The sequence below is a fragment of the Nitrosospira sp. Nsp2 genome, assembly GCF_003050965.1.
Taxonomy (GTDB): Bacteria; Pseudomonadota; Gammaproteobacteria; order Burkholderiales; family Nitrosomonadaceae; genus Nitrosospira.
Genome location: NZ_QAOU01000004.1, coordinates 171,823 through 287,165 on the forward strand (window position 1 = coordinate 171,823; position 115,343 = coordinate 287,165).

The following is a 115,343-nucleotide window of genomic DNA, read 5'->3' on the forward strand; positions in this document are numbered from 1 at the left end:
GCCGAGCTAAGCAAGCTGGCCGACGAGCAGAGCGCCAGCGGCGAGGCCGGCATCGCCCACACTCGCTGGGCTACCCACGGCGCCCCGTCCGAACGCAACGCTCACCCACATTTTTCCGGCGAAGCGTCGAAAGTGGCGGTAGTGCACAACGGCATCATCGAAAATCACGAGATGCTGCGCCAGCGTTTGCAAGACGAGGGTTACACGTTCACCTCAGATACCGATACGGAGGTCATCGCTCACCTTATCTCTTCGCATCTCAAGGAAAATCCGGATTTATTCGAGGCCGTGTGCCGTGCGGTTGGCGAGTTGCAGGGCGCGTACGCAATTGCTGTCATGGAGGAAGCGCGGCCGGAACGTATCATCGTCTGCCGCAACGGCGCCCCGTTATTGCTTGGGTTGGGTGACTCCGGCAATTACGCGGCCTCGGACGCTTCGGCGCTGCTACAGGTGACGCGGCGCATGATCTATCTGGAAGAGGGCGACGTGGCTGAAATACGCCGCGACGGGTACCGCATTGTCAACTGTTTTCACGCCAACGCGCGCCGGGAAGTTTCACGCAGCGTGCAGCAGAGCGAGCTGACCAATGAAGCGGTAGAAATGGGACCTTATGCCCATTTCATGCAAAAGGAAATATTCGAGCAGCCGGGCGTGGTGGCGAACACACTCGAAATGGTTGTCAATGCTCAGTCTATTTCTCCGCGACTGTTCGGTAGCGAAGCGGAGAACATTTTCAACAATACCAAAAGCATTCTGATACTTGCGTGCGGAACCAGTTATCACGCGGGGCTGGTAGCGCGCTACTGGCTGGAAACGGTGGTGGGGATACCTTGCAATGTCGAGATTGCAAGCGAGTACCGTTACCGGAATCCGGCGGTGGGGCCCGACACGCTGGTGGTGGGCATCTCCCAATCCGGAGAAACGGCCGACACTTTGGCCGCCCTCAGCTACGCCAGACAATTGGGGCACCGCTACAGCCTTGCTATCTGCAATGTGGCGGAAAGCGCGATTGTGCGCCAGGCGGACCTGCGGTTTCTTACCCGCGCCGGCCCGGAAATCGGCGTCGCCTCCACCAAGGCATTCACCACCCAGTTGGCTTCGCTGATGCTGCTCACCATGACGTTGGCCAAGCTCCGCAATAAATTGTCGGTCGAGCGCGAGCGCGATATGATCGTTGCGCTGCGGCATCTGCCGGTTGCGCTCCAGCATGCGCTCCAGGTTGAGTCGCAGGTGAAAGCATGGGCCGAACGGTTTTCGGAAAAACGTCATGCGCTGTTCCTGGGGCGTGGCATGCACTACCCCATCGCTCTTGAAGGTGCGCTCAAGCTCAAGGAAATTTCCTACATCCATGCCGAAGCCTACGCGGCCGGCGAGTTGAAGCACGGCCCGCTGGCGCTGGTGGACAAGGAAATGCCGGTGGTCGCCATCGCCCCCAACGACACCCTGTTGGAAAAACTCAAATCCAATTTACAGGAAGTCCGCGCCCGCGGCGGCGAACTGTACGTTTTCGCCGATGCCGACTCGCATATACAGGAAAGCGAGGGCGTCCATATAATCCGCCTCGCCGAACACGCGGGACTACTCAGCCCCATCCTCCACACCATCCCCCTGCAATTGCTTGCCTACCATGTCGCTCTGCAAAAAGGCACCGATGTTGATAAGCCGCGAAATCTCGCCAAATCTGTCACTGTGGAATGATCATTTCCTGCGGTAGCCGGATGTCATCGGTATTGGGCGCGTTAATGTTGGTCTGTCCACAAAAAATATGTCTAAGCGGTCAGCACCTTCCGTTCCTGTAACCTGCTTTTTGGCCTTGACGTCAAAGAATAGGGTTTTTCAATAAATATGAACAAAACAGCGGATGGAATTAGCGTCAAAAAGAAAACGGGGGGCAGAATCATCCAGAACATTAGCGAACCGTCCTGAACGGGTGGGTACACTTTACTCAGCAGCAAAAAAATCGCTTTTAGCGAAAGACCGTGAATAAGGTAATAGGAATAGCTCATGTTGCCGAGCCATCGTAGCGGGGAACTGCAGAAAATTCGGCTGGTAAGGCGGGAGAACAGGAAGCACTCAAGACAAAAAACAAAAAACAAGATATAAAGCAAGGCGTATTTCCACCATCCATTCGTACCAAGGTCGCTTAAAACCACAGCAACGCCAATGGCTAGAAATAAGGCAGGCAATCCTATTGGGGGGAGGTCTCGAATCGATTTGCTCTCAAGAAATTCGTAGACGAGTATGCCAGGAATGAACATAAGCAGTCCGATAGGGCCGCCATATAACGAGAAATAGCCGAAACCAATTACGGAAACTATTAAAAAAAATAATAACCGATACTGAGAGCGCCATGATCTCATGCATAACGCGGTTATCAATATGGGAATGACAAGATAATAAAAAAACTCATAACTCAATGACCACGCCACCGCAATGATGGGTGTGACGTCAAACAATCCGGGCAGGAGCAAGTAGTTCTGGCCAATAAAAATCGCAGCGTCGCTTAGATCTCCAGGGATCTTTGATTCCGCGGGGAACGCCATCGATAACGCAAGATAAATAATAAAAACGACAGTAAATGTCGGGTATATCCGCTGAATTCGCCTCGCTAAATAATTCTTGAAGGGTCTTGGTTTCTCGATCAGCATGCCATAAATCAGAAATCCGCTTAAAACGAAAAACAAATCAACGCCTAAGTTTCCGATGCGTCGGAGATGTTCCGCAGTCTGGGCTGCTGCAGAGTGTTGAAGTAGCCAGGGATCTATCAACGTAACGTAATGAACAAGGAAAACGAGAAACACAGCAAAGCCGCGGATCCCTTCCATAGATCTTATGGTTTTGTGGCTGGCATGGGCCACCTCGAATGTAATCTTGATCCAATCCGTAATCGACCTCATGGCAGATTCCCTGGAATCGGTTTCGATTTATTATTCCAGTCTGTGGCGACAGTTATGATGATGAATTTAGTAAAACAAAATTTCCAGCGCTCTTGCGCCTGAAGGTAAACGGCCCTGACAAATCGGACTTTAGTATTCATTCAGGAAGGGTTGAATGCTCGTCGAAATATTCTTTTCGATGGTACCAGTCAATGCAGAAGTGCCCAGAGGAATGATGGGATACAAAAGGGGACAGTAGGACGGAGAGCCAATAACGGCTCTCTACACCTTATCGGTACTTTACCCTGCCCACTGTTGATTCGGATTTTCTAGTGTCGTTGATTGCGACGAACATCCGTGATTACGCGGCCCCATCCTCCATATCATTGCCCTGCAATGACTTGTGTATCATGGCGCTCTCCAAAAAGAAAGGCGCCGATTTCGTTACGCCACGGGATTTCCCGAAATTGCGATCGTGGAGTAGTTTGGAGTTCGTATGAAGTTATTCCAGGTATTAAACCACGATACTTCAAGTTTCCCTCGTTTCTTACTACGTGCTATACAGCGTAATCAGAAAAATCACGAAGCGATAGCCGAGCAAAATAGTTGCAACGGCTGGGGCTAGTATTGCGATTTTAATTGCTCGCATAATGCCGTTCCCTCCGTAGACTCTCCCCGTAGCGATGTACAGGTACACGGCGCAGGCGGCAAGGTTTAAGAGGGACAAAACGTTGTCCATTGGAGCCGAATTCAGACCGGCCCCCCCGAACAACACGTCTACGGCGGCAATAGTGATGCACACGCAGAATAGTAGCAGCAGGAAAGTATAGAGGTGTAGCGAAAAAACGATATGGGCAACGAACGGCCGCCTTGCCCGAAAAAACATTACCGGCAGCAGGAGGGTGAACGGGGCTACCATCAGGATAATAAGAGATTTTGCATTGGTTACTACTGCTTCATTAAAAATGGGTGCGTAGGACTCCATTGTCATGTGCATTGTTTCGAGGTGGTTCGAAACCAGCCGTTGCGCAAGGATACTCCAGTCCTGGTTATAAAGATGGGAGTCAAGCTGGGAGGAGACGATGTTTGTGTTCGTCAACGACTGCATCGCGAAGAAGATCACGTTTGCAACTAAAAACAGCGGGATCGGCCCTGTGTAAGGCATACGTTGTCCCTGCACATACGCTAGCGTCAGCAGGCCGGGGCGTCTCACCAAATTTCGAAAACTGCGAATGAGACGGCTGTCTATGCTGCTAAGAGCATGGAAAAATTGCCTGAATAGGCCCCGGAGCTTGAGGTCATCCTCGTTCAGAGGACGTTCACCGCATGTCGGGCAAAAGGGTGTGAGAACTTCATTATGGCACGTGGGGCAAGTCCACGGCATCGCTCCTGCGAGGGGTTCCCGGCCGCGTTGGAGCGATGCCTTGCTCCTATTCGCCCGATGTACAACCTTTCGTCGCATTGCCATTACCTCAGGCCGGGTCGGGGTTGGATAGCCTGACGAGCTTGTTTCGCTGCTAGTTTATCCAGACAGCTTAACCGCGGTCTATGGCCCCCCGCCCTCCGCGACCGTTTCTCCCGTTCTACGTTCTACCTTTAACAGAAACCAGGAGCCTGATCTGTGGATTTGGTACGTCGCTTCTAAAGTTTTCAGGATAAACCTCAACCATTGGTCCGTCCCCAGGTAAAAGCCCCGAGCCCGGAAACCAGGAACGATAAATGTGATCGCACGTATTGAATAAATCGGAAACAGGGCCTTCATGTACGAATTCAGCGTAATCGCTTCCGGGTACGGTAATAATGTCCAGGCCATCCGGAACGTTTTTTGGGCTGGAAACCTGAATACACGCGGCGTAGCGGACACACCCGAGCTTGCCTGAGCGGGAGACAACGCCCATTGCCGGGCCACAGCTATTTGATATTTCCGGGATTCTCGACTGGAGCCTTGTCCAAAGAGAGGGAATAAGCTCTTTATCTCTGGGCATTTCAATGTCTTCACTCAGCCCTGCGCAAGTCAACGAACTGATGCTTAGCAGTCTTGGTTCCATATTGGTTCCCACTCCTTCACCGGATTGGTTACGACACTTGCGCTCGGCTCCGCGCTCAGTCGCGGTCAATGTGAGGGCGAGTAATATTTACCGATCATCTCTTTCGTTCACGCTACCGACCCATACAGATCAACCAACGCCTGCCTGGCTCGCGTGTACCGCAAATGTGGTTCAGGCGCTCCAGGCACTTTGCTCCAGAAATGTGTGCAGGTAATGCACCGCGTCGTCACCGGTATGCCCATACCGGACCTTTGCGTCGTAGTACATCGCTACAATGGCAGACACGCTGTCCTGATAAATTCCGAATCCGTCCACGTCGGCGTCGCGAAAAAAGAAGGTTCCTTCCATTGCAGCCACATCTTCGGATAACTGGCCTTTGCCCTCACGATCGTCAGCCTCAAATTCATGTACATGATCGTCTTGCATCAGGAAGTCATCCGATACCGTGAATTCGCCCCTTACCTCAATGGCGTGAATCAGGCACGACAATAACAGGATCAGCTTTCTTTTACCGATTCCTGCGACCTCTTCCCTCGCCTGACATCGCACGTAATCCTCTGAATAAAGTAGCTTGTCGTTCACCGCGTCAATCATGGCGTCTTCCATGGCAAAGAAGAACCACGCGTACCCCGGTTCGACCACCGTAACAACAGTGTTGTCCGTCTTGAGCTCGGCGGAAATAGTTCGAACCCGCTCCGCGTGCTTGCGTTGGTCGGCACAAAGCAAGACGTAGTATCGGGTGAGGCGCTCACCGTAGACTTTTTCTGCTCGCGAAATATCGGCTTTTATCTTCTCTAATAAATCAACATCCCCTTCATGTTCATCAAACGACTCGACCCGCAGGACGATGTACCGCTCCTCCGCGTCGGAGATCCTTTCGCTTGAATATCGGACGACGATGTCCGCGCCTGGACCGTGTGCACCACAAGGGCTATGGACGTCATAGCGGAGCGGCACGTATTTTTTGAAGGCGGCAAGTATCCGTTCGGTTTTTTCTAAGAAGCGGGGACACAACTCGTCAGCCTGCTTCAGATCACGAAATCCCTCTGTCTCCTCAGGCTCCGCCTGCGCATAGCGAACGAGTTCTTCCAGAACGGTTGCTGGCGTAACTAGACCCTGAAAGTGCATGTCTTACACCTCACACTTAACGCAATGTACAAGCGAAATGCTTGCTGGACGGGGACATTCTGCTCGTCGAATGCTGGAAGCGCAATGCCGATGCAGCGGATTGGTGCTGATAAGAATAGTGTGCTAAACAGGAATGGTCAGCCGGATACTTGCAAAGTCCCGTAGTTTTATGAGCTAACAATGTGGGGGCTTCACTATTATTCATACCGCAGCGCCTCGACCGGCCTCAAAGCGGCCGCTTTTCTCGCCGGATAAAAGCCGAAAAATATACCAACCGCGGAGGCAAAGGCGAACGCCAAAGCGACCATGCCCAATGTGATCACCACCACCATATCCGTCGCGAGACTTACTGCCCACGCGCCGCCGATGCCCAAGGCAACACCGATGAGACCGCCGAGGATGCAGATAACCAGGGCCTCCAGCAGAAATTGCGCGAGGATGGCGCGGCGGTTGGCCCCGATGGCCATGCGAATGCCTATTTCACGAGTTCGCTCGGTTACCGATACAAGCATGATATTCATGATGCCAATGCCACCCACCAGCAGAGATACGGATGCAATGGCCCCCAGCATGATCGACATGACCTTCGCGGCCCCCGTGGCTACGGCGGCAAGCGCGGCCATGTTCCGCACCGTGAAATCGTTTTCCATTCCCTCTGTGAGCCGATGGCGCTGGCGCAAAAGCCGATTCATTTCGGTCTCGGCCTCATCCATGACCTCTACAGATTGTGCCTGCGCCATCATGAAACGTATCGTTCCGGGAAACTGATTGCCGAAGACTTGGCGCTGGCCGGTTGTGAGGGGGATGAACACCGCATCATCCTGGTCGCGGCCATCCAGGCTTTGCCCTTTTGCGGTAAGCACGCCCCCCACAAGGAAAGGGCTATTCTTGATGCGTATGGTCCTGCCGGTCGGGTCTTCATCCCCAAACAGGTTTTCTGCGGTCACCTGGCCAAGAATTACCACCCGCGTTCCGGAACGCACGTCAGCTTCAGTGAACAAGGCGCCATTCTCTGCTGCCCAGTCGCGTACGACGAAATAGTCGGGTGTAACCCCGGTCACGCTGGTGCTCCAGTTATTCGCCCCGTAATTCAGTTGCGCGGTTCCCACGTTGATCGGCGCGGTTGCCTTTATCGAAGGGAGATGGGCGATGGCCAGCGCATCGCCCATCGTCAGTGTCTGCACCGCTCCAGCGCCGGACCGCAGCGCCCCTGAAGAGGTGGCGCCGGGAACGACCATCAGCAGATTGCTGCCCATCGAACTGATTGCCTGATTCACGGTGGTCTGCGCTCCTTGACCTACCGCAAGCATCAACACCACAGCGGCGACGCCGATGATCATGCCAAGCATGGTCAGGGCGGTGCGGAGACGGTTGAGCCGCAATGCTCGCAGCGCTTCCCCGATGACCGCGAGAAGGCTCATGCCGCCCGAATCTCGTCATGCACGATTCGCCCGTCCTGCAAACGAACCAGCCGCTGGGTATAGGCGGCAACGTCGTCTTCGTGGGTCACGAGCACGACCGTGATGCCGTGTTCACGGTTGAGTGTCTGAAAAATCGTCATGATTTCTCGGCTTGTCTGGGTGTCGAGATTACCGGTGGGCTCGTCCGCCAAAATGAGCGGGGGATTATTTATCAAAGCACGGCAAATAGCCACGCGCTGCTGTTGCCCTCCTGAAAGCTGGTTGGGCTGATACGTGGCAAATCTCGCAAGGCCGGTCTGATCCAACAGGGACAGCGCCCGTTTGCGGCTTTCGGCGCGGCTCACACCCGCGTAGAGTAGCGGGGTCGCGACGTTGTCCAGCGCCGACATGCGTTTCAGAAGGTTGAATCCCTGGAAGACAAAACCAATGTTGTGATTGCGCACACGCGCCAGTTCATCATCCGAGAGGGATGCGATGTCGCGTCCATCCAGCCAGTAATGCCCGCTGGTAGGAGTGTCAAGGCAGCCGAGCATATTCATCAGAGTCGATTTCCCTGAACCCGAGTGCCCCATGATTGCAACGAATTGGCCGCGGGGAATGACGAGATTCACATCGAAAAGCACTTGGCTGTTGACTGAGGTGCCCGTGCTGCCGCTGGTGTCCAGGCTGTAAATCTTGGAAAGGTTTTCGACCTGGATCAGGCAATCTTGAAGAGTCTGGCGCTGAGGTGACGACATCAGAACATTCTGAACTTAAGTTTACTACCGGATTTGTCTTTGTCTCCGGCATCGCGGACGACCACTTTATCGCCCTCCCTGATTTCGCCCTCGACGAGTTCGGTAAAGGTGTTATCCGTAATACCGGTCTTTACATGGATGGGGGCAGGCTTGCCACCTTCCAGCAGATAAATCGCGTGTTTACCTGGTTGCCGTGGAGCGGGCTTCCCACTATCCACGTCTTCGCCCGGCTTGTAGCGCAGCGCGGCATTGGGGACCCGCAGCACGTCTTTTTTCTGATTAACAGCAAAACGCACATTGGCGGTCATACCGGGCAGCAACGCGCCGTCATCATTGGGTACCGCGACAATGACGTTGTAGGAGACGACATTTTGCTGGATGGTGGGATTGAGGCGCACCTGTTTTACCGTGCCGGTAAACTCACGTTCCGGAAACGCGTCCACAGTGAAATGTACTGTCTGGTCGAGACGGAGATGACCGATATCGGCTTCCGCGACGCTTGTATCGATCTGCATCTGGCTCAGGTCCTTGGCGATCTGGAACAGCGTGGGGGTCTGGAAACTCGCTGCTACGGTTTGCCCGATATCCACGTTGCGCGCAATCACCACTCCCGAAATGGGCGAGCGGATAACGCTGTAGTTGAGATTCGTGCGATCGCGCGCGAGTTGTGCCCTGCTCGATGCATGCTGGGCTTGGGTTGCGTGCAGTTGTTGTTCGAAGTCATTAAGCGCGTCGGGAGAAATGAAGCCCCGCTCACTGAGCGCGCGGTTGCGTTTCATCTTATTTGTTGCCAGCTCAAGTGCGGCCTGGGCACTCGCCAAGTTGGCTTCCGACTGTCGCAATTGCGCCTGAAACAGCGATGGATCGAGTTCAACCAGTATTTGTCCAGCCTTGACCTCGTCGTTGAAATCAACGTGAAGCCTGTACACGGTGCCGGAGACCTGTGTACCGACGTTGACCAGCACGACGGGGTTAAGCGTGCCATTCGCGGATATGCCTTGTACGATATCGCCCCGGTCGACCGCTTGCGTCTTGTATCGCTCCTGCCGGGAGTCAGGCTTCGATGTCCAGTACCACAGCCCAGCAGCCGCAAGCAGCAGCAATAAAATCAGGGTGAGTACCCGGCGGCGCGAATTAAAGGCCATACCTGAATGAGGAGCTCCGGCTACCCGGCGGGACAAAGATGAAAGAGATGAAAGAGACGAAAGCCGGAATGTTACCTGAGTATGAGCTATTTATGAAATTCGCACAGCCGAGGGGGTACGCCGCGCCAGGACTGGCGCCCCGGCACGGTCTGGCCTGCAGCCATATTTGAAGAAGAGCTGCTCGAAAAAAGGGTTTTTTAACGCGCACCGTATTGTTATTATTTTATTTCGACTTGGCCTGATCGGCAGCCAGTTCGCGTAATTCCCTGAGACGCGCTTCCGCGCTGGAAGCCTGATAAAAGTCAGCGTCGCTGTTTCTCAACGCAATCTGCAGTTGTTCAACCGCAGCGGAATAATTGCCCTGCCGCGAATAAACTTCCGCCAGCGCGCGGTGCTGCGCAATTAGATTTCCTGACGCTTCGTAGCTTTGGGCCTGTAGCATATAAAGGCGTATGTCATTCGGGGCGAACCGCAACTGCTGGTTGATAAACTCGAGCGCCGCCTCAGCACCGGCATTCCGCAAAAGCGCATCCACGTAGTCATAGAGCAGGGCTCGGTGCTGTGGAAATGTTTGCAGAGCTTCCTTGTAAATGTCAAAGGCCTCGTCCTTCTGTCCGGCGGCGAGTTTGACGCGTGCCGCGAGTGTTTCGATCATGGCATTCGACTGGGACGTTTTGCGTTCAATACGGATGGCCTTGCCCAGGCGGTGATTCTCCAGCGGAGTCTTATCCGCGCTGTCCGACTCAAGACTTTGGTAAAGCTTCGACAATTCGCTGTCGGCGCGCGTGTAGTCCCGTGCACGCAACAGTGCATGGATGAGGCCAAAGCGTTCCACGGCCTCCTTGCTGTAACGTTTCTCTCGCAGCGCGGCATCGAAGTATTTGACCGCATCAAGCGGCTTTTCAGTCAAAGCCCGCAGCTTCGCGCGGACCAGCTGGAAATCCAGGCTATCGGGCACTTGCCGGTAGGACATGCTCTGCGTCCGGTTTTCGATATCGGCGATGCGTTCGTAGGTAATAGGGTGCGTACGCAGGTAGGAGGGCGCGCCATTTTCGTGAAAGCGCGAAACCTTTTGCAAACGCTCGAAAAATTCCGTCATCCCGTTTGGGTCGAGTCCCGCGCTGACGAGTATGCTCAGCCCGATGCGGTCAGCTTCTTTTTCATGGTCACGAGTGAAATTGAGCTGGGACTGAATCTGGGCGGCCTGGGATCCGACCAGAACAGCCTGGGCAGCCTGCGGATTGGAGCGCGACGCCAGCACGGCCAGCGCTACCGCCGCCAGGGATTTCAGCATATTGTACTTTTGACCGGCGATCATGCGCGCGAGATGTTTCTGGGTGACGTGCGCAATTTCGTGCGACATCACGCCAGCCAGTTCCGATTCACTTTGCGACGCAAGGATAAGCCCGCTATTAAAGCCCATGAAGCCACCGGGGAGTGCAAATGCATTAATAGTTGGGTCGTGCAAAGCAAAAAACTCGAATTCCTGGTCCGGGTGAGCCTCATTGGAACCGAGAATCAGCTTATTTCCGAGATTGGCAAGATAGCCCGCTACTTCGGCGTCGTCCATATAGCTGCGGTCGGCGCGAATCTCCGACATGATCTTAAGGCCGAGTTCTCGTTCCTGGCGCGGGGAGATCGTAGTCTGGGATACGTCGCCCAGTTCCGGCAACTCTGCGGCCGGAACCGGTGCCGCGAATAGCATGGGCAGAATAGCCAAAAAGGGGCGGAACTTCATGTCGATAAGATAGCAATCCGCGGGCGAAGTTCCACTTTGCCGGGTGGAACTGCCGAGATGGGAATGACTCGCGTCGAATGTACTTAATTAAACGATAATTGGAGCAGAAAGCAAAATTGCGGTAGGGGACTTTTGGGGGGAAAGACGACAGGGAAAGCGGATTCAACCACTTCACCATTCAAGAACTATACTTTCTTACCGGACAGTATGCGTATACAAGTGTATAAAAGCGGCATGCAGTCAGATGGCCGCTTCATCCGTCTCACCCGTTCGTATTCTTATCACCTGCTCAATGCTTGTTACAAAAATCTTGCCATCTCCAATCTTGCCTGTCCGGGCAGTGTTGGTGATCGTTTCGATAACGGTGTCCACCAAGCTTTCAACCACGGCGATTTCGAGCTTTATTTTAGGGAGGAAGTCCACCACGTATTCGGCACCTCGGTATAGCTCGGTATGGCCTTTCTGTCTGCCAAAGCCCTTGACTTCGGTAACGGTCAGCCCCGTGATGCCGATCTCATTGAGAGCCTCGCATACCTCGTCGAGCTTGAAGGGTTTGATAATAGCCTCTATTTTCTTCATCAAACGTTCCTTTTGATCGATGATGTGGGAAACCGATCGCACCGTCTGCGTGCGCGGGCATCGGTTCGCCACTGACGCCGCACGGCTATAAGGCGCGATGCGTTCGTCCTTTCCGCGAGCTGATTATATGGCGTATAAATGGCAGCATCTGTGTAATCGTAAACGAATTCTAAAAATTGTCTTGATACCGTGCCGTGAGCGGGTAGCGCCAATCCTTGCCAAAGCCGCGCGGCGTGACACGCACGCCGGGTGGCGACTGGCGGCGCTTGTATTCGTTTTGTCGGATTAGCTGGATCACGCGCCGCACATCAGTTTCAGCGAAGTGTTTGTTCAATATATCCTCAAGCGTCAGATCATGCTCCACATACGCTTCCATGATGGCGTCGAGTATTTCGTAAGGCGGCAAGCTGTCCTGATCGGTCTGATCAGGACGCAACTCGGCCGAGGGCGCGCGGCTGATAACCCGCTCCGGTATGACCTTGCCCACCGTGTTGCGATAGCGACAAAGGCGGTACACCATGGTTTTGCTGACATCTTTCAATACCGCAAAGCCGCCCGCCATATCGCCGTACAACGTGCAGTAGCCTACAGCAGTTTCCGACTTGTTGCCGGTTGTCAGCACAATTGAGCCGTATTTATTGGATAGCGCCATCAACAGGTTGCCGCGTATGCGCGCTTGCAGATTCTCTTCAGTGAGGTCGGGCCCATCGGGGAGGGGCAATTCCGAGAATTCGGCTGCAAGCGCGCCCTTGTATTCACTAAAGATCGGGCCAATGGGGTATTCGCTGTAGCGTACGCCCAATGTTTTAGCTATTACGCGCGCGTCCGTCACACTGATATCGGCAGTGAATTGCGATGGCATCATTACGGCTTGCACCCTGTCCGCGCCCAGCGCATCCACGGCAATCGCGAGCGTGAGCGCGGAGTCGACTCCGCCTGATAATCCCAGCAATACCCCGGGTATTCCGTTCTTATCAACATAATCCTTGACCCCGAGGCACAGTGCCTTGTAAACGCTCGCTTCCAGCGTTCCTGACGACGCGGCCTCGCCCGGCATTGGTGTCTTATTCTGGAATTCGATCAGACCAAGGGTTTCCACGAACTCGTTGAGCTGATGGACGAGCTCACCTTTTTCATTCATGGCGAACGAAGCACCATCGAATACCAGTTCATCCTGTCCCCCGACAAGATTGACGTAAACGATAGGAATCGGCGTCTCGCCAATTCGCTGGCGTGCGATTTGGTGGCGCAAATCCAGCTTACGCATATGGTAAGGAGAGGAATTCAGCACCAGCAGCACATCTGCTCCGGCCGCCCTCGCGCGAATGGCAGGGCCTGGTTGCCATATATCCTGACATATATTGATCCCGAATTTTATACCTTCAAGTTCAAATACACAGGGATCCGAACCGGGATCGAAATAGCGCCGCTCGTCAAAGACACTGTCGTTGGGAAGCAGATGCTTGAGATAGGTCGCAAGAATTTTACCGTCGCGTATTACCGAAGCCGCGTTGTAGAGCTTATTGCTGGTAAGGTGCGGATGGCCTACGAGCAGTGTTACGCCACTTGTTTTTCCGGCGAGCTCCGAAAGCGCATTCGCACAGGCGCGTCGGAACCCATTGCGCAGTAACAGGTCTTCCGGGGGATACCCGGACAGGGCTAGCTCGGGAAAAACAACGAGAGCCGCTCCCGCATTTTGTGCCTGGTTGACGTAATCGAGGATCTTGCGCGTGTTTCCGCCCAAGTCGCCGACCACACAATTGATTTGAGCAACGGCGAGTTTCATGCGGGAGCTATGTCTATTCCACTATGTTTGTGTTGGCAATCTGGCAGATAATACCAGAACGGTCCATCTTTAGCGGCGACGCGACGCTGCCCGACGCAAGCGCGCAAACTTCATGATTTCAGATATTGCGGTAAAGATAGTCGATTCTCTTGAGGGAATTTCCGCTTCCGAGTGGAACAGGCTGGCAGGGGACGATCCGTTCTTGCGGCACGAATTCCTGTCCGCAATGCATGAGACCGGCTGTGCTTCAAAAAATACGGGATGGTTACCGCAATTTGTCACATTGTGGGAAGGAAGCGCCCTTCGCGGGGCCGTGCCTCTTTACCTGAAGAGTCATTCGTATGGCGAATATGTGTTTGACTGGGCTTGGGCCAACGCATATGAGCGCCATGGTTACCGCTATTATCCCAAACTGTTGAGCGCGGTGCCTTTCAGCCCGGTGACCGGCCGCCGCTTGATGGCCGAGCGTCCGGAGTATCGCTCCATGCTCATCGGGACCCTGTTGAAAATGGCGGAACAAGGAAACGCTGAGACGGGTGTTTCGTCTTTTCATTGCCTGTTTCCCCAAGAGCATGAAGCGCGTGAAATGGAGGCAGCGGGACTGATACTGCGGCATGGCGTACAGTTCCACTGGAGGAATGCGCCCGGAGAGGGGTACGAAAGCTTCGAGGCATTCCTGAAGGAAATGAGTCATGACAAACGCAAAAGAATCCGCCAGGAGCGCAATAAAATTCATTCGGCCGGAATTAGCTTTAAATGGCTTTCCGGAACCGAGGCAACGGACGCGCACTGGCGGTTTTTTATTGACTGCTACAATAAAACCTATAATGAGCACGGTTCACTGCCGTACCTTAGTCTGTCATTCTTTACGCGGCTGGCTAAGAGCATGCCGGAGAATGTGTTGCTGGTTCTGGCGTTGCATGACGGAAAGCCTGTTGCGGCGGCCTTCTATTTATATAATGCTCAGACGCTCTATGGGCGTTACTGGGGCACTACGCAATACATTCCAGGACTGCATTTCGAAACCTGCTACTACCAGGGCATCGAATACTGTATTGCAAACCGGATGATATTGTTCGAGGGCGGCGCTCAAGGTGAGCATAAGCTTGCCCGAGGCTTTCTTCCCGTTCGCACCTGGTCGGCTCACTGGCTCGCGCATCCCCAATTTGCCTCGGCCATCAGCCATCATGTAGAGCAGGAAGCGCATGGCATCGATCGATACCTCGATGAGCTGAACGATAGTTCTCCGTTCAGGAAGGATATAAGCAGATGATCATGGTCTGAGCTGCTCAGATTGCATGCGTCACTATTTAACCGCAAAATTGATTCTCTTTTCTTAGCCACAAACACGCCCCATGAATTATTGCAGTCTTTGCGGCACCCGGGTGGAGTTGCGCGTACCTGAAGGCGATACGCTGCCGCGTTATGTCTGTACCGCGTGCGGCATTATTCATTATCAGAACCCCAAGATCGTCGTAGGCTGTATCCCGGAGTGGGAGGACAAGGTACTCTTGTGCGTGCGAGCTATTGAGCCGCGTCGGGGCCTGTGGACTCTGCCCGCGGGTTTCATGGAAAATGCCGAGACCCTGGCCCAGGGCGCGGCACGCGAAACGCTGGAGGAAGCCAACGCGCGTGTGAACATAGGAAACCTGTACTCTATCTATAACCTGCCGCATATCGATCAGGTGCATGTGCTCTTTCGCGCACGGCTGCTCGATCTGGATTTTAAACCGGGAATCGAAAGCCTCGACGTCAGGCTTTTTTCCGAATCCGAGATTCCGTGGGATACGCTGGCCTTTCGCGTTATCCGCGAGCCCCTCAAACGTTACTTCGATGAGCGTCGTCGGGGACAACTGGGGTTTCATATCGGAACCATAGAGGACGTGCGTAAAAAGTAAACGGTGCCGGACGTACGCTTTTTTAGTTCTTACGCTGCCCGCAGCGCATCGACGATAGCGAGACGCGAAGCCTTCGCGGCCGGCAGGAAACCGCCGGCAAAACCCATGATCAGCGCGAAACCCAGCGACTTGACGATGATCTCTAGATTCAGGGTAAAGCTGAATGCAAGTTCGGAGAACGATTGCCAATTCATGGTGGAAATGGTCAAAAATTGCATGAACGACGCCAATATCAATCCGGCGATTCCTCCAACCGCCCCGAGCATTAATGCTTCTGCGAGAAAAGCGGAGAGGATATTATTGCGGCGGAACCCGAGCGCACGTAGCGTACCGATTTCTGTAGTCCGGTTGGCAACTGAGGCATACATAGTGATCATCGCGCCAATAATGGCGCCAACCGAAAATATGATCGACAATATCATCCCCAGGTAGCGAATGAAGTTTGCCAGCAGCTGCGACTGCTCCGCGTAGAACACGCTCTCCCGCTTGGCTTCTACGGTAAGCCGGGGGTCGTTCTCGAGGCGTGTCTTAAGTTCTGAAAAAAACCCCGGGTCGTTCAGCTTCAGAATCACCGAAGAATATACCGGTCGGCGGAACGCCTGCATCAACTGATCCACATCTCCCCATATTTCAGAATCAAACCCGGTTTTGCCTGCATCCATGATGCCGACCACTGTCCATTCGCGCTGCCCAAAGCGCAACGTTTCCCCAACGCCTGCGCCAATGTAGCGTTCCGCGACGCTTTTTCCGGCGATGATTTCCGTTGAACCAGGACGGAACATGCGACCTTCCGCGATTTGTACCTGCGGACGCAGCTCGATACCCTTCTCCCCTACCCCGCGGATCAATACATTAGACGCCTTGTCCGAACCGCGTTTCTTGAGTGAAATCAGGACGATGGTCTCCTTTGAGGCCAGACGCGTGCCGGTTACACCGTAGGCTACCTCCGGCTGGTTTTCCACAATCCCGGCCTGCTCGCGGTCGATCTGACTCTGCACTTCGGTGCCGGCGGAGCGCCTGGTGATGACCACATTATCGGCGGAGCCTGTCTCCACCAGCGTCTTTCTCAGACCCTCTTCCAGCATCAGCACCGTCGCAAATACAAAAACGACAAGAGCCATGCCCCCCGCAGTGAGAAGCGTCGTTAGTTTGCGTGCTGCGAGGTTACGTAATGTATATGACAGGGGGATTGACATCATGATTCAGTTTAGCCAATGCTACGCAGGCCTTCTACAATGGATACGCGGGCCACCCGGGCTGCGGGCAGTGCCGCGGCGGCCAGACCGACCGCAGTCGCGGCGACGATCTGCATGTAAACCGTGTCAAGGGATACTCCGAATACTGGAAACAGCGTGCCCATCTGCTTGCTGAACTGGTCGGCCACAGGGAAAGTAAGCGCAATTCCTATCACTGCTCCGGCGAGGGAAATGACCATCGATTCGCCGTAGATCAGCCCTATAAGAAAACGCGGGCCAAATCCCAGTGCCTTAAGCGTGGCATACTCACTGATACGTTCGCGTGCGGTCATCGCCATCGTATTCGCCATTACCGCCAGGATAATAAATATCACCACGAACGAAACGATGCGGATTGCGACCACGATCGCTTCAGTCATCGCTACAAAGCCCAGCTGAAATGCTTTTTCCGTCTCGGTAAGGGTTTCTGCAAGCGAGTTTCTGAACATCGCATCTACCTCGGTCGATATCTCCGCCGCTCGGTCGGGGTCGGCAATCTGGATTACATATACCCCCACCCAGTCGGTCCGGCGAGCCGCTGCCTTTTTCATCGTTTCGTTGAGATAATCCCAATGGAAGAACAGCTGTGAAGTATCGGTTCCCGCCTCGGCCCCGTCATAAATTGCGCGCACGGTAAAGCTCCATGCGCCTGGATAGATGGTCCCGCGCAGAGGAATAGTGTCGCCTAATTTGAAGCCATAGGTATCGGCGATCTTGCGTCCGATCACGCAGCCTTTACGGTCTGCGCGGAATGCCTTCATGTCCCCCGGAAGAGTAAGATATTCCGGATAAAGGTCGAAATACGTTCTTGCATCTACGGCAAACTGCGGGAAAAAGTTTTTCTCGGTTACGTAGACGCCGCCAAACCAGCTTGCATGGCTGATGCCTGTCACCCCCGATACGCTGCGGATCCGCTCCTGGTAGTTGATCGGCAGCGGAAACACCAGGGAAATGGAGTTTCGCGTCACCAGCCTCGTGGATGAAGCGCCTTCCGCGCCTGCGTACCAGGCATCGACTACAGTTTGCAACAGGCCAAAAGCGAGTATCGCCACCACCAGGCCCAGGACGGTCAAGCCGGTGCGCAGCTTGTGCCGCAACGTGTTCCGTAAGATAAGCTTTAGAAAGTGCATTTCCGGAAGACATTGGCACAGCGCGTCTTTGCAGGGAATGGCTCAAGAAAAAAGATACGACGGTGTTCCTTAATGTTCAAGTGTCGCGTCCAGCTCGCCCTTGTCCAGATGTCGAATAAGATGGGCTGATTTTGCTGCGTGCGGGTCGTGCGTAACCATAATGATAGTTTTACCCAGTTCACTGTTCAGTCGCGCCAGCATGGCGAGAATATCATCCGCGGATGCGCGGTCGAGGTCGCCAGTAGGCTCATCCGCGACCAGCAAAACCGGATCCGTGATGAAGGCGCGCGCGATGGCGACCCGCTGCTGCTGCCCACCAGAAAGCTCCGATGGATAATGCTCCATACGGTCTGTCAGTCCCACCATCGACAATGCCAATTCGACGCGCTCCCGTCGTTGAACGCGGGGAAGTCGGGTTAGCAATAGCGGCAGCTCGACATTCTCAAATGCTGTCAGCACCGGCATCAGATTGTAAAACTGGAAAATGAAGCCGATATTACCAGCTCGCCAGTCGGCCAGTTCGCCCTCTGAAAGCGCCGCAATATCGATTCCGTTCACCCTCAGGGAGCCGCTATCGGGCTTGTCGATGCCGGCGATCAGGTTGAGCAGCGTGCTTTTGCCGGATCCCGAGGGTCCCATCAAGGCTATAAATTCACCAGCCCTGATGTTAAAAGAAATGTTGGTCAGTACAGGCACCACTTGCCCGCCCCGGCGATAGGATTTGGTAAGGTGCCTGATCTCAACGAGGGATGGGGGAAGAGCGTTCATTTTCGGCCGAACACCTTTATTTAGCTGCGGTCCTGACGTTATCTCCGTTGTCGAGATTACCCGGGGGCCGCCGTACGACCTTATCGCCGGCGTTCGGGCCTTGCCGAACCTCCACCATATCTCCGATTTTCTCACCGGTTTCTATGGCGGTTTCCAGCGCTTTTCCTTCCTTCATAATAAAGACCACACTCCTTCCGTTTCGCTGGACAACCGCATCGGGGTGTACCACAGTGCGTGAAGCGCGTTGCTCAGCCGGCATTTCCTTTTCGAGAAAGGCAATTTTTGCGCTCATTTCCGGAAGGACCTGGGGGTCGTGATCGATGAACTTTATTTTTACCAGGACCGTGGCTTTTGCCCGGTCCACGGTCGGAACAATGCGTTGCACGAGACCGCGCAGGCGCAGATCGGGGAGTGCATCCAACTGTATTTCACAGGGTTGCTCAAGCTTTACCTTGGAGAGATTCGATTCCGAGACGTCGGCTTCCACTTCAAGCGTATCCATATCAGCCATAGTTACCACTGCCCCCTTGGCGTCTAGGGCGGAAGAAAAGGGGGTGATCACATCCCCTATGTTCGCGCTCTTGGTGAGCACAACCCCTTCGAATGGCGCTCGGATCAGCGTTTGTTCCACTGCGATCTGCGCTGCGCGATAGTTTGCTTCGGCTACGCTAATGGAAGCCTGGTAACCGCGGATGGCTGCTTGCGCCTTATGGAACCTGGCGGTACCCATATCGAATGCGGACTGCGAAATGAACCCTTTTGCGAGTAGTTCACCGTTGCGGTCGAACACTCCCTGCGCATCGACCAGCTCTGCCTGTGCCTGTTGCAGGTTTGCCTGGGCTACGGCTATATTCGCCGCTGCCTGCTCCATCGTCGCGCTGACATCCGCGTTTTCCAGTCGAGCGATAATCTCGCCTTTCTTCACACGGCTGCCTTCTGTGACGCCGAGCCACTCGACTCGTCCTGTCGCCTTGGACGCCACTGCTGCCTTACGCTGCGCGACCACGTATCCCGTGGCATTGAGTAACGTGAACGATTGCGACGGGAAGGCAGTGGCAACAGTGGCGGACTCCACTTCGACTGCCCCACTGCTGCGGAAGTAGAAAAACGCGAGCAGCACCATGGCGCCAGTGATCGCCAACCCAGCCAGAAGACGCGGGGATCGCTTGCGTCTGCTGATATCGGCAGTGCCGGCCCGGTCAATTCTTAATTTGGAGAGATCTTCTGTAACCACGGCGGGAATATAACGTAACTCATCGCCGCGATTATGGCGTAGAAGCCGTGCTACGGCTATCAACCCTTCAGGAAGACGCGCGCAAATTGCTCGCCGTGGCTCAACGAAACAATTATTCCAGCGACACCATCTTCGAACGCGCCGCCGGAGGATTGCTGGCAAAGTAGCGTTTGATGCCGGCGAGTATGGCCTCGGCCAGCTTGTCCTGGTAGGCGGTATCTTTCAATTTCTTTTCTTCATCCGGGTTGCTGATGAACGCAGTCTCTACCAGAATGGAAGGAATATCCGGAGACTTGAGCACGGCAAATCCTGCCTGCTCCACGTCATTCTTATGCAGGTGGTTGATATCACCAATTTCAAGGAGCACTTCCTTTCCGAGTTTAAGACTGTCATTGATGGTGGCGGTCTGCGACAAGTCCAGTAAGGTTTGCTTGAGATAGGGATCCTTTATATCCAGATTGACCCCGCCGATCAGGTCGGCCTCGTTTTCCTTCTTTGCCAGCCAGCGGGCGGCGGCGGATGTCGCGCCCCGTTCGGAGAGCGCATAAACCGAGGAGCCTCGCGCATGCGGCTTGATAAAGGCGTCCGCATGCACGGACACGAACAGGTCGGCATTTAACTGTCGAGCCTTAACGAGTCGCATCGGCAGGGATATAAAGTAATCTCCATCCCGTGTCAGCGCTGCCCGCATATTGGGCTCCTTATCTATTTTGGCCTTTAGTTTTCGCGCGATCGCCAGTGTGATGTTTTTCTCATGTGTGCCACTGCGGCTGATAGCGCCCGGATCTTCGCCACCGTGCCCGGGATCGATGGCGACCGTGATAAGCCTCATCATTTCAGGTTTGCTCTTCCGAGGGCTTTCCGTGCCTCGGGCAGGCTTGAGCGGCGGCTTGACGCTGGGAGCGGTATCAGCTTTGAGCTCATCCCTTACCATTGCAGTGGCATTTTGGTTCAGGAGCGCCATCAGCGGATCAGGCGGCACGACAGGATAAATATCCAGCACAAGCCGGTGGCCGTAGTCCCCCACGGGTTTGAGCACAAATGCCTGGGGCATGGCCGTGGTTTTCAGGTCGAGGACCAGTCGCAAGACCTCGGGCTTGTAACGGCCGATGCGCACGGCCTGGATGTAAGGGTCGGCAGCGTCGATCTTGGCGGGAAGTTTTTCAAGCTCTGTTGTGAGCGCGACGCGCTCGAGATCGATGACCACGCGATCCGGATTTTTCACCGTACTAACCGAATATTGTATAGGCGAGGCGGATTCCAACGTGAGGCGCGTGTATTCCGGCGCCGGCCAGACGCGGGCAGAACTGATCGGCGTGCCGGCAAAAGCGGAATTAGCGAGCGACAGAAGCACGAGCGCTGCCATTGACAGCAAAATGAGCCCGCGTGAACGGTAGGAGCCGTCGTGGTCTGTTATTTCGCGCATACGCCGCCCCCGAAGTTGCCCCCGGATGCCTGCGCGCCCAAGCGCTGAGTCAGGACTCTCTTAGCGTTTGCCAGTGTTTTAAGCACAGCCTACCCGCCTGCGTGTCTGCACTAATTTCGACGTTGCGGCCCGTATCGGACAAGTGGAAGAGAAACGTCATATCCGCTGGGGGCAGTAATTCTTCCGCGTTTTGAGGCCACTCCACCAGACAGATTGAGGCCGCATCAAAGTATTCGCGGAAACCGGCATCTTCCCATTCTGCCGGGTCCTCGAACCGATAAAAATCAAAGTGATACAAGTATAACCTAGAAATTTTGTAAAGTTCAATTAAATTATAGGTGGGACTTTTTACTTTTCCCTGATAGCCCAACCCCCGCAAGATTCCCCTTGCGAAGGTTGTTTTTCCCGCGCCGAGGTCGCCACGAAGGAAAATAACGAGGCCCGGGTGCAATATACCTGCGATTTCTGCACCAAGCAGGAGCGTTGCGGTTTCGTCGGCAAGAGTAAGGGTAACGTGCTGCATCCGGAGTGATGTATGAGGGTAGAGTCGGTATGATGTGAATTATGGGAAACACGATGACCAAAAATTTGCCACAGGATGTTGCCCCTGAGTCCGTGCGCGACCCCGCGCAGCTTACCGGAGCAGTTAAAGCCTGGGGCAAGGAGCTGGGCTTTCAGGAAATCGGCATCGCGGACGCTACATCCGATATGTCCCAATCCGAAACGGGGCTGCAACAATGGTTGGCGGAAGGGTATCACGGCGAGATGGATTATATGGGGAAACACGGCACCCGGCGCACGCGGCCGGCCGAGCTCGTTCCCGGCACGTTGCGCGTGATATCGGTACGCATGAATTATATGCCTGAGGCGAAAGATTCGTGGGTTGTGATAGAGGATGGCGATAGGGCATTTATCTCCCGTTACGCGCTTGGACGCGACTATCACAAGGTGTTGCGCGCACGCTTGCAGAAGCTTGCCGACAAAATCGCGACCGTAGCGGCACCCTTCAATTATCGTGTTTTCACAGATAGCGCCCCGGTGATGGAAGTGGAATGGGCGCAAAAATCCGGGGTCGGCTGGCGCGGGAAGCATACGCTGCTGCTTTCCCGTGACGCGGGGTCGATGTTCTTTATCGGCGAAATTTATACTGATTTGCCTCTGGCGCTGGATAATTCCGTGGCTAACTATTGCGGAAGTTGTACCAGATGCATTGACGTCTGTCCTACGCAAGCAATCGTTGGCCCCTACCGGCTCGACGCAAGGCGGTGCATCTCCTACTTAACCATCGAACATAAAGGCAGCATTCCCGAAATGCTGCGACCATTGATCGGCAACCGGGTATATGGTTGCGATGACTGCCAGCTTATTTGTCCCTGGAACAAATTCGCGGCACACACCGGGGAGGCCGATTTCGCGGTGCGCAACGGACTTGACGACGTTTCCCTGGTTGAATTATTTGCTTGGAACAGCGAGGAGTTCGATGCCAAGTTAGCTGGGAGCCCGATCCGGCGCATCGGACACGAACAGTGGTTACGCAACCTCGCCGTCGGTTTAGGCAACGCGCCCTCATCCCCGGCTGTGCTAATCGCCTTGCAGGCTCGGCGCGACGATCCTTCCCCCCTTGTGCGCGAACATGTGCGGTGGGCGCTGCAAAGCCATGAAGACAGCCGCGTTTAACCAGCATTTCATGAGACGGCCAAGCGAAGCGACGGGATACACTTCACCATAACGGTCTATAGACCGATGGAAGAGAGTGTACTAAAGTCCAATTTTCCGTTGGTACTGGAGTTGATACGATGCGGACCCATCCAGTTTGGAAAATCAGACACGACAACACGCCTGTACAGATGGATGTTTTTCTTTGATGAGAAGAGCGAAGGGACTACAACCGGAGCACGTGACCAAACCATTCGGTCGGCGTAAATGTTATTATTGAAACAAAAACATATGGATGCCATTTCGCAACGCCCTGGTGGTTCGTTGCGCATGAGTTAATACAGTCTTGACAGGGATTACGAGTTATAGCATCTTTATTTTTTAATTAAAATCAAACTGTCCCCGCAAACCCCCACCGCATCTCCCACAATCGCATAGAGGAATTCCGTGAACGCTCTGCATATCGGTGTTATGAAATGGCTGGCTTGTTTTGCTGTCGTATTTCCCATCCTTTCTCTTGGCGGCTGCAAGACTTACCCGCCCCTCACCGCCGATAGCACGCCTTATGTGGGACACGATTACCTCATCGGCCCGGGGGATATGGTGGATGTCATTGTGTGGCGAAATCCTGAGGTCTCCATGGCGGTGCCCGTGCGGCCGGATGGAAAAATCACGACTCCGCTGGTGGAGGATCTTCCAGCTAGCGGGAAAACATCGACTCAATTGGCCCGCGACATCGAACAAGCGCTATCTAAATATATTCAGCAACCCGTCGTAACAGTAGTCGTGACAGACTTCGTCGGGCCTTACAGCGAACAGATCCGTGTTATAGGCGAGGCTTCAAAACCCCAAGCACTTCCATACCGCGAAGAGATGAGCCTGATGGATGTCTTGATCGAGGTCGGCGGTATGACTGATTTCGCCGCAGGCAACAAGGCGCGAATTATTCGTAATGTGGATGGGAAACAGCAGCAGTTCAGCGTTCGGTTGGATGACCTGATCAGGGATGGAGACATCACGGCTAATGTGCCCATGCGCCAGGGTGACGTGCTCGTCATACCGGAGAGCTTTTTCTGATTTTGTTGCAATAGCTGGTCCCCGTTTTAAAGCGGGAGCGATAGACATTTCCTCTGTTGCGATTCCCGCTTATTACACCATTATCGGATTAGACGGGGAGAACTGATTATGAAGAAGATGATTTATTGTCGTCAGTTTGCCAAGGCCAACGGGATCATTGGTACACAAGCTGACCATTGAGGTGTGTCTATATGGTTTTCCCATTTTTCGCTACCAAGTGATTACATGAGTAGGTTTTCAATTATCTTACCGCCCCGGGCGGGTGGCAGCTCTCTAAGGATCATTTGAAACATGGAGGAACTTACATCCCAGCTGTTGGTGTATTTAAAGGGGGTATGGAAATACCGCTGGATTGCAGTGGCCACCGCATGGATTGTAGCGATTGGGGGATGGATTGTAGTCTATAAATTACCGGACGATTACCAGGCCTCGGCGCGGATTTACGTGGATACACAAAATGTCCTGAAGCCATTAATGGCCGGGATGACAATTTCTCCGGACCTGCAACAGCAGGTTTCCATTATGAGCCGTACCTTGATCAGCCGGCCCAATGTAGAGAGGGTGGTCCGCATGGTCGATCTGGATATCAAGGCCAAGGATGTAAAGGATCAGGAAAAGCTCGTCAAGGAGCTGATGGAGAAAATCAAGCTGGGCACGACTGGCCGCGATAATCTCTTTACCATTCATTACAACAACCGAAACCCGAAGCTGGCCAAAGACGTCGTTCAATCTCTGCTGACCATTTTTGTCGAGGGCGGGCTCGGTGACAAGCAGGATTCTTCTTCAGCCATTCGCTTTATTGATGAGCAGATACAGAGTTACGAAGAAAAACTGGTCGTCGGCGAGAATAACCTGAAGGCCTTCAAGCAGAAGTACATCGGTATGCTGCCCCAGCAGGGCAATGATTATTACGCGCAGTTGGGCAAGGCTACCGAAGATCTCAATAAAACCAGGCTGGATTTACGGGAGGCGGAGCAGGCCCGCGATGCGATAAGAAGGCAAATCGCGGGCGATGACCCCGTTCTCCTGGTAGACCAGAACGACTCGGCCTCATCCATAGTGAACGTGGAGCTCGACTCCCGTATCGATGCGTTGAACCGAAACCTCGATGCACTCAGGATGAATTTTACCGAACTGCATCCCGATATCATGGCCGCCAAGCGCCTGGTCGCGCAGCTTGAGGAGCGTAAGAAAGAAGAAGCCAAACTGGTAAGACCCAGCAGTGACCCTGGAAAGAATTACAGCCCCATGCTGCAGCAGCTCAATGTCGCGCTCGCGGAAGCTGAAGCCGACGTGGCTTCGATGAGGGCTCGTGTAGAAGAATATACTTCCCGCTACGAGCGCTTGAAATCGCTAAGCAATGCGGTGCCCCAGGTCGAGGCAGAGCTCGCGCAGCTGAATCGTGATTATCAGGTTAACAAGGCAAATTACGAGAAGCTTCTTGAACGACGCGAATCCGCCAAGATTTCGGGGGAACTAGGTTCCGCTACCGATTTAATGTCATTCAGGATCATCGACCCGCCTACCGTGCCGGATCTGCCGGCAGGCCCAGATCGCAGCAAACTTTTTTCGCTGGTTTTTCTTGGATCGCTGGTAGTGGGGATTGGGATAGCATTCATCGCTAGCCAGATACGGCCTACTTTCCATAGTCAGATGAGTTTGCGCGAGATAACGGGAAGACCGATACTCGGTTCGATCCCCATGATTTGGACGAGTCAGGAGAAAAGCAAACGCAGAAAGCGGCTGTACGCTTTTGGCCTCTCTTTGCTATCGTTACTCGGTTTGTATGGGGTGTTGATGGTAAGGGTCGTTTAAACAGGGGTTCTTTTGCAATCGAGGCCCTTTTGCACTAACGACTCTTGGATTCGCCCTCAGATTTTCGCGGTTCCTCACACACCAGTCCGAGTTTCGAGGGCGTCCCGCTGACGGTTTTGCCTGTGGATCGGGGCAAAACCGGGGAACAGTTTTCCGGATTTGAAGGAAGTCTCGCCACATAGGTCAGCATAGGGCGACGTAGTCAGTTATATTGGAGAAAGCGTGAGTATTATTGAAAAAGCCGCAGGCAAGCTCGAAGCAGAAGGAAAACAAAGAGTCAAACCGGCTGCTCTCGATGTGCCCGCCGATCCGCCTCCTGCATCCAGCGCGCGCGACAATACTACTGAGAATCAGGACGTTGCGGATCATTCGCAAGACCAAGCGCCGGCATCTGCTCCCGCCCCTGTTTCCAGGCGAATCACGCTAAATCAGGCAAAAATGCGGGATTATGGAATTGTCACACCGGACCAGGGGAGAACCCAGATAGCCGAGCAATTCCGGGTGATCAAGCGCCCCTTACTGACCAATGCCTTCAACAAGGGACCCGGCATGATCAAAAACGGCAATTTGATCATGGTCACGAGCGCGCTTGCCGGAGAAGGGAAAAGTTTTTGCACTGTCAATCTCGCGATGAGCATTGCCATGGAGATGGATCGGACGGTATTGCTTGTGGATGCCGATGTCGCCCGTCCCACAGTGCCTAAAATTCTGGGGCTTGGCACGGAAAGGGGCCTCATGGATATTCTTCTTGACGATCACCTCGATCTGGCTGATGTTCTGATCAAGACCGATATCGAGAAGCTGACTCTGCTGACAGCGGGAAGGCGCCACTCGCATTCGACCGAGCTCCTGGCGAGCCAGAGCATGGGCGAGTTGCTGAAGGAACTTGCGCAACGTTATTCGGATCGCGTCGTTATTTTCGATTCCCCGCCGCTCCTGCTCACAAGCGAGGCGCGCGTCCTTGCCAGCCTGATGGGCCAGATCGTTCTGGTGGTGGAGGCTGAAACAACATCACAACAGGTGGTGAAAGAAACGCTCCGGCAGATAGAATCGTGCGACGTGGTAAATCTGATTTATAACAAGGCCAGATCGTTTTCTGGCGGGGAATATTACGGCAGCTATTATCATGAAAGCGCTTGAGGATGAGCGTTGCCGAAGTGGCTCGTGCGCAGCCGCATTTGGCGCTGTGGCGATGCTATTGTTCGCCCCTTTCGCCGGGGCGGCAGACTGGAGAGTGCTCCCACGTATGAGTTTGAGCGAAACCTATACCGACAATGTAAGGTTGGGAGGAGGGTTCGGAGGAGGAGGAGGGTTCGGAACGACGGGAAAGGGAGGGGAGGATTTCGTTACCCAGATCAATCCGGGAGTATTCATCAGAGGGCAGGCGCGCCGCTTTAACGTCGACCTTGATTACACTATGAACAACCTGATCTACGCCGAGAATGGTAACCTGACGCGCATGCGGCACCAGTTGAACGCGGCTGGGACCGGGGAGTTGATCAAGGATCTCTTCTTTGTTGATGGCAGAGCTTCGATCATCCAGCAAAATATTTCATTGCTTGGACCCCAGGCAATCAGTAACGTAAATGCTACCGGCAACAGAGCCGATGTAAGAACTCTCAGCGTCAGTCCCTATCTTCGTCACCGTTTTGGGAATCTTGCCACGGGCGAGGTACGGTTCCTGCATAACGAGGTAACTTCAAATACTTCCTTTGTCAACAGCAGTGCGAACGCTTATACGGCTAACATAAATAGTGGAGACGCTTTTAGAATTCTCGCCTGGGGTCTGAATTACAGCAACCAGACGATTGAATTTACCCGGTCTGGTCGCGAGGCTGAGCTGGAACGGTCTTTTGCCAATCTGCGGTATGCGGTTACGCCTCAATTCTCATTGACAGCAACCGGCGGCTACGAACGAAACACTTTTCTTTCAATTCGTGGAAAGAATTCCAGCCCCACCTGGAGCGTAGGTTTTATGTGGCAGCCTAACGAAAGGACAAATATTGCGTTAACCGGAGGTCAAAGATTTTTTGGTGACACCTACAATGCGGTGGCAAGCTACCGTACCCGCCTGACGGTGTGGGATGCCAGCTATGATGAAAATATCACGACGTTCAACCAGCAGGCCCAGCAAGGGGCTCAAACCGGCTTTGGAAGTGCCGGCTTTGCAGGAGGCTTCAATCAACTTATCACGGCGCAAAATCCAGGCCTCAATCCAGGGCTCATCCAGCAAGGCAGTGGCGGGCTCCTTGGCATGGGTCTGTCCGGCTCGTTTTTTGACCCAACAAACTTTCTGACGAACAGACTCTTTTTGCAGAAACGCTTTCAGGCTTCCTTCGCGCTGAATGGTCTCAGGAATACATTTGTCGTGAGAGGTTTCAATATGACGCGACAAGCGCTCTCTGCGGCAATAGCAGATGAGGTGCTGCCCGGCGTGGCAGATCTGTCCCTGCTTAACCATACGCGGCAAACCGGTGGCAATGTGCTATGGAGCTACCGGCTTTCTCAGCGTAACCGGGCTAATTTTAACTTGGCATATACGAGATTCAGTTTTCTTGGGGCTAATAGAGACGACGACCTCATGTTAGCAAGCTTCAGCGTCGTTAGACAGTTGCAAGAGAGGCCTAATCTTTTTGCCATACTTGAAGCGAGGCACAATCGCCGGGCATCCAACCAACCAGGGGGAGACTACCGAGAAAATGCGGTAACAGCATCCCTTAATATGAGCTTTTAGGGAAATATGTACCGTTCCTTTTACGGCTTCAGAGTCAAGCCATTTCAACTGAGACCTGACCCGAATTTTTTCTTCGGCAGCAAGGGGCACAACCGCGCCATGGCGTATCTCGAATATGGGCTGTCTCAGGGGGAAGGATTTATCGTGATTACCGGCGACGTCGGGGCGGGTAAAACTACATTGGTGCGCAATCTTTTCCGTAAGCTTGAGTCCGATGAGATTCTTGCCGCGCAAATCGTAAATACCCACCTCGACTCGGATGACACGCTACGATTGGTAGCTGCAGCATTTGGGTTGCCTCATGAAAACCGGGGAAAGGCCTCGCTCCTGATAGGGCTTGAGCAGTTTTTTCGCAAGTGCGATCAGGAAGGAAAACGCGCCCTTCTGGTAGTGGATGAGGCGCAGAATCTTTCTCCTCGCACCGTGGAGGAATTGCGCATGCTTTCCAATTTTCAAACCGAGGACAAGCCGCTGTTGCAAACCTTTCTGCTCGGTCAGCCCGAATTCAGAAAAACTCTGCTTAGCGGTGACATGGAGCAACTACGGCAACGTGTCACCGCGACTTATCATCTTGGCCCGATGGATTTGCCTGAAACCAGATCCTACATCGAGCACAGACTGACGACTGCCGGCTGGGAAGGCGACCCTTCGTTCGATGAGGCAGCGTTCGAGGCGATCTATGCCTACGCCGACGGTATACCCAGGAGGATCAATGCCGTGTGTGACCGCCTGCTGCTGATGGGTTGTCTGGAGCAATTGCATCACTTTGGCGAGGCTGAGGTAAGTGAAGTAGTCAGTGATATTCAGCAGGAATTCGAGGCACCGATTGCAGCAGCTATGGGTAGCGTTGATTTCATTTCATCCGAGCGGCGAGCGGACGAGTCGCTCCGCGAGTTGAAAAGCATGGATGAGCGCCTTGCCGTCCTGGAAGATTCCGTCGTTTCCACGCTGGAACTGGTTAAGCAGGTAGTTTCCCTGGCGAGCGTCGAGCATTCCGCGAAGGACAAGAGCTAATGTGCATCTCGAGGCAATTGACTTTAGCTCGCGCGAGCCCCCTCCGCCTTACCGCGACAACCTGATCGTTATTCTTCCAAATGCAGAGTATGCAATGAATCCGGCGCCGATACGCAATGCAATGACGGTGGATGTGGAGGATTATTTCCAGGTCTCCGCTTTTGCTCCCTACATTCCAAGGGAGGCATGGCCTTCCATAGCCTGCCGGGTCGAATCGAACATCGACCGCATTCTCGCACTGTTGGATAATGAAAATCCTAAAGCGACGTTCTTTACATTAGGATGGATCGCCGAGCGCTACCCGGCCATGGTCAGGCGCATTGTGTCAAATGGCCATGAACTCGCAAGCCATGGATGGGCCCATCATCGAGTGTCTGACCAGGCACCCAATGAATTCCGGGATGACGTTACCCGGAGCAAAGCCCTCCTTGAGGGTATCGGCGGGCAGGCCGTGCTCGGTTACCGGGCACCCAGTTTTTCCATAGGGCGTCATAACCAATGGGCGCTGGGTGTGCTCGAAGAGTCCGGCTACCGCTACAGTTCCAGTATCTACCCTGTGCAGCACGATCATTACGGCATGCCGGATGCCCCTCGCTTTGCTTATTATCCGCATGGCAACGGCGGGTTACTGGAACTGCCGATAACCACGATGCGCCTGTTCAGCCGTAATATTCCGGCCGGCGGCGGCGGTTACTTCAGGCTTTGGCCCTATCCAGTATCAAGGTGGTTTCTCCAGAGGCTGAACCGGCTGGAGCAACGCTCTGCCATCTTTTATTTCCACCCTTGGGAAATAGATCATCAGCAGCCGCGACAGAAGGCCATCAGCATCAAAACGCGCTTCCGCCACTATTACAATCTGCATCGTATGGAAGAAAGGATCAAGGCCCTGACCCGCGACTTCAAGTGGGATCGCATCGATCGAATATTCCTGGATTAAGGCGCATGAGCTGCATGAATGAGATACCCCAGGCCGACGGTAGGCTTTCCTTTCAGGCGTGCGTCCCATCTGTACATTTGCTCGAACCGCAGCATGCGCAAAGATGGGACGAGTTCGTTATCTCCGCCTGTACGGAAGCGACGTTCTTTCACCGCGCTGGCTGGCAAACGGTCATCGAACGCGCCATGGGGCATAAGACCTGGTTTCTCTACGCAGAATCAGAGGGCGTTATTCAAGGTGTACTCCCTTTGGCTGAGATCAAAAGCGTTCTTTTCGGCCACTCCTTAAGCTCGCTTCCATTTTGCGTGTATGGCGGGATCGCCGCCATCTCGGAATCGGCGCGCGAAGTACTGGACCGCGCGGCCCAAGCGCTTGCTTCACGGCTGAAAGTGGACTACCTGGAATACCGGAATTTGAAGGCATTTCATTCCGAATGGCCCGCGAAGGACCTCTACGTCACGTTCCGAAAAGAGATGGCGCCGGAACCCGAAGAAAATATGCAGGCTATCCCGCGCAAGCAGCGCGCAATGGTGCGAAAGGGTATCAAGGCCGGGCTGGATAGTGTCTTGGACGAGGACATAGAACGTTTTTTTTCGGCCTATGCAGCGAGCGTGCACAGGCTTGGGACGCCGGTATTTTCCAAAAAGTATTTCCGGTTGCTAAAGGAGACTTTCGGGCAGCATTGCGAACTCATGATCATTACCACAGGTGGGCGTACCGTCAGCGGCGTGATGAGTTTTTACTTTCGCGATGAAGTTCTGCCTTACTACGGAGGTGGCACACCCGAGGCGCGTGAAGTTGCGGGAAATGATTTCATGTACTGGGAGTTGATGCGCCGCGCTTGCGAACAAGGATACAGGATCTTTGATTTCGGCCGCAGCAAGCGCAACACCGGCTCTTTCGATTTCAAGAGGAACTGGGGATTTGAGCCGCAACCACTACACTATGAATACCAGTTGCACCGTGCCGGAGCAGTGCCGGATCATAACCCGCTCAATCCCAAGTACCGGATGTTCATCAACGCCTGGCAAAAGCTGCCGCTGCCTGTGGCGAATCTTATCGGCCCTCACATCGTAAGAAATCTGGGCTAGGCCGATGGAAGAACTCCTTTATCTCGTTCATCGGTTCCCTTATCCCCCCAACAAGGGCGACAAGATAAGGTCCTACCACCTGCTCAAGCACCTGAGCCAGAGCTACCGCATCCATCTTGGCACCTTTGTTGATGACGAGAAAGACCTGGAATACGTCGATACGGTCAAGGCGCTGTGCGAGGAGACCTGCTTCGTCAATCTTCGCCCTACCGTTGCTCGTTTACGCAGCGCTTACGGCCTGATTTCCGGCCAGCCTCTTACCGTGCCTTATTACGCTGACAACCGATTCCAGAAGTGGGTAAACAGTGTGCTCGAACGCCACCCCATCAGGAACATACTGATTTTTTCCTCTGCTATGGCGCAGTATGTGACTCACGCGAACCGGGCACGCCGCGTCATCGACTTTGTAGATATCGATTCGGACAAGTGGAAGCAATATGCGGCTACGGCAAGATGGCCCATGAATTGGATATATGCTCGGGAGTCCAAGTTACTGCTGGATTACGAAAGTCGAATAGCGCAAGACTTCCACTGCGCGACTTTCGTTTCAGAGGCAGAGGCCGGTCTGTTCAGGCAATTGGCGCCAGAAGCCGCAAGCAAGGTATTTCATTTCAATAATGGCGTAGATTCCGATTATTTTTCACCCGCAAACAATTATTCCAATCCCTATCCTGGCGGAATTAATCCTCTGGTGTTTACCGGCGCCATGGATTACTGGGCCAACGCCAACGCAGTAGAGTGGTTTGCACGCGGTGTCCTGCCACTCATCCAGGCGTCGGTGCCTGAGGTTGAGTTTTACATTGTCGGCGCACGCCCGACCTCGGCAGTGTGGGCTCTGGATAGCCTCCCGGGAGTGACCGTGACCGGATCAGTGCCGGACGTGCGGCCTTATCTGGCCTACGCAGCACTCGCTGTAGCGCCACTACGTATTGCTCGCGGCGTTCAAAATAAAGTGCTGGAGGCCATGGCTATGGAAAAAGTCGTTGTCGCATCCCCCCAGGCCGCGAAGGGAATATCCGCTATTCCCGGCGAGGAGTTGCTGGTTGCTGATGACGAGAGCGAGTTTGCCGACAGGGTTATTGCCCTTCTGCGAGCCGAGTCCCAGCTGAAACATGCTATTGGAGAGGCCGCCAGGGCCCGAGTTCTCGCAACATATAATTGGGAGAAAAATCTGGAGCGAATCACCGCGCTTTTATCCCAGCCACCGGCCACCCATACAACAGCGGAATTGCCGGGCTATATGCAGAATAACTTCGGATCTGCCGGAGATGGTGTCGCATGAGCGCGCACTCACCGCGAGAGCTTCCCCACCATTCGGTAACGCTGGGCCAGCAAAATGTAAAATTCTCGGCAGTGCTCACCATCCTTGCGGTGGCCGCGCTTCTGGGTATCTATTACAAGACCACCTGGTCTATGGTCGAGATATGGGAACGGTCCGACACTTTCGCTCATGGTTTTCTGATCTTTCCCTTCAGCGCATACCTGATCTGGGGGCAACGCAAATATCTCGGCACCTTCTCTCCTCAGCCCAATCTTCTCGGTCTACTGGTGCTTGCCTCCTTGGGTTTCAGCTGGTTGCTCGCGACTCTCGCCAGTGTTCTGGTGTTCGAGCAATTTTTTCTGATAACCATGATTCCAGCGGTGGTATGGACCATTCTGGGGAGCTCGATAGTCCGGGCACTCGCCTTTCCACTGACGTATCTTTTGCTTGCCGTACCGTTTGGCGACGCGCTGATTGCTCCCCTGATAGATTTCACCGCCGACTTTACCGTAAAGGCATTGCAATTGACGGGCATTCCGGTTTACCGGGAGGGAAGTTTTTTTACCATCCCGAGCGGGAACTGGTCTGTGGTTGAAGCCTGTAGCGGCTTGCGCTATCTGATCGCTTCTTTTACCCTGGGCACCCTCTATGCCTACTTGACTTATCGAAGCCTTGCGCGCCGACTGGCTTTCATTGCACTGTCGGTAATCGTGCCGATCATTGCCAACGGCATCAGGGCCTATCTGATTGTAATGACCGGCCATTTGAGCGACATGACCTTGGCGGTAGGGGTCGATCACCTCATTTACGGCTGGATCTTCTTTGGTTTTGTGATGATGTTGTTGTTCTGGATCGGCTCGTTCTGGCGTGAGGATGACGAAAGAGATGTTGTTGCCGGTTCGCGGCAAGGCCGTATTGCCAACAGTAGCGTGGGTTCGCCCAAAAGCGCTGCTATCGCCGCAAGCGGAATCCTTGCCGTCGCGTTTATCTGGCCTTTATTTGCAGTTTATCTGGATAACAGTTCCCAGGGGAATCTCGACCGGGAAATAAAAATAGCGGAGATCTCTGAGAGGTGGCGGAGCGGCCAGGATCACGTTTCCGATTGGAAGCCTATATACGTTGGAGCGACTGCCGAACTGAGGCAAAGCTACCGGCACGGTGCAGATTCAGTAGGCCTCTATATCAGTTATTACCGCAATCAGCAGCAGGGCGCTGAATTGATCAGCTCGCAAAATGTGCTTGTACCCGAGTCCGGGTCACATTGGCGCCATATCAGGGAAGACACTCAAGACGTATCCTTTCGTTCCGTTCAAATGGGTTTGAAGCAGAATCGGCTGGACTCGCCTTCAACAAAGTTGCTGGTATGGAGGTGGTATTGGCTCGGTGACGAAGTTACTGCCAATCCCTATCTGGCCAAAATGATCCTCGCGAAGAGAAAACTTCTGGGCAGGGGCGATGATGGAGCAGAAATCCTGGTTGCCGCACCTTACGAAGAAACACCGGATGAAGCTGTCCCGGTTCTTCGGGATTTTATGAATGAGATGCTGCCGGCGATAACCAGGGCTCTCGAGCATGCATCCAGTCGCTAGCCCCCTGCCCGGTGGGACCAAGGACATTGGCCAGGCGCCGCTGGTCGTACATGTCATTTATCACTTGGGAGTGGGTGGGCTGGAAAACGGACTTGTCAACTTGATCAATCATATCCCACCAGACCGTTATCGCCACGCGATCATATGTCTGAAAGGTTATTCGGATTTCCGTCGCCGAATCGCAAGGGAGAATGTGGAGATCGTCGCGTTGCACAAGCGCGAGGGGCACGATCTTGCCGTTTACATTAATCTCTTCAAAACCCTCAGGCGTCTGAAACCCGATATCGTGCATACTCGCAACCTCGGCACGATGGAGGGCCAGGTCATTGCCGCGATTGCCGGCGCGCGGGTAAGAGTGCACGGGGAGCACGGCCGGGACGTGTTTGATTTGTACGGGAAAAACCGCAAATATAATTTATTGCGGAAAGTGATCCGCCCGTTCGTAAGTCATTTCATTGCCGTCAGCAGGGACTTGGAAGGCTGGCTCGCCACCACCGTGGGCGCGCTGCCCAATCGAATCAACCAGATCTATAACGGCGTTGATAGCACGCGTTTTCACCCGCGCGACCGAACGCAGGATCAGGGCACTCATTTAACGGATGTGCCGGCAGGATTTTTTGCGAGAAACGCGTTTGTCATCGGCAGTGTGGGCAGGATGACAGACGTGAAAAATTTTCCCAGTCTGGTTCAGGCCTTTCTGCTGCTACTGAAAGAGGTTCCGGCGGCCCAAGTGCAACTGCGCCTCCTAATCGTAGGCGACGGAAACTCGCGGCCAGAGTGCCTTGAGATGTTGCGTAGCGCGGGCGTCGAGGCGCTTGCCTGGCTGCCTGGTGAGCGCGCTGACATACCGCAACTGATGCGCGCGATGGACGTGTTTGTGCTCCCCTCGTTGGGTGAAGGCATTTCCAATACCATACTTGAGGCGATGTCCACGGGGCTGCCCGTAGTGGCAACCTCGGTAGGCGGAAATGCGGAACTGGTCGCGGATGGCGTCACCGGGATACTCGTCCCTCCGGATGAGCCGGATGCGATGATGAGAGCGATTTTACGGTATTACCGAAACCCGGATATGCTCGCAAGTCACGGCCGAGCCGGGCGGCAACAAATCGAGACGAGCTTCAGCATCGAGGCGATGACACAAGGCTATATCCGTGTCTACGACAAGGCTCTGGGCGTATAGCGGAAGATTCGAAAGGGAAAGCAAATCGCATGTGTGGAATCGTTGGGTTATTTGATACGCGCGGAAAAAGAGAAATCGAGCGCCAGCTGCTGGCGAGGATGAATCAGATGCAGGTTCACCGCGGGCCGGATGAGGGAGAATTGCACACAGAGCCTGGTATCGGATTCGGTCATCGTCGACTCTCCATTATGGACATTTCCAGCGGGCAACAGCCACTGTTCAACGAGGATGGTACAGTGGTTGTCGTTTTCAACGGCGAAATTTACAACTTCGAGGAGCTTGCCAAGGAATTGAGCGCCGCGGGTCATGTGTTTCGAACTCACTGCGATACGGAAGTCATTGTGCATGCGTGGGAAGAGTGGGGCGAGCAGTGCGTGGACCGCTTCCGGGGGATGTTCGCCTTCGGCCTGTGGGATCGGAACCGGGGGGTGCTGTTTCTGGCCCGCGACCGGCTCGGCATCAAACCGCTTTACTACAGCCTGCTTAAAGACGGGATGTTTATTTTTGCTTCGGAACTCAAGGTCCTGCTTGCTCACCCTGGCTTTGCCCGCGAATTGGATCCGCAAGCGATAGAAGAATATTTTGCTTATGGTTATGTGCCCGAACCAAAGACCATATTCAAGCAGGCTTTCAAACTGTCTCCCGGGCATACCCTGAAATTGCGCACTGGGCAAAGCATGGCGCGTCCGAACCAATACTGGGATGTGCCATTTATCCCGCACCCGGCGATGAGTCTGCAAGAAGCGGAGGAAGAGCTGGTTGTCCGGTTGCGCGAATCGGTAAAGATACATCTCATGACCGAGGTGCCGCTGGGTGCCTTCCTCTCGGGAGGGGTCGACTCAAGCGCCGTAGTGGCCATGATGGCCGGTCTTATGCCAGAACCGGTCAATACATGCTCGATCTCGTTCGGAGATCCTGCGTTCAATGAGTCCCAGTACGCACAGAAAGTAGCTGATCGTTACGGGACCCATCATTATGTGGAGCAGGTGGACCAGGATGATTTCGACCTCATAGACAGGCTGGCATTTCTGTACGACGAGCCGTTTGCCGATAGTTCGGCCATGCCGACTTACCGCGTGTGCGGGCTCGCAAGAAAGCGTGTAACTGTCGCCCTGTCGGGGGACGGCGGCGATGAAAACCTGGCTGGGTATCGCCGCTATCGATGGCATCTTTATGAAGAGCGTATGCGCGGCATGCTTCCGCTCGGACTTCGCAAGCCCTTATTCGGCCTCTTGGGAGGGATGTATCCAAAGGCCGACTGGGCGCCAAGGTTTTTACGCGCGAAATCCACTTTCGAAGCGCTTGGCCGTGATTCGGTCGAAGGATACTTTCACGGTGTATCCATTATGAAGGACGGCATGCGCCAGCGCTTGTTCAGCCCCTCCTTCCAGCGGGACCTGCAAGGTTACAAAGCGGTCGAGGTGCTTCGCCAGCATGCGGCTAAATGCCCCGCGGAGGACGCGCTGTCCCGCGTGCAATACCTTGACATGAAAACTTACCTCGTCGGCGATATTCTCACCAAGGTAGATCGCGCCAGCATGGCTCATGCCCTGGAAGTGCGGGTACCGCTGCTCGACCATAACCTGGTCGAGTGGATATCCGGGCTTCCAGCGTCGTTGAAACTTCAGGGGCATGAGGGAAAATATATTTTCAAAAAGTCACTCGAACCTTATTTGCCTAATGACGTGCTTTACCGCGACAAGATGGGGTTTGCGGTTCCGTTGGCAAGCTGGTTTCGCGGCCCGTTACGCCAGAGATTGAACAATGCCCTGATGGACCCGGTTTTGTCCGATAGCGGCTTTTTTAACAGTAGCGTTATTAAGGAGATGCTGGATCAGCACCAGTCAGGCCGGCGCGATCATAGTGCGCCGCTGTGGACATTACTCATGTTTCAATCGTTCCTGCGCAACGTTCTCTACGGCGAACAGCCGCGTTCGACCAACAAAAACCTCAAGGTGGCGTAAAGATGCATGAGGGACACATAGGCGGGCAAGCAAAGACTATAAAAGAAGCGAAATGCCGCTGGGGCATTTATGGTCTTGCCGCAGCCTCGTTGCCTGCTTTGGTTAACGTGAGATAACGGCTGAACCGAGGTCCTGATGCTGGATGTTTTCCTTACAGTTGACGTAGAGGTATGGTGTGACGGCTGGGATAATATCGACGCCAAGTTTCCTGACGCGTTTAAGCGTTACGTCTACGGGCCAACGTCTAAAGGTGATTATGGATTGCCATTTCAATTACGGTTGTTACAGGAGCACGGTCTTACTGCGGTTTTCTTTGTTGAGCCTCTTTTCGCGACCCGATTCGGTTCGGCGCCCCTGGCGGAAATTCTCGGTCTGGTGCGCCAGCCGGCTCATGAGATACAGCTTCACCTGCATACGGAATGGGTTGACGAATCGACGGAACCCCTGCTTGAAGGCATTACAGGTAAAAGGCAATTCCTGCGCTACTTTTCTCTACAGGAACAAACGGTACTCATCCGGGCAGGGGCAGAATTGATTGAATCCGCTGGCGGGGGGAGCATAAACGCGTTTCGTGCCGGCAGCTTTGGTTTCAACAGAGAAACACTCAAGGCGCTCTCAATAAACCGCATCGCTTTCGATAGCAGCTATAACGCTAGCCTGTTCGGGCCGGATAGCGGAATCAGCCCCGAAATTCCGCTGGTGGAACCCATGGAATGTGAGGGCGTTTACGAGTATCCGATGACGGTTTTTCAGGGCGGCACCCGCAAGCTACGTCATGCTCAAATTACGGCATGTTCGTATCGCGAGATGGAAGGCCTGCTCTGGCAGGCGCTGGAGTCGAGACGCAAGGCATTTGTCATTCTCTTCCACAACTTCGAATTTCTGAATCGCAGCATGGATGGCCCGGACGATATCGTGGTCGCGCGCTTCCGCAAACTATGCTCGTTTCTGGATCGCCATCGGGATTGTTTTCGAGTTCGGGGTTTCCGCAATTTGGCTCCCGCCCTGGTACCTTCACAGCCCGCTCCGCTCACTTCGCCACTCTGGAAAACCGGCCTGCGAATGCTGGAGCAAGGCCTGCGTGGAGGGTTTCGTTGAGCCAGAGTTGGAGCTGTCGCCCGGTGCCCATCAAGATACGGCTGGGGGATAAGACGCTGCTTGCGCCCGAGCTATGGTTACAGGTCCGGGAAGTATCGCTGGATGATGAGGTTCCTCCCGTGGCAGAGCCGGAGCCCCCGACAGAGGCCCTTCCAGCCGATAGCCAGGGTTTTCTGATACGATCGCTGGGTGTTGTCGGCAGGCAGCCAGTTCTTCGAAAACAGCAAGGGTTCCTATGTTACGTGCCCTCCCAGTACGCGCGTTATTACATTGACATGCGCCAGTCATTCGACGAGTACAAGAACAAATTTTCGTCGAAGACGCGCTCAACGTTGAATCGCAAGGTCCGGAAATATGCGGAATACTGCGGAGGAGGGATCTCCTGGCGGGTTTATAAGGCCCCAGAGGAAATGCCCGAGTTCTATAAATTGGCTCGCGCTGTTTCCAGAATTACATATCAGGAAAAGTTGCTGGATGCGGGGTTGCCGGATACGGCGGAGTTTCTGGATGAGGTGGAGCGGCTCGCTCGAGAGGGACGAGTGCGCGGCTTTATCCTGTTCCATCAGGGTCGGCCGGTCTCGTACCTCTACTGCCCAATCGATAATGGGGTGTTGATCTACGCGTTCCTTGGGTACGATCCTGCCTACATGAATTACTCGGTTGGCACGGTTTTGCAGTGGCTTGCACTGGAGCATTTATTTGAGGAACGTTCGTTCCGCTTCTTCGATTTTACCGAAGGTCAATCGGAGCACAAGAAACTATTTGCTACCCATAACATTCAATGCGCGAACGTTTTTTTTCTTCGTACCAGCTTACGCAACAGTTTTTTGCTACACAGTCAAAAAGCATTCGATGATTTCAGCAAATCAATCGGTGACACGCTTCATCAGCTCGGTATAAAAACGATGGTCAAAAAATTGATTCGATCCGGCGGGTAAAATAACACCCACGTTAAAATTTTCGCGAAGTAATGGAGTTACAGGTACAGCAGCGTTTACGGGCTGCTCAAATGAGTCTTGAATAATAATGCCTTGAACGGTAAGGACAGTATGGCCATCAAAGAATTATTAAAAAAGGTAGTAGATGCCGAATGGGTCGCTCGGGTAATAGAGGTGATGGATCGCCGGTCAGATAATCGGATGACCGAACTTGGAATGCTGGGCCAGGCCTTTGAATTTGCAAAAATTAATCAGGTCCCGGGAGATTATTTGGAGTTCGGGTTGTGGCGAGGAAAAACATTCGGCTACGCACACCGGATGATGCGCCGTTACCGCCGGCGCGACATGAAATTATGGGGCTTTGACTCCTTTCAGGGATTGCCTGATATCGGGGAACATCCCGACAATATCTGGTACAAGGGACAGTTCGCCTGCACACGACCGGAATTTGAGGCAATTCTCCGTGCTCGAGGGTTTGAACCGGAAGAATACGAACTGGTGGCGGGTTTTTACAGCGAGAGCCTGAACGACGCGACACGGAGGCGATTCTCGGGACGCAACGCGGCGATCATCTACGTTGATTGCGATCTATACGATTCTACAATTCAGGTGCTTGATTTCATCCAACCCTATCTCGTCAATGGTTCCATCATCTGTTTCGATGACTTCTACAACTACAAGGGGGATCCTGAGCAGGGCGAACAAAAGGCCCTCGCGGAATTTCTGCAAAAACAGGCGCGCGTTCGCGTCATTCCCTACATGGACTATGCTCCGCTTGGAAAATCGTTTATTTGCAGGATAACCGGGTAGCCGGCTAAGCCGCTAGCGTGAGCCATGTTCGAATTCGATAAATACGAGGAGCATCTGCATGTGGATCGGGGGCTTGCTCCGGCATCCACGTATGATCCCGTTGATGACATTGCAAAAATGTCTTTGCTCATGTGGGGGGAGCATTGCGTGGAGTGCGCGGCGCCGAGCTGTTTCACCTCCTGCGATCTTTATCAAAGCAGGCCGGACAGCCGCTGCAGACGCCTGGCCTACGGAATGTACCGCAACCGCAGCTTTCCTTCTGCTCGTGGTTATGGAGCAGAGGTTGCATTCAAGAAGTGGGGCAAAATCGAGGCGCGCGGAAACACCTTGATGCTGCCTGCAGGCGCGGCTCTTCTTATCGAGCGCATGATCAGCTTGTCCGCCCCGCTTGCCAATGTGTTCGGAACATGGATGTACCGGCTGACACGCGACAGTCGCTGGTCGTATCTGGAACAGGCGCTTCTGGAACGTTTCGGCCGCTGGCTACACCGAAGGAATTCCATCTCCAGGCAACAGCCTGACGTCTTCCTGCTCGAAGTCTACAATCCTATGGATGTGCCTGTGCGCATGCAACTGAATATGATGGTTGGGGCAGGGATAAGCAAGGCTTTGCATGCCGGGACACGTCCCCCTCCTTTCAGGTCATCGGTTATCCTGCCACCAGGATACTCCCGCCATGAATTCGGGCGCGAACACTTTTCAAAGGTCACCGATAGCGGTCTGCCGTTCGATGTCAACATCATCCCCGATGGCGAAGGCGTTGCGCGCGTCGTATTTCTTACTGCCGATTTTGTCGTTCACCGCAAGGTTGCAACCATTGCTAATCCCGGTCAGCTGAAGATCAAGTGTGTGGTGTGGGATCTCGACAATACGATGTGGAATGGCATATTGCTTGAGAACGAAGCAGTGGCTCTGCGGCCGAATGTGCTTGAGCTGCTTCGTTTCTTTGATGAACGGGGGGTTTTGCTGAGTATCGCCAGTAAGAACGACGAGCCGAGTGCTTGGAGACGTCTGGAAGAGTTAGATATAGCGGGCTTTTTCCTGTATCCCCAGATTAACTGGTTGCCAAAGAGCGAGAACATCAGGCTCATTGCAGAGCAGCTCAATATAGGTCTAGATACTTTCGCTTTTATTGACGACAACCCATTCGAACTGGAAGAAGTATCTCGCGCCCTTAAGGGCGTTGCCTGCGTGGACGCAGCTGATATCGATCAGCTATTCTCAAGCCCACGCTATCAGGGTACCGTCAGCGACGAGGCCAAGAAACGCAGCCAGTTTTACCGGGAGGAGTTCGTGCGCAAGAAGAGCGCGTCCCAATTTGGTTCGGACTACCTTGCGTTTTTGGCATCGTGTGGAATAAAACTGTTCGTGGATCTTTATGCCGACGATGATCTTGACCGTGTGTCTGAACTCGTCCAGCGCACCAACCAGTTGAATTTTTCCGGACGCAAGTACCTCAGGAGCGAGATACTCCCCATTCTTGCGGATAACGAGGTCAGCAAATACGTTCTCCGGTGTACTGACAATTATGGTTCTTATGGCGCGGTGGGTTTTTGTCTTGTACGGTTCTCCGAGGAGGAAATACGCGTTGAGGATTTCATGCTCTCTTGCCGCGTGCAAGGAAGATTTATTGAACAGGCTTTCTTCAATTACCTGGTGAATGGGCTGGAAGGTCGGAAGCCGCAGAGCCTGTGGGTCAACTTCCAGCCTACCGGGCGCAATATTCCGGCCCAGCAAGTGCTCGAAAGCCTGAATTTCGTCCCATACTCATCAGGTAAGGGGCTGTGTCTTGATCTGACGTGTCACACGCTCGAGTGCGATTTTATCTCGGTGCAGTCCTCGCCTGCGCAGCAGGAAAGCCAGAGATAGTCAAACCCGCCATTGGGGATCGACTGGGCTGCTGGAACCGGCACTTTATTGATCTGAGGTCGGGAAGTGCGAGGGATGCGAGGGCGTATGGCTTGACCCGGTTGAGTCCTGCAAATACTCCCGCGCAATCCGATCATGCCGTGGGGCCAGGATTACCCAACGCCATAGCGGACCTTGTACCATGACGATGGCTGCGAGGAGACCGCTATAAAGTATGGCATATCGAACGATTAGCTCACCCGTTCCGGCAAGATTCTCACGGTTGCTACTCAGCAAGAACTGCAATGCGGAGAAAACCTGGCCGTACTTGACGATGATCTGTTCCAGGCCGAAATGAAGTGCCAGGTATGCTGAAACTCCAGCGCCTAGCACCCACATGGTTGCTTTGTCTGCCCGCACTGCCCCAAGGGAAAACGCCAATGCGACCTTGGTTCCGCCAAACAGCAGCAGTACGAGGGCGGAGCCAATGAGCAAAAAGGAGCCTAAGCTGCCATTGTTGGCTATTAGCTCAACCAGATTATCGGTCGATGCCTGCGACACGACGACATAATACGAAACCGGCACAACGAGGCAGGCACCAATCACCCACCCCAACAGCGAAGTTTTGGCATCCGGGAGTATTCCGGTTGCGGCCAAGATGCTGCCTGCGGTGGCCGCTACGCTCCAAATGCAGAACAATGCCAGAAAACGCCCGAGCAATTCCCATTTCCACGGCCATCCCAGCACGGGCGACCCGACAATATCATGGATGCTTTCGCTTGGCACTGCGGATACGATCAGTAGCCACGCGACCAGACCGTGCAGCAATACCAGGGGCAGAAAGCTGAGCAGGTACATTCCTCCTCGCGTCAGCCAGCGCGCGATGAATACGGGAAAACCGATCGACCAGTAAAAAAGCGTTGCAAGTAATACCAGTGATCTAAAGGGGTGCCCCTGGTATACCAGTTCGCGGACATTGTATGGGGTAAGTTCTGACCGCGTAACGAGCCATGCAATAGCAACCCATATCGCCATTCCCAGCGCAATGGAAGTAAGAGTGCGTCTACCGCTCATCTTTGCAGTGGTCACTGCGGTATCATCGAGCTGAGGCAGGGTTGTTTCTGCCACCGGTTCGACTTGGGGCTGGTGGCGCTGCACGACGCCTAATGCCCAGCCAACCAGCATCAGTAGTATCGGTTCTGTCACATCGGCGGTACGGCCCAGCAATGCCATCTGACTCAACTCGATCAAGCACGACCATATAACCAGCCCGACTATGGTCTTTCTCGTATCCATCCCATTTTTATGCCCAAGCCATAGCAGAGCCGTATAAATGAATAACGATCGAACCAATCCGTGCGCACCGGATTCCATGGATCCATGAAGCATGGTTGCGAAAGGAATGATATTGATCGTTCCACTACGGGTAAGGAAGAACGGTGTAATTTCAATTGCAGTCCAGGCTATCAACATTAGCCAGAACGCCGCTTCAAAAATTCTTCTGGAGTGGCCGAGTCGGAGCATTGAAGCGAACAACACGTATCCAGCAACCATGCCAACCAGGGCCGATGCGTCCAAATACAGATTCACGACGATAAGCTTTGCAGCAAGAACTACAATGAGCGCGCCCCCCAACCATAAAGCAGGCTGCGCTCTCAACGCCATCAAGGCCGTGCCTGCCGCCACTACGCCGGCTGCATGCATCAGGCTCTTGGGGAGGCTGAAGTTAAACTCGAGCAATGGCTTTAACGCATCCTTGATTTTTTGCCAGTCCAGCGTTGGTGCAAGGGGCAACGATTCGTTAAGCAGCCACAACACTAATATGGATAGCGGTATAAGCGTCAAATAACTCAATGAGTGGGCGCTAGTGTGTACCCGCTTTGCCACAAGATTCGCCGCGATCATGCCTGAGGCCATACCGACCATGTTCCAGAGTACATCGGCAAGGGCCGCGGTACGCGACGGCAGCCAGACTTGCGCTAACTGGAGGGCGAGCGAAAAGATGAACGCCAATAAAAGCGCTACGCCAAAATGAGTACCCTTGGGGCGCCTGCTCGATGAAAATAAAACAGCTGCGATTCCAAGTGGAAAAAAGAGCGCGATATTCCCCAGCACATCTCCAATCGAAGTAAACCAGGTGAAATTCGTCAGAAACGCCTGGAGAGTACCTGCCCGTGGCGCCGAAAAATTGCCGGGATACAACGACCCATAGGCGATTAACAGCAGGATGACCGAGAGAATCCGCATCAGTCAGAAGCTTCTGTTGAGGAGAGAATGGAAGGGAAGCCCATCATTACTTGGCACGCATCGGGATAATCTCCAGTGTCGGGAGCCAGCGTGGCCGTTTCTTAGTGATTGCATAAGCGCCCCATTCTGCCGTTCCATGCAAATCGCCGTCAAAATCCAGCTCGGCTTCAGGGAAAGTACGTTCGGGGAAAGTACGAAAGGGCGAACGGTCGGCCGCAGGGACGCTGCCCCTGTTCGCCCGCGCGTTTGGCAGCAGATTCAGTTCGCCCAAAGGTGCGTGGGGCCTGGCCAGATACTCGGCCGCTTCCGCGTATCTACCCACAAGGTTGCCTTCACTGGCGAGGCCCGCTATAGGTATGCGAGCAAACACCGCATTGGTCTCTATCCATTGTTGATAAGGCGGATCTTCCGCCTTGCGCACGAGTACAATCCCCGCGCCGGCTGCAACAACGGTATTGTAGAACACGGATATCGTGCGTACTGTGTCATTATGTGGCCGGATGCGGACTGCGTCGTGGAAATGGTTAACGAACAGGTTATTGTATAACGCGATATTTCCCTCGCCCTGGAATAACGACTCGTGCTGGTTCTGATAAAAGAAATTACCGTATACGAGATATCGGTCATTTGACCCAGGTCCCGCAAGCGGCCAGTGCCCGACCAGTACATTCGGTCTTGCTGTCTCTTTCGATCCGCCGTTGGTTTTACTGAAGACATTGTGCCTGATTATCGTTGCATTGTTGCCGCCCGGCATATCGGGCAACAACGACCGCGGTTGCTGATGTTTTATTTGCAAGTTATAGCCGATTGTATCGGCTATAAGATTGTGCTCGATCAACCCTGCAATAAACGGCGCCCGACCATCTGAATTGCCAAGATAGAGGCCCGTTCCCGCTCCCATGATCACGCTGTTGCGAATCACCCAGCCCCATGCCGGACACTTCGTCGAAATGGCCACCGTTTGCTGATTGTTGCCGTGGCCTCGCACGCGCAGCCCGTCAAGCGTGATGTGGTGCGCCCAGTCGGCGTGCCCCTCGCATTTCACGCCATCCACCGGCAGGTTTTGCCCTTCCAGATCCACGTTCCTGAGTGTGACATAACTCGAATTGACGATACTAACGGTGTTGTGACCGCGTCGCGCGAAAAAAACGGCCCGCCGACCTGTCTCGGGTCCAGCGATAGTAATCGGCGTTTCGGCGGTGCCGCGAAGATATTGGATGGGCAGCCCGTCCCTGTATTCCCCCGGCATGAGCCGGACGTTTGCGCCCGGCTCCAATACTCTTAGTCTGACAAGGTAGTTGTCCGGTCTTAAGGTATAGGTGGCGGCTGCGAAAACAGATGAAGAGCCAATTGGAATGCTGGCGAGCGCCAAAAAAAGAACAACAGCTGTTTTGGTCATTTAGCTTAGGTTCGGCAAGCCCGAAGGCATCAATTCATTCTCAACGTTCTTCTCATGTATGACTGCACCATCATCGTACGGCATTGCGCCCTCGAGATCATTCGGTTATAGTTGAATGCAACTTTGTTGCAATACTACCATTTATGTTAGAACTGCATAAACAAGCAGAAGAGATGATCCGCAGCCGCGGGGAGCGGGCGACGTCTGGCAGGGTACATATCCTTGCCGCGCTGCTGGGGGAGCGGCGGGCAATTACACACCACGAAATTGAAGAGCGTGTGGGCCGCAACCAGAGGTTGGATCGTGTCACGCTCTATCGCGTGCTTGAATGGTTGAACCAGAAGTGCTTCGTGCACAGGGTCGTGAGTGCCGATCGGATTTGGCGTTTCCGCGCGAATCTCGATACGCATCCGCACCCCCATGCGCATTTTGAATGTACACGCTGCACGACCGTGATCTGCCTCGATGATATGAAGGCCGAGTACGACCGTCCGCTCCCAGCTGGCTATCGCTCGCAGGAAGTTGACCTGAGAGTGAAAGGATTATGCGCTGACTGTACCTGAACGGTCCGATTCATAAATGCGGAGCACACCGGGATTGCGGAGCACAGCGGGATATTGGTGAAAGAATCAGCGATGATTTTGCGTAAGGGCGTTAAGGCGCTATTTTTTTTATTGCTACTGGCGTTATCGCTGGTGCCGGTTCTTCAGGCGGCACATGCGCTTACGCACTTTGCGCCCGCTAATACCATTGGCATTTCCGAGCCGGATGGCGGCAAGGAAGTCAGCGGGTCCGTGGCCGAAGCGGATGCGAACGCGGGTTTCGACAGCGACAGGTTTTGTCTCGACTGCCTCGCTCTGGCAGGATTGGGCATTCTCCTTCCTGTTCTGGCATTCTGTTTCTTCGCCCAACCCGCGCGTCAACCGCTACCGCACCTCACCGCGCTGTTCATTGTCCCCCATTTCTCTTCTCCCTACCTCACCCGCGCACCCCCGCTAGCGTAATCCCTCGCTTTCCATGCGGCTGACCTGATCGAATAGTCATTATCCCGGCGGCTCACGCCGGTCTAATCCCGATTTAGGTCCTGCCTGCCTATCCTTGCTCACCCATGTGGCTTGCCACGTGAAGTGTTCGCACGCGATCTGCCGTTAATTTTCTGAAGAATTGGCATGAACTATTCAGGTTGTAATCCGCCGGATCTGCCTTGCTCCGGCGCGACAGGAATCGCAGGCAATACCACTCTGCGCAGGACTCGCGTAAGCGCGAACCTTAGCTGGAAGCTGCCTGCCGCGATTGTGTTTGCTCTGTTCCAAATCTCTGCTCAAGCTCAGGGTTCCGGGGCGGACAAAGTATTAACGCCCGTCGTGGTGACGTCGACGCCATTTGAGAATCGTAGCGAACTGGACATGGCTCAACCTGTTTCCGTGTTGCGCGGTGATGATCTGCGCCGCAAGCGGGAAGCAAGCCTGGGCGATACGCTTTCGCGCGAACTGGGCGTCGCGTCGACCTCATTCGGGCCGGGAGCCGGCCGTCCCATCATTCGCGGCCTTGATGGGCCGCGGGTGAGGGTGCTGGAGAACGGAATCGGCACGATGGATATCTCCTCCATCAGCCCGGATCATGCGGTAACGACGGAATCGCTCAATGCTTCTCAGATCGAGATTTTGCGGGGTCCGGCAACATTGCTCTATGGCAGCGGTGCTTCGGGGGGAGTAGTCAATGTCGTGAATATGCGTATCCCAAACCAGTTGTTCAAATCCCCAAAAGGAGACTTTGAAGTCCGGGGAAATACTGCAACGGAAGAACGCACCGGTGCCTTCAATGCGGCTGGGAGCATGAGGCAGATGTCATGGAGCGTTGGCGGCTTCAAGCGTAAGACCGATGATTACCATATTCCGGGCCGAGCCAATGAGAGCGATCCGACCAGCCGAAAAGGCATTGTCGAAAACAGCGCGGTAAATTCGGGTGGTTTGTCCGGAGGGGCATCCTTCGTGGGCGAGCGGGGCTTCTTGGGTGGATCGATAGCCCACCTGGAAAGCAAATACGGCATACCCGGTCCTGAGGGCGCACGGATCGATCTCAAGCAGACCCGCTACGATTTCTCGGGTGAGTTGGACAAGCCCATTGCCGGGTTCGAGAAGCTGAAAGTACGGATGGGATACAACGATTACAAGCATGCCGAAATCGAGCGCACCGGAGAGATTGCAACTCGATTTAAGAATCAGGCACTCGAAAGCCGTGCCGAGCTCTTGCATGAGCCCGTGGCGAACTGGAAGGGCGTAATAGGCGTTCAGTTCCGCGATCGCCACTTTTCAGCCCTTGGCGCGGAGACAGTGGTACCTGTTACCAGATCGCATTCGGTGGGCGTATTTTTGATCGAAGAGCGCAACTGGAACCGATGGCGCCTCGAACTCGGCGGACGGGGGGAGTATGCTGCGCAGGACCCCAAGGGCGACCTTCTCCCCTCGCGCTCATTTGGACTCTACAACGCATCCGCGGGCGCGTTATGGAAATTCATGGAAGGCTACGGGTTGGGCCTTACAGCCATCCGGGGACAACGCGCGCCGGCAACGGAAGAACTGTACATAAAAGGTGCGCACCATGGCACGGCCACCTTTCAGACGGGCGACAGTGACTTGAGCAGCGAGACCACCAGCAATATCGACCTTGCGCTACGCAAGACCACCGGTGCCGTGACCTGGAAAGTCAATGCATTCCATAACTGGATCAGCAACTATATTTTTGTGCGCAGTGCCGACATTAATGGTGATGGCGTGGCCGATCGTGCGGACGATACGGGAACACTCGATCCCAATGGTGAATTTCTGGTGCAAAATTTTACACAGGCTGGAGCCAGATTTTACGGAGCAGAAGCGGAAGCGATATTTACCATAAAACCGGACGAAATCAATTTACGCCTTTTTACCGATTATGTACGTGGAAAACTGGATAGTGGGGGAAATGTGCCGCGACTTACACCGTGGCGATTTGGAGTGGAGTTCAATCATCGGACCGGGCCATGGACATCGAACATAAGCGCAACTCGGGTCATGCGCCAAAACCACGTGGCAGAGCTGGAAAGCAGCACGCCCGGTTACACTCTCTTAAATGTGGAGCTGAGTTACCGAATCAAGCAAACGCGATCGAATGGCATCAAAATCTTCCTTCAAGGCCGGAATCTTCTTAATGAAGAGATGCGGGTTCATACCTCCTTCCTGAAGGATTTTGCACCGCTGCCGGGACGAGCCCTGGTGGCCGGCCTGAGAGGTGAGTTTTAAATCGTGGGGTCGTTTCGAGATATACGCGTTTCCGTCGCAAAGAAGGCGCACGTGGCTTGAGTCATGGCTCAGCTGGCTATCAAGCCTTCGTGGAATGTGGCACACTTCGGGATTGCATTTGATATCAGGTATGCTGATCCGTGTCGTCTTACGAACTTTTTATTGGTTTGCGCTATACCCGTGCCAAGCGCCGTAATCACTTCATCTCTTTCATTTCCCTGATCTCCCTGCTCGGCATTACGCTGGGCATGACCGCACTCATTACCGTCATGTCGGTGATGAACGGTTTCCAAAAAGAAGTCAGGACACGAATTCTCGGCGTGGCATCTCACATCCAGGTGAGTGGGATAGACGGCAAGCTCACGGGGTGGCGGCATGTTGCGGGGGAAGCACTCGGACATCCGGAGGTGGAAGCAGCGGCGCCCTATGTCAGCGCACAAGGCATGGTGTCGCATGATCAAATCGTCAGCGGCGTTGCGGTGAGAGGTGTGTTGCCGGAAATGGAGAACGACGTAGCTGATTTCGCCAGTATGATGGTCGATGGCGAAATCACCAGTCTCGCACCCGGCGGGTTCGGTATGGTCATTGGTCGGGAACTGGCGAGGGCTTTAGGCGTATTTACCGGCGATAAGATCGTATTGATCTCGCCTCAAGGGCAGGTAACGCCGGCAGGCATTTTGCCGCGCCTCAAGCAGTTCACGATTACGGGCATTTTCCAGGCGGGGCATATCGAGTATGACTCCGGCCTGGTGCTCATCCATTTGGCGGATGCACAAAAGCTGTACCGTATGGGCGATGATGAGGTTTCCGGTGTCCGGCTCAAGTTGCGCGACCTGTTCCATGCGCCGCAAGTTGCCCAGGAACTCGCGCCCATGATCTCCACGGAAGTATACATCAGCGACTGGAGTCGGCAGCATGCCAACTATTTCCGCGCGATCCAGATCGAAAAGCGGATGCTATCGCTTATCCTTGCTCTCATTATCGCGGTGGCGGCGTTCAATATCGTATCCACGCTGGTGATGGCAGTAACCGACAAACAGCCTGATATCGCCATCTTACGCACGCTTGGCGCCAGTCCGCGCAGCATAATGAAGATTTTCATCGTGCAAGGCACCCTGATCGGTGTCCTTGGAACGACGCTGGGAGTCTTCGGGGGCGTGCTGCTGGCATATAACATTGAGGTGGTGATCGCCGCAATCGAGCGCGTGTTCAGCATCCAGTTCCTTTCGCCGGAAGTTTATTACATAAGCGAAATCCCTTCGGACCTTCAACTCGCCGACGTAGTCGCGGTGGCAGCGGTATCGTTTGTTCTTACTTTGCTTGCGACGCTTTATCCGAGTTATCGTGCTTCAAAGGTCAACCCCGCCGAGGCGCTCAGGTATGAATGAGCGCATCATTTCCTGCTGCAACCTGCGCAAGAGTTACTATCAGGGAAAGCTTGAAGTGCCCGTACTGATGGGGATAGACCTGGATGTGGCAAAGGGCGATACGGTGGCGATTGTCGGCGCATCCGGTTCCGGAAAAAGCACCCTTCTGCATCTGTTGGGTGGACTGGATGCGCCGACCGGCGGTGAAATACGCATCATGGGGCACGACATCGCGGCTGTCCCCGAGGAAGAACGATGCAAGCTGCGTAACCGGTCGCTCGGCTTCATCTATCAGTTTCACCATCTGCTGCCAGAGTTCAGCGCGCTTGAAAACGTTGCGATGCCGCTACTTATCCGCCGCATGAACAATACCGAAGCCTACGAGCGCGCTGCGGAAGTTTTGAAGCAGGTGGGCCTAGGCCATCGCCTCACCCATACCCCTGGCGAACTCTCGGGGGGCGAGCGTCAGCGCGCCGCCGTTGCCCGGGCGCTGGTCACCCGTCCCGCCTGCGTGCTCGCGGATGAACCCACCGGGAATCTCGACCGCCGCACCGCTGGCGAGGTATTCGACTTGATGCTCGAACTTAATCGCAGTATGGGCGCAAGTCTGATCATTGTTACCCACGATCCGGAACTGGCCAAAAAGGCTCGGCGCACATTGCACCTTGAAGACGGGATGTTGGCAGGGTAGTGACGGGCTCCGCCGCAAGTTGAATTCGCATTACGGCGATCTACGCTCCCGCTGAGCAATAGCGAATCAGATTTCCTTCCCGGTCTCATTCCGTGTCTTTTCCGACGTTCGGCCTGCGGCGTTTCGCGCGCTTGCGCCATTCATAGACTGTATATAGCCGCCACCCCCCTCGCACCAGCACATAGCCGCCAATCGAAAGCAGCAGCGCCAGCAAGACCAGACCCACGAGTAGCGGCTTGCCCAGCGAGACTACCCAATCCGCCAAGGTGGGTATCCACTCGCCGATGCTTTTGTCCATCAGGTGCAACTCGGTTTTGGGAAGGGTGCCGGCGCCATTGCCGGTAACGAACGCCCCCAGGGCATAGGCTGCGGCGTAGATCGGCAAAATGGTAAAGGGATTGGAGTACAGCGTCGTTATTATCGCTACCGGTAGATTTACCTTGAAAACGATAGCGAATAAAGCGGCGAAAAAGAACTGGACTGGATTGCTGCCGGGAATCAGACCGGTGAACAGCCCTGCCGCTACGCCACCCGCCACCGAGCGGCGATTGAGATGCCACAGATTATGGTGATGCAGCCAATCTCCGAAAATTCCGACAAAGCGGTTCTGGCGGACGGTCTCGTGAGATGGCAGGTATTTTTTGAAAAATTTTCGAGGCACAAGAAGAGTGTACGTAAATCCAACTTCGCGCTGCAAACATTATCACCCGCGCTGCGGCGATTGGGCAGCCCCCAATCAAGGCTTTCTTTCTGCACCAACCATTCTCAATCACTTCGGTACCGGCTTCAAACGCAGGAATTAAAATAATGCAAGGGTATTTTCTGGCGTTTGCCATGGGAGTGATACTGCTCCAGCAACAGGCCGAACTGCCGGAAGTGTTCTGGGCAGGAGCGCTGCTGCCGCTCGCCGTCTCCGTGTTTTTTCTCCTTCGCTATCAGACCACTCTTCTCGCGGTTATAGGTAGAACGCTGCTAGCCATCCTGTTCTTGGGTAGCGGATTTTTCTGGGCGGCCGCTTTAGCGCAGTGGCGCATCTCGGATGCACTTCCGCACGAATGGGAGGGGCGCGATATCCGGCTGGTCGGCGTGGTTGCGGAGCTGCCGCAGGCGAATGAAAGCGGCGTTCGTTTTGCATTTGACGTCGAGCAAGTGCTGACGCGAGATGCTCGCGTTCCCGAGCGCATTTCCCTAGCCTGGTATAAGGAAGGTGGAAGATCATCCAATCCTGAAGTGGCGCCGCCGCAAATCGGTGCCGGAGAACGCTGGCAGCTTACGGCACGGCTCAAGCGTCCGCACGGCACCAACAATCCGCACGGTTTCGACTTCGAGCAATGGGCACTCGAGCGCAACATACGCGCTACCGGCTATGTGCGTAAAAGTGATGAGAATATGCGTCTTGAGCAGATGGTCAATCGTCCGGCTTATCAGGTGGAGCATTTGCGCCAGGAAGTCCGGGAGCGTTTCCTGGCTATTCTCCCAGATCATGCATATACAGGTATCCTGGTTGCGCTGGCGGTTGGCGATCAACGCGCGATTCCGCGAGAGCAGTGGCAGATATTGACCCGCACGGGGGTGAATCACCTGATGAGTATATCGGGGCTGCACGTGACAATGGTATCGGGCCTGATATTTTCGCTGTTCTACGGGCTATGGCGCAGGAGCTACCGTTTAACGTTACGGATACCCGCCCGTAAAGCCGCGGCCGTGGCCGGGTTGGCGGCCGCACTGGGTTACGCGCTTCTCGCGGGCTTCGCGGTGCCCGCGCAGCGAACGGTTTATATGCTTGCCGCGATCGCCATTGCTTTATGGCTGGGGCGTTCTATTTCCATGGGCGCAGTGTTGGCCTGGGCATTACTGGCGGTGGTTATGATCGATCCGTGGTCAGTACTCTCGCCGGGCTTCTGGCTATCGTTTGGGGCCATTGCGGTCATTCTGCTTGTATCTGCCGGAAGGATCGGCAGGACGCACTGGCTGAGCGGATGGACGCGCGTGCAATGGGCTATCACCCTTGGTTTGATACCCCTATTGTTGGCGATGTTTCAGCAAGTATCGCTGGTTTCACCCTTAGCCAACGCGATCGCCATTCCATTGGTCAGCCTGGTAGTGGTTCCCTTTACGCTGCTGGCAACACTACCTCCCTTGGATTTCATGGTGCTGCCGGCGCACTGGGTACTAAGCGGATGCATGCAGCTAATGCAGTGGATGAGCGATGTGCCGCAAGCGATCTGGAGTCAGCATGCGCCGCCTGCCTGGGCAGTGGCAGCTGGAATGGCCGGCATTTGCTGGATGTTGCTACCCGGAAGGTTGGGGCTGGGTCTTCCCTCGGGATTCCCTGCTCGCTGGCTGGGCGGAGTCGCACTACTGCCGATCTTTCTAACGCCCCCGCAAAATCCTTCGCCAGGTGAATTATGGGTGACGGTGCTGGATGTAGGTCAGGGATTGGCGGTAGTCGCACGCACCCAAAATCATGCCCTGCTGTACGATACCGGACCGGGCTTCAATCTGGACGCGGACAGCGGTAACCGCACTATTATCCCCTTCCTTCGGGGCGAGGGCGTGAAACGTGTTGATGCCATGATCGTGACTCATGCCGACGCCGACCATAGTGGCGGCGCATTGTCCGTGCTCCAGGCAGTACCGGTGGACTGGCTGGTTTCATCCTTAAAGGAAGATCACCCCATACAGTTGGCTGCCGCCAGTACGCATCAATGTCGAGCGGGAGAATCGTGGCAATGGGATGACGTCAGGTTCGAAATGCTACATCCACCGGATCAGAGCTACAGTAATCCCAAGCTTAAAACCAACGCGATGAGCTGCGTGATGAAAATCACCACTTCGCACGGTAGCGTACTGCTGCCGGCCGACATCGAAAAGAAATCCGAATATCAGTTGGTCGAACGTGCCGGGGATGCGCTAGCCGCGACGGTCCTGGTTGCACCCCATCACGGCAGTAAAACTTCCTCGACCACTGAGTTTGTGAGCCGGGTGAATCCCAGACTGGTAATATTCACGGTCGGTTACCGTAACCGCTTTGGTCATCCGAAGAACGAAGTGGCGGAACGTTATAAGTCAATCGGAAGTCGATTGCTACGGAGCGATACGGATGGGGCGGTATCGCTGCGCTTTGCAAATAGCGAAGTTACGGTGCAAACCGCTCGCTCGCTACGCCGTCGCTACTGGCACGACATCCCATCATAGCGGCTTGACGATTCTGGATTTCGTTGTTGGGTCTCGCAGAAGACTTCAGAATCGGTTCTGATCGTTCATCAAAAGGACAGACGTAAACTTAATAATGGGCAACGCGGCATCGGACTCGGGCTCAATGGCCTCTCATTCTTCTTCCGCGGCTGCTCCGCTCGTAACCGACGAGTGGAACGCATCCGTATGGCTGGATACGTTGCCACCCATCTTTTCTCCTGCCGAAGTGGAAGCATTCGGCCATGCCCTCGACTTTTCCCAACCGTTTTATGCAGACAAATTGCTCCTCACCGGTGAGCCCGCCGCGGAGCACATGCACGGCGTGGTGTTGATTCTTGCCTCGTTGCGGGTCGACGCCGATACTCTTATGGCGGGCATCCTGCATTCCGTACCGCTGTATCTGGATGGATACCAGGAGAAGCTGAACGCGACTTTTAATCCGACGGTAGCTCACCTGGTGGAAGGCGTTGCGCGCATGGGTCGCATCCATACGCTGGGAGCCCGCAATGTTCCGGACCGCAGCGCGCAAGTGGAGGCATTGCGCAAAATGCTTCTCGCAATGGCGGAGGACATTCGCGTCGTTATCATTGCCCTTGCGGCTCGGGTACAAACGATGCGCTATATTGCTGCCAATAACGTTCATGGCAGAGCGGAAATCGCGCACGAGACAATGGACATATTTGCCCCATTGGCTAACCGCCTCGGGCTGTGGCAGATAAAGTGGGAACTGGAGGATTTTTCGTTCCGGATACTCGAGCCGGAACGTTATAAAAAAATCGCCCGTTTGCTGGAAGAGACTCGCCGCGTCCGCGAAGATTACATCGCCACGGTGGTGGCGAAATTACAGGGTGAATTGCGGCGGACGGGAATCAAGGCTGAGGTTACCGGACGCCCTAAGCACATCTATAGTATTCACAGGAAAATGCAACGCAAGGGACTGGACTTCGAGGAAATACACGATTCCCGCGCCTTGCGCGTTCTTGTGGAGGATGTGAAAGACTGCTATGCCGTGCTCGGGACGGTGCACAATCTTTGGATCCCCATCCCGAAGGAGTTCGACGACTACATCGCGCGACCGAAAGGAAATGATTACCGATCCCTGCATACCGCCGTGCTCGGCCCTGAAGACAAGGTGGTTGAAGTGCAGATCCGTACATACGAAATGCATCGTCATTCGGAGATGGGGTTTGCCGCGCACTGGCGCTATAAGGAGGGTGCAAAACGAGATTCCAGGTATGATGAAAAAATCGCCTGGTTAAGACAAATCCTCGAATGGAGGAACGATGTAGCGGATGCGGGCGAACTGGCCGAGCATTTCAAGGTTGCGCTGTTCGAGGATTCAATATATGTATTGACCCCGCAGGGCAGGGTGATTGCTCTACCGAAAGGCGCTACGCCGGTGGATTTTGCCTATCATATTCATAGTGATCTGGGCCACCGCTGCCGCGGAGCGAAAGTCGACGGTGTCATGGTGCCGCTCGACTACCAGTTGCACAATGCGCAACGCGTCGAAATCATTTCGGCCAAACAGGGCGCCCCCAGTCGTGATTGGCTCAATCCCGCCTTGGGGTATCTCAAAAGCCAGCGGGCAAGAGCAAAAGTCAGGCAATGGTTTAGCGGTCAAGAGCGTGAAGCTTTATTGGCCCAGGGCCGGGCGCTGGTGGAGAAGGAATTGCAGCGTCATGGCATGACTGCGCTAGGGCTGGACAAGCTTGCTGCTGAATTTAAATTCCCCAAACTCGATGCATTTTTGGCTGCGGTCGCTCGAGGCGAAATCGGCAGCCGGCAATTATCGAATTTTCTAGGCGAGAAAATCCCATCCCCGGCAGCTCAAGGTTCCGAAGCGCCCGCCAGCACCATGCCCGTTTCATCATCGCCGACAGGTATCGTCGTTGCCGGTGTCGATAAACTGCTCACCGTTCTGGCTAAATGTTGCAAGCCAGCGCGACCCGACCCCATCGTCGGCTTTATCACACATGGACGCGGTATCACAATACACCGACAGGGGTGCGCCAGTTTGTCGCGATTGGCTGGAGATAGCGCCGAGCGCATTATCACAGCGGAGTGGGGCGCGGCCGATATGTCAAAAAGTGCAGGTTATGAGGTGGATGTTGAGATCGAAGCCCTTGACCGGCAGGGATTGCTGCACGATATCTCGACTATTCTGCTACGAGAAAAAATAAATGTGACCGCCACTCGTACCCAAAGTCACCAACATACCGCTGTCATGCGTTTTACCCTGATGATCACAGGTCTGACACAGTTGAGCCGGCTTCTGGGATTGATACAGAGCCTGCCCGGGGTGACATCGATTTCCCGGAAGTGAGGGCCAATGCCGTGGCGAACCAGGGGACTCGCTACTGCCGATTTGTTTCTTCCGCCCATCGCTCACGAATTTGACCGGGCATTTTTTGCCGGGCTGCTGCTTATGCCGCATGGCGAAGTGCGACCTGGCAGGCGCGTCATCGCGGCAACAAGCGATCGGCAGGCTTTGCCTCCAAACTGCTCAGCCAGTCCTTCATACCTCTGCGCGTGCTGCTCGGCATGTGCTCATCCGGTACCAGGGACTTCTATCGCTCCTCAGGCAGGTCGTCCTTCCCCTTGCCGAAGTTCTATGCATCTGATTTCCGCCCTTAATTGTGGTTGCGCCTCCTGCATTGATCTGTTTAACCCATTGTCCCGTCAATCAAAAACCCTTCTTTTATCCTTGACTTTGCTATTTTTTTTATTTACAGTGGGCAAAAGTGGGAAAAAGTGGGGGAAGTTTTCCGGTAACTTCATCCTGCAAATAAGGGAGCACAATGTTTCGCGGTGGGACACCTATCAGTCTCGACAACAAGGGTAGACTCGCGGTGCCTGCAAAATACCGCGAAGACCTTTTATCGCTTTGCGGGGGCCGCCTGGTCATTACCGCCGATCCGTCCAAGTGCTTGCTCGTCTATCCGCATTCCGTGTGGGAACCGATTGAGCAAAAGCTCAACAGTCTTTCCAGCTTTAATCCACAAACACGCAGTTTGCAACGTCTTCTCGTTGGCAATGCAAGCGACGTGGACATGGATGGCGCGGGCCGTATTCTCGTGCCGCCTCCGTTGCGTCATTTTGCGGGCTTGACCAAAGATGTGGTTCTGGTTGGACAAGGTGCGAAGTTTGAGTTGTGGGACGGCGAGAAATGGAATCAGCAAATCGAAAATGCGCTCACTTTCAAGGACGGCATCCCGGCGGAACTTGACGGTTTCTCGCTGTAAGCCGTGGTTGATGCCTCAGCGCATACGCCGGTGTTACTGCAGGAAGCGGTGGATGCCCTGGCAGTCAAGCCAGGAGGGACATATGTTGATGGAACATTTGGCCGTGGCGGACATAGCCGGTTGATATTGGAGCAACTGGGAGAATACGGAAGGCTGATAGCGTTTGACAGGGACCCGGCGGCCTGGGCGGCAGGGGAGGCTTTTAGGGACGAACGCTTCCGCATGATCCACAGCAGTTTTTCGCGGATACAGGAGATATTGGTGCAATTAGATGTGGAGCGGGTGGACGGGATATTGCTCGATTTGGGAGTGTCGTCACCACAACTTGAAGAAGCGGATCGCGGTTTCAGCTTTCGCCTGGATGGTCCGCTAGATATGCGAATGGATACGAGCGAGGGACAGACCGCCGCAGAGTGGCTCGCCGCTGCTTCTGAAGCTCATCTGGAAGAGGTGATAAGAAATTATGGAGAGGACCGGTTTGCTAAACAGATTGCAAGAGCGATTGTTGCGGCTCGATCGCGGGAGCCCATCGCCACTACACACCAGCTTGCCGCGATCGTGGCATCCGCGGTGCGTTCGCGCAAGGGGGAAGGTAAGCAAAATCCGGCGACCCGCACTTTTCAGGCTATCAGGATTTATATCAACCAGGAGCTTGAGAAATTGTCGCTGGTCCTGCCGCAATGCGTGGAAGTATTGAAGCCCGGCGGGCGGCTCGTTGCCATCAGTTTCCACTCCCTGGAGGACCGAATTGTGAAGCGTTTTATGCGTGAGGCGGCGAACGCCGACAGATTGCCGAAGGAAGTGCCGCTGCGGGCGACAGAAGTGCAGCGTCTAAGCCGGCACAAGCTGCGCGTGGTAGGTAAGGCGGTCAGTCCGACTGCGGAAGAGTTGGCAAGAAACCCTCGCGCTCGCAGCGCAGTGATGCGGGTGGCGGAGCGGCTGAACACCACATAGCTGAAGCTTGGCATGAGAGTGTTCGCGGTTAAATGAGAGACTGATGTGACCAGAATAAACATTCTGTTGACTTTGATCCTCATCGCCTGCGCGCTGAGTGTTGTGACTTCACAGCACAAGGCGCGCAAGCTTTTTGTAGAACTGGAAAATGAACAGGCGCTGGCGCGGCGGCTGACCGTAGAGTGGGGACAATTACAGCTTGAACAGAGCACTTGGGCGATGCATACACGTGTAGAAAAGATCGCTACGGAGGAGCTGCACATGCGGCTGCCGGACGCGTCAAGAGTGCAAATTATCTCGCTGACCGCGCCAGCCGATCCAGCTGCTTCTTTGGAAACGCCAAAGTGAAGGCCAGGCACCTGCCGCATGTTGTGCTGCCCGCGGGACGCTCACGTCTACTGGCGGCGCTATTGGTGCTGAGTCTGGCGGGATTGGCGGGGCGAGCCGCTTATCTGCAGGGGATACACAACGACTTCTTGCAAGAGAAGGGCGAGTCGCGCTACAGCCGCGTATTGGAAATGAATGCTAATCGCGGAATGATTACCGATCGCAATGGTGAACCGCTTGCGATCAGCACGCCGGTTGAGTCGGTATGGTGCAGCCCTCAGGATATGAATGCGACGCCGGAGCAGATGAAAAAATTGGCAAACCTGATCGATCTGGATGTAGGTGAAGTTCGCAAGCGTGTAAACGTAACGCAGCACGGCGCCAGCCAGCCCGGGTCGTCCGCCGGTTCAAGGCGGGACTTTGTCTACCTCAAACGGCACTTGTCGCCTGATATTGCGTCCAAGGTAGTCGAACTTAATATACCCGGTGTGTTTCTGAAACGGGAATACCGCCGCTATTACCCAGCCGGCGAGTTGACTGCGCATGTGCTTGGGTTCACCGATGTGGACGACAAGGGACAGGAGGGGGTAGAGCTGGCGTGGCAGGATGAGCTCGCGGGCAAGCCTGGCAGCCGTCGGGTAATCCGGGATCGGAAAGGACGAATTGTCGAGGATGTGGAAAGTATCCGGGCCCCCAAGCCGGGGCAGAATGTTGCTTTGTCCATAGACGGCAAAATTCAATATCTGGCGTACCGGGAATTGAAGCAGGCAGTAGAAGCCAATAAGGCCAAGGCTGGGGGGATCATAGTGCTGGACGCGAAAACGGGCGAGATTCTGGCGCTCGTCAACCTGCCGGTATACAACCCCAACAACCGGAAAAACATGAAGGGCGGGCGAGCTCGTAATAGGGCGCTTACGGACGAATTTGAACCGGGCTCGACCCTGAAACCGTTCACAATTGCGGCGGCGCTGGAAACAGGGGGAATAAAGCCCGATACCGTTCTGGAAACGGCTCCCGGGACGTTCACCATCGGTAAGGCGACCATACGTGATGCTCATAAGGAAGGCGCGCTGACTGTGTCGCAAGTAATTCAGAAATCGAGTAACGTTGGTTCAGCCAAAATTGCCTTGTCACTACCGCCGCAAACGTTATGGGAGATGCTCAACGACGTGGGGTTTGGCACGCCCACAGGGTCAGGATTTCCCGGCGAGGTCAGTGGTAAGCTCCGACCCTATCGAACTTGGCGCCCTATCGAACAGGCAACCATGTCATACGGACATGGCATTGCCGTCAGTCTTCTGCAGCTTGCGCGTGCCTATACCCTGTTCTCAGCAGAAGGCGAGTTGAAACCGGTGTCCCTGTTGAGGCTTGAAAATGTGCCGGAAGGTAAGCGCGTGATTTCCCGCAACACGGCGCTCGCCGTGAGCGAAATGCTGGAACTGGTGGCGCAGCCGGGCGGCACCGCGACGCAAGCCCGGATCAACGGCTATCGGGTGGCGGGAAAGACCGGCACGGCCCACAAGCTGGAGGGCAACGGCTATGCAAAAAACCGTTATCTGTCGACATTCGTCGGCTACGCACCGGCGTCCAATCCGCGCTTTGTCATCGCCGTGATGCTGGATGAGCCGTCTGCTGGTCAATATTTTGGTGGCGCGGTAGCGGCGCCAGTGTTCAGTCGTGTCATGGCGGGTGCTCTGCGTATGCTGAATGTGCCGCATGACGCGCCCGTGACCAACGTTGTGTCGCTTACTGCCGCGCCGAAACCGCCGGGTGATGCATGATTCTCCAGTCAAACGAAGACCTGCTTCCGGAAGGATCGCGCATGTATTTTGATTTTCACCGGCTGGACAGTATGGGTGTCAAAATTGACAACCTGTCGACCGACAGCCGCATGATCAAGCCGGGGGATGCTTTCCTCGCTTATGCGGGAGCCAAGCAGGATTCCCGCAAGTTTATCCCTCAGGCTATCGCAGCGGGGGCAAAAGCAATCATTTGGGAAAGTGGCGGTTTTGAATGGAATCCCGGATGGAAGGTCCCCAATTTGAGCGTACCCGACCTCCGCGCGAAGGCGGGCATGATCGCTGATCACGTATACGATCATCCATCGCAAAAATTACAGCTTATCGGTGTGACCGGAACAAACGGCAAGACCTCGTGTAGCCACTGGATCGCTCAGGCCATGACTGCGTTGGGCACGAAAACCGCGGTTATCGGCACAATGGGAGTCGGCTTTCCCGGAGAGCTCGAACCCACCGTCAACACGACACCGGACGCAGTGTTATTGCAGCGTAAAATGGCGGAACTGCTGTCGCGTGGCGCTCGTGTCGCCGCAATGGAAGTGTCATCGCACGGGATTGCGCAGGAGCGCATCAGTGGCGTGACATTCGCAATCGCCATGCTAACCAATCTTTCGCGCGACCATCTCGACTATCACGGGAGCATGGAGGCGTATGCTGCCGCCAAAGCGCGTTTGTTCTACTGGCCTGGACTCAAGTATGCCGTACTCAATCTTGATGACGCGTTCGGCATTGATTTGGCCAAGCGTATGACCGGTAGCGGCACCCAGGTCATCGGCTACGGCTTCACGGGGCTGGAGGATTCGAAGCGCACGCGGGACAAATTCAAAGTATTGCAAGGGCGCAATCTCAAGGTAAGTCCCCACGGGCTTGCGTTCGATATCGAGTTCGAAGGCCGACCTCTGGAATTTAAAACCGGCGTGATAGGAGGTTTTAACGCATCCAATTTACTGGGCGTACTCGCGACCTTGCTGGCAAGCGGCATTGAATTCAAAGAGGCCGTGCGATCCCTGCAGCAAGCCGGGCCTGTAGCGGGCAGGATGCATCAAATCGGCGGCGGTGATCGACCTTTGATCGTGGTGGACTATGCCCATACCCCGGATGCCATGGAAAAAGTATTGACCACGCTGCGCGAAATTCTTCAAGCCGGCTCGGGGTGGGGTGCGGGAACACAACTCCGGAAGCCGAGATTGATCTGTGTGTTCGGTTGCGGGGGCGAGCGCGACAGCGGGAAACGGCCGTTGATGGGTGAAGTGGCGTCGCGACTCGCGGACGAGGTCATCATTACCAGCGACAACCCGCGGGAGGAGAACCTCAATGTCATTATCCGTGAAATCGCGTCGGGCGCCGTCGCACGTTACGAGATTGAAAAGGATCGGGCGTCGGCTATCAATCGGGCGATATATCGCGCGCGAAGAGGCGATATCGTATTGATCGCGGGGAAAGGGCATGAAGCGTATCAGGAAGTCGGCGGAAAAAGACTTCCCTTCGACGATGGAGAGGTCGCAAGACGGGCTCTGCTCGAAAGTGCAATGGCCAACACATGATGACCGTCCAGGCGGCGGCCCGTGCTTTGCAAGAAAAGTGGTTGGGTGAAGACGCATGGTTTAACGGAGTCAGTACCGATAGCCGCGCAGTCATGCCCGGCGATTTATTTATCGCGCTGGTGGGGGAAAAGTTTGACGGTCACAATTTCGTTGCCGACGTGATCGAAAAGGGAGCAGTGGCAGCCATCGTGCATCGGGACTGGGGGACGAGAAACCCGCGGCCGGGGATTCCGCTGATACTGGTGGACAATACGAGATCGGCTTTGGGACGGCTTGCCGGGTACTGGCGCAGGCGTTTCGGGATTCCGCTTGTCGGGGTAACCGGCAGTAACGGCAAGACCACGGTAAAGGAAATGGTCGCTTCTATCCTGCGCCAGACCGCGGACGAGCCTGGGCAGGGAAACGGCTCCGACATCGTACTGGCGACCGAAGGAAATCTCAATAACGACATCGGCGTGCCTTTAATGCTTTTGCGATTGCGTAAGGGGCACAAATACGCGGTGATCGAAATGGGCATGAATCATGCCGGGGAGATCGCCTATCTGACCGGTCTGTCCAAACCCTCCGTGGCGTTGATCACCAACGCGGGGGCCGCCCATGTCGAAGCGCTTGGTTCAGTGGAGGCGGTGGCCCGTGCCAAGGGGGAGATTTTTGAGGGACTTGATCAGCAAGGCGTGGCTGTCATAAACGCGGACGATCCTCACGCGGCGCTGTGGCGTGGGCTCGCCGGTAACCGAAAAGTGATGGATTTCGGTCTCGAGCAAAAGGCTGCCGTGACTGCTCGCTACCAGCCCGGTCCCTTTGGGAGCAGCGTGGCGCTACTACTCCCTGATGGGGTTCAAGACGTGGAATTACAGGTTCCGGGTAAGCATAACGTGGAAAATGCAGCGGCCGCGGCCGCAGTAGCCGTAGCCCTGGGAACTGGCGCAGGGGCGATTATGTCCGGGTTGAGTGCTTTCTCCGGGGTGAAGGGGCGCATGCAGAAGAAGGAGGGCCTGCACGGGGCAACCTTGCTAGACGACACCTATAACGCCAACCCGGATTCGGTGCGCGCCGCTTTGGCCGTGCTGGCGAAAGCGGCGGGCAGGAAGATACTGGTGCTCGGTGACATGGGTGAACTGGGCGCGGCTGCGAAAGGTTTCCATGAACGTATAGGGGCGGAGGCGCGTGCTGCCGGTGTCGATAACTTGATAGCCATGGGCGAATTGAGCGCCTATTCGGTGGCCGCGTTCGGCGCGGGCGCTCGCCATTTCGAGAAAATCGAGGAGTTGATTGCCGAAGTCGAAGGTCTGCTGGCGCCTGGCGATACGATGCTGATAAAGGGATCGCGCTTCATGCAAATGGAGCGGGTGGTTAAGCGAGTTGAGTTATAACCTCTTAAATGACGAGTACGTGCGGATGATAACGGAGCCGCGTCAATTGATGTCTTTCCACATGCTGATGAGCAATGCCTCGTTCTGGCGGTTGACATGCTGCTAGAGCTCGCTCAATGGTTGGCGAAGGATATCCGTATCTTCAACGTGTTCAACTACATTACGTTGCGCACCGTCCTCGCCGCCCTGACCAGTCTGGCGATTTCATTCATCGTCGGCCCAGCCATGATACGCAAGCTTGCTGCTTATAAGATCGGCCAATCGGTACGCGATGACGGGCCACAGACTCATCTCGTCAAAGCCGGTACGCCAACAATGGGCGGCGCTTTAATCCTGGTATCCATTGCCGTTACCACGCTGCTTTGGGCCGATCTGAGCAATCGCTATGTTTGGGTTGTACTCGTGACCACGCTTGGCTTCGGAATGATCGGTTGGGTGGACGATTACCGCAAAGTGGTATATCGCAATCCGAAGGGACTTTCCGCGCGGGCCAAGCTGGTCTGGCAATCAGCAATTGCGATTTCGGTGGCGTTATATCTCGCTTTGACGGCAGAGCTGCCGGCGCAGACGACGATGATCGTTCCTTTCTTCAAGCATGTGGCGATACCCCTGGGCGTCGCCGGTTTCGTGGCGCTTGCGTATTTCGTCATCGTAGGCACGAGCAATGCAGTGAATCTTACCGATGGCCTCGATGGCCTCGCCATTATGCCCACGGTAATGATAAGCAGTGCTCTTGCCATCTTCGCTTACGTAGCGGGGCATGCCGTGTTCGCGAAATATCTCGGTATTCCGCACATCCCCCAGGCCGGTGAGCTGGCGGTATTTTGTGGTGCGCTGGCTGGTGCGGGACTCGCGTTTCTCTGGTTCAACGCCTACCCCGCGGAAGTATTCATGGGTGACGTGGGCGCATTGGCGCTGGGCGCCGCCCTCGGGATTGTGACGGTGATAATACGGCAGGAGATCGTACTGGTCATCATGGGCGGCGTCTTTGTAGTCGAGACCTTGTCGGTGATGTTGCAGGTTGCATCGTTCAAGCTGGTCGGTAAACGCATTTTTCGAATGGCGCCGCTCCACCATCACTACGAATTGAAGGGCTGGAAAGAAAACCAGGTAGTAGTCCGGTTCTGGATTATCACCATGATGCTGGTGTTATTTGGGTTGTCCACGTTGAAGTTGAGATGAAATCAGGCATATGAGCTTTCGAGAGAAAAAAGTACTTGTGCTTGGAATGGGCGAGACCGGGCTTTCGATGGCGAAGTGGTTATCGCGCAGGGGGGCGGAGGTGCGTGCCGCTGACAGCCGTGCCGTACCGCCCTGTATGGAGGCGTTAAAACGGATTCTGCCGCAGGTTCGCATATTCACCGGCGGGTATCCCGCCGAAGCATTTGCCGGCATAGACCTCATTGCTATCAGCCCGGGAGTGCCCATGGCGGAGCACGTCGTGCAGCAGGCGGTACAGGCCGGTATACCTATCATGGGTGATATGGAGCTTTTTGCTTCGGCAATCCGGCTACCGGGCACTTCGCAGCAAAGAATACTTGCCATTACCGGTTCCAACGGTAAGACGACCGTGACCGCAATGGTCGGTGCAATGGTGAAAGAAGCGGGTTTGGATGTCGAGGTGGCCGGGAACATCGGTCCAGCGGTACTGGATGCCCTGATGCGGCGCGAAGATTCAGGGACGCTTCCTCAGGCGTGGGTGCTGGAGGTTTCCAGTTTTCAGCTCGAAACGACGCGAAGCCTTGAACCGGACGCCGCGGCGGTACTGAACGTGAGCGAAGATCATTTCGATCGTTATTTCGGAATGCAGGATTATGCCGCCGCAAAAGCGCGAATATTCACGAGCACCCCTGTTGCGGGCAAAGAGGGGGGCGGGATTCAGATTCTGAATCGCGACGATCCCGTGGTGCGGGCAATGGCGGTCGCCGAACGTAAGCAGATGACTTTCGGTCTGGATCAGCCATCGAACGATAACGATTTTGGCCTGTTGCACGAGAGCGGGAGTATCTGGCTGGCACAGGGAGGCGTGCGCCTGATGCAAAGCAGTGAGCTTCGGGTCACCGGGTTGCACAACGTGGCCAATGCGCTCGCTGCGTTGGCGCTATGCAGGGCGGTAGACCTTCCATCGCCGCCCCTGCTGCGTGCTTTACGCCAATTTCAGGGCTTGCCGCACAGAATGGAAAAGGTAGCGACCTTGGGTGGCGTCACGTTTTATGACGATTCGAAAGGCACCAATGTAGGTGCGACGGTCGCGGCGCTGGACGGCATGAGGCAGAGCGTGGTTTTGATTGCTGGCGGAGATGGCAAGGGCCAGGATTTCACACCATTGGCCGGACCGATCGCGCGGCATGCACGGGCGGTAGTCTTGATCGGGCGCGACGCGGACAAGATCGGCGCCGCCATCGATCATTGCCGCGTGCCGCTGTATTACATGAAAACAATGGAAGAGGCGGTGCAAAAAAGCTTCGAGCTGGCGCGCGCGGGGGACGCGGTAATGATGTCGCCTGCCTGTGCAAGCCTGGACATGTTCCGAAATTATGCTCATCGCGCCGAGGTATTCATCGCCGCGGTGCGGAGCCTGCAGGCCGGAAAAACGGCCGCGGCTCAAACGACTGTTAACTGATGATCTTTCAATACGATATTCGCAGCAAAAAAAACCTGCCTGATTTTGATCAGTCACTGATCTGGTCCGCAATATTATTGCTGAGCCTGGGGCTGGTGATGGTGTATTCCGCTTCTATTTCCATTGCCGAAGCCGGGCGCGGCACGAATGGCAATCCTGCCCATTTTCTTGCCCGCCATGGCGCTTATCTGGCAGTGGGGCTGCTGACAGGTCTGGTGACTTTTCAGGTTCCGATGCGCCTGTGGCAGAAATATTCATTTCCACTCTTCCTGCTGGGCGTCGCGTTGCTGGCGCTAGTGTTGATTCCGGCGGTAGGACATGAAGTAAACGGCAGTCGTCGCTGGATATCGCTGTGGATAGTGAATTTCCAGCCATCAGAGTTCATGAAACTGTTCATCGTCTTTTACGTGGCCAACTATACCGTGCGCAAAGCGCATCATCTCGACAGCTTTCGCAAGGGATTTCTCCCCATGTTAATCATGGTGCTGGTAGTAGGCGGATTGCTGTTGCTCGAACCGGACTTCGGCGCTTTCGTCGTTATAACGGCCATTATGATGGCCATATTGTTCCTGGGGGGAATGGACCTGAAGCTGTTCGCCGGGCTGATCGGTTTCCTGATTGCCGTTCTGTTGATCCTGATTTGGATTGAGCCTTATCGCATGCAACGGTTTTTCGGATTTATGGATCCGTGGGACGATCCCTACGGGAAGGGATATCAGTTGAGTCATGCCTTGATTGCATTCGGACGGGGTGAATGGCTGGGTGTCGGCTTGGGTGGCAGCGTGGAGAAGCTGTTTTACTTGCCGGAAGCGCACACCGATTTTTTGCTTGCGGTAATCGCGGAGGAACTTGGGTTCGCCGGCGTCGCAACAGTGGTGGCGCTGTTTGCCTCGCTGGTGATACGCGCATTTGTCATAGGGAGGCACGCAGCCGCGCGAGAACGGCATTTTTCCGCATTGGCGGCGCAAGGAATTGGTGTTTGGCTGGGTGTGCAGGCTTTCATCAACATGGGCGTGAATATGGGTGTGCTGCCAACGAAAGGGTTGACGCTGCCGTTCATGAGTTTCGGTGGTAGCAGCATCGTCGCCAGTTGTATAACGCTCGCGGTGCTCATGCGTGCGGACTGGGAGAACAGGCAATTGGCGAAAGGGTTCCCGGTATGAAAATGCGGTACGAGAACCGGCAGAAATGCGCCTCAACTATCCAGATTAATGCAACGTCGACGTGACTAATACGATTCTCATTATGGCAGGCGGAACCGGGGGACATGTGTTTCCAGGGCTTGCGGTAGCGGATTACATGAAGTCAGCGGGTTGGCGTGTCGTTTGGCTCGGAACCGAGGGAGGAATGGAAACAACGCTCGCGCCGCGGCAAGGGTATGACCTGGAAACAATCCGTTTTTCGGGTTTGCGTGGGAAAAGTATCCGAAACTGGTTCCTGTTGCCGCTGCGTCTATTATTGGCGCTGTGGCAAAGCGCCAGGGTAATACTCAGAGTGCGTCCGGACGTTGTGTTGGGCATGGGCGGCTATCCCGCCTTTCCGGGAGGAATGATGGCGTCATTGCTGGCCAAGCCATTGTTGATACACGAACAGAACTCGATTCCCGGGCTTGCCAACAGGATTCTGGCGAATGTTGCGGACAAAGTGTTGTTGGGTTTTCCGGGCGTGATCAAGAGCGGCGCAAAGGTAATATTTTCGGGTAATCCCGTCCGGCACGAAATCAGCCAATTGCGCTCGCCCGCGGAAAGATACGCGGCGCGCAGCGGTAGACTGAAGCTGTTGGTGATTGGTGGCAGCCTCGGCGCCCAGGCGCTCAATACCATTTTGCCGCAGGCTTTGAACCGCATTCCCCAAGCGTCGCGGCCGTCTGTGACGCATCAGGCTGGGAACCGGCACCTGGAAGCACTGAAAAAGAATTATGCCGAAGCGGGAGTGGAAGGCGAACTTGTTACGTTCATAGACAACATGGCGGCGCGGTATGCCGAATGCGATCTTGTGATCTGTCGTGCGGGCGCGCTCACCGTGGCCGAGCTAAGCGCCGCCGGCGTGGCGAGCATTCTGGTGCCTTTTCCTTACGCGGTGGACGATCACCAGACGTGCAATGCGAAATTTCTCAGCGACAGGAACGCGGCGGTACTGATGCCGCAAAACGAATTGACGCCACAAGTCCTTGCGGAGTTACTGATGGGATTGAGCCGGGAGTCGCTCATGGAAATGGCAATCAACGCGCGTGAACTGGCTAAACCGGAGGCGACCAGGGTGGTGGCGGACGAATGCATGAAAATGATAACGAGATGATGACTGTGCTGGAAACCGATAATACCGCCGTTTTTCCTTTTTCACTCATCGCCGCGCGCTGCATGGTTTATCGCTATGAAGCATAAGGTAAAGCGTGTTCACTTTGTCGGTATCGGCGGTTCCGGAATGAGCGGGATTGCAGAGGTATTGCTTAACCTGGGATATCAGGTCAGTGGCTCCGATCTGTGGGACGGAACCACCACGCAGCGCTTGAGAAAACTTGGGGCCACTGTTCACATTGGCCACGCAAGCAGTCATGTGCAATTCGCAGACGCGGTCGTAACTTCGACTGCAATCAAGCCTGAGAACCCCGAGGTTATCGCGGCACGAGAGCGTAACGTGCCAGTAGTCCCCCGCGCGATCATGCTGGCCGAGTTGTTGAGGCTTCGTCAGGGGATTGCCATTGCAGGAACCCACGGCAAGACCACAACCACCAGCCTGATTGCCAGTGTTCTCGCGGAAGCAGGGATGGATCCGACATTCGTGATCGGTGGGCGGTTGGAAGCGGCGGGCTCCCATGCCAAGTTGGGCCGGGGTGAATTTATCGTGGTCGAGGCCGACGAGTCCGATGCTTCTTTTCTTTATCTGCAACCTGTATTAGCCGTCGTGACTAATATCGACGCCGATCACATGGAGACCTATGGCCACGACTTTAGCAAGCTCAAGCAGGCTTTCGTCGACTTTGTACAACATCTGCCATTTTACGGTATGGCGGTGTTGTGCGTGGACGACGCGCAAGTGCGCGAAATCATGCCCGCCATTACCAAGCCCATTACCACGTACGGTTTATCGGATAACGCGCAGGTCCGTGCCGCTGATATTCATCACAGCGAGGGACAGATGCATTTTGCTGCGTTGATAGGCGTGAACGGCAAAACCCGCAAGCTCAACGTGATGCTGAACTTACCGGGGCTGCATAACGTGCAGAATGCGCTCGCGGCCATCGCGGTATGCAACGAATTGGGTGTGCCTGACCCCGCCATCGTTCGGGCGTTGGCAGGTTTCAGGGGTGTTGATCGCCGCTTTCAGCGTTACGGCGAAATCAACCTATCTGGTAACAGAACCACCGAAGAGGGAAGCTTTACCCTCATTGATGACTACGGACATCATCCGGCAGAGATTTCCGCCACCATCGCGGCGGTGCGGGGTGCTTTCCCCGGTCGCCGCCTTGTACTCGTTTTTCAGCCACATCGCTATACCCGTACCCGCGATTTATTCGAGGAATTCGTCAAAGTGCTATCAAGTGCGGATGTGCTGCTTCTGACTGAGGTTTACCCCGCCGGCGAAATACCCCTGATTGCAGCGGACAGCAAGTCGCTCGCCCGGGCGCTTAGAGTACAAGGCAAAGTGGAGCCGATTTTTGTCGAAACGGTCGACGAGTTGCCCTTCAACATTCATAACGTGGCTCAGGATAACGACGTGGTGCTGGTGATGGGGGCAGGGTCGGTTGGCGGCGTTGCGCCTAACTTACTGAGAGAGTCTGGCGCCAGAAACGAGGGGACGGTGGACGCAACGGATGAAAGACCGGCTTGACCCGCTGGCAGAAACAACTCCTGGATTGCAAATGGATATGTCGGAAATTGATTTAATCCCTGGTGTGCGGCCGCTTCGCGGCGAGATGCGCGTGTACCAGCCAATGAGAAAATATACTTCCTGGCGCGCAGGCGGGGAAGCGGAACGCTTGTATATCCCCGCCGATCTGGCCGATTTTACCGAGTTCCTGCGCGGCTTGCCGCGCGATGAGCCGATATATGTTGTCGGACTCGGCAGTAATCTGCTGGTGCGCGACGGTGGCGTGAGGGGCACCGTGGTGGTATTGCACGCGCGGCTTAATGGACTGCGGCTGGAGCGGCGGGATAAGGACGGGTCATTGATCTACGCAGGGGCTGGCGTAGCCTGCGCAAAAGTAGCGCGGTTCGCTGCCCTGCACAGTTTGACAGGCGCGGAATTTCTTGCGGGCATCCCGGGTACGGTTGGGGGCGCCCTGGCAATGAATGCCGGGTGCTACGACGCCGAGACCTGGGAAATTGTCGAGCACGTGCAGACCCTCGGCCGGGACGGACAATTACGCACGCGAAAGGTCGGCGATTATGTGATCGCCTATCGGCACGTGGCGCTGAAGCATGGAGCGGGTTTAGGGAAGCAGAACGAGCAGATAACTGGAGATTCTCCAGGTGAGGAGTGGTTTGTGGGTGGATGGTTCAGACTGGCGAGCGGAGACGAGGGGGAATCGCGGCAGAAGATCAAAAATCTTCTCGCAATGCGTATCAATAGCCAGCCCTTAAACCTGCCCAATGCCGGCTCGGTGTTTCGCAATCCTTCCGGAGACTGGGCAGCCCGATTGATCGAGTCGTGCGGTTTAAAGGGCTTTCGTATTGGCGGAGCAATGGTCTCGACCAAGCATGCGAACTTCATTGTCAACACCGGGGCCGCCTCGGCGGCAGATATCGAAGCGTTGATAGGGGCGGTGCGCAGCAAGGTGAAAGAGCAGACCGGGGTCGAGCTTGAACCGGAAGTGCGGATTATCGGATCGGTCGTATGATGGTGCCGAGTTCACGATACCGCTCCTGTTTTGTCCAGGACGAACGATATGGAAAGTAATCGCAATTTTGGAAAAGTAGCTGTTCTGCTCGGGGGGCGCTCGGCTGAACGCGAGATCTCGCTCAAAAGCGGCCATGCTGTGCTGGGCGCCTTGCTGCGCTGTGGTGTCGATGCCCATCCATTTGACCCTTCCGAGCATCGTATGGAGGCGCTTCTGGAGCAGGGATTCAATCGGGTACATATTGCCTTGCATGGACGCTATGGCGAGGACGGCACTGTACAAGGCGCACTGGAACTCATGGGCGTCCCTTATACGGGTAGCGGCGTAATGGCGAGCGCACTGGCAATGGATAAATGGCGTACAAAACTGCTGTGGGAGGCTGCGGGGATAACCACTCCCCATCATATCCTGATTAACGAAGAGAGTGATTTTGGCAAGGTAGTAAAGGAGGTTGGCCTGCCCATGATCGTAAAGCCAGGGCGCGAGGGATCGACAATTGGCTTGAGCAAAGTGGAAGACGAAAAGGATTTACCCGTCGCATGGCGCATTGCGGCGCAACATGACGCAATGGTACTTGCCGAACAGTTTATCGAGGGCACGGAACTGACCGCCGCGATTCTGGGAGATGTCGCGCTGCCTCTCGTCAGAATCGAAGTCGAAAGTGGATTATATGATTTCGAGGCGAAATATATTTCTGACCGGACCCAGTACTTCTGCCCCAGCGGTTTATCCAGCATCCAGGAGCAGGCGATTCAGGCGCTGGCGCTGCGTGCGCATCGCGTACTGGGTTGCGAGGGATGGAGCAGGGTCGACGTGATACTGGATAAGTCAGGACGGCCCTATTTTCTTGAGACTAACACGTCCCCCGGCATGACTGACCACAGCCTTGTGCCGATGGCGGCGAAAGCGGCCGGAATTTCATTCGATGAGTTAGTGCTTCAGATACTGGAGCTTGCACATGTGGGATAACCATCAGGCACTTGATCTGATATCGAACGTGCTGATCGTCGCGGCTGCGCTGACGTCGGCTTATTACATCAGCCAGTGGGCGGTGAATTTACCCGTTTTCCCTTTCAAGCAAATAGATATAAGCGGTAGCGATGGGGCTGGTGGCAAAGGCGGCAACGGTCGTAATGGCAGCTTAAGACACGTAACCCGAGAGCAAATCGAGACGGTCGTCCGCCACGAAGTCAAGGGAAATTTTTTTACGGTTGACCTGGACGCGTTGCGAAACGCATTCACAAAGTTACCCTGGGTCCGGACCGCTGCCGTGCGGCGCATTTGGCCGCAGAGCCTGGAAGTGACGCTTGAGGAACATGTTGCGCTGGCGCGCTGGGGCAGCAGCGCAACAGTAAACGTGCATGGGGAGCTGTTTCATGCCGTCTCGGATGAGAAACTGCCGCTGTTTGAGGGTCCCGGCGACAGTCCGCTTGAAATGTTACGGCAGCACACTGTGTTTAGCGGATTACTGCAACCACTTCAACAGAGTATCCGGGAAATCAAGCTTTCCCCCCGCCGTGCCTGGCGGCTTCGTCTTGATAACGGAACCGTCGTAGAGCTTGGTCGAGAGCAGATGGAAGCCCGGTTGGAGCGGTACGTTCTAGTGTATCCCCGGAGCAGCGGACAATTAAATCCACAACCCGGTTATGTGGATTTGCGTTATCCAAACGGCTTTGCGGTGCGATGAACGGGTGGCTTGCCAGCGAAACCCGGTCGGTTTATTGAATGCAGCAGATTTAAGGCTCTGGATGTAGATGAGTAGAGGCAACGAAACAAAAAACCTGATTGTGGGCCTCGACATTGGCACATCAAAAATTGTGGCAATCGTCGCGGAAGTGAAACCCGAGGGAGGGTATGAGGTGATCGGCATGGGCAGTCACCCTTCCCGGGGTCTGAAGAAAGGCGTGGTCGTCAATATCGAAACGACAGTGAATGCGATCCAGAGGGCATTGGAAGAGGCGGAGCTGATGGCGGACTGCAAAATTCGTGAGGTTTATACCGGCATTGCCGGCAGCCACATCAAGAGCTTCAACTCGCATGGAATGGTGGCCATCAAGGACAAGGAAGTATCCCGGCAGGACGTCGAACGCGTAATGGAAACCGCGAAGGCAGTGAACATACTTAATGATCAGCAGGTTCTCCACGTCCTGAATCAGGAATTCATCATTGATGGGCAGGAGGATGTAAGAGAGCCCATCGGCATGAGCGGGATTCGACTGGAAGTAAAGGTGCATATCGTGACAGGCGCCGTGTCCGCGGCGCAGAACATTATGAAATGCGTGCGCCGCTGCGGGCTCGAAGTACGCGATTTAGTGTTGCAGCCGCTGGCCTCGGCGATGGCCGTGCTATCCGAAGATGAAAAAGATCTGGGCGTCTGCCTGGTGGATATTGGTGGGGGCACCACGGATATCGCCGTGTTCACACACGGCGCGATTCGCCATACGGCCGTGATCCCCATTGCCGGGGACCAGATCACCAACGATATCGCGATGGCGCTGCGGACCCCGACAAAGGACGCTGAGGATATCAAATGCCGTTTTGGCTGCGCACTGCGGGGAATGGCAGACCCCCACGAAATGGTTGAAGTGGCGGGCGTGGGAGACCGCGGAACTCGGCAGCTTTCAAGACAAACATTGGCGGAAGTCATTGAGCCGCGCGTGGAAGAACTTTACTCAATGGTTCAGGCCGAACTGCGCCGCAGTGGTTTTGAGGAATTGCTTTCATCCGGGATCGTCATTACCGGCGGAAGCAGTTCCCTTCAGGGAATGGTGGAACTCGGTGAAGAGATATTCCATATGCCCGTACGGCTGGGTCTGCCGCACTACCACGGCAGTTTGGAAGAAGTCGTGCTCACGCCGCGTTGCTCTACCGGTATTGGCCTGATTGTGGCTGGCATGGAGCAGTTTCAGCGGCATCAGCACACAAGATTGCAGGGCAACTCTTTTAAGCGGATTTTGGAAAGGATGAGGAGTTGGTTTCAGGTTAATTTCTAAACGCAGTCTACTTTGTGCAGGGGGCGGGTGAGGCCTTCGCATAGGGCGGGTGCGGCGAGCGGGCAGAAACGGAAGGTTTGGATAGGTACGGATCAGTTGGTCCAATTTAATAAAGGAGAGGCGTCATGTTCGAAATCATGGACACACAAACACAGGAAGCGGTTATAAAAGTCATCGGTATCGGCGGTTGCGGCGGTAACGCGGTGGATCACATGATCCAGAATGGCGTGCAAGGCGTGGAATTCATTTGCGCGAATACCGATGCTCAAGCGCTGAAACGCAACCAGGCGCGTACTTTGCTGCAAATGGGGTCAGCGATCACGAAAGGGTTGGGGGCGGGCGCCGATCCTGAAGTTGGACGCAACGCAGCGCTGGAAGATCGCGACCGCATTGCCGAGTTGATTGAAGGGGCGGACATGCTGTTTATAACCGCCGGAATGGGGGGCGGGACCGGTACAGGGGCCGCACCCGTGGTCGCGCAGGTGGCTAAGGAGCTCGGCATTCTGACGGTAGCGGTAGTCACCAAACCGTTCTCGTTCGAAGGACGGCGTCTGAAGGCGGCCCAGGTCGGCATGGATGCATTGTCCCAACATGTAGATTCGTTGATTGTGATCCCCAACGATAAGCTGATGAGCGTGCTTGGCGAGGATATCAGCATGCTGGACGCGTTTAAGGCCGCGAATAACGTGTTGTATGGCGCAGTGGCCGGCATCGCCGAGGTCATCAACTGCCCGGGCTTGGTTAACGTCGATTTTGCCGACGTAAAAACCGTGATGTCAGAGATGGGGATGGCAATGATGGGCTCCGCATTTGCCGCGGGCCCCGGTCGCGCACGCGCGGCTGCGGAACAGGCGGTTGCCAGTCCCCTTCTGGAGGACGTAAATCTTTCGGGTGCACGAGGAATATTGGTCAATATTACCGCGAGCTCGGCAATGAAGATGCGGGAGGTCCACGACGTGATGAGTACCATCAAGGACTTCACCGCCGAAGACGCGACCGTGATAGTCGGCACGGTCATCGATGAGAATATGCAGGAAAATCTGCGGGTGACTATGGTGGCGACAGGGCTGGGAGGCGTAGTCAATCGCGCCCAGTCCAAGCCGTTTAGCGTCGTTCACACCCGCACAGGGACGGATAACGCGTTTGCAGATGGCATGAATTGGAAAGATCTCGATGCCCCAGCCTCGTTTCGGACACCCAGGCGGCGTGATGCAACCATTGAGGCGATGAAACAATCCGGCGTGGATGTATTGGATATTCCAGCCTTCCTGAGGAAGCAGGCCGACTAGAATCAGTATGAGCGGTTGTTTGCAGCCGCGTAGCGGTTAGCGGAAGGTGATGAATGTCGGCCGCGGGGTCGCTTGCGTTTTCGTGTCGGGATGAGTTCTTGACGCGATAGGCTTACTCCGGACTCTTGGCTTGCCGTTTCAGTAATCTTGCAACCGCGGTTCTTAAGGGCGATGGGGGCAACGCTACGACAAGATTAGCCAGGCTTTCGACGCCTGCCCGGCCCATCTGGCGTGTTTTTACCGTTACATCAGGCTCGATAGTACTATGGTAATTTGCTTGCACCGCAATCCGAATTGCAGTAACCTCATAACCCCGCGCCCGAAATTTTAATAATAACGAGGGCAGCATTTGCCTGAGCTTTGCTGCAATTGCGCCGTTTCGGGCGTATATGGTCAAGTCTCCGTCAACGAACGCGCCTAAGGCGCTGCGCTGAGCCAGTTGAGGCGGGGCAATTTTCATGAATACCTGTTGCATCGCGATAAGCTTGTCTGTCGAGTTAAACACCCGTTGATGCTCGGGCGTCAGCCTCAAGGACCCGAGGTAAAAGTTGATTTTGCGCGCGGCCATGGCTGAATCATAATTTAGGGAATGAGATGAATATTATTCTAATTTCCAACAATTTGGCAAAAGCCAGAACTCTGACCTTAACAACGAAGCATTTTGTATTGCTGGCAGCGGCATTCATTTCGTCTTCCGTGTTATTGGCGATGGGGTTGAATTATCTCTCCCTGCGCTATGCTGACAAACTCGATAGTCCCACGTTCAGGTCGCTTGTTCTAAGCGTACATCAGGAAGAGCATCAGAAAGCCCAGTCTTATTTGCGCGATAGTTTGAATGCAATGGCTATCAGGATGGGCCAGATGCAGGCGCAACTGTTGCGTCTTGATTCCGTAGGCGCGCGCTTGGCAGAGTTGTCCGGCATGAAGCCACAGGAATTCTTGTTCAATCAAAGCCCGGGGCAGGGCGGAGCGCACCCCACTCTTCCGACTCAAGATCTGTCGTTTGTAGAGATGGGCAATAAAATCCAGGAGTTGTCTGCTATTTTAGATGACCGTAGCGACAAGCTCGGCGCACTGGATTCGGTCTTGATGCAGGACAGGCTCAAGAAGAAGATGCTTCCCTCCGTGATGCCGATCGAGGCAAAGTGGTACTCCTCCGGATTTGGAGTGCGCATCGATCCTTTCACAGGACGTAGCGCGTTTCATGAGGGGGTTGATTTTATGGCCACGACGGGAACTCCGATTGTGGTTGCGGCGAGTGGCGTGGTGGTGTATTCCGACTACCATCCCGAATATGGTAATATGATCGATGTTGACCACGGTAATGAGTTCGTCAGTAGGTACGCGCATGCTTCCAGGCGCTTGGTCAAAGTCGGCCAGGTAGTGGTGCGGGGACAGAAAATTGCAGAGGTGGGCAGCACTGGCCGTTCTACCGGTCCGCATTTGCATTTTGAAGTCAGGCACAGGGGCTTACCGCAAAATCCATCCCGATTCTTGAAGATGCCCGGTTGAGCCGGATGAATACTCTGCGGGGGTGAGGCCAAAAACCTCACCCCTTATTTTTTGGACGTCGTTTAATTGAATATTCCGATTTCATGCTGAACAATTTGTTAAAGAAAGTCTTCGGAAGCCGTAACGATAGGCTGATCAAACAATATTTCCAGTCTGTTGCAACAATCAACGCGCTGGAGGGCAAAACTGCGTCCCTTACGGATGCAGAGCTGCGCGCAAAGACCGAAGAGTTCAAACAACGCATCACCGACGGCACAAGCCTCGATGCTCTTTTGCCGGAAGCGTTCGCGGTCGTGCGCGAGGCGAGCAAACGTGTTTTAAACATGCGCCACTTCGACGTGCAGTTGATCGGAGGCATGGTGCTACATAACGGCAGAATTGCCGAAATGAGAACAGGCGAAGGTAAGACATTGATGGCGACTTTGCCGGTATATCTCAATGCGCTGGCTGGCAAGGGCGTTCACCTTGTCACGGTCAACGATTACCTCGCCAAGCGGGATGCGGAATGGATGGGGCGCATATACCAATTTCTTGGTATCAGCGTTGGGGTAGTCCTTTCGCAGATGGACCATGGCGACAAGCAGGCTGCGTACTCCGCTGGCATTACCTACGGCACCAATAACGAATTTGGCTTCGATTACCTGCGGGACAATATGGTCAGCCATCCTGTCGAGCGGGTGCAACGCATGCTCAACTACGCCATCGTTGATGAGGTAGATTCAATTTTGATTGACGAGGCGCGCACGCCCTTGATCATATCAGGCCAGGCGGAAGGCAATACCGACGTGTACGTGCGCATGAACACGCTCATTCCTAAACTTGTCCGGCAGGAAACCGAGAAAGGCGTCGGCGACTTCAGTGTCGACGAAAAGGCCCAGCAGGTGCTATTGAGCGAGGCAGGGTTCGAACACGCGGAGAAATTGCTTACCCAAAGCGGCTTGCTCGCGCGGGGCACCAGCCTGTACGACCCCGCAAACATCAACCTCGTCCATCATCTTTACGCCGCATTGCGCGCGCACGCATTGTTCCTGCGCGATCAGCATTACGTAGTACAGAATGGCGAAGTGGTGATCGTTGACGAATTTACTGGCCGGCTCATGTCGGGAAGGCGCTGGTCCGAAGGGTTGCATCAGGCAGTGGAAGCCAAAGAAGGGGTCCCGATCCAGAAAGAGAATCAGACCCTGGCCTCCATCACTTTCCAGAATTATTTTCGCATGTACCAGAAGTTGGCCGGCATGACGGGAACGGCGGACACGGAGGCTTACGAATTCCAGCAGATTTATGGGCTGGAAACCGTCATTATTCCAACGCATCGTGACATGGTACGGATTGACAGGATGGATCAGGTCTTCCGAACCATGGATGAGAAATACAACGCCATAATCGAAGACATCAAGGACTGCTATCAGAGAGGGCAGCCGGTTCTTGTTGGGACGACCTCGATTGAGAACAATGAATTGCTGTCGAGTCTCCTGACGCGCGACAACTTGCCGCACCAGCTGCTAAATGCAAAGCAGCACGCGAGGGAAGCGGAGATCGTAACTCAGGCAGGACGTCCAAAGATGATCACGATTGCCACCAATATGGCCGGCCGGGGTACCGATATCGTGCTTGGGGGCAATCCGGAACCCGAGCTTGAGCGCCTTCGTTCTGACAGCGATTTGAGCGACGCGGATAAAGACGAGCGTATTGCAGAGGTGCAGGGGCAATGGGAGCTGCTGCACGAAGAGGTGCTGAAGCAGGGAGGCTTGCATATCATCGGCACAGAGCGGCACGAATCCCGTCGTGTGGATAATCAGCTCCGAGGCCGCGCCGGCCGTCAGGGCGATCCGGGTTCGAGCCGTTTTTACCTCTCCCTGGAAGACCCCCTTCTACGCATATTCGCATCCGATCGCGTTGCTGGCATCATGCAAAAGCTCAATATGCCACCAGGGGAAGCTATCGAACATCCATGGGTCACCCGCGCCATCGAAAACGCTCAGCGAAAGGTGGAAGCCCGCAATTTTGATATTCGCAAGCAACTGCTGGAATACGATGATGTCGCCAATGATCAGCGCAAGGTGATCTATCAGCAGCGTAACGAGATTCTTGAGTCTCAGGATATTTCCGAGACCATCACCGCGATGCGTACGGATATGCTGCGCAATCTCATCGTTCTTCACGTGCCGTCGCAGAGCGTTGAAGAAGAATGGGATATTCCGGGGTTGGAGAAAGCTTTAACCGCCGAATATCAACTGTCGTTGCCGGTGCACGAGTGGCTGGAAAAAGACTCCGACCTGCATGAGGAGAACCTTCATGAGCGGATTATCGGCGCAGCCGACCAGCACTATTCGAGCAAGGTGGACCAGGTCGGGGTGGAAATCATGCATCAGTACGAGCGGGCTGTAATGCTGCAGAGCCTGGATACGCACTGGCGTGAGCATCTGGCTGCCCTGGATCATTTGCGCCAGGGTATTCATTTGCGTGGATATGCGCAGAAAAACCCGAAACAGGAATACAAGCGCGAGGCGTTTGAGCTCTTTACGGGCATGCTTGAGGAGATCAAGGCAGAGGTTACCAGGATACTCATGACCGTCCAGATACGAAGCGAGCAACAAGTGGAAGCAGTGGCTGAGATGCAGTCGCCGCCGGTCAACGTGCAATACCATCACGCAGCCTACGAAGAGGCGCTGGGGGAAGAGGAGCCCCAGGAGGACAAAGAAGCTCAAGAGCGTCCTGAAAAGCTGCAACCATTTGTTCGTCAAGGCGGAAAAATCGGCCGTAACGATCCCTGCCCCTGCGGATCAGGAAAAAAATATAAACAATGCCACGGTAGGCTGAGCTGAGAATGCCACTAAGGTCTCGTGCCACGCTCAGTCGCCAACTCGACTGGTAATCCGAGCACGGACACGCAGTCATCCGTCCGCTCCTGCGCAGTATCCATGCTGCGTTATCTATTCAAGAGGGTTTGACGGACGCCCCGGTGGGTGTTATCGCGGAGCGTATGCGAGAGGTCGCAGGCGCGTTACGCTTGCGATTGGCTTGCAGCAAGCGTAACGAGCGATCACGATATTATCCGCGCTTCTGAAAATACTCGTCGTAACGGAAGATATAATCCTTGTCCTTCAGCGGCAAGTGGCAGGCGCGGCATGTGGCAGTATCATCTGGAGCCTTGGTTTTTCCATCGGCCATGTACATCGCGTAGATCCAGTCCCCATTTTTAAGTTCTGGAGGAGTAACGGTTTCACCCCATCCGGCACCTTTCCCCATCACCGCTATTTTCAGCAATTCACCTTTTACAAATTTGCCATCTGGCCCCTTCAAGGGAGAACCATCGGCCGCTTCGCGCGCCTTGTAAATTTCCATCACGGAAATGGTCCCGTTGGGGAAGGAATCGCCCATCTTGGTGCTGTGTCCAATCGGGTTAATATAGATTTCCCGGACTTGCTTGTTGTCTGCGCGCTGAATATCGGAAAGGAATTTCGGCCAACTCTTATACGCTGCGGGAAGGGGTAATTCCCCATCCTTGTATTTCTGAACCTGAGGAGCGGGAGGCACTTGCGCGCAACCCACCAGTATTGCTGTCAGCGCGACAGCCGAAAGAATCCCGTTGAAACATTTCATTTGATTTTTTCTCCTTCCTTATTATCGACAGCGATATAAAATATTATCTGTTATGGCTTGCTTGTCACGCTGGAAGCGCCTGATTAATGTTGTATGAGTTCGGGATACCCTGATTCAACTCAAACGCGCTGCGTCAACTGTCATTCACAGATGTGCCTAGTTGACGGTCGCATTATTATACTTCCGCCAATCTATTGCCGTTTCCCCGATGCTAACCGGCTCACGCCAGTTTCAGACCCGCATCATCCCATTGTGACGCAGGAGAGCATCGATCGTAGGTTCGCGTCCGCGGAAGGCTATAAATGACTCCAGTGCAGAGCGGCTTCCTCCCACCCCAAGGATCTCGTTCCGGAATCTCGTACCGGTATCAGCATTAATTACTTGGCCCGCGTGACTTTCCTCGAAAAGACTGTAGGCGTCCGCCGACAATACTTCTGCCCACTTATAGCTGTAATAGCCGGCGGCGTAGCCGCCGCCGAAAATATGCGAAAAACTGTTGGGGAAGCGATTGAATTCGGGGGGGATGATCACCGCTACCTGTGCACGAATTTCGTCCAGTAATTGCTGCGCTGTTTTGCCTCTGCTCGGATCGAAATCATAGTGGAGGCGTATATCGAACAAGGCGAATTCCACTTGACGAAGCATTTGAAGGCCGCTCTGAAAGTTCTTGGCCGCCAGCATTTTTTCAAACAGCTCGCGGGGAATGGGCTTGCCGGTATCCACATGTCTGGTCATATTGCCCAGCACTTCCCATTCCCAGCAAAAATTTTCCATGAACTGACTGGGTAATTCCACCGCATCCCATTCCACTCCATGTATGCCGGAAACGCCCAGGTCTTCCACCTGGGTCAGCAGATGATGGAGACCATGCCCAAATTCATGGAATAACGTGATCACTTCATCATGGGTAAACAGGGCAGGGCGGACGTGGCCGTCAACTACGACAGGCCCTGAAAAATTGCAGTTGAGATAGGCGACAGGCGCCTGGATCCCTTGCTCGCTCGCATCCACGGCCTCAACGCGTCGACGGCTGATCGCGTCATCCATCCATCCGCCACCGCGCTTGCCGGGCCGCGCATAAAGATCAAGATAGAATCGCCCGATCAGTTCTCCGTCGGTGGCGGTTATATTGAAAAGTTTTACATCCGCGTGCCACAGCTGAATCCCCGCTTCATCCGCCGGAGCGATGGTGATACCGTAAAGGTTCTCCACCAGTTTGAACATTCCGGGCAAGACGCTTGTTTCGGGAAGATATTGCTTCACTTCTTGTTCGGAAAATGCGTACCGTTCAGCGCGAAGTTTTTCACTTGCGTAGGCCAGATCCCACGATTCCAGATAATCTAGGTGCAGCTTGTCGGCGGCGAATTGCTGTAACTCTTTCAGGTCGCGCTCACCATAGGGTCTCGCCTTGGTCGCCAAGTCACCGAGGAACTCCAGAACCTGTTTTGGCGTCGAAGCCATTTTTGTTGCCAGCGACACTTCTGCGTAGCAATCGAACTCCAGCATCCTCGACTCTTCCTGGCGAAGTTCAAGTATTTTCGCAATAAGAGGCGCATTATCGAGATTAGCCGCACTAGCCTTGACAGAACCCGATGGCACGATTTCGCTGGCGCGGGTGGAGTAGGCGCGATACATCTTTTCCCGCAACGCCCGGTTGTCGGCATATTGCATGATGGCCATGTATGACGGGGCATGCAAGGTGAATTTCCAGCCCGCGGCATTATCCCGCTCCGCGAGTCCCCTTGCCGTTATGAGGGCATCCTCGGGTATGCCGGTAAGCTCGTCGGCGTTCTCCACGTGTAATACAAAGTTGTTGGTGGCATCCAGCAGGTTGTCATTGAACTTGGAAGCGAGCGCAGATAATTCCTCCTGAATCTGGAGGAATCGCGCTTTTTTCTCCTGCGGCAGCTCCGCGCCGCCTAGGCGGAAGTCCCGTAACTCGTTTTCTATAATCTTCTTCCGAGTGCTACTCAGATTCTCGAACTCTTTTCCGTTGTGCAGCTGTTTGAATTTTTCGAATAACGCCTGGTCCTGGCCCAGTTCGGCATAATATTGTGTGACTAGCGGTAGACTGGCGTTATAGGCCTCGCGTAGCTCCGGACTATTAACCACTGCATTCACGTGCGAAACCTGTCCCCAGGCGCGGGACAGGCGCTCGTTCGCATCAGTCATAGGCTGCACGAAATTGTCCCACGTCGGCGGAGCGGTATCCTCGCGTACCCTGGCAACGAGCGTGCGGTTCTCGGTTAGTAATTGCGCTACCGCGGGAGCGATGTGCTCGGTTCGAATGTCCGTAAAGCGCGGCAGTCCGGAAAAATCAAGCAGTGGATTCATCATATTGTCGGGAATAGCCAGCCCAGTGTCCATATTTATGCATGCAATGCGTGTCCAGGGTCTTACCCCTCATACACAATGTTACCATCAACCACGGTGTATTTTACCTTGCCTTGCAGTTCCATACCGAGGAACGGAGTATTCTTGCCTTGGCTTTTAAGTTCTGACGCCTGCACCGTCCAATATTGGCCTGGATCGAAGATGCACAGATCAGCAAGTGCGCCTGGCGATAGATGGCCCGTCTCCAGACCGAGTATGCGTGCCGGTTCTACCGTAATTTTTGCCAGCGCGGCAGCCAGCGGAATCTTCATTTGCGTTGCCCACTTCAAGGTCAGCGGCAGTAGCAATTCCAGGCCTACCGCGCCAGCCTCGGCCTCAGCAAATGGCAGCAACTTGGCATCTTCGTCCACTGGCGCATGATCGGAGCAGATCGCGTTTATCGTGCCATCCAGCAATCCGGTACGAAGCGCATCCAGATCGCTTAACCCTCTCAGCGGGGGGACAAGATGGCAATTGGAATCAAAGTAGCCGATATCCATTTCCGACAAATGGATGTGATTGACGGTTACATCACAGGTAATGGGCAACCCTTGCCCGCGGGCCGCCCGAACCATGGCGACACCCTCTGCGCTCGAGACTCGGCACAGGTGAACTTTGGCTCCCGTTTCGCGCGCCATCAAAATAATATTTGAAAGCGCTACCGTCTCGGCGCATACCGAAATCGGCGCCAGACCCAACCGTGTCGCTACTTCACCGTCATGGGCCACCCCGCCGTCCGCGAGATGCGCATCCTGAGGACGCAACCATACGCTGAACCCGAACGTCGAAGCGTATTGCATTGCTTGCAACAGGACGCGCGTGTTGGGAAGCGGCATGTCCGATTGCCCGAACGCAATACACCCCGCATCGCGTAATTCGGCCATTTCTGTCAGCCATTCGCCTTTTAATCCTCGCGTAAGCGCCCCCAGAGGGTAGACGCGGGCCTGATGAAGACTACGGGCACGGTGTTTGAGCATCTCCACCAGACCGGGTTCATCCAGTACGGGATCGGTGTCGGGCGAACACACCAGGCTGGTGATACCGCCGGCTACCGCGGCTGCCATTTCAGATTCCAGCGTCGCCTTGTATTCAAAACCAGGTTCACGCAGTCTTGCTGATAAATCCACCAGGCCTGGGGAGACGATCAGTCCCTTCGCCTCGATTTCGCAATCGGCCTTGAAATCGGCAGGGATGGGGCCCAAAGCAGCAACTTTTCCGGCGTCAATGGACACATCAATTACGATGTCTAAGCCGTTTTTCGGATCGATGACGCGGCCATTCCTGATGACGAGCTTCATACCAGCCCTCAATTTCCCGCCAAAATCGACATGACCGCCATCCTTACCGCAATGCCGAAGGTCACCTGCGGCAGAATAACGGATTGCCTGCCATCAGCAACGGCAGAATCGATTTCCACGCCGCGGTTCATTGGGCCCGGGTGCAGAACGATTGCATCTTGCCGCGCCAGCGCAAGTTTTTCCTGAGTCAACCCGTAATATTTGAAATATTCCTCCGTACTGGGGAGGCGTGCACTTAGCATCCGCTCATTTTGCAGACGCAACATCATGAGCACATCCACATCTTTCAGTCCCTGCGCCATATCATGGTAAACATGTACCCCTAGACGTTCAACCTTCGAGGGCAGCAATGTCTTTGGCGCGATGACCCGCACTTCCGGGACGCCGAGCGTGGTAAGTGCGTGTATTTGCGAACGCGCCACACGTGAATGAAGAATGTCGCCTACTATGGCAATGCGCAGGCTGCGAAAATCACGTTTGTAACGACGAATAGTGAACACGTCCAACAATCCCTGGGTGGGGTGGGCGTGCCGTCCATCCCCGGCATTGATGACATGAATCTCGGGTCGCACATGGCGCGCTATCAAGTGTGCCGCTCCGCTCTGAGCGTGGCGCACGACGAACATGTCGGCATGCATCGCAGAAAGGTTATTCACCGTATCCAGCAGCGTCTCTCCTTTGGATTGAGAGGAGGCCGCGATGTTGAGATTGACTACATCGGCAGAGAGCCGCTTTGCCGCGATCTCGAAGGTAGTACGGGTCCGGGTACTGGGTTCGAAGAATAAATTGAAAATCGATTTGCCGCGTAGTAAGGGTACTTTTTTAACATCGCGCTCTGTAACCCCGACGAAGGATTCTGCGGTATCGAGGATGTTGAGCAGGATGGGGGCAGGCAGCCCCTCAGTAGTGAGGAGGTGCTGCAGTTGCCCTGTCTTGTTCAGTTGCGGGTTGTTACCCATCGTTCCGAATCTTGCTATAGAGGCTCAGGCTTAATACTCCATCCGCGGCTTTTTCCAGCGCAAGCATTTTATCTGCGGGAATGTCGAGCATGGCGCCAACGTATTGAGCGGCTATGGGAAGTTCTCTGCCCCCGCGGTCGATCAGGGCGGCTAGCCGGACACTCGCGGGCCTGCCGTAATCGAATAATTCATTGATTGCCGCCCGGATGGTGCGACCGGTATAGAGGACGTCGTCTACCAGAATAATATGGCTGCCTTCCACCGTGAAGGGAATGTCCGAGGGCCTGACCTGTGGATGCAGGCCAATCTGGGCAAAATCATCCCGATAAAACGACACATCCAGCGCGCCTGATGCAAGCGGAAGCTGCAAGTCCTGATGTAGCCGCTCAGCTAGCCATACCCCACCGGTATGGATTCCCACCAGCGCGGTGCCCGGAGTAATATCATGCCGGATGCGATCGGTTAATTGGACCAGTAGTTGTTCTGCGTCAGGTAGCTGCATCTCGGTTGTCAAAATAGGTTTGCAATATCAGCTGGGCCGCCACCTGATCCATTACGCGTTTCTGTTTAATCCCGTTAACACCTGCTTCTCGTAACGCATTGCTCGCGCTGGTCGAGGTGTAGCGCTCATCCACCAGTAGTGTCTCGATCCCATAACGCCTTTCCAGTCGTTGCGCAAAGCGACGGCTTCTGCGGGTCAATTCGTGTTCCCCGCCATCGGGGTAGGTGGGCAGGCCAACCACCAGGAGGACCGGCTGCCATTCCTCAATGAGCTGGGCGATGCCCGCAAAACATGCGCGCTTGCTCTCGTTGCCAATGGTGGAAAGTGGATGCGCGAGGCTGAGCTCCAGGTTCCCCACTGCTGTGCCGATACGCTTTACCCCAAAATCGAATGCCAAAATCATCCCGGCACGGCGAAACGCGCCGGTCTCATTAGGAACCGGTGGAAGTTGTTCGGCTTGATCCCGCATGACTTAAGTATTATTGATGCCAGCGCGGTTTATGAATGCCCCACTTCATCCGATAAACTTGAGAAGTCTACGCCGAGCAACCGCATCGCGGCTGCTAGCCTCTCCTCAGCCGGCAGTTCGAAAATAATGCTGGGCGCAGCGGGCACCGTCAGCCAAGCGTTCAGTGATAATTCATGCTCTATCTGGCCCGGGGCCCATCCCGAATAGCCTAACGCCACCAGTAATCCTGTTGGGCTTTCGCCATCTGCTATTGCTCGCATAATGTCGAGCGAAGTTGTCAGTCCGACGTCTTCATTGACAACCATGGTCGACTGCCAGTTGCCCACCGGTTGGTGCAGCACAAAGCCCCGGTCCAGTTGGATCGGGCCACCGAACATGACAGGCACTGCCTGTGCGCCCTCGCCATCGGAAGAAATGCCAAGCTGATCGAAGAGGTCTTTCAGAGTAAGATCGATCGGGCGGTTGACAACGACACCCAATGCTCCCTGCTCGCTGTGCTCGCAAATATAAGTGAGGGTCCTGGAAAAAAACGGGTCTGCCATAGCCGGCATGGCAATCAGAAAATGATGGGTCAGGTCGACGCTTTGCATGAATGTGCGGATTGGCTATCACTGCAGTATATTGAATACAGCATCCGATTTGAAAATCTCGCTTCCGGGTTCGTTTCTGGTGACACTTGAGATCATCCGACCCAGTGCGCTTCCCTAAGAATATGCAAGTTCGTACTCTCCTGGATGAGTTCAGTATTTTTCTGATGTTTCCGGGCGTCTTATTAGGGCGCCAGGCTATCCTCCAACCACTGTTTTGCTATCATTGTAGAACGAATCGGGCCGAAGCAGCGGATTTTACAAGGCGATCCCCGCTCAAACTGGAAGGCCAACCCGTCTATACCGCCGACCGCTATACCCTCGTGCTGGTTCAAGACCTAGAGGGTCCCGTTTACTGTGTGACACTAGCGCAAATGGTTGAGACTTTCATTACATGTCTTTGAGCTGGATGCGAGCGGCCACCGCCGGCTTAATAGCCGGGGTAGTGGCTACGATTGCTCAGATCGTTTTGTGGTGGGCATTCACGGATGACCTGCCAAACATATTGTACCGGGATGCACGTTTGACCGCTGCGATCCTTATGGGACCAGAAGTTCTGCCGCCACCCTCAACGTTTGATCTGAAGATAATGATCGTCGCGACTGTTATCCACGTTGGACTTTCCGTCGCATACAGTCTGATCCTGGTTCTTGCAATTCACCGGCTAAGCACGATACTCGCTCTTTTTTCCGGGCTTGTGTTCGGGCTGATTTTATATGTAATTAATATGTACGGCATCACTGCCGTATTTCCCTGGTTTGCGGCGGTCCGTGACTGGATCACGATTGCGGCGCACGCTGTGTTTGGAGTATCCGTTGCCGCTGCCTACAAATTTATGCCGATAAATCAATCGGCATAACGTAAAAGACTGGATACGAGGGCATGGAATTTTTTTTTGGGATCCGGCAAGCTGGGATTCGCCTCGGCCTCAACGCATTTATCGTCGGTCACCTCCGCGCAGAAGTCGTAATAATTGTCCCAATCGTTGTTGTATGCCGGAATATCCTTCTGCGGGACACTGGGCCGAAAGCTTTCGATGATTTCATGCATTACCGGCAACCTGGCAGATAGATACATATCGATACTTTTAGGCCATCTGGTGGGCTCGGGATACAAGCCCGAAAGCGTTGAGAGAATAGCTGCACGAAATTCATCGGCTGCGTCTGCGCGTCGCTTGCGGGTGAACAGCTCATAGATGCCAGCGAAAACGATGCCAATGGCAAGCAACACCAGTGGCCACATGGGTACGCGGTCGAAGTAGCCAGCTATTTGGTCTGTCCATTCATTCATATTTTGAGTTCCGGTTATCTTATTTTTTGATAAGAGAGCGGATTGCCCGCCTTCACCACTATAAGGGGCCTGCGGTCCGTAGCGGTGCGGTAATGCTGAGGCAAGCCACCTTCATGTTACTTGCAGGACGCGGGGCGGTGTTGCGGCAGCAGGGTGCCCGGACGCAGGCCCGGGACCCCTGCTGCAGGGTCGTTGCTGTCGTTGCAGACCCATTTGACGCCATCCGTTGTGGCTAACACCAGGGTTCGGCCACTGTCATTATTTAGAAGCCCGGGGCTGACACCGCTATTCTTGAAGGTCGCCGTTACCTGGAAGCCGGAAGGCAAGGTTACAGGCGTCAGGCTTGCAACATACTTTCCGCTACGATCCGTTATCAGACCGTCAAACTCCGATTGTGTGGGCCATCTTCCGTTTTCGGAGTAGAACCCCGTTATAGGGGATTTTACGCTATCCAGAAGATTAACTGCCTCCGTCACCTGTGCACGAGCCTGGGAATCCTCGTAAAGCTGGTAAGCTGGGGGAATGGCAATGGTTGCCAGGATGCCGACGACCGCCAACATCATCATTGTTTCGATTAACGTTAAGCCCCGCTGATCCTGCTTCGTCCTCATAAAACTCCTTCGGTTAAAACGCATACTGTTCCGTTACTTCGCCATGCGGTTTATCTGATAAGCAATACTGGTATGGTCGAAAGCTCAATAACCTTGCTCGCCACAGAGCCCAGCAATATTCTCTTAACTGCGCCAAGGCCACGCGGCCCCATCACTATTTGATCACAGCCCATTTCTTTCCCATACTGCATAATCACGTCCGGCGGATTTCCCACGGCAATGTGGTAATGGCAGACGAGCCCGGCCCGATCGAGTAATTCACGTGCCGCCTGCAGCTCTTTCAGCCCCTCCTCCCGATGATACCTGTCGATACTTTCCTTATCGATGAAAAGGGGTACGTTTCCGCGCTGAGGAAATTGCACGTTCAACAGGTGTATTTCGGGGATGTGCCTATACCAATCCAACCGTGCGATGAATTCCGTAATTGCTCTATTGGAAGCATCGGAACCATCAACCGGAAAAAGGAATCTCAACATCTTGTCTCCTTTCCGCGAGCGGTTGACGCACTACAAAGGTTTATCTGCGTCATCTGCCAGATCGACAATACGTGCCGTTTTTTCCCGCGTCCTTGCCGCCAGCCACTTGCCGGTAGCGATCACCAGTAATGCGCCAATAGCAGGCGCCCCCCAATTCAGAAAAGCTGCATTTGCGTTCACCCATTCCTTACTGGCCGCGTCGGTTACGCTCATCCCCCCCGCGATCCAGCCGAGCAATCCCGCGCCTATTACCACGATCACCGGGAAGCGATCCATGAGTTTCATGACCACCTTACTACCCCAAACGATGATGGGCACACTAACGATCAGTCCGATAACCACCAGGGTTATACTGTCCCGCGAGGCGCCAGCGATGGCAACGACGTTATCGAGACTCATCACCGCGTCGGCAATAATAATAGTCCTGATAGCACCGAGCAGTGTTGTGTTCGCGGCAATTGCGTGTCCGTCATGTTCAGGCTCGGTCTTAAGCAGGTTAGTTCCAATCCACACGAGCAGCATCGCCGCCACAATTTTCAGGAAGGGAATCGCCAGCAAATTCAACGCAAAAAATACCAGGACTACCCTCAGCGCGATCGCGCCGAATACCCCCCAGAAAATGCCTAGGTTCCGTTGTTTCTCCGGCAAGTGCCTGCAAGCAAGCGCAATAACTACCGCGTTATCACCACCCAGAACAATGTCGATCGCGATGATTTGAAGTACCGCGACCCAAAACTCCGGACTGGCAAAGTCCATACGTGATCTCTGAAATGATGTGGACGCGAAATGAAGGCTGGATCGTCACGCCCCAAAACCCGGGGGAGCGCAACCACGATTATACCAGCGTCCAGTCAATCCTCCGCCTCGGCGCCAATAAACCGCAGAATTTGATCACGTTTTGGAACGGTGTCGTGATAACCCAATTCGATTAAGGCGCGACAGAAGGGTTCCTCGAACAAAATGTAGCTCAACAGTGCCGAGCCATCGCGTCTCATCGCCCCGATGGCCCGAGAGAAAAGTCGCATCGTGCCCGGTAGCGCGTGAGAGTGCCGTTCAGCAATCTCGTTAATTTCCACGCTTGGCGATATCACCATCGATTCTATGGGCCGCAGCGCATGATTCTTCAGACTCGCCTCCGGGATCATGCGAAGCGTATTATTAATGCGCTGCAAGCGCTCCAGGTCGACTTCCAGACTGTCGAGGAAAATGCTTCCCATGATGTGACCGCCGATTTGCGCCAAGGTCGGATAACTGTCCACCTTAACGCGTTCGGGTTGCGTATCGACAGCCTTCCGCACCCCAATCACCAGCACTCGGTCCGCGCCGAGATGCAGGGCGGGACTGATCGGTGCAAGCTGCCGCATGGAGCCGTCGCCAAAATATTCCCGGTTGAGCCTTACGGCTGGAAAGAGAAGTGGAATAGCCGACGATGCTAGAAGATGATCAACCTTTATGCGCGCTGAGATACCAATGCGGCGATGCCGTTTCCATGGAGCGATGCTGTCCACCCCCTGGTAGAAGGTCACCGATTGTCCCGAAGTGTAGCCCCAGGCCGTGATCCCCAGTGCGTGCAGAGCGCCTGCATCAATACTTTTCCGAATCCCCCCAAGCGGGAAACTTTGGTTGAGTAGTTGAGCCAGAGGTGAATTGTCCAAGATGGAAACAGCCGTGCGTTTTCCCAGACCACCAAATAGCAAGGATGCAAACCATCGAGCGGCGTTTCCGTATGCGCCAACGGGATCAGAGCGATAGGCCTGGTTTACATGCGCGTTTTCCCACACCGAGGCAAGACGTCTCACGCCTTCATGAAAATTACGTGCCGAAAGCGCTAAACTGACGGCATTAATTGCGCCGGCGGAGGTTCCGCAAATGACAGGAAAGGGATTCGGCGCCTTATCCGGCAGCATTTCCGCGATGGCGCGTATTACCCCTACCTGATACGCCGCACGCGCGCCACCGCCGGTTAGGACAAGACCGACCTTAGGACGCGCTGACTGCAGCACGAAACTCATTCTCAGCAGCCAATCGCTTTCCGGTTGTCGGGTACGCCGGGTTGATGAAAAAAACGTTCAAACAACGGCGGCGTCTTGGCAAGCGGAGATATGGACGCATCATTGGGAAAAAAAAGATGCCGAACAACATTACTCATGTTTGTTTGGAAGTTCCCACCATGTTCTCCGGCTTTACCCACTGTTCGAATTGCTCCGCTGTGACATATCCCAGCTCCGTTGCGGCCTGTTTCAGGCTGGTACCGTCACGGTGCGCTTTCTTGGCTATTTCTGCTGCCTTGTCATAGCCGATGTGGGGTGTAAGTGCGGTAACCAGCATCAGCGAATTGCGCGTCAACTCTTCGATATGCTCGACGTTGGCCGTGATCCCTCTCACGCAATGCTCGTCGAAGCTCATCATTCCATCAGCGAGTAGGCGCACGCTTTGCAGGAAATTGTGGATGATGAGGGGCTTCATCACGTTGAGCTCGAAATTTCCCATGGCTCCCCCCATGTTAATCGCGACATCATTACCCATTACCTGGCAACACAGCATGATCATTGCCTCGGACTGGGTGGGGTTAACCTTGCCGGGCATGATGGAACTGCCCGGCTCATTTTCCGGAATCTTAAGCTCGCCGATGCCACAACGAGGTCCCGAAGCGAGCCAGCGGACATCGTTGGCGATTTTTATCAAGGAGGCTGCCAGGGTTTTCAGTGCGCCATGGGAATACACGAGCGCGTCATTGGACGCAAGAGCCTCAAATTTATTGCGTGCGGTAACAAAAGGCAGGCCCGTCAGGCGTGCCAGTTCGTCCGCAACGCGCGCCGCAAATTGAGGGTGGGCATTCAATCCCGTGCCCACCGCCGTTCCACCCAGCGCCAGCTCGTACAGATGCGGAAGTGTTGCTTGCACGTGCTCAAGCCCATGTTCCAGCTGCGAGACGTAACCCGAAAACTCCTGCCCCAATGTCAGGGGCGTCGCATCCTGTAAATGGGTCCGCCCAATTTTGACAATATGCGCGAATTCCTCTGCCTTGGCGGCCAACGACGCCGTCAGCGTCGTAAGCGCGGGTATCAATTGCTGATGGATGGCGCGTACCGACGCGACATGCATCGCTGATGGAAACACGTCGTTGGAAGACTGCCCCTTGTTCACATCGTCGTTGGGATGAATCTTGCGTTCCGTCCCTCTCCCTCCTCCGAGCAACTCGCATGCGCGGTTTGCCAACACCTCATTCATGTTCATGTTGGTCTGCGTGCCTGAGCCGGTCTGCCAGACCACCAGCGGAAATTCTGCATCATGACAGCCGGAGATGACCTCATCGGCAGCTTGCATGATGACATTGGCGCGTTCCGCCTCAAGCAGGCCAAGGTCGCAATTCACCTTCGCTGCTGCGCGTTTCACCATCGCAAGCGCGTGGATCAATGCGATCGGCATACGTTCGCCGGAGATTCGGAAATTTTGCAAGGAACGCTGGGTCTGGGCACCCCAAAGCGCGTCTGCGGGTACCTGCATCGTGCCCATGGTGTCCCGCTCTTCGCGGTAGTTCATGCGGGCTGGAAAAAACACATGAGGTGGCTCACACGCTGACTCAACGCTTCGGTGAATTCGACCTCGCCAATCAGTTCCGCGCGAGGGAAAGTGGACGAGTCATTCGCGTTCACGGAGGACGCGAGGAGTTATCCTTCCCATTACTCGAGGCTCTGGTTGCCTGGTCGTGTGGCTTTTCCTTCGCACAATTCAGGTAGACAGCGATGGAGGACGCCCAGGGTTTGGAAAAGGAGATCGAGCGATAAACTGCGGGCCCGACAGGTGATGCTCAGTTCTCGAGTCGGAAGGACTCTTCACCGGGTTGCCCCGTTTCAGGGTCTATCCAGTCGGAGATTCCGATCTCATTCTCCGCCTGCTCCAGGGTTTCACCCGGTTCATAATCCGATTCAGCGTTGTATTCCATGTCCTGAACGGCTTCAAGCAGCGTGGGGAAGGGACCGAAAACCTTCTCGCTCTCCGTCTCATCAAGCCAGTAAAACCCATCGGGACGTTCGATAATACGCGTGGTGTCGTAATCGCGCGACGTTTGTGGAATTGTATGAACCATGTCTACCTCCACTACGATTTAGGGATTGAACTCAGGTGAATGTTAACCTCGTCCGTAAAATTTTACCAGCGTAAATTTGTTATATAGTTAAACGATATCTGCGTTTATTTGTTCTATATTGTCATGTGTTGTTATGCGTTTATCGAACAGATAAGGTGCATCGTCTATTTTCAGGAATATTTTTTAGAGAGGGTCTTTGTATTTTCGAGGAGCTATGGTGGAGAAAGAGGAATGGTAATTTGTGAGATCTTAAAAGAAGAAAGAGCAACAGGCGAACCTCCAAAACCGCTAGCTCGGCTGATCCAATAAAAACGAGTTTGGTATGCCGCGCGAGCCAGAGGCCCGCGCGGCAAAACCCAGGTTAGCTAAAAGTAGTATCTTGATGGGAACGCCAAGGCTGGCGTACATTCTCCGTTGGGCCCGTGAAAGACAAGTTGTAGGTGACATGGGCGCTTTCACCACCACGTCACAAAAAAAAACGATAGAGTGTCAATGCTATCGTTTTTTTATGGTTTTTTTAATTGCAAAAGGTTGGCATTGGTGCTTGGCCAGTTGAGCCGCCGACTCAAGATTCCGAGTCTGAAGAGGGAAGCGGCCACGCCGAGGTTGGGCGATCGGCCCGAGGGGATTCGGTTTTCGTTGCAGTTCTTTTTCCCGCCGGTTCTGTGGCTGCTGTTTTCTTCGCCGGGGCCTTTTTATTATCCAATGGCTTCGCCGCAGGCTTAGCCGTTTTTGTCCCTTTCGCCGTGGAAGCAGAAGCCGGTGCTTTCTTTTCGGATGTTTTCTCTGTTTTTTTCTCGGCAGATCCCTTTGCTACCGTTTTTTGAGTCGTAACTCCCTTCTTGTCCGCCTTTTCTCCCAGGGACTTGGGTTTGTCAGCGGACCTGGCTGCTGCAGGTTTTCTGCTGGTCACCATTTCAACCTCCGGATTAAATGTCCGCAATTCTGACTTCTACGGATTTTCAACCTCTACCTTGATTCGCATGCGCCGAAATAAAAGAATTTCACGTGATCTAGGCCAACGGACAAGCGGATGAAGGCACACCCGGCGCCCCGTCGTCGGGGGCGCTCCTTTCCCGATCCTGAGTTTTGGGGCGTAGACCGCGTCAATTTAGTCCCAACTGAGCGCGCCGCCAGTTTGATATTCGATGACCCGGGTTTCAAAAAAGTTTTTTTCCTTTTTCAGGTCAATCATTTCCGACATCCACGGAAACGGATTGCTGGCCCCCGGGTAGAGAATATCCAGGCCGATCTGTTGACAGCGGCGGTTGGCGATATAGCGCAGGTATTCCTTGAACATGGGCGCATTCAGGCCCAATACGCCACGCGGCAGCGTATCCTCGGCATAACGGTATTCCAGTTCCACCGCTTTTTGCATCAGCGCGCTGATTTCCTCCCGAAACGCCTTGGTCCACAAATGCGGGTTTTCCATTTTTATCTGGTTGATGAGGTCGATGCCGAAATTGCAGTGCATCGACTCGTCCCGCAAGATATATTGATATTGTTCCGCGGCACCCGTCATCTTGTTCTGCCTTCCCAGCGCCAGTATCTGCGTGAAACCCACATAAAAGAACAGGCCTTCCATGATGCAGGCGAATACGATCAAGCTTCTCAGCAATTGCTGATCGGTTTCGGGGGTCCCGGTTTTAAATGTCGGGTTGGTGAGCGTATCGATGAACGGAATCAGAAACTCGTCCTTATCGCGGATCGATTTCACCTCATGATAGGCATTGAAAATTTCACCCTCGTCCAGTCCGAGCGACTCTACGATGTACTGATAAGCATGCGTATGAATCGCCTCCTCGAATGCCTGGCGCAACAAGTATTGCCGGCACTCCGGATTGGTAATGTGCCGGTAGGTACCGAGCACAATATTATTGGCAGCCAGCGAATCCGCGGTAACGAAGAATCCCAGGTTACGTTTAATCAGGCGTCGCTCATCCTCAGTCAGTCCATTTGGATCTTTCCAAAGAGCGATGTCGCGGCTCATGTTGATTTCCTGCGGCATCCAGTGGTTGGCGCAAGCAGCAAGATACTTGTCCCATGCCCACTTGTATTTGAACGGCACCAACTGGTTCACATCGGCCTGGCAATTGATGATCCGCTTATCCTCTACGGATACGCGGCGGACGGTATTCCCGACCGGAGCGGAATGCTGTCCCGCGTTCGCGCCATTTTCCGATCCGGTATTCTTCATGCCAGTCAGGCCGCCCTCCGCATCCAGGCCCAGCCGGGATGCGTTTTGTAACTCGTTTACTCGCACATCTATTCGGGGCATTCCCGGCTGTACTGCTTCATCCTCGAATGTCAGCATTCGCTATCTCCTTTTCCTTAATTGATCACGTTCCTGTTGTTTCTGTTTATTGACATGACTCGCACCCTGGGTCATCGATAGCGCAAAGCTTCACATCGGTGGCCGGCACCATCGCGCTCATGCCAGCCATGTTCCCCTCCGCCGACACTGCATTCAAGGAACCGGCCTCGATAGTCGATTTTTCCGCTGACGTTGCTGCCAAGGAGCGCAGGTAATAGGTGGTTTTCAGGCCGCGCAACCAGGCCAGTTTATAAGTCTCATCGATTTTCTTCCCGGAAACGCCCGCCATATAAATATTCAGCGACTGCGCCTGATCGATCCATTTCTGCCGCCGTGCAGCTGCTTCAATCAGCCATTGCGGTTCGATCTCGAAGGCGGTGGCATATAGAGTGCGGATATCGGCGGGTACCCGGTCTATCCTGCTTAACGAGCCATCAAAATACTTGAGATCAGAAAGCATCACCTCGTCCCAGAGCCCCAGCTTTTTCAGATCGTATACCAGATATTTGTGTACGGTGGTGAAATCACCGGACAAATTGGCTTTGACGTACAGATTGGTGAAGGAAGGTTCGATGCTCGCGGAAACACCCACGATGTTCGAGATGGTTGCGGTTGGCGCAATCGCCAGGCAATTGGAATTACGCATGCCGTACTGCCTGATGCGCTCGCGCAGCGCGTCCCATTCCAGAGTGGATGTGCGGTCTACCTCGACATATCCGCCCCGTTCTTCAAGCAGCAGATCGATACTATCCTGAGGCAGAATGCCGCGATCCCATAAACTGCCCCGGTAAGAGGCGTAACGGCCGCGCTCTTCGGCCAGTTCGGTCGAAGCCCAATAGGCGTGGTAGGCGACCGCTTCCATTGCGTGATCGGCAAATTCCACCGCCTCGTTAGAAGCGTAGGGGATGCGCATCATGTGCAGGCAGTCCTGAAAACCCATGATCCCCAGTCCTACCGGACGATGCTTGAGATTCGAATTGCGCGCCTTCGGCACGGCGTAGAAGTTGATATCGATCACGTTGTCCAGCATGCGCATGGCGGTGCGTACTGTCCGCTTGAGCTTGCCTGCGTCCAGTTCACCTCCATCATTGATGTGGGCGGCCAGATTGACGGAACCCAAATTGCACACGGCTATTTCATGCTCGTTTGTATTCAGTGTGATCTCGGTGCAGAGATTGGAGCTGTGCACCACGCCAACATGGTTTTGAGGGGAGCGAACATTGCAGGCGTCCTTGAACGTGATCCAGGGATGGCCGGTCTCGAAGAGCATGCTGAGCATCTTGCGCCATAACTGTTGCGCGGGAATCTTTTTGTGCAGGCTTAGCTCGCCCCGCGCCACTTTCTCCTCATAGGCAAGATAAGATTTTTCAAACTCCTTGCCGTATTTATCATGGAGATCGGGTACATCGGATGGAGAAAACAGCGTCCATTCACCTCCTTCCATCACTCGTTTCATGAACAAATCGGGAACCCAGGTGGCCGTATCCATATCATGAGTACGGCGGCGGTCATCGCCGGTGTTCTTGCGCAGCTCCAGGAATTCCTCGATGTCCAGATGCCATGATTCCAGATAGGCGCAGACCGCGCCCTTGCGCTTTCCCCCCTGGTTCACCGCGACCGCGGTGTCGGATACCACTTTCAGAAACGGTACGATGCCTTGCGATTTACCGTTGGTGCCCTTAATGCGCGCGCCCATTGCGCGGACTGGCGTCCAGTCGTTCCCCAGCCCCCCGGCGTACTTTGCCAGCAGCGCGTTTTCCTTGATGGATTCGTAAATACCATCCAGATTATCAGGCACTGTCGTGAGATAGCACGAAGATAACTGCGAGCGTCGGGTGCCGGAATTGAACAAGGTCGGCGTGGAGCTCATGAAATCGAAGCTCGACAGCACGTGGTAGAACTCGATGGCGCGCCCTTCCCGGTCGATTTCGTTCAACGCCAGCCCCATCGCCACACGCATGAAGAACGTCTGCGGCAGTTCAATGCGGTGTTCGCGCACGTGCAGGAAATACCGGTCATACAGGTTTTGCAGGCCCAGATAGCCGAATTTGAGGTCGCGGCTTGAATCCAGCACCTTCGCCAGACGTGGCAGATCGAATTGGGCCAGACGCTCATCCAGCAACTCGGCCTCGATCCCGCGCTTGATGAATTCGGGGAAATATGTCTCATAGCGCTCCGCCATTTCCTGCTGCAGAGCCTCTTCGCCGAGCACCTCAAAACGGAGACTGTGCAGCAGCAACCTCGCCGTGACGTAGCTGTACGCAGGCTCTTTTTCGATTAACGCGCGCGCCGACAGGACAAGCGATCTGCGAACCTCATCCATCGGGACACCGTCGTACAAATCCTTCAAAGTGGCCTTGAGTATCAAGGGAGCGTTCACCACGTCCCCCAGGTCTTCGCAGCAGGACTCGATCAGCGTCAGCAGCCGGTTTGTATCCAGCTGAGTTTTATGGCCGTTTTCCAGTACATTCAGAACGTTGGCTGCTTCCGCGGCCGCCATTTCTTTCTGTTGCGCCCGCTTCCGCGCGCGATCCTCGCGGTAAAGCACATAAGCGCGGGCGACATCGTGTTCTCCCGAACGCATCAATGCCAGCTCGACCTGATCCTGGATATCCTCGATATGGAAGGTTCCACCCGAGGGTTGGCGGCGAATCAATGCGTTCACCACATCATCGGTCAGTCGCGCCACTACCTCGCGCACTCTGGCGGAAGCCGCACCTTGGCCGCCATTAACGGCTATGAATGCTTTAGTCATGGCAATGGAAATCTTGCTGGGCTCGAACGCGGCCACGGAGCCATTGCGGCGGATAATCTTGTATTGGGAATAGCGCGAATCCTGGCCGGAGAGGGCTGAAGAAAACTCATATCCGGTGACCGTCGGGCGGGCTGTATGATCTGTAGCAAGCTGCATCTTGGAACCTCCTAATCTATATGGGAAAGGGCGATTTCCCGGCGGTTGAAGCTGAACGATGTTTATCGTCCAACCACTACATCTAGTATTAAAATTGCTCAACGTTTACTAATAGTAGTACTGTGAGCAGATTAGTGCAACCATTTTGTTACCAGCGGCAAGAGGTTTTTTGCGGGAGTGAGACCGACTATTAGCTGGCGTGATTTGCTACTTCTGCGCGGTAATTCAGCGTGTAATTAATTACCGCCCATGGAGGAACGGGGCCATACGCGACTCTTCCTATTAGCGCTTGACCTTGCCCGGCACGCTGCGGTCGGAGAGTTCACCAGTATCATCGGGCTTGGACTGCGGCGGTTCTCGTGCCATCTCCAGGGCATCGCGAATTTGTTGCGGATTATGGGCGCGTAACCCTTCAACCAGTATCCTCGATGCATCCAGCCGGTGTTCGGCATAATCGCGCAGCTTTTCCGCCATCGCTGCGGAAGGCAGCGCCGGATTGACCGGAAGCTGGGAAAGCTGCTCAAAGCTTTCTTCGTAACGATCGCTTACAGCGGCGTCGATCCGTCCCGCCAGTTCCTCGAAGGAAACTTTCCCCGCTTTGCCCTCATCCAGTATCTTCTGCCAGGCCTGACTGATCGTGCGGTCGTCGCGCAGGAATTCCCGAATTTCCTTGCGCGTCAGCAGCTCTTCGCTCCATCGGTAAGCAGGGGCGGGGATCTGGCTAGTGAGGGCAACGATCGCTATCGCGAGGGCGGCCCCTGCAGCCAAACGGTTGCGATGGGATACATGCCCGGTTGCCTCAGCAGCAGGCGCAAACAGTACGCCGCCCAGCGTACCAGTCAGAAAACCACCGATATGTGCGGCATTATCGATGCCGGTGATCAAAAAGCCGAGAACGAGGCTCGCGGTTGCAAAACCGGCCGCTCCCCAGAAGAACCAGCGAAAATCGTGGGGATGGATGTTGCGGCGCTCGAGCCAGAGAAATACCAGCAGGGCACCATATATTCCGAAAATTGCCCCCGACGCGCCGCCCGATATGGCTAATCCCTTATTCGCCACCAGCGACAGAAGATTGCCCGCCAGACCGCTGGCGAAGTAGATGGCAGTGAAGCGGACAGGCCCATACATCCGCTCGACCAGCTGGCCCCCATCCCAGAGAGCCCAAAGGTTCAGCCCCAGGTGGATAACGCCAAAGTGAAGAAACATGGCCGTACCCAGACGCCACCACTCTCCATCCTGAGTAGCCGGGCCAAAGTTCGCGCCCCACGCCAATTGCACGCTGTTCGATGAATGCCATAAGCCGGCGCCGCCGACCAGCATGGCCAGGAAGACAACCAGATTGATAACTACCAGCAGCCTGGTTACGGGTACGCCCCGTGCCCGACGGTAAAGAAGATCGTGGAGAGAAAGCATGGGCGTGGTGGGTGGACCGTTGTCCGGCAAGCATTATGATGCATAACGACAAAAGCTGCAGACGCTAAATGGAACGAGAACACCTCTCTATTCCAGTTTCAGGCATCAGTTGACGATGCCTCAAGCGTGGCGCAATATCAGTATATGGCCGCAGTAAATGTTCAGATGGCGCTATGCGGATTTGGTTGCAGAAACCCGATCGGGGCAGGATTCCTGGCACAGCTTGGCGTCGCACTGCTGCTAGTGCTGATGTTTGCGCCCGTTGCGGCCGACCCTCAAGCGCGAATTCAGCTGCCACGCACCGGGCTGACCGCGGATGACCTTGCCGTTATCGTCAACGATAGCGACCCGTTATCCAGGCAAATCGCGGATTATTACCAGAAGGTGCGTCATATCCCGCCAGGAAACATTATTCATTTGCGGTTCCCCCCGGGCCGCGACACGCTTTCCAGCGACGAGTTTCAGCAATTAAAGGTGGAGATTGACCGGGCGACGCCTGCTCACGTCCAGGCCTATGCCGTAGCGTGGACCGTTCCCTACCGGGTCGCCTGCATGTCTCTGACCTCGGCACTGGCGTTTGGTTTTGATGAACGCTACTGCTCATCCAGTTGTGGCCCGACTCAACCCAGCCGCTATTTCAACTCCCCCAGCCATTATCCTGCCAGCGATTATGAATTGCGGCCAGCCATGATGCTGGCAGGTATTGATTTTCAACAGGTCAAGACACTCATCGACCGCGGCGTTGCCGCCGACCACAGCTTCCCTGCTGGACGTGCCTATCTGGTCATTACGGCTGACAAGGCACGTAGCGTTCGGGCGGTCAACTTCGACCTTGCCGCGAAAGAACTGGACGGTGTTTTTCCCATCGAAATAGTCGAAAGCGAAGCAATTGCGGACCGCCGCGATATTCTCTTTTACTTTACCGGCCGGGTACATGTGCCGCAGCTTGATACACTAGCGTTCCTGCCCGGAGCGCTGGCGGATCACTTGACGTCTACTGGCGGTCAGTTGACGGGCTTCGGCCAGATGAGCAGCTTGCGTTGGCTGGAGGCCGGTGCGACCGCCAGTTACGGCACCGTGGTAGAGCCGTGCAACCATATGCAGAAGTTTCCGTTTCCGGGCATTGCCATGTTTCACTACGCGCTTGGCGCAAGCGCAATTGAAGCTTACTGGAAAAGCGTCGCCTGGCCGGGCGAAGGCGTTTTCGTGGGAGAACCCCTATCTCAGCCGTTTGCGCCTTATTTGCGGGAAATTCGCCCTGGGCAATTCGAGCTCCATATTTTTTCGCCACGCGAAACGCGTTTGCGTATCGAACGATCCCGTTCCGCTGCCGGCCCATTCCAACCATTTGCGCAGCAGCCGCGAATACGCCGTGGCGCGAATCGCGTGCGTTTTAAGTTTTCTGAATCGGAAGGCTACCTGCAATTGCGCTGGTAAACGGCTACTTTCCGCAAAGCTCGGCTGAGCAATAGTATTCTAGAAACTCTGAAGCCTGTTCGTGATGTGTAAACGTTGCAAACTCAAGTGACTGCTCTGATCGTTCGAGCGAAACCACTCTGGTTTCGTTCTCTGTCGGCTTTATCACCCTTTGTTTCTGGAAGATTGCTTCACCTGCGATCAAACTCCGTGTAACGGATACGATGTCGTTATAATAACGGCTGCATAAATCTGAGCGCCCCCGCAAGACGCAGCCATGAATTCATCACTCCAGCCAAACTTCAAGTACCACTTTACCGAACTCCTGCGCCCTGTATTGAGCGGCATGGCGCCGTCCAGCCCTGACATTGAAATTGAATTCTCCCGTCCCAAGCAGGCAAGTCATGGCGACTATTCCTGTAATCTCGCCCTGCAGCTTGCCAAGTCGCTACGCCGCAGTCCGCGTGACGTGGCCGCATCCTTTGTCGAAGCGCTTTCGGCTTCGCCTTATCTGGAAAAAATCGAGATCGCGGGAGCGGGTTTTATCAACTTGTTTCTTACTACGTCCGTGAAACAGCAGTTTCCACGGTACGTCCTGCGCGCCGGTGAGACTTTTGGTCATGGCAACATCGGTGCCGGAAAAAAAATCCAGGTGGAGTTCGTGTCGGCCAACCCCACCGGGCCGCTGCACGTGGGGCATGGACGAGGGGCGGCATTTGGGGCCAGCCTTGCCAATGTACTCGCCGCCGCCGGTTACTCCGTCGCCCGCGAGTACTACGTTAACGATGCGGGCCGGCAGATGGATATTCTGGCGCTCTCGACATGGCTGCGTTATCTGGAACTAAACAGTCTCGCCATCCACTTTCCCGGAAACGCGTACCAGGGCGAATACGTGCGCGACATGGCGCGGTTGATTCATAAGGCGCACGCGGGTCGATATATACATGCGCCCGCTTTGCTGTATGAAGGCATTTCCGCGGAAGAGGATTCCGAGGAAATGCTCGATGCCTTGATCGCCAACGCCAAAAAATTGCTGGGACAGGACTATGCTTATATACACAATTTCGTGCTGACCGAGCAATTAGGCGATTGCAGCAACGACCTGCTTGAATTCGGCGTAGTTTTCGACACATGGTTTTCAGAGCAATCGTTGTTCGATAGCGGTGCGGTTACAAACACGGTTCAACTACTCGAACAAGGAAATTACCTGTACGAACAGGATGGCGCGAAGTGGTTCCGTTCCGCCGATTTTGGCGATGAAAAGGACCGGGTGGTTCAGCGCGAAAACGGACAGTTCACCTACTTTGCTTCCGATATCGCCTACCATCTCAACAAGTTCCAGCGGGGGTTTGAACGTGTCATCGACGTTTGGGGAGCCGATCATCACGGCTACATCGCTCGTGTAAAAGGCGCGTTGCAGGCAATGGCGTTCGACCCGAGCAAGCTCGAGATCGCTTTGGTGCAGTTCGCGGTACTTTACCGAGACGGGAAAAAGGCCCCGATGTCGACGCGCGCCGGCGAGTTTGTCACCTTGCGGGAGTTGCGCCAGGAGGTGGGCAACGATGCAGCGCGTTTTTTTTATGTGTTGCGAAAAAGCGATCAGCACCTGGATTTCGATCTCGACCTGGCCAAGTCGCAAAGCAACGATAACCCTGTCTATTACGTGCAATACGCCCACGCCAGAGTTTGCAGCGTGCTGGAGCAGTGGGGCGAAGACACTGCCATTCTGGCTGGGGCGGATATGTCCCCGTTAGCGAGCGTCGTGGAGCTGTCACTGTTGCAAAAGCTGATCGATTATCCGGAAATGGTGGAAGCGGCGGCGAGGGAGCTTTCCCCACATCTGATAGCGTTCTATCTTAGAGAACTGGCAGGTGAGTTTCACAGTTACTATAATTCAACACGTTTCCTTGTTCCGGACATACCGCTCCGGCTCGCTCGGCTGGGACTCGTGGCCGCCGTACGACGGGTGTTGAGCAACGGGTTGAAACTGCTCGGTGTAAGCGCACCCGCGAAAATGTAGGATGCCCCATGATTGACTTTTTATGAGTCGCGATTACAAAACGCGCCCAAACTCTTCGGTTTTCGGCAAAGATAAGAATGCGTTGCTCCTGGGGGTGTTTATCGGTTATGCGCTGGGTCTTCTCAGCGCGATCGGGACGTGGATGTATATCAATAAGAGCCCCAGCCCATTTATTTCCCACGAAAGGCCGCGCAGCACCGAGACGATGGGCGCCGTGAATCAACCCGAGAAGAAAGTCGCCGGAGGTGAAGAAGGCGGCGTCAAAGCCCCGGATGGCAAGCCCCGATTTGAATTCTACAAAATACTGCCCGGCAGCGAGGAACCTGTAACGGATCAGCAACTCAAGCAACCGGCGCAGCGGCCCTCTGTCCACGAAAAGTATTTCCTGCAGGCTGGCTCGTTCCAAAAGTCCGAGGATGCGGATAATCTGAAAGCGAAACTTGCAATGATGGGGGTCGAAGCAACCGTTCAAGCTGCGGACTTGGCAGGGAAAGGCATGTGGCACCGGGTGCGCGTGGGACCCTTTTCCAGCACCGACGACATGAACAAGGTGCGCGCTTCCCTTCAACAAAATGGCGTTCCGAGCAGTATTATCAAAGTAAACGACGCAGTGCAGTAGCAGGAGTACCCCAATCGCAGCCGGGCAATACCAGCATGTTTAACTCTCGGAGCGAGTGCGCCACCAAACCACGATGCTGGTAGAATCTGGATGAGCATCAGGTGCGGCGGGCTGCTGGCTTATGATCCACGCGATACCACGAAATGCCAGCTGACTTGTCCACCCCGAGAGACCGGCTGCGGATTTGCTACTTGCTCTTGGCAGGTACGCAGCGAAGGACGGTATCGCATTCTTGTAGCCGAATTTTGTGCATTTCATCCCGGACTTCGCTCAGGCGCATATGGTTTTCAGGTTCAGGGTCCTGTTTATCTCAAGGAGAAAAACGATGAATTTATTGCGGATTCTAGCGGCAATTCTTTTACTGACAGGCATGAGCTTGACGACTATTTCCAGCGCTCGCGCTGAAATTGTCGAAGGCAGGGATTACACGACCCTGTCTCATCCTCAGCCGGCGGATGAAAAAAGCATCGAAGTTATCGAGTTCTTCTGGTACGGCTGCCCGCATTGCTATGAACTCCACCCGCGGATCAAGGCCTGGCTTAAGCGGATGCCTGGCGATGTAAGCTTCCGTTATGTTCCCGCTGTCTTTCGCGCAAACTGGATCCCGGGCGCAAAAACCTTTTACGCGCTCGAAGCGCTTGGAATGAGTGATAAATTGCACGACAAAGTCTACGATGCCATTCACCGTGACAAGATCGATCTGACCAGGGACGAGATACTGTTCGACTGGATAGCCAAACAAGGGGTCGACCGGCAGAAATTCATCGATGCCTACAACTCGTTCGCGGTTCAGAACCAGGTCACACGCGTCACGCGCATGTCCAAGGATTACGTATTGACGGGGGTTCCGGCCGTGGTGGTGGATGGAAAATACCTTACCAGCGGAAGGATGGGCAGCACGCCGGAAGACACGATCCGGACAATGGAAGAATTGATCGAAAAAGTGGGCAAGGAAAGGAAGAAATAGAAGACGTACGGGTAGGATCGATTGAGCATTTTTGTCAATCGGCCAGCAATACCTTCCATAGAGAATCTGTTGGTTAATTCGGCGAGTGCCATTGAAGGTCATCATTAGCGGTGCGACAAGCGGGCTGGGCAGGGCACTGACACAACATTACACCGAAGCGGGCGCCACGCTTGGCCTGATTGCAAGGCGGCGTGACTTGCTGGAGACATTGGCCGCGGAATCATCGCGTGCGTCAATCTATGCGGCTGATGTTCGCGATGCGGGAGCAATCCGGGCAGCAGGGGAGGATTTCATGCACCGCTACGGTTGTCCCGACGTCGTTATCGCCAATGCCGGTATCAGCCGGGGGACCTTAACCGCCTATGCCGAGGATAATGAAGTGTTCGAGGACATCGTGGCGACTAACGTCCTGGGCATGGTCAACCTATTCCAGCCGTTTCTTGCCGCGATGCAGGCAGCCGGACGCGGCAGCCTGGTTGGCATTGCGAGTGTGGCCGGCTATCGAGGTCTTCCGGGAGGCGGCGCTTACTCGGCTTCCAAAGCCGCCGCCATCAGCTATCTTGAGAGCCTGCGGGTGGAGATGTACGGTAGCGGTGTGTCCGTCATTACTATTTGCCCTGGCTATATCGTAACCCCCATGACGGCAAATAATCCCTACCGCATGCCCTTTATCCTGACAGCGGAAGTCGCCGCTGAAAAAATCATCACCATTGTTGAGAACAAGGTATCGTTTGCGGTGATTCCCTGGCAGATGGCAATCGTGGCGCGTGTTCTGAAACTGCTGCCCGATTTTCTTTATGATCGCCTCTTTGCAAATGCTCCGCGCAAGCCCCGGTGACAGCAAAACGAATTACCGGGGTTCGGTTTGGGGTGGGCGATGGGCTGGTAATGGGCCGGAGCAGAGGGAGTGAGCTTAATGTTGAACGTCACGTAAAAATACACTTAAAGAGGTGTTACCGATGACAGAAAAAGCGATTTTTGGTGCGGGCTGTTTCTGGGGCGTGGAGGCTGCGTTTCGGGCAGTCGAGGGTGTGCACGAGGCAATATGCGGCTATTCCGGAGGGCGCTGGAAAAACGCGACCTATCATGATGTCTGCACTGGAGATACCGGCCACGCGGAAGTTGTGCAGGTGGAATACGATCCGTCTCGGGTCAGTTACGACGCTTTGCTCGCTGCGTTCTGGAATAGCCACAATCCAACCACGCTCAACCGTCAGGGCCCGGATATCGGCACTCAGTATCGTTCGGCCATATTCTTTTATACGCCCGAGCAGGAGGCTGCGGCGCGACTTTCCAAAGAGAAGCAGGAGCAAAGCGGGCGTTGGCAGGGCTCGATCGTGACGGAAATCTCGCCCGCCGGCGAATTTTACCGCGCTGAGGAATACCATCAACGCTATTTTGAGAAGCGCGGCATATCCGGATATTGCCACACTTGAGAAACATCTGAACAAGTCGTCGCGGGCGCGACAGTGGGTTTGGAATGCGGATAATGGGGTGCGCTCTACTCCAGCTGTCGCAAGCCTGCAGAATCCTCAAGATCCTTCGGGCAGCGGTGTGCCTAACCGGTTGCGGATTTCGGCGATGCGCGTTTCGCTTACCTTGGCATTGATCGCTGCCGGCAAACGGGCGGGGTCGGAGATGGTTCTGTTCAGGTGTGCGGCAATGGAGCCTGCATCAACCCTCCTGGCTGCCTCGAATGCCTGTTGCAGACGCTCCGTCTGAGGATATGGACGTTCGGCATAGCCGGGGCGGCCATGGAAATCGCATGAGCAAGCTTGCAGAAATTCTTCGAAGCGGTCGGGCTTGCGATATGCATCCACCCTTTGGAGCATGTCGGCGATAGTAGCCGCGCGTAATTCAGCTGCGCGGTGCACGTCGCCATGGTAGCGCGCCACCAACAACGCCAGATCGCGCGCATCGTTAGGTACACGGACGCGCTCACATAAACCCGCCACCAGTTTTACGCTGCGCGCTTCGTGACCGATATGACGAGGCCACTCCGCAGGTGGCGTGGTGCCTTTGCCGAGATCATGGGTAAGCGAAGCAAACCGCACCGGTAGAGTATAATTTTTCGCCGCTGCATGATCGATTACCATCATGACATGCACCCCGGTATCGATTTCGGGGTGATATTTCGCCGGTTGGGGCACACCGAAGAGTTCATCGACCTCGGGCATGATCCGGGTTAATGCACTGCACTCGCGCAGCGCATAGAACATGCGCGAAGGTCGCCGTTCCATCAAGCCGCGCGCAAACTCCTGCCAAACCCTCTCGGGTACCAGGGCATCCACTTCGCCGTTGTGAACCATCTCGCTCATCAGCGCGAGCGTTTCGGGCGCAATACGGAAACCGAAACGAGCGGCAAAACGGGCTGTTCGGAGTACCCGCACGGGATCTTCGGTGAAAGCCGGACTGATGTGGCGCAGCACGCCAGCTTCGAGATCGGCGACTCCTCCAAAAGGATCGATGATATTGCCATCCTGATCCTTGGCCATGGCATTGATAGTGAGGTCGCGTCGCGCCAGGTCCTCCTGCAATGTCACTTCGGGCGAAGCGTAAACTTCGAAGCCCTTGTATCCGCGCGAAACCTTGCGCTCGGTGCGGGCAAGGGCATATTGTTCCTGTGTTACCGGATGGAGGAAAACCGGAAAATCCTTTCCTACCGGCCGGTAGCCAAGCCGCACCATTTCGTCAGGCGACGAACCCACCACGACATGATCGTGATCGAAAACCGGCAGGCCAAGAATCTCGTCACGTACCGAGCCGCCAACAAGGTAAGTTTTCATTATTGGGCTACATCAATCCTAATCTAGTCTAATCTCGTCAGCGAAACGAGGTACTCAAGAAATTTTACCAGCGCTAACAATCTGAGGTGGCGAGTGTAATTTTTTCTTCTGCGCGTTCAGCTGGGGCTCTATGGCGTACTCGGAAACCTCTTGTAATGGAAATTCTCAGGACGCGTTTTTCCCAATGGACGTGGGTTAACGTCCGGCTGACCAGTGACGGAGGCAATCGAGCCTTTCACGCGGGGTCTGATGAGCCAGATATATCGGCGCCACTTCCTCCAGCGTCGTCGGATGGATGCCCCATATTTCCATGAAATTGCTGGGTTTGGCGCAATCACATACGTTGTCAATTTTCATGGAATAGTAGTTGTCCACACTCATGAGTTTGCCCGGCAGGATTTCCATCACTGCCGCTTCCAGATGGGAGAGCACGTCATTGAGGCCGACAATTGCAGGGTCATGTCCGGTGACGTGCGCCGAATATTCGACCAATTCCCGCAGGCTGTAGCACCTCGGACCGCACAAATCGTAACTCTGGCCAAAAGTCTTCGGATCATCAAGACTCAACGTAAATGCTTGAACCACATTCTCGACAAAGATCGGCTGGAATTTCGCATCCGGTAATGCCAGGGGCAATACCGGCAGCCGACCCAGCCTCGCAAACAGGTTAATTGAAGAATCCCCCGGCCCGAATATGACCGAGGGCCTGAAACTCGTGGCAGCCAAGCCGGATGTCATGACGATCCGTTCGCCCTCGGCTTTGGAGCGAAGATAGGCGCTGGGCTGGTTTGGGCCGGCATTCAGGGCGCTCATCTGCAGTATCCGCCCGATGCCGTTGCGTCTGCACGCGGCCACGATTTTCTGCGGCATCTCCACGTGCGCGTTATGAAAATCGTCGTGGACAACGCCCACCAGGTTGATGACCGCATCCATGCCCATCAGGAGCAGGTCGAGTTGGTCGTCGTCGTAAGCTGTCACCTCCACCAAATCCACGGTAGGGATAGCCAGGAGGTCCTTGGCCCGCTCATAATTGCGGGTGGGAACACGCAACTGGATTTGCTGGTCCGTCAGAACGTTGGCGAGGTGACGGCCTACAAAACCGCTGCCGCCAAAAATGCACACATTATTGATGATCATGGCGTGTTTTCACCCTCCGCGAGTTTTTCAACACCGGAACGGGACGCGACGATGCCTAGTCGGTTCTTCAGGGCCGTTATCTGATGTCCCAAGGTTCGGGCGTAATACATCGAGTTGCTCATGACCTTTTTTACATAATCACGGGTCTCGCTGAAGGGGATGGTTTCCGCGTAAATGGCTCCCTCAAGCGGTTTTTCATCCCGCCATTGCCACGCGCGACTGGGGCCGGCGTTATAGGCCGCGGATGCGAGCAGCGGCTGGTCTCCGGACAGGGTCAGGACGTGCTTGAGATAATAGGTGCCCAACATTAAATTGGTGTTGACCTCGGTGACGCGTGCAGCCTGAAATTTCCTTATTCCCACCTTTTTTGAGGCCCATTTTGCCGTGGCTGGCATCAGCTGCATCAGGCCCATCGCTCCGGCGCTGGATCGTGCATCGCTCACAAAGCGGCTTTCCTGGCGGATAAGGCCATAAACCCAGGCTTCGTCCAGTTCCTGTTGTTTCAGGATGTTGCGCAGGGTATCGCGATGAGGAGCAAGAAAACGCAGGCTGAAATCGTGATACTCCACGGTCCTGTCCGCCGTATAAATAGCGCGGTCGTAAATCCCGTTCCGGCTGGCCACTTCGGCCGCCGCCAGCAGGCGGCGATCATCGAAATTGCGTATTACCCAGGTCCATTCGCGTGCGGCCTCCGTCCGCAGGTTCAGGCGGTACAGCGCAAGCGCCCGGCGGATTCCGGGCAATCGCTCGACTGCGGCCATCTCCTGCCGCGTGGCCTTGTATGACTCTGCCGGAGCGCCGATCGTTAATCCCAAATCCTCTTCCGCAAGTTGACCATAGAAATTATGTTCGTTGCTTAAAGGAGCAAGAATCTCGTTCGCCTCGGGTGTTCTGCCCTTCGCCTTCAAGGCGCGTGCTTTCCAGTAACGCCATACTCCGGCCTGTTGTTCCTGGGTTGACATGGCTTCAATAGTGTCCAGTACCAAGTCCCAGTCGCCTGCGCGCAGAGCCGCGCGGGTTTTCCAGCCGAGCTGCGCATCGGATAACGCAACGGGTGTACTACTGCTCGCCGACTCCATAAACCAGCTTAAGGCACGGGGGTTCAATCTCCGTGCCGCCTGATCTGCGAGCTGGGCCATGAAATAAGCATGTTCCGCTTCATCGAACTGTTCCCGTATCCTTGGCCAATAGGCGTAAGCCTGGTCGGGACCGCTACGGGTCAACCGCAGCAGTGCGAATATTGCAACTTCGCGGTCAGCGCGAGTCTTTAAGTTCTTTCCATGTGTTTCAAGGTAGCGCAGGGGATTGTCTGTGGCCGCGGCAAGCTTGCGTTCATTGAGCCCTTGATCTTCGGGAAGGTACAGATTGATGCGCTTTGCCACGCTTACGTTGCCTGCTTCCAGCGCCAGTCTCAGTCGAGCCCATACGTCGTCTATGGTTAGCACTCCGTTGTCTACAAGCGCTTCGAATACAGGGGTGCAGCTTTCCGGCAGGTCGCGGGGGTTAAACCACAGGGGACGGCCTTGGGTGTGTGCGCTGGCATCGTATGCAGCCAGGCGCTGCTGCAGGGAATAGCAGGTCAGTTCCATATCCGTGCTCGTCAAACCCGGGTACTCTTCTGCAAACAAAGCCCATTGCTGTGTTTTGCCCAATGTCTTCAGCCATTCGGCTTTCAGCCGATCACTCAGCGGCGTATCCTTGTAGCGTTCCAGAAACGTTTTGATCGCGCCGGGGTCCACTAATGGGTTCTCAAGCTGGGGACGCAACTGGTAATAGGCGGCATATGGTTCAAGTACATGCCCTTTCAGACGTTGAGCATATGTCGCTACCCGCACGGAATTACCCGCCTGGAACGCCTGCCGCAGGGCAAGGAAGTCGTCGTCCTGCCCAGCTGTCAGGGTTCCGGCGCAAACTGCCAACCATAAACCTGCAAACAACTTTTTCATAACCTGCTATATCTAAGTGAAGTGAAGATTCAACCGTCCCGCTCTTGCCCCTTCAACTTTAAAACGTCCGTTAAAGAATAGCACATCATGCCGTATATCAGCTTAAACCCCGCCACCAATGAGACGCTCAAGACCTACGCGAGTTGGGACAGCCGTCATCTCGCATCTGTTCTGGAGCAGACGGACGGTGTGCAACGGACCTGGGCGCTGACCACATTACCCGAACGGGCGGACCGCATGAATCGCGCCGCCATGCTGCTGCACGAGCGGGTCAATGAGTATGCCGTGCTGATGGCCGCCGAAATGGGCAAGCCATTGCGCGAGGGGCGGGCCGAGGTGGAGAAGTGCGCACTTGCGTGTGATTATTATGCGGTGCATGCGGAGCACTTCATGCAGATCGAGAGGGTCCAGACTGACGCCGGCAAAAGCTATGTTTCCTACGAACCGCTAGGCGTCGTACTTGGCATAATGCCCTGGAATTTTCCTTTTTTTCAGGTCATGCGTTTCGCTGCTCCCAGCCTGATGGCGGGCAATGCCTGCGTCCTGAAACACGCGTCCAACGTTCCGCAATGCGCCCAGGCGCTGGAACAGCTGTTCCGTGACGCCGGATTTCCTCCGCATCTTTTTACCACGCTCATGATCGAAGCTTCCGATGTGGCGGATGCTATCGCGAGCCCCTTTGTGCACGGGGTAACGCTTACCGGCTCAGAGGCAGCAGGGCGTAAAGTTGCTTCCCATGCCGGTCAGCATTTAAAGAAATGCGTATTGGAACTCGGCGGTTCGGACGCGTTTATTATATTAAAAGATGCGGATCTGGATATCGCTGCCAGCTTTGCGGTGAAATCGCGCTTCCAGAACTGTGGTCAATCCTGCATTGCCGCCAAGCGCATCATCCCGGTGGCGGAAATAGCCGAGGAGTTCTTGTCGCTGTTCATTAAGAAAACGGCGGAACTGAAGATGGGCGACCCGATGAGTGACGCAACGCAGCTCGGTCCAATGGCAAGGCTTGATCTGCGGAAAGACTTGCATGAGCAAGTCGTCGATTCAATTGCGCAAGGTGCGGAGCCAATTCTTGGATGCGAGCCGGTCCACGGAAACGGGGCGTTTTACCCGCCATCGATACTCTCCCGGGTAACCGCGAAAACACGGGCTTATAATGAAGAATTATTCGGGCCCGTGGCTACTGTAATCCCTGCAGCAAATGAAGAGGAAGCCATCCATATTGCCAACGACACCCGTTTCGGACTTGGTTCAAGTATTTGGGGCCGAGACTCTGACCATGCCGAACAAGTCGCGCGCCAAATTCAAGCCGGATGCAGTTTTGTCAACGGTATGGTCCGGTCCGACCCCCGCCTGCCATTTGGGGGCATCAAGGATTCGGGCTTTGGCCGCGAGTTGTCGTACCATGGCATACGAGAGTTCGTTAACATCAAAACGGTCTGGATACGGTAATTTTAACGCTTATGCTGGCAGCAAAAAGGCTGGCCGAAGTATGGGGAGTTTCGGCTCGGGCAGACCGGGATACGTCCAGAGACACCTCGGACGCTCTATCCCGGTAATCAGGATCGTTTAGACCACACCCTGACCGATCATCGCATCGGCGACCTTTACGAAACCGGCCACGTTCGCACCGTTGACATAACTGACCGTCCCGTCCGTGCGCCGGCCATATTGCAGGCAAGAGCGATGTATCGCCTGCATGATTTCAAGCAATCGAGCGTCCACCTCTTCCCTGGGCCAGGAAAGCCGCATGGCGTTCTGGCTCATTTCCAGACCGGAGGTGGCTACGCCGCCCGCATTGCTGGCTTTGCCAGGTGCAAAAAGAATTCCGCTGCGTTCAAAGCATTTCACAGCCTCGGCGGTCGATGGCATGTTGGCGCCCTCGGCAACGCAGATAACTCCGTTTTTAATCAGGGTTGCGGCATCCTCCTCATTCAGTTCGTTCTGTGTCGCGCAGGGTAAGGCGACATCCACCGGCACATGCCACGGGCTCATATCGGGCAAGAATTCCGCTTTCACACGTTCGGCGTAGTGGGTTATCCGGGCATAAAGGCGATTCTTGACTTCCATCAACTCAGCCAGTTTTTCAGGGGTGAAGCCCTCCTTATCCACCACTGTGCCGCTGGAATCCGAGACGGTGACGACTTTGGCGCCAAGCGCCATCGCCTTTTCCACCGCATATTGCGCCACGTTTCCCGAGCCCGACACCGAAACCCGCATCCCGTCGAGAGAACGGCCGGATTGCTTGAGCATCTCCTCGGCGAAATAAACCGTTCCGTACCCGGTGGCTTCCGGGCGGATCAGCGATCCGCCGAAGCTCAGACCCTTTCCGGTAAATACACAGTCCGCCCGATTGGACAGCTTTTTCATCATCCCGGCCATGAATCCCACTTCGCGCCCGCCCACGCCGATATCACCGGCGGGGACGTCGGTATCGGAACCGATATGGCGGAACAGTTCGCTCATGTAAGCTTGACAGAAACGCATCACTTCGCCTTGGCTGCGGCCTTTGGGATCGAAATCCGCGCCGCCCTTGCCGCCCCCCATGGGAAGCGTGGTGAGCGCATTTTTGAAGGTCTGCTCGAATGCGAGAAATTTCAGAATAGAGAGATTTACGGAAGGATGAAAACGCGTGCCTCCCTTGTAAGGACCGATGGATGAGCTATGCTGAATTCGGTAGCCACGGTTGACATTGACATCGCCGTGATCATCTACCCACGCAACCCTGAAAATGATTACTCGCTCCGGTTCTGTCAGGCGATCCAGAAGACCATGCTCGGCATACCGGGGATGTTCCGTGATGAAAGGCCAAAGACTTTCAATCACTTCGGCAACCGCCTGCAGATATTCAGGCTGGCCGGGATTGCGTTTCGCAATATAAGTGCAGAATTCTTGAAAACTTTGATACTTCATTGGATTCCCCTGTGTGACAAAACCATTTTCCCAAGGTGAGCATTCTGCCAAATTACTCGCCGACTCGCACTGTATTTATGAGGAAAGTCAGGAACAACGGGTTTGAACGGGGTTACGTGGCGGCTTCCGATGTTTCACAATCCATCGAACCGTTGCCGGATAACTGCCGCTGGAATCGCGACCACAACATCCTTGCGTCGCGTTATCCGCGCTTTTTTTGAGGGGAAGTCGCGTCTACTTCCAGCTTAGCCCAGCCAGAGTCATCGAGGTGTTAGTGTGCGACGGGCGCTACTTGGGCTCCGCATCATTCTTATCATTTTCATCTTCATTTTTGCGCGCCCTCGGGGGTCTAGTCCACCAGACAATGAGAATCAGCAGCGACAGGGCCACGGCCGCTTCGAGGAGTAAAATCCACATGATTTCGAGGTTGCTGTATATTTATGAGATGCCACTTTAAACAAAACGGGATGAAAAACCAATTAACTTTATTCGCTATCGCCTCGCTGCTGTTGCTCCAGGCTTGTACAATGGCGCCGAAGAGAACCACTGAGGCACCCCAGCCCGTTCCGCCGTTGCCGGTTGAAACCGCGCCGGTGGTCGTGCTCCAACCAACCGATTGGAATTCGGTGACCGGCTGGGCGGAGGACGATATTCGTCCGGCATGGGATGCGTTTCTCCGCAGCTGCGCGGTTCTGAAAAACAAGCCGCTGTGGCAGGAAACCTGTGTCCAGGCTGAATCACTGCAAGCGCAGGATGGCGTTACTTTGAGGCAATTCATCGAGAGCCGCTTTGTTCCGCATCAGGTGTTGAATTCGGACGGTAGCGGGGAAGGACTCATCACGGGCTATTATGAACCCCTGCTGAAGGGCAGCCGCAAGCAGTCAAAGCGTTACAGGTATCCGATATATACCACCCCTGATGAGCTCCTGGTGATCGATTTGGGAGAAGTATACCCGGAGCTAAAAAACATGCGGTTGCGCGGACGCTTGCAGGGACGCAAAGTGGTGCCTTACTACAGCCGGGCTGAAATAGAAGGTGGTCCGGGGCAGCCGAAGGGGAAGGAGTTGCTATGGGTAGATGACGAAGTCGATTTGTTTTTCCTGCAAATCCAAGGTTCGGGCCGCGTGGAGCTTGAAAATGGTGAAATCGTGAGGGTGGGCTACTCCGATCAGAATGGCCATCCCTACAAATCCGTTGGAAGATTGCTCGTGGAGCGCGGTGAACTGGCGCTGGACAAGGCGTCGATGCAGGGAATCAAGGCGTGGGGGCAAAAAAATCCGCGAAAATTGCCCGAGCTGCTGCAGCAGAACTCGAGCTTTGTTTTTTTTAGAGAGCTGCCCGCTAACGTGACAGGTCCGCTGGGCTCCCTCGGCGTACCGCTCACCCCGGGTCGAAGCCTTGCTATTGATCCTCGCGTGGTACCGCAGGGCGCACCTGTTTTTCTCGCTACGACCTGGCCCAATACCGATAAGCGCCTTCATCGGTTGATGGTGGCCCAGGATACAGGCGGCGCGATCAAGGGTAACGTGCGGGCCGATTTCTTCTGGGGCTTTGGGCCGGATGCGGCGAATCAGGCAGGAAAGATGAGACAAACGGGCAAGATGTGGGTATTAATGCCCGCCAGTTATGTGTCGCAGGGAGACTTGCCGCTGGTGCCGGTAGCGCAAAAAACCTGTTGTTGAACTCATTGGGCATGACATCGCCACGGTTATTTTGTGCCTGCGGCATTCAGTTTCTTTTCGATGGTATCGGAGGGGATCATTCCAGGGATTACTGACCCATCCGCGAATATAAGCGTGGGTG

Annotated in this window: 96 protein-coding genes (2 of these 96 only partly in view); 54 read left to right on the plus strand and 42 right to left on the minus strand. The window is 54.8% G+C overall.

The window, feature by feature from the left end; all coding sequences use genetic code 11:
• Window positions 1–1,698, plus strand: partial view of a glutamine--fructose-6-phosphate transaminase (isomerizing) gene (gene glmS / locus C8R31_RS10665; RefSeq protein ID WP_107694048.1) — the 3' portion only. 150 nt of this gene lie to the left of the window's left edge; the window shows 1,698 of its 1,848 coding nt (coding positions 151–1,848); its start codon lies off the left edge, out of view; its stop codon occupies window positions 1,696–1,698.
• A gap of 71 nt (window positions 1,699–1,769) precedes the next feature.
• On the opposite strand, the gene C8R31_RS10670 is transcribed toward glmS, so the two are convergent.
• The 10 genes from C8R31_RS10670 to C8R31_RS10715 all read right to left on the minus strand — a co-directional run bounded on the left by C8R31_RS10670 (window position 1,770) and on the right by C8R31_RS10715 (window position 13,458).
• Entirely contained in the window at window positions 1,770–2,897 is a 1,128-nt protein-coding gene (locus C8R31_RS10670) for an acyltransferase (protein WP_107694049.1), read from the minus strand.
• A 529-nt stretch (window positions 2,898–3,426) separates the two neighbouring features.
• The gene (locus C8R31_RS10675) at window positions 3,427–4,344 is read right to left on the minus strand and encodes a DUF3667 domain-containing protein (protein ID WP_308811269.1); all 918 of its coding nucleotides are present in this window, start codon (window positions 4,342–4,344) and stop codon (window positions 3,427–3,429) included.
• 115 nt (window positions 4,345–4,459) lie between these two features.
• On the minus strand, window positions 4,460–4,924 hold the full coding sequence (locus C8R31_RS16785; RefSeq protein ID WP_107694051.1) for a GyrI-like domain-containing protein: 465 nt from the start codon (window positions 4,922–4,924) through the stop codon (window positions 4,460–4,462).
• A gap of 171 nt (window positions 4,925–5,095) precedes the next feature.
• Window positions 5,096–6,052, minus strand: a complete 957-nt coding sequence (locus C8R31_RS10685; RefSeq protein WP_107694052.1) for a hypothetical protein — start codon at window positions 6,050–6,052, stop codon at window positions 5,096–5,098.
• 197 nt (window positions 6,053–6,249) lie between these two features.
• On the minus strand, window positions 6,250–7,473 hold the full coding sequence (locus C8R31_RS10690) for an ABC transporter permease (RefSeq protein ID WP_107694053.1): 1,224 nt from the start codon (window positions 7,471–7,473) through the stop codon (window positions 6,250–6,252).
• On the minus strand, window positions 7,470–8,210 hold the full coding sequence (locus C8R31_RS10695; protein WP_107694054.1) for an ABC transporter ATP-binding protein: 741 nt from the start codon (window positions 8,208–8,210) through the stop codon (window positions 7,470–7,472). Before C8R31_RS10695 ends, C8R31_RS10690 begins: the two co-directional genes overlap by 4 nt.
• A complete protein-coding gene (locus C8R31_RS10700; protein ID WP_107694055.1) occupies window positions 8,210–9,355 on the minus strand; it encodes an efflux RND transporter periplasmic adaptor subunit in 1,146 nt (381 codons plus the stop codon). Before C8R31_RS10700 ends, C8R31_RS10695 begins: the two co-directional genes overlap by 1 nt.
• A gap of 223 nt (window positions 9,356–9,578) precedes the next feature.
• A complete protein-coding gene (locus tag C8R31_RS10705) occupies window positions 9,579–11,075 on the minus strand; it encodes a M48 family metalloprotease (protein ID WP_308811270.1) in 1,497 nt (498 codons plus the stop codon).
• A gap of 258 nt (window positions 11,076–11,333) precedes the next feature.
• Entirely contained in the window at window positions 11,334–11,672 is a 339-nt protein-coding gene (locus tag C8R31_RS10710; RefSeq protein WP_107694172.1) for a P-II family nitrogen regulator, read from the minus strand.
• Between the two features lie 169 nt (window positions 11,673–11,841).
• Window positions 11,842–13,458: an NAD+ synthase gene (locus C8R31_RS10715; RefSeq protein ID WP_107694057.1), complete on the minus strand. Its 1,617-nt coding sequence runs from the start codon at window positions 13,456–13,458 to the stop codon at window positions 11,842–11,844.
• Between the two features lie 112 nt (window positions 13,459–13,570).
• Between C8R31_RS10715 and C8R31_RS10720 the strand changes: the two genes are divergently transcribed.
• Together C8R31_RS10720 and C8R31_RS10725 are read left to right on the plus strand one after the other, a co-directional pair.
• Window positions 13,571–14,731 carry a GNAT family N-acetyltransferase gene (locus tag C8R31_RS10720; RefSeq protein WP_107694058.1) on the plus strand — a complete coding sequence of 387 codons (1,161 nt, stop codon included), beginning with the start codon at window positions 13,571–13,573 and terminating at the stop codon, window positions 14,729–14,731.
• A gap of 82 nt (window positions 14,732–14,813) precedes the next feature.
• Complete coding sequence (locus C8R31_RS10725; protein WP_107694059.1) at window positions 14,814–15,356, plus strand: NUDIX hydrolase; 543 nt, start codon at window positions 14,814–14,816, stop codon at window positions 15,354–15,356.
• A 29-nt stretch (window positions 15,357–15,385) separates the two neighbouring features.
• Here the strand turns inward: C8R31_RS10725 and C8R31_RS10730 are convergent, their stop codons facing one another.
• From C8R31_RS10730 to tsaE, 6 genes are all read right to left on the minus strand, one after another.
• Window positions 15,386–16,555, minus strand: a complete 1,170-nt coding sequence (locus C8R31_RS10730) for an ABC transporter permease (RefSeq protein WP_308811271.1) — start codon at window positions 16,553–16,555, stop codon at window positions 15,386–15,388.
• Between the two features lie 8 nt (window positions 16,556–16,563).
• Window positions 16,564–17,721, minus strand: a complete 1,158-nt coding sequence (locus C8R31_RS10735) for an FtsX-like permease family protein (protein ID WP_107694060.1) — start codon at window positions 17,719–17,721, stop codon at window positions 16,564–16,566.
• A gap of 69 nt (window positions 17,722–17,790) precedes the next feature.
• Window positions 17,791–18,489 (minus strand): ABC transporter ATP-binding protein, encoded by a 699-nt coding sequence (locus C8R31_RS10740; RefSeq protein ID WP_107694061.1) that lies wholly within the window; start codon window positions 18,487–18,489, stop codon window positions 17,791–17,793.
• A gap of 16 nt (window positions 18,490–18,505) precedes the next feature.
• Entirely contained in the window at window positions 18,506–19,786 is a 1,281-nt protein-coding gene (locus tag C8R31_RS10745; RefSeq protein WP_258192671.1) for an efflux RND transporter periplasmic adaptor subunit, read from the minus strand.
• A gap of 49 nt (window positions 19,787–19,835) precedes the next feature.
• On the minus strand, window positions 19,836–21,149 hold the full coding sequence (locus C8R31_RS10750) for an N-acetylmuramoyl-L-alanine amidase (protein WP_181320556.1): 1,314 nt from the start codon (window positions 21,147–21,149) through the stop codon (window positions 19,836–19,838).
• 49 nt (window positions 21,150–21,198) lie between these two features.
• On the minus strand, window positions 21,199–21,672 hold the full coding sequence (tsaE, locus tag C8R31_RS10755) for a tRNA (adenosine(37)-N6)-threonylcarbamoyltransferase complex ATPase subunit type 1 TsaE (protein ID WP_107694063.1): 474 nt from the start codon (window positions 21,670–21,672) through the stop codon (window positions 21,199–21,201).
• Window positions 21,673–21,725: 53 nt separating this feature from the next.
• Here tsaE and queG point away from each other — a divergent pair, with 53 nt between their 5' ends.
• The 16 genes from queG (at window position 21,726) to C8R31_RS10835 (ending at window position 42,182) form a co-directional block, all read left to right on the plus strand.
• On the plus strand, window positions 21,726–22,826 hold the full coding sequence (queG, locus tag C8R31_RS10760; protein ID WP_107694064.1) for a tRNA epoxyqueuosine(34) reductase QueG: 1,101 nt from the start codon (window positions 21,726–21,728) through the stop codon (window positions 22,824–22,826).
• Between the two features lie 450 nt (window positions 22,827–23,276).
• Window positions 23,277–23,882 carry an XrtA/PEP-CTERM system exopolysaccharide export protein gene (locus tag C8R31_RS10765; RefSeq protein WP_107694065.1) on the plus strand — a complete coding sequence of 202 codons (606 nt, stop codon included), beginning with the start codon at window positions 23,277–23,279 and terminating at the stop codon, window positions 23,880–23,882.
• Between the two features lie 291 nt (window positions 23,883–24,173).
• The gene (locus C8R31_RS10770) at window positions 24,174–25,697 is read left to right on the plus strand and encodes an XrtA system polysaccharide chain length determinant (protein WP_107694066.1); all 1,524 of its coding nucleotides are present in this window, start codon (window positions 24,174–24,176) and stop codon (window positions 25,695–25,697) included.
• Between the two features lie 222 nt (window positions 25,698–25,919).
• A complete protein-coding gene (locus C8R31_RS10775; RefSeq protein WP_107694067.1) occupies window positions 25,920–26,837 on the plus strand; it encodes an XrtA-associated tyrosine autokinase in 918 nt (305 codons plus the stop codon).
• A complete protein-coding gene (locus tag C8R31_RS10780; protein ID WP_107694068.1) occupies window positions 26,824–28,431 on the plus strand; it encodes a TIGR03016 family PEP-CTERM system-associated outer membrane protein in 1,608 nt (535 codons plus the stop codon). Before C8R31_RS10775 ends, C8R31_RS10780 begins: the two co-directional genes overlap by 14 nt.
• A gap of 6 nt (window positions 28,432–28,437) precedes the next feature.
• Window positions 28,438–29,445: an XrtA/PEP-CTERM system-associated ATPase gene (locus C8R31_RS10785; protein ID WP_107694069.1), complete on the plus strand. Its 1,008-nt coding sequence runs from the start codon at window positions 28,438–28,440 to the stop codon at window positions 29,443–29,445.
• A gap of 121 nt (window positions 29,446–29,566) precedes the next feature.
• Window positions 29,567–30,382 carry an XrtA system polysaccharide deacetylase gene (locus C8R31_RS10790; RefSeq protein ID WP_107694175.1) on the plus strand — a complete coding sequence of 272 codons (816 nt, stop codon included), beginning with the start codon at window positions 29,567–29,569 and terminating at the stop codon, window positions 30,380–30,382.
• Between the two features lie 14 nt (window positions 30,383–30,396).
• On the plus strand, window positions 30,397–31,473 hold the full coding sequence (locus C8R31_RS10795; RefSeq protein WP_258192672.1) for a FemAB family XrtA/PEP-CTERM system-associated protein: 1,077 nt from the start codon (window positions 30,397–30,399) through the stop codon (window positions 31,471–31,473).
• Between the two features lie 4 nt (window positions 31,474–31,477).
• The gene (locus tag C8R31_RS10800; protein ID WP_107694071.1) at window positions 31,478–32,755 is read left to right on the plus strand and encodes a TIGR03087 family PEP-CTERM/XrtA system glycosyltransferase; all 1,278 of its coding nucleotides are present in this window, start codon (window positions 31,478–31,480) and stop codon (window positions 32,753–32,755) included.
• Window positions 32,752–34,323: an exosortase A gene (xrtA, locus tag C8R31_RS10805; protein WP_107694072.1), complete on the plus strand. Its 1,572-nt coding sequence runs from the start codon at window positions 32,752–32,754 to the stop codon at window positions 34,321–34,323. Before C8R31_RS10800 ends, xrtA begins: the two co-directional genes overlap by 4 nt.
• Complete coding sequence (locus C8R31_RS10810; protein WP_107694073.1) at window positions 34,307–35,503, plus strand: TIGR03088 family PEP-CTERM/XrtA system glycosyltransferase; 1,197 nt, start codon at window positions 34,307–34,309, stop codon at window positions 35,501–35,503. Before xrtA ends, C8R31_RS10810 begins: the two co-directional genes overlap by 17 nt.
• A gap of 29 nt (window positions 35,504–35,532) precedes the next feature.
• Entirely contained in the window at window positions 35,533–37,467 is a 1,935-nt protein-coding gene (locus C8R31_RS10815; protein WP_107694074.1) for an XrtA/PEP-CTERM system amidotransferase, read from the plus strand.
• Between the two features lie 135 nt (window positions 37,468–37,602).
• On the plus strand, window positions 37,603–38,565 hold the full coding sequence (locus C8R31_RS10820; protein ID WP_107694075.1) for a polysaccharide deacetylase: 963 nt from the start codon (window positions 37,603–37,605) through the stop codon (window positions 38,563–38,565).
• A 23-nt stretch (window positions 38,566–38,588) separates the two neighbouring features.
• The gene (locus C8R31_RS10825) at window positions 38,589–39,503 is read left to right on the plus strand and encodes a GNAT family N-acetyltransferase (protein WP_258192673.1); all 915 of its coding nucleotides are present in this window, start codon (window positions 38,589–38,591) and stop codon (window positions 39,501–39,503) included.
• A gap of 111 nt (window positions 39,504–39,614) precedes the next feature.
• Window positions 39,615–40,313, plus strand: coding sequence for a TylF/MycF/NovP-related O-methyltransferase (locus C8R31_RS10830; protein WP_107694077.1), 699 nt, complete (start codon window positions 39,615–39,617; stop codon window positions 40,311–40,313).
• 24 nt (window positions 40,314–40,337) lie between these two features.
• Window positions 40,338–42,182, plus strand: coding sequence for an HAD family hydrolase (locus C8R31_RS10835; protein ID WP_107694078.1), 1,845 nt, complete (start codon window positions 40,338–40,340; stop codon window positions 42,180–42,182).
• Between the two features lie 45 nt (window positions 42,183–42,227).
• On the opposite strand, the gene C8R31_RS10840 is transcribed toward C8R31_RS10835, so the two are convergent.
• Entirely contained in the window at window positions 42,228–44,408 is a 2,181-nt protein-coding gene (locus tag C8R31_RS10840; protein WP_107694079.1) for a VanZ family protein, read from the minus strand.
• A gap of 46 nt (window positions 44,409–44,454) precedes the next feature.
• Window positions 44,455–45,807: a hypothetical protein gene (locus tag C8R31_RS10845; protein WP_107694080.1), complete on the minus strand. Its 1,353-nt coding sequence runs from the start codon at window positions 45,805–45,807 to the stop codon at window positions 44,455–44,457.
• Window positions 45,808–45,980: 173 nt separating this feature from the next.
• Here C8R31_RS10845 and C8R31_RS10850 point away from each other — a divergent pair, with 173 nt between their 5' ends.
• From C8R31_RS10850 to lolD, 5 genes are all read left to right on the plus strand, one after another.
• Window positions 45,981–46,370, plus strand: coding sequence for a Fur family transcriptional regulator (locus C8R31_RS10850; protein WP_258192674.1), 390 nt, complete (start codon window positions 45,981–45,983; stop codon window positions 46,368–46,370).
• Between the two features lie 72 nt (window positions 46,371–46,442).
• Complete coding sequence (locus tag C8R31_RS10855) at window positions 46,443–46,811, plus strand: hypothetical protein (RefSeq protein WP_107694082.1); 369 nt, start codon at window positions 46,443–46,445, stop codon at window positions 46,809–46,811.
• 165 nt (window positions 46,812–46,976) lie between these two features.
• Window positions 46,977–49,085 carry a TonB-dependent receptor gene (locus tag C8R31_RS10860; RefSeq protein ID WP_107694083.1) on the plus strand — a complete coding sequence of 703 codons (2,109 nt, stop codon included), beginning with the start codon at window positions 46,977–46,979 and terminating at the stop codon, window positions 49,083–49,085.
• A gap of 140 nt (window positions 49,086–49,225) precedes the next feature.
• Window positions 49,226–50,473 carry a lipoprotein-releasing ABC transporter permease subunit gene (locus C8R31_RS10865; RefSeq protein ID WP_107694084.1) on the plus strand — a complete coding sequence of 416 codons (1,248 nt, stop codon included), beginning with the start codon at window positions 49,226–49,228 and terminating at the stop codon, window positions 50,471–50,473.
• Entirely contained in the window at window positions 50,466–51,143 is a 678-nt protein-coding gene (gene lolD, locus C8R31_RS10870; protein WP_107694085.1) for a lipoprotein-releasing ABC transporter ATP-binding protein LolD, read from the plus strand. The genes C8R31_RS10865 and lolD overlap by 8 nt, the downstream gene beginning before the upstream one ends.
• Before the next feature lie 85 nt (window positions 51,144–51,228).
• On the opposite strand, the gene C8R31_RS10875 is transcribed toward lolD, so the two are convergent.
• The gene (locus tag C8R31_RS10875; protein ID WP_258192675.1) at window positions 51,229–51,840 is read right to left on the minus strand and encodes a DUF2062 domain-containing protein; all 612 of its coding nucleotides are present in this window, start codon (window positions 51,838–51,840) and stop codon (window positions 51,229–51,231) included.
• Between the two features lie 110 nt (window positions 51,841–51,950).
• Between C8R31_RS10875 and C8R31_RS10880 the strand changes: the two genes are divergently transcribed.
• From C8R31_RS10880 to ftsZ, 18 genes are all read left to right on the plus strand, one after another.
• Window positions 51,951–54,341, plus strand: a complete 2,391-nt coding sequence (locus tag C8R31_RS10880) for a DNA internalization-related competence protein ComEC/Rec2 (RefSeq protein WP_107694086.1) — start codon at window positions 51,951–51,953, stop codon at window positions 54,339–54,341.
• A 124-nt stretch (window positions 54,342–54,465) separates the two neighbouring features.
• Window positions 54,466–56,667 (plus strand): bifunctional (p)ppGpp synthetase/guanosine-3',5'-bis(diphosphate) 3'-pyrophosphohydrolase, encoded by a 2,202-nt coding sequence (locus C8R31_RS10885; RefSeq protein WP_258192676.1) that lies wholly within the window; start codon window positions 54,466–54,468, stop codon window positions 56,665–56,667.
• 475 nt (window positions 56,668–57,142) lie between these two features.
• Window positions 57,143–57,586, plus strand: coding sequence for a division/cell wall cluster transcriptional repressor MraZ (gene mraZ, locus C8R31_RS10890; protein WP_107694088.1), 444 nt, complete (start codon window positions 57,143–57,145; stop codon window positions 57,584–57,586).
• Between the two features lie 3 nt (window positions 57,587–57,589).
• On the plus strand, window positions 57,590–58,540 hold the full coding sequence (rsmH, locus tag C8R31_RS10895) for a 16S rRNA (cytosine(1402)-N(4))-methyltransferase RsmH (RefSeq protein ID WP_107694089.1): 951 nt from the start codon (window positions 57,590–57,592) through the stop codon (window positions 58,538–58,540).
• A gap of 45 nt (window positions 58,541–58,585) precedes the next feature.
• On the plus strand, window positions 58,586–58,888 hold the full coding sequence (gene ftsL / locus C8R31_RS10900; protein WP_107694090.1) for a cell division protein FtsL: 303 nt from the start codon (window positions 58,586–58,588) through the stop codon (window positions 58,886–58,888).
• Window positions 58,885–60,648, plus strand: a complete 1,764-nt coding sequence (locus C8R31_RS10905) for a penicillin-binding protein 2 (RefSeq protein ID WP_107694091.1) — start codon at window positions 58,885–58,887, stop codon at window positions 60,646–60,648. The genes ftsL and C8R31_RS10905 overlap by 4 nt, the downstream gene beginning before the upstream one ends.
• Window positions 60,645–62,210, plus strand: a complete 1,566-nt coding sequence (locus tag C8R31_RS10910; protein WP_181320558.1) for a UDP-N-acetylmuramoyl-L-alanyl-D-glutamate--2,6-diaminopimelate ligase — start codon at window positions 60,645–60,647, stop codon at window positions 62,208–62,210. The genes C8R31_RS10905 and C8R31_RS10910 overlap by 4 nt, the downstream gene beginning before the upstream one ends.
• Entirely contained in the window at window positions 62,207–63,583 is a 1,377-nt protein-coding gene (gene murF / locus C8R31_RS10915; protein WP_107694092.1) for a UDP-N-acetylmuramoyl-tripeptide--D-alanyl-D-alanine ligase, read from the plus strand. The genes C8R31_RS10910 and murF overlap by 4 nt, the downstream gene beginning before the upstream one ends.
• Before the next feature lie 96 nt (window positions 63,584–63,679).
• Window positions 63,680–64,765, plus strand: a complete 1,086-nt coding sequence (gene mraY, locus C8R31_RS10920) for a phospho-N-acetylmuramoyl-pentapeptide-transferase (protein ID WP_107694093.1) — start codon at window positions 63,680–63,682, stop codon at window positions 64,763–64,765.
• 10 nt (window positions 64,766–64,775) lie between these two features.
• Window positions 64,776–66,206 (plus strand): UDP-N-acetylmuramoyl-L-alanine--D-glutamate ligase, encoded by a 1,431-nt coding sequence (gene murD, locus C8R31_RS10925; RefSeq protein WP_107694094.1) that lies wholly within the window; start codon window positions 64,776–64,778, stop codon window positions 66,204–66,206.
• Window positions 66,206–67,369, plus strand: a complete 1,164-nt coding sequence (gene ftsW / locus C8R31_RS10930; protein WP_107694095.1) for a putative lipid II flippase FtsW — start codon at window positions 66,206–66,208, stop codon at window positions 67,367–67,369. Before murD ends, ftsW begins: the two co-directional genes overlap by 1 nt.
• Window positions 67,370–67,430: 61 nt before the next feature.
• Entirely contained in the window at window positions 67,431–68,504 is a 1,074-nt protein-coding gene (murG, locus tag C8R31_RS10935; protein ID WP_258192677.1) for an undecaprenyldiphospho-muramoylpentapeptide beta-N-acetylglucosaminyltransferase, read from the plus strand.
• 75 nt (window positions 68,505–68,579) lie between these two features.
• A complete protein-coding gene (murC, locus tag C8R31_RS10940; protein ID WP_107694097.1) occupies window positions 68,580–70,037 on the plus strand; it encodes a UDP-N-acetylmuramate--L-alanine ligase in 1,458 nt (485 codons plus the stop codon).
• A gap of 31 nt (window positions 70,038–70,068) precedes the next feature.
• Window positions 70,069–71,046, plus strand: a complete 978-nt coding sequence (gene murB, locus C8R31_RS10945) for a UDP-N-acetylmuramate dehydrogenase (protein ID WP_107694178.1) — start codon at window positions 70,069–70,071, stop codon at window positions 71,044–71,046.
• Between the two features lie 48 nt (window positions 71,047–71,094).
• Window positions 71,095–72,015 carry a D-alanine--D-alanine ligase gene (locus tag C8R31_RS10950; RefSeq protein WP_107694098.1) on the plus strand — a complete coding sequence of 307 codons (921 nt, stop codon included), beginning with the start codon at window positions 71,095–71,097 and terminating at the stop codon, window positions 72,013–72,015.
• Window positions 72,005–72,733: a cell division protein FtsQ/DivIB gene (locus C8R31_RS10955; RefSeq protein WP_107694099.1), complete on the plus strand. Its 729-nt coding sequence runs from the start codon at window positions 72,005–72,007 to the stop codon at window positions 72,731–72,733. The genes C8R31_RS10950 and C8R31_RS10955 overlap by 11 nt, the downstream gene beginning before the upstream one ends.
• Window positions 72,734–72,800: 67 nt before the next feature.
• Complete coding sequence (gene ftsA, locus C8R31_RS10960) at window positions 72,801–74,039, plus strand: cell division protein FtsA (RefSeq protein ID WP_107694100.1); 1,239 nt, start codon at window positions 72,801–72,803, stop codon at window positions 74,037–74,039.
• 125 nt (window positions 74,040–74,164) lie between these two features.
• Window positions 74,165–75,328, plus strand: a complete 1,164-nt coding sequence (gene ftsZ / locus C8R31_RS10965; protein WP_107694101.1) for a cell division protein FtsZ — start codon at window positions 74,165–74,167, stop codon at window positions 75,326–75,328.
• Window positions 75,329–75,440: 112 nt separating this feature from the next.
• Here the strand turns inward: ftsZ and C8R31_RS10970 are convergent, their stop codons facing one another.
• Window positions 75,441–75,896 (minus strand): DUF721 domain-containing protein, encoded by a 456-nt coding sequence (locus C8R31_RS10970; RefSeq protein ID WP_107694102.1) that lies wholly within the window; start codon window positions 75,894–75,896, stop codon window positions 75,441–75,443.
• 26 nt (window positions 75,897–75,922) lie between these two features.
• Between C8R31_RS10970 and C8R31_RS10975 the strand changes: the two genes are divergently transcribed.
• Window positions 75,923–76,840, plus strand: a complete 918-nt coding sequence (locus C8R31_RS10975) for a M23 family metallopeptidase (protein WP_107694103.1) — start codon at window positions 75,923–75,925, stop codon at window positions 76,838–76,840.
• An 83-nt stretch (window positions 76,841–76,923) separates the two neighbouring features.
• A complete protein-coding gene (gene secA / locus C8R31_RS10980; RefSeq protein ID WP_107694104.1) occupies window positions 76,924–79,665 on the plus strand; it encodes a preprotein translocase subunit SecA in 2,742 nt (913 codons plus the stop codon).
• A gap of 226 nt (window positions 79,666–79,891) precedes the next feature.
• Here the strand turns inward: secA and C8R31_RS10985 are convergent, their stop codons facing one another.
• The 7 genes from C8R31_RS10985 to C8R31_RS11015 all read right to left on the minus strand — a co-directional run bounded on the left by C8R31_RS10985 (window position 79,892) and on the right by C8R31_RS11015 (window position 86,634).
• Complete coding sequence (locus tag C8R31_RS10985; RefSeq protein WP_107694105.1) at window positions 79,892–80,443, minus strand: cytochrome P460 family protein; 552 nt, start codon at window positions 80,441–80,443, stop codon at window positions 79,892–79,894.
• 231 nt (window positions 80,444–80,674) lie between these two features.
• Window positions 80,675–82,780 (minus strand): M3 family metallopeptidase, encoded by a 2,106-nt coding sequence (locus C8R31_RS10990; RefSeq protein WP_107694179.1) that lies wholly within the window; start codon window positions 82,778–82,780, stop codon window positions 80,675–80,677.
• A 59-nt stretch (window positions 82,781–82,839) separates the two neighbouring features.
• Window positions 82,840–84,114 carry a dihydroorotase gene (locus tag C8R31_RS10995; RefSeq protein WP_107694106.1) on the minus strand — a complete coding sequence of 425 codons (1,275 nt, stop codon included), beginning with the start codon at window positions 84,112–84,114 and terminating at the stop codon, window positions 82,840–82,842.
• An 8-nt stretch (window positions 84,115–84,122) separates the two neighbouring features.
• Window positions 84,123–85,073, minus strand: coding sequence for an aspartate carbamoyltransferase catalytic subunit (locus tag C8R31_RS11000; RefSeq protein WP_107694107.1), 951 nt, complete (start codon window positions 85,071–85,073; stop codon window positions 84,123–84,125).
• Window positions 85,066–85,575, minus strand: coding sequence for a bifunctional pyr operon transcriptional regulator/uracil phosphoribosyltransferase PyrR (gene pyrR, locus C8R31_RS11005; RefSeq protein WP_107694108.1), 510 nt, complete (start codon window positions 85,573–85,575; stop codon window positions 85,066–85,068). The genes C8R31_RS11000 and pyrR overlap by 8 nt, the downstream gene beginning before the upstream one ends.
• Window positions 85,562–86,044: a Holliday junction resolvase RuvX gene (ruvX, locus tag C8R31_RS11010; protein WP_107694109.1), complete on the minus strand. Its 483-nt coding sequence runs from the start codon at window positions 86,042–86,044 to the stop codon at window positions 85,562–85,564. Before ruvX ends, pyrR begins: the two co-directional genes overlap by 14 nt.
• A 29-nt stretch (window positions 86,045–86,073) precedes the next feature.
• Complete coding sequence (locus C8R31_RS11015; RefSeq protein ID WP_107694110.1) at window positions 86,074–86,634, minus strand: YqgE/AlgH family protein; 561 nt, start codon at window positions 86,632–86,634, stop codon at window positions 86,074–86,076.
• A gap of 391 nt (window positions 86,635–87,025) precedes the next feature.
• Between C8R31_RS11015 and C8R31_RS11025 the strand changes: the two genes are divergently transcribed.
• A complete protein-coding gene (locus C8R31_RS11025) occupies window positions 87,026–87,490 on the plus strand; it encodes a sodium:proline symporter (protein WP_107694112.1) in 465 nt (154 codons plus the stop codon).
• Here C8R31_RS11025 and C8R31_RS11030 read toward each other — a convergent pair.
• From C8R31_RS11030 to C8R31_RS11060, 7 genes are all read right to left on the minus strand, one after another.
• Window positions 87,478–87,921 carry a hypothetical protein gene (locus C8R31_RS11030; RefSeq protein ID WP_107694113.1) on the minus strand — a complete coding sequence of 148 codons (444 nt, stop codon included), beginning with the start codon at window positions 87,919–87,921 and terminating at the stop codon, window positions 87,478–87,480. The two genes, C8R31_RS11025 and C8R31_RS11030, sit on opposite strands and share 13 nt — an antisense overlap.
• 116 nt (window positions 87,922–88,037) lie before the next feature.
• Window positions 88,038–88,532 (minus strand): pilin, encoded by a 495-nt coding sequence (locus C8R31_RS11035; protein WP_107694114.1) that lies wholly within the window; start codon window positions 88,530–88,532, stop codon window positions 88,038–88,040.
• Window positions 88,533–88,582: 50 nt separating this feature from the next.
• The gene (locus C8R31_RS11040; RefSeq protein WP_107694115.1) at window positions 88,583–89,008 is read right to left on the minus strand and encodes a universal stress protein; all 426 of its coding nucleotides are present in this window, start codon (window positions 89,006–89,008) and stop codon (window positions 88,583–88,585) included.
• A gap of 30 nt (window positions 89,009–89,038) precedes the next feature.
• On the minus strand, window positions 89,039–89,764 hold the full coding sequence (locus C8R31_RS11045) for a TerC family protein (RefSeq protein ID WP_107694116.1): 726 nt from the start codon (window positions 89,762–89,764) through the stop codon (window positions 89,039–89,041).
• 95 nt (window positions 89,765–89,859) lie between these two features.
• Window positions 89,860–91,020, minus strand: a complete 1,161-nt coding sequence (locus C8R31_RS11050; RefSeq protein ID WP_107694117.1) for a patatin-like phospholipase family protein — start codon at window positions 91,018–91,020, stop codon at window positions 89,860–89,862.
• Window positions 91,021–91,153: 133 nt separating this feature from the next.
• Complete coding sequence (fumC, locus tag C8R31_RS11055) at window positions 91,154–92,551, minus strand: class II fumarate hydratase (protein ID WP_107694118.1); 1,398 nt, start codon at window positions 92,549–92,551, stop codon at window positions 91,154–91,156.
• A gap of 268 nt (window positions 92,552–92,819) precedes the next feature.
• A complete protein-coding gene (locus tag C8R31_RS11060; RefSeq protein ID WP_091136463.1) occupies window positions 92,820–93,098 on the minus strand; it encodes a hypothetical protein in 279 nt (92 codons plus the stop codon).
• Between the two features lie 521 nt (window positions 93,099–93,619).
• On the opposite strand from C8R31_RS11060, the gene C8R31_RS15850 reads away from it, so the two are divergent.
• Window positions 93,620–93,925, plus strand: a complete 306-nt coding sequence (locus C8R31_RS15850) for a hypothetical protein (protein WP_146164585.1) — start codon at window positions 93,620–93,622, stop codon at window positions 93,923–93,925.
• 284 nt (window positions 93,926–94,209) lie between these two features.
• Here C8R31_RS15850 and C8R31_RS11070 read toward each other — a convergent pair whose 3' ends face one another.
• From C8R31_RS11070 to C8R31_RS11080, 3 genes are all read right to left on the minus strand, one after another.
• On the minus strand, window positions 94,210–95,412 hold the full coding sequence (locus C8R31_RS11070; RefSeq protein ID WP_107694120.1) for a ribonucleotide-diphosphate reductase subunit beta: 1,203 nt from the start codon (window positions 95,410–95,412) through the stop codon (window positions 94,210–94,212).
• 46 nt (window positions 95,413–95,458) lie between these two features.
• On the minus strand, window positions 95,459–98,323 hold the full coding sequence (locus C8R31_RS11075; protein ID WP_107694121.1) for a ribonucleoside-diphosphate reductase subunit alpha: 2,865 nt from the start codon (window positions 98,321–98,323) through the stop codon (window positions 95,459–95,461).
• Window positions 98,324–98,605: 282 nt separating this feature from the next.
• Window positions 98,606–99,736: a rhomboid family intramembrane serine protease gene (locus C8R31_RS11080; RefSeq protein ID WP_107694122.1), complete on the minus strand. Its 1,131-nt coding sequence runs from the start codon at window positions 99,734–99,736 to the stop codon at window positions 98,606–98,608.
• Window positions 99,737–99,862: 126 nt separating this feature from the next.
• On the opposite strand from C8R31_RS11080, the gene C8R31_RS11085 reads away from it, so the two are divergent.
• From C8R31_RS11085 to msrA, 6 genes are all read left to right on the plus strand, one after another.
• Entirely contained in the window at window positions 99,863–101,173 is a 1,311-nt protein-coding gene (locus C8R31_RS11085; protein WP_258192678.1) for a TIGR03790 family protein, read from the plus strand.
• A gap of 256 nt (window positions 101,174–101,429) precedes the next feature.
• On the plus strand, window positions 101,430–103,172 hold the full coding sequence (gene argS, locus C8R31_RS11090; protein WP_107694123.1) for an arginine--tRNA ligase: 1,743 nt from the start codon (window positions 101,430–101,432) through the stop codon (window positions 103,170–103,172).
• A gap of 22 nt (window positions 103,173–103,194) precedes the next feature.
• Window positions 103,195–103,791 carry an SPOR domain-containing protein gene (locus tag C8R31_RS11095; protein ID WP_107694124.1) on the plus strand — a complete coding sequence of 199 codons (597 nt, stop codon included), beginning with the start codon at window positions 103,195–103,197 and terminating at the stop codon, window positions 103,789–103,791.
• Between the two features lie 325 nt (window positions 103,792–104,116).
• Complete coding sequence (locus C8R31_RS11100; RefSeq protein WP_107694125.1) at window positions 104,117–104,758, plus strand: thiol:disulfide interchange protein DsbA/DsbL; 642 nt, start codon at window positions 104,117–104,119, stop codon at window positions 104,756–104,758.
• An 85-nt stretch (window positions 104,759–104,843) separates the two neighbouring features.
• Window positions 104,844–105,596, plus strand: a complete 753-nt coding sequence (locus C8R31_RS11105; protein ID WP_181320559.1) for an SDR family oxidoreductase — start codon at window positions 104,844–104,846, stop codon at window positions 105,594–105,596.
• Window positions 105,597–105,717: 121 nt separating this feature from the next.
• Window positions 105,718–106,194, plus strand: coding sequence for a peptide-methionine (S)-S-oxide reductase MsrA (gene msrA / locus C8R31_RS11110; protein WP_107694126.1), 477 nt, complete (start codon window positions 105,718–105,720; stop codon window positions 106,192–106,194).
• Between the two features lie 96 nt (window positions 106,195–106,290).
• Here msrA and C8R31_RS11115 read toward each other — a convergent pair whose 3' ends face one another.
• The 3 genes from C8R31_RS11115 to C8R31_RS11125 all read right to left on the minus strand — a co-directional run bounded on the left by C8R31_RS11115 (window position 106,291) and on the right by C8R31_RS11125 (window position 110,627).
• Window positions 106,291–107,544, minus strand: a complete 1,254-nt coding sequence (locus tag C8R31_RS11115) for a multifunctional CCA addition/repair protein (protein WP_107694127.1) — start codon at window positions 107,542–107,544, stop codon at window positions 106,291–106,293.
• A gap of 195 nt (window positions 107,545–107,739) precedes the next feature.
• Window positions 107,740–108,681 carry a complex I NDUFA9 subunit family protein gene (locus C8R31_RS11120; RefSeq protein ID WP_107694128.1) on the minus strand — a complete coding sequence of 314 codons (942 nt, stop codon included), beginning with the start codon at window positions 108,679–108,681 and terminating at the stop codon, window positions 107,740–107,742.
• Window positions 108,678–110,627 (minus strand): lytic transglycosylase domain-containing protein, encoded by a 1,950-nt coding sequence (locus C8R31_RS11125; RefSeq protein WP_107694129.1) that lies wholly within the window; start codon window positions 110,625–110,627, stop codon window positions 108,678–108,680. The genes C8R31_RS11120 and C8R31_RS11125 overlap by 4 nt, the downstream gene beginning before the upstream one ends.
• Before the next feature lie 87 nt (window positions 110,628–110,714).
• On the opposite strand from C8R31_RS11125, the gene C8R31_RS11130 reads away from it, so the two are divergent.
• The gene (locus C8R31_RS11130; protein WP_107694130.1) at window positions 110,715–112,079 is read left to right on the plus strand and encodes an NAD-dependent succinate-semialdehyde dehydrogenase; all 1,365 of its coding nucleotides are present in this window, start codon (window positions 110,715–110,717) and stop codon (window positions 112,077–112,079) included.
• A 117-nt stretch (window positions 112,080–112,196) separates the two neighbouring features.
• On the opposite strand, the gene gdhA is transcribed toward C8R31_RS11130, so the two are convergent.
• The gene (gdhA, locus tag C8R31_RS11135; protein ID WP_107694131.1) at window positions 112,197–113,540 is read right to left on the minus strand and encodes an NADP-specific glutamate dehydrogenase; all 1,344 of its coding nucleotides are present in this window, start codon (window positions 113,538–113,540) and stop codon (window positions 112,197–112,199) included.
• A 467-nt stretch (window positions 113,541–114,007) separates the two neighbouring features.
• Here gdhA and C8R31_RS11140 point away from each other — a divergent pair, with 467 nt between their 5' ends.
• Window positions 114,008–115,222: a murein transglycosylase A gene (locus C8R31_RS11140; protein WP_107694132.1), complete on the plus strand. Its 1,215-nt coding sequence runs from the start codon at window positions 114,008–114,010 to the stop codon at window positions 115,220–115,222.
• A 26-nt stretch (window positions 115,223–115,248) separates the two neighbouring features.
• On the opposite strand, the gene C8R31_RS11145 is transcribed toward C8R31_RS11140, so the two are convergent.
• Window positions 115,249–115,343 carry the final stretch of a DsbC family protein gene (locus tag C8R31_RS11145; protein ID WP_107694133.1) on the minus strand. 619 nt of this gene lie beyond the right edge of the window, so 95 of the gene's 714 nt are visible here — the last part of the coding sequence; its start codon lies off the right edge, out of view; it ends in the stop codon at window positions 115,249–115,251.

Excerpts from the sequence above, each read along its gene's own strand:
- murC (WP_107694097.1), top strand. The coding sequence starts at position 68,580 with ATGAAGCATAAGGTAAAGCGTGTTCACTTTGTCGGTATCGGCGGTTCC.
- C8R31_RS10970 (WP_107694102.1), bottom strand. The coding sequence starts at position 75,896 with ATGGCCGCGCGCAAAATCAACTTTTACCTCGGGTCCTTGAGGCTGACG.
- ftsA (WP_107694100.1), top strand. The coding sequence starts at position 72,801 with ATGAGTAGAGGCAACGAAACAAAAAACCTGATTGTGGGCCTCGACATT.
- C8R31_RS10800 (WP_107694071.1), top strand. The coding sequence starts at position 31,478 with ATGGAAGAACTCCTTTATCTCGTTCATCGGTTCCCTTATCCCCCCAAC.
- mraY (WP_107694093.1), top strand. The coding sequence starts at position 63,680 with ATGCTGCTAGAGCTCGCTCAATGGTTGGCGAAGGATATCCGTATCTTC.
- C8R31_RS11115 (WP_107694127.1), bottom strand. The coding sequence starts at position 107,544 with ATGAAAACTTACCTTGTTGGCGGCTCGGTACGTGACGAGATTCTTGGC.
- C8R31_RS10985 (WP_107694105.1), bottom strand. The coding sequence starts at position 80,443 with ATGAAATGTTTCAACGGGATTCTTTCGGCTGTCGCGCTGACAGCAATA.
- murB (WP_107694178.1), top strand. The coding sequence starts at position 70,069 with ATGGATATGTCGGAAATTGATTTAATCCCTGGTGTGCGGCCGCTTCGC.
- C8R31_RS10795 (WP_258192672.1), top strand. The coding sequence starts at position 30,397 with ATGAATGAGATACCCCAGGCCGACGGTAGGCTTTCCTTTCAGGCGTGC.
- C8R31_RS11070 (WP_107694120.1), bottom strand. The coding sequence starts at position 95,412 with ATGCTGACATTCGAGGATGAAGCAGTACAGCCGGGAATGCCCCGAATA.
- C8R31_RS10990 (WP_107694179.1), bottom strand. The coding sequence starts at position 82,780 with ATGATGAATCCACTGCTTGATTTTTCCGGACTGCCGCGCTTTACGGAC.
- ftsZ (WP_107694101.1), top strand. The coding sequence starts at position 74,165 with ATGTTCGAAATCATGGACACACAAACACAGGAAGCGGTTATAAAAGTC.
- C8R31_RS10720 (WP_107694058.1), top strand. The coding sequence starts at position 13,571 with ATGATTTCAGATATTGCGGTAAAGATAGTCGATTCTCTTGAGGGAATT.
- tsaE (WP_107694063.1), bottom strand. The coding sequence starts at position 21,672 with ATGCAGCACGTTACCCTTACTCTTGCCGACGAAACCGCAACGCTCCTG.
- C8R31_RS10670 (WP_107694049.1), bottom strand. The coding sequence starts at position 2,897 with ATGAGGTCGATTACGGATTGGATCAAGATTACATTCGAGGTGGCCCAT.
- C8R31_RS10995 (WP_107694106.1), bottom strand. The coding sequence starts at position 84,114 with ATGAAGCTCGTCATCAGGAATGGCCGCGTCATCGATCCGAAAAACGGC.
- C8R31_RS10910 (WP_181320558.1), top strand. The coding sequence starts at position 60,645 with ATGATTCTCCAGTCAAACGAAGACCTGCTTCCGGAAGGATCGCGCATG.
- C8R31_RS10850 (WP_258192674.1), top strand. The coding sequence starts at position 45,981 with ATGATCCGCAGCCGCGGGGAGCGGGCGACGTCTGGCAGGGTACATATC.
- C8R31_RS10835 (WP_107694078.1), top strand. The coding sequence starts at position 40,338 with ATGTTCGAATTCGATAAATACGAGGAGCATCTGCATGTGGATCGGGGG.
- C8R31_RS11030 (WP_107694113.1), bottom strand. The coding sequence starts at position 87,921 with ATGAATGAATGGACAGACCAAATAGCTGGCTACTTCGACCGCGTACCC.
- C8R31_RS10690 (WP_107694053.1), bottom strand. The coding sequence starts at position 7,473 with ATGAGCCTTCTCGCGGTCATCGGGGAAGCGCTGCGAGCATTGCGGCTC.
- C8R31_RS10885 (WP_258192676.1), top strand. The coding sequence starts at position 54,466 with ATGGCCTCTCATTCTTCTTCCGCGGCTGCTCCGCTCGTAACCGACGAG.
- C8R31_RS11045 (WP_107694116.1), bottom strand. The coding sequence starts at position 89,764 with ATGGACTTTGCCAGTCCGGAGTTTTGGGTCGCGGTACTTCAAATCATC.
- C8R31_RS11025 (WP_107694112.1), top strand. The coding sequence starts at position 87,026 with ATGTCTTTGAGCTGGATGCGAGCGGCCACCGCCGGCTTAATAGCCGGG.
- fumC (WP_107694118.1), bottom strand. The coding sequence starts at position 92,551 with ATGAACTACCGCGAAGAGCGGGACACCATGGGCACGATGCAGGTACCC.
- C8R31_RS10785 (WP_107694069.1), top strand. The coding sequence starts at position 28,438 with ATGTACCGTTCCTTTTACGGCTTCAGAGTCAAGCCATTTCAACTGAGA.
- queG (WP_107694064.1), top strand. The coding sequence starts at position 21,726 with ATGACCAAAAATTTGCCACAGGATGTTGCCCCTGAGTCCGTGCGCGAC.
- C8R31_RS16785 (WP_107694051.1), bottom strand. The coding sequence starts at position 4,924 with ATGGAACCAAGACTGCTAAGCATCAGTTCGTTGACTTGCGCAGGGCTG.
- C8R31_RS11060 (WP_091136463.1), bottom strand. The coding sequence starts at position 93,098 with ATGGTTCATACAATTCCACAAACGTCGCGCGATTACGACACCACGCGT.
- C8R31_RS10810 (WP_107694073.1), top strand. The coding sequence starts at position 34,307 with ATGCATCCAGTCGCTAGCCCCCTGCCCGGTGGGACCAAGGACATTGGC.
- C8R31_RS10715 (WP_107694057.1), bottom strand. The coding sequence starts at position 13,458 with ATGAAACTCGCCGTTGCTCAAATCAATTGTGTGGTCGGCGACTTGGGC.
- C8R31_RS10725 (WP_107694059.1), top strand. The coding sequence starts at position 14,814 with ATGAATTATTGCAGTCTTTGCGGCACCCGGGTGGAGTTGCGCGTACCT.
- C8R31_RS10765 (WP_107694065.1), top strand. The coding sequence starts at position 23,277 with ATGAAATGGCTGGCTTGTTTTGCTGTCGTATTTCCCATCCTTTCTCTT.
- C8R31_RS11130 (WP_107694130.1), top strand. The coding sequence starts at position 110,715 with ATGCCGTATATCAGCTTAAACCCCGCCACCAATGAGACGCTCAAGACC.
- C8R31_RS10790 (WP_107694175.1), top strand. The coding sequence starts at position 29,567 with ATGACGGTGGATGTGGAGGATTATTTCCAGGTCTCCGCTTTTGCTCCC.
- C8R31_RS10975 (WP_107694103.1), top strand. The coding sequence starts at position 75,923 with ATGAATATTATTCTAATTTCCAACAATTTGGCAAAAGCCAGAACTCTG.
- C8R31_RS11015 (WP_107694110.1), bottom strand. The coding sequence starts at position 86,634 with ATGCAAAGCGTCGACCTGACCCATCATTTTCTGATTGCCATGCCGGCT.
- C8R31_RS10770 (WP_107694066.1), top strand. The coding sequence starts at position 24,174 with ATGGAGGAACTTACATCCCAGCTGTTGGTGTATTTAAAGGGGGTATGG.
- C8R31_RS11125 (WP_107694129.1), bottom strand. The coding sequence starts at position 110,627 with ATGAAAAAGTTGTTTGCAGGTTTATGGTTGGCAGTTTGCGCCGGAACC.
- C8R31_RS10830 (WP_107694077.1), top strand. The coding sequence starts at position 39,615 with ATGGCCATCAAAGAATTATTAAAAAAGGTAGTAGATGCCGAATGGGTC.
- C8R31_RS10750 (WP_181320556.1), bottom strand. The coding sequence starts at position 21,149 with ATGCGCGAAATAACAGACCACGACGGCTCCTACCGTTCACGCGGGCTC.
- C8R31_RS10780 (WP_107694068.1), top strand. The coding sequence starts at position 26,824 with ATGAAAGCGCTTGAGGATGAGCGTTGCCGAAGTGGCTCGTGCGCAGCC.
- secA (WP_107694104.1), top strand. The coding sequence starts at position 76,924 with ATGCTGAACAATTTGTTAAAGAAAGTCTTCGGAAGCCGTAACGATAGG.
- C8R31_RS11075 (WP_107694121.1), bottom strand. The coding sequence starts at position 98,323 with ATGCAGCTTGCTACAGATCATACAGCCCGCCCGACGGTCACCGGATAT.
- C8R31_RS10855 (WP_107694082.1), top strand. The coding sequence starts at position 46,443 with ATGATTTTGCGTAAGGGCGTTAAGGCGCTATTTTTTTTATTGCTACTG.
- gdhA (WP_107694131.1), bottom strand. The coding sequence starts at position 113,540 with ATGAAGTATCAAAGTTTTCAAGAATTCTGCACTTATATTGCGAAACGC.
- C8R31_RS11095 (WP_107694124.1), top strand. The coding sequence starts at position 103,195 with ATGAGTCGCGATTACAAAACGCGCCCAAACTCTTCGGTTTTCGGCAAA.
- C8R31_RS11000 (WP_107694107.1), bottom strand. The coding sequence starts at position 85,073 with ATGGGTAACAACCCGCAACTGAACAAGACAGGGCAACTGCAGCACCTC.
- C8R31_RS10740 (WP_107694061.1), bottom strand. The coding sequence starts at position 18,489 with ATGAACGCTCTTCCCCCATCCCTCGTTGAGATCAGGCACCTTACCAAA.
- C8R31_RS10710 (WP_107694172.1), bottom strand. The coding sequence starts at position 11,672 with ATGAAGAAAATAGAGGCTATTATCAAACCCTTCAAGCTCGACGAGGTA.
- C8R31_RS11050 (WP_107694117.1), bottom strand. The coding sequence starts at position 91,020 with ATGAGTTTCGTGCTGCAGTCAGCGCGTCCTAAGGTCGGTCTTGTCCTA.
- C8R31_RS10735 (WP_107694060.1), bottom strand. The coding sequence starts at position 17,721 with ATGCACTTTCTAAAGCTTATCTTACGGAACACGTTGCGGCACAAGCTG.
- xrtA (WP_107694072.1), top strand. The coding sequence starts at position 32,752 with ATGAGCGCGCACTCACCGCGAGAGCTTCCCCACCATTCGGTAACGCTG.
- C8R31_RS10700 (WP_107694055.1), bottom strand. The coding sequence starts at position 9,355 with ATGGCCTTTAATTCGCGCCGCCGGGTACTCACCCTGATTTTATTGCTG.
- C8R31_RS11100 (WP_107694125.1), top strand. The coding sequence starts at position 104,117 with ATGAATTTATTGCGGATTCTAGCGGCAATTCTTTTACTGACAGGCATG.
- lolD (WP_107694085.1), top strand. The coding sequence starts at position 50,466 with ATGAATGAGCGCATCATTTCCTGCTGCAACCTGCGCAAGAGTTACTAT.
- C8R31_RS10840 (WP_107694079.1), bottom strand. The coding sequence starts at position 44,408 with ATGCGGATTCTCTCGGTCATCCTGCTGTTAATCGCCTATGGGTCGTTG.
- C8R31_RS11120 (WP_107694128.1), bottom strand. The coding sequence starts at position 108,681 with ATGATCATCAATAATGTGTGCATTTTTGGCGGCAGCGGTTTTGTAGGC.
- murD (WP_107694094.1), top strand. The coding sequence starts at position 64,776 with ATGAGCTTTCGAGAGAAAAAAGTACTTGTGCTTGGAATGGGCGAGACC.
- argS (WP_107694123.1), top strand. The coding sequence starts at position 101,430 with ATGAATTCATCACTCCAGCCAAACTTCAAGTACCACTTTACCGAACTC.
- C8R31_RS11140 (WP_107694132.1), top strand. The coding sequence starts at position 114,008 with ATGAAAAACCAATTAACTTTATTCGCTATCGCCTCGCTGCTGTTGCTC.
- mraZ (WP_107694088.1), top strand. The coding sequence starts at position 57,143 with ATGTTTCGCGGTGGGACACCTATCAGTCTCGACAACAAGGGTAGACTC.
- C8R31_RS10860 (WP_107694083.1), top strand. The coding sequence starts at position 46,977 with ATGAACTATTCAGGTTGTAATCCGCCGGATCTGCCTTGCTCCGGCGCG.
- pyrR (WP_107694108.1), bottom strand. The coding sequence starts at position 85,575 with ATGCAGCTACCTGACGCAGAACAACTACTGGTCCAATTAACCGATCGC.
- C8R31_RS10730 (WP_308811271.1), bottom strand. The coding sequence starts at position 16,555 with ATGATGTCAATCCCCCTGTCATATACATTACGTAACCTCGCAGCACGC.
- C8R31_RS11035 (WP_107694114.1), bottom strand. The coding sequence starts at position 88,532 with ATGAGGACGAAGCAGGATCAGCGGGGCTTAACGTTAATCGAAACAATG.
- C8R31_RS10820 (WP_107694075.1), top strand. The coding sequence starts at position 37,603 with ATGCTGGATGTTTTCCTTACAGTTGACGTAGAGGTATGGTGTGACGGC.
- msrA (WP_107694126.1), top strand. The coding sequence starts at position 105,718 with ATGACAGAAAAAGCGATTTTTGGTGCGGGCTGTTTCTGGGGCGTGGAG.
- C8R31_RS10675 (WP_308811269.1), bottom strand. The coding sequence starts at position 4,344 with ATGGCAATGCGACGAAAGGTTGTACATCGGGCGAATAGGAGCAAGGCA.
- C8R31_RS10685 (WP_107694052.1), bottom strand. The coding sequence starts at position 6,052 with ATGCACTTTCAGGGTCTAGTTACGCCAGCAACCGTTCTGGAAGAACTC.
- C8R31_RS10845 (WP_107694080.1), bottom strand. The coding sequence starts at position 45,807 with ATGACCAAAACAGCTGTTGTTCTTTTTTTGGCGCTCGCCAGCATTCCA.
- C8R31_RS10815 (WP_107694074.1), top strand. The coding sequence starts at position 35,533 with ATGTGTGGAATCGTTGGGTTATTTGATACGCGCGGAAAAAGAGAAATC.
- C8R31_RS11080 (WP_107694122.1), bottom strand. The coding sequence starts at position 99,736 with ATGCTTTCTCTCCACGATCTTCTTTACCGTCGGGCACGGGGCGTACCC.
- murF (WP_107694092.1), top strand. The coding sequence starts at position 62,207 with ATGATGACCGTCCAGGCGGCGGCCCGTGCTTTGCAAGAAAAGTGGTTG.
- C8R31_RS10695 (WP_107694054.1), bottom strand. The coding sequence starts at position 8,210 with ATGTCGTCACCTCAGCGCCAGACTCTTCAAGATTGCCTGATCCAGGTC.
- ftsW (WP_107694095.1), top strand. The coding sequence starts at position 66,206 with ATGATCTTTCAATACGATATTCGCAGCAAAAAAAACCTGCCTGATTTT.
- C8R31_RS11040 (WP_107694115.1), bottom strand. The coding sequence starts at position 89,008 with ATGTTGAGATTCCTTTTTCCGGTTGATGGTTCCGATGCTTCCAATAGA.
- C8R31_RS10950 (WP_107694098.1), top strand. The coding sequence starts at position 71,095 with ATGGAAAGTAATCGCAATTTTGGAAAAGTAGCTGTTCTGCTCGGGGGG.
- C8R31_RS10955 (WP_107694099.1), top strand. The coding sequence starts at position 72,005 with ATGTGGGATAACCATCAGGCACTTGATCTGATATCGAACGTGCTGATC.
- ruvX (WP_107694109.1), bottom strand. The coding sequence starts at position 86,044 with ATGCGGGATCAAGCCGAACAACTTCCACCGGTTCCTAATGAGACCGGC.
- C8R31_RS10880 (WP_107694086.1), top strand. The coding sequence starts at position 51,951 with ATGCAAGGGTATTTTCTGGCGTTTGCCATGGGAGTGATACTGCTCCAG.